General features: G+C 59.0%; 121 protein-coding genes and 1 other RNA gene (1 of these 122 running past the window's edge). 46 read left to right on the forward strand and 76 right to left on the reverse strand.

Annotated features, from left to right (window positions below):
• The 7 genes from RCI20_RS10020 to queC form a co-directional block, all read right to left on the reverse strand.
• Positions 1-1,127: HAMP domain-containing protein (locus RCI20_RS10020; protein ID WP_306605036.1), on the reverse strand; the 1,127-nt coding region annotated here is incomplete at its 3' end.
• A 195-nt stretch (positions 1,128-1,322) separates the two neighbouring features.
• The gene (locus tag RCI20_RS10025) at positions 1,323-3,083 is read right to left on the reverse strand and encodes a cation acetate symporter (protein ID WP_306605038.1); all 1,761 of its coding nucleotides are present in this window, start codon (positions 3,081-3,083) and stop codon (positions 1,323-1,325) included.
• Entirely contained in the window at positions 3,083-3,391 is a 309-nt protein-coding gene (locus RCI20_RS10030; protein ID WP_306605040.1) for a DUF485 domain-containing protein, read from the reverse strand. The genes RCI20_RS10025 and RCI20_RS10030 overlap by 1 nt, the downstream gene beginning before the upstream one ends.
• An 81-nt stretch (positions 3,392-3,472) precedes the next feature.
• Positions 3,473-4,789 (reverse strand): ATP-binding protein, encoded by a 1,317-nt coding sequence (locus tag RCI20_RS10035; RefSeq protein ID WP_306605041.1) that lies wholly within the window; start codon positions 4,787-4,789, stop codon positions 3,473-3,475.
• A complete protein-coding gene (locus tag RCI20_RS10040; RefSeq protein WP_306605044.1) occupies positions 4,786-5,448 on the reverse strand; it encodes a response regulator in 663 nt (220 codons plus the stop codon). Before RCI20_RS10040 ends, RCI20_RS10035 begins: the two co-directional genes overlap by 4 nt.
• A 28-nt stretch (positions 5,449-5,476) precedes the next feature.
• Positions 5,477-6,577 carry a YeeE/YedE family protein gene (locus RCI20_RS10045; RefSeq protein WP_306605046.1) on the reverse strand — a complete coding sequence of 367 codons (1,101 nt, stop codon included), beginning with the start codon at positions 6,575-6,577 and terminating at the stop codon, positions 5,477-5,479.
• A gap of 6 nt (positions 6,578-6,583) precedes the next feature.
• Positions 6,584-7,261: a 7-cyano-7-deazaguanine synthase QueC gene (gene queC, locus RCI20_RS10050; protein WP_306605048.1), complete on the reverse strand. Its 678-nt coding sequence runs from the start codon at positions 7,259-7,261 to the stop codon at positions 6,584-6,586.
• A gap of 99 nt (positions 7,262-7,360) precedes the next feature.
• Here queC and RCI20_RS10055 point away from each other — a divergent pair, with 99 nt between their 5' ends.
• From RCI20_RS10055 to RCI20_RS10075, 5 genes are read left to right on the forward strand one after another with little or no spacing between them, the layout of a single operon-like run.
• Complete coding sequence (locus tag RCI20_RS10055; protein WP_306605049.1) at positions 7,361-8,527, forward strand: ABC transporter substrate-binding protein; 1,167 nt, start codon at positions 7,361-7,363, stop codon at positions 8,525-8,527.
• Complete coding sequence (locus tag RCI20_RS10060) at positions 8,524-9,438, forward strand: branched-chain amino acid ABC transporter permease (RefSeq protein WP_306605051.1); 915 nt, start codon at positions 8,524-8,526, stop codon at positions 9,436-9,438. Before RCI20_RS10055 ends, RCI20_RS10060 begins: the two co-directional genes overlap by 4 nt.
• Positions 9,439-9,452: 14 nt before the next feature.
• The gene (locus RCI20_RS10065; RefSeq protein WP_306605053.1) at positions 9,453-10,406 is read left to right on the forward strand and encodes a branched-chain amino acid ABC transporter permease; all 954 of its coding nucleotides are present in this window, start codon (positions 9,453-9,455) and stop codon (positions 10,404-10,406) included.
• Positions 10,403-11,182 (forward strand): ABC transporter ATP-binding protein, encoded by a 780-nt coding sequence (locus RCI20_RS10070; protein ID WP_306605055.1) that lies wholly within the window; start codon positions 10,403-10,405, stop codon positions 11,180-11,182. The genes RCI20_RS10065 and RCI20_RS10070 overlap by 4 nt, the downstream gene beginning before the upstream one ends.
• A complete protein-coding gene (locus RCI20_RS10075) occupies positions 11,179-11,889 on the forward strand; it encodes an ABC transporter ATP-binding protein (protein WP_306605057.1) in 711 nt (236 codons plus the stop codon). The genes RCI20_RS10070 and RCI20_RS10075 overlap by 4 nt, the downstream gene beginning before the upstream one ends.
• Before the next feature lie 13 nt (positions 11,890-11,902).
• Here RCI20_RS10075 and RCI20_RS10080 read toward each other — a convergent pair whose 3' ends face one another.
• From RCI20_RS10080 to ybgC, 9 genes are read right to left on the reverse strand one after another with little or no spacing between them, the layout of a single operon-like run.
• The gene (locus RCI20_RS10080) at positions 11,903-12,268 is read right to left on the reverse strand and encodes a PilZ domain-containing protein (RefSeq protein ID WP_306605059.1); all 366 of its coding nucleotides are present in this window, start codon (positions 12,266-12,268) and stop codon (positions 11,903-11,905) included.
• 16 nt (positions 12,269-12,284) lie between these two features.
• Entirely contained in the window at positions 12,285-12,923 is a 639-nt protein-coding gene (queE, locus tag RCI20_RS10085; RefSeq protein ID WP_306605061.1) for a 7-carboxy-7-deazaguanine synthase QueE, read from the reverse strand.
• Entirely contained in the window at positions 12,924-13,664 is a 741-nt protein-coding gene (ybgF, locus tag RCI20_RS10090) for a tol-pal system protein YbgF (RefSeq protein ID WP_306605063.1), read from the reverse strand.
• Positions 13,664-14,206, reverse strand: coding sequence for a peptidoglycan-associated lipoprotein Pal (pal, locus tag RCI20_RS10095; protein WP_306605065.1), 543 nt, complete (start codon positions 14,204-14,206; stop codon positions 13,664-13,666). Before pal ends, ybgF begins: the two co-directional genes overlap by 1 nt.
• A 28-nt stretch (positions 14,207-14,234) precedes the next feature.
• Positions 14,235-15,518, reverse strand: a complete 1,284-nt coding sequence (gene tolB / locus RCI20_RS10100) for a Tol-Pal system beta propeller repeat protein TolB (protein WP_306605067.1) — start codon at positions 15,516-15,518, stop codon at positions 14,235-14,237.
• Between the two features lie 31 nt (positions 15,519-15,549).
• Complete coding sequence (gene tolA / locus RCI20_RS10105) at positions 15,550-16,380, reverse strand: cell envelope integrity protein TolA (protein ID WP_306605069.1); 831 nt, start codon at positions 16,378-16,380, stop codon at positions 15,550-15,552.
• 5 nt (positions 16,381-16,385) lie between these two features.
• Positions 16,386-16,787, reverse strand: a complete 402-nt coding sequence (gene tolR, locus RCI20_RS10110; RefSeq protein WP_306605071.1) for a protein TolR — start codon at positions 16,785-16,787, stop codon at positions 16,386-16,388.
• Between the two features lie 3 nt (positions 16,788-16,790).
• The gene (gene tolQ, locus RCI20_RS10115) at positions 16,791-17,450 is read right to left on the reverse strand and encodes a protein TolQ (RefSeq protein ID WP_373691515.1); all 660 of its coding nucleotides are present in this window, start codon (positions 17,448-17,450) and stop codon (positions 16,791-16,793) included.
• Positions 17,451-17,464: 14 nt separating this feature from the next.
• Complete coding sequence (gene ybgC, locus RCI20_RS10120) at positions 17,465-17,887, reverse strand: tol-pal system-associated acyl-CoA thioesterase (protein WP_306605074.1); 423 nt, start codon at positions 17,885-17,887, stop codon at positions 17,465-17,467.
• Positions 17,888-18,014: 127 nt separating this feature from the next.
• On the opposite strand from ybgC, the gene RCI20_RS10125 reads away from it, so the two are divergent.
• Positions 18,015-19,496 (forward strand): sensor domain-containing diguanylate cyclase, encoded by a 1,482-nt coding sequence (locus RCI20_RS10125; protein ID WP_306605076.1) that lies wholly within the window; start codon positions 18,015-18,017, stop codon positions 19,494-19,496.
• A gap of 14 nt (positions 19,497-19,510) precedes the next feature.
• Here the strand turns inward: RCI20_RS10125 and ruvB are convergent, their stop codons facing one another.
• The 6 genes from ruvB to RCI20_RS10155 are packed head-to-tail and all read right to left on the reverse strand — an operon-like array spanning position 19,511 to position 24,435.
• The gene (gene ruvB / locus RCI20_RS10130; RefSeq protein WP_306605078.1) at positions 19,511-20,581 is read right to left on the reverse strand and encodes a Holliday junction branch migration DNA helicase RuvB; all 1,071 of its coding nucleotides are present in this window, start codon (positions 20,579-20,581) and stop codon (positions 19,511-19,513) included.
• Complete coding sequence (locus RCI20_RS10135; protein ID WP_306605080.1) at positions 20,578-21,636, reverse strand: AI-2E family transporter; 1,059 nt, start codon at positions 21,634-21,636, stop codon at positions 20,578-20,580. Before RCI20_RS10135 ends, ruvB begins: the two co-directional genes overlap by 4 nt.
• On the reverse strand, positions 21,636-22,214 hold the full coding sequence (ruvA, locus tag RCI20_RS10140; RefSeq protein ID WP_306605082.1) for a Holliday junction branch migration protein RuvA: 579 nt from the start codon (positions 22,212-22,214) through the stop codon (positions 21,636-21,638). Before ruvA ends, RCI20_RS10135 begins: the two co-directional genes overlap by 1 nt.
• A gap of 34 nt (positions 22,215-22,248) precedes the next feature.
• Positions 22,249-22,797: a crossover junction endodeoxyribonuclease RuvC gene (ruvC, locus tag RCI20_RS10145; RefSeq protein ID WP_373691516.1), complete on the reverse strand. Its 549-nt coding sequence runs from the start codon at positions 22,795-22,797 to the stop codon at positions 22,249-22,251.
• A 5-nt stretch (positions 22,798-22,802) separates the two neighbouring features.
• Positions 22,803-23,657, reverse strand: coding sequence for a DMT family transporter (locus tag RCI20_RS10150; RefSeq protein WP_306605087.1), 855 nt, complete (start codon positions 23,655-23,657; stop codon positions 22,803-22,805).
• A 52-nt stretch (positions 23,658-23,709) separates the two neighbouring features.
• The gene (locus RCI20_RS10155; protein WP_306605088.1) at positions 23,710-24,435 is read right to left on the reverse strand and encodes a YebC/PmpR family DNA-binding transcriptional regulator; all 726 of its coding nucleotides are present in this window, start codon (positions 24,433-24,435) and stop codon (positions 23,710-23,712) included.
• Positions 24,436-24,554: 119 nt separating this feature from the next.
• On the opposite strand from RCI20_RS10155, the gene RCI20_RS10160 reads away from it, so the two are divergent.
• The 5 genes from RCI20_RS10160 (at position 24,555) to RCI20_RS10180 (ending at position 30,243) form a co-directional block, all read left to right on the forward strand.
• Entirely contained in the window at positions 24,555-25,766 is a 1,212-nt protein-coding gene (locus tag RCI20_RS10160; RefSeq protein ID WP_306605090.1) for a FecR domain-containing protein, read from the forward strand.
• Between the two features lie 87 nt (positions 25,767-25,853).
• Positions 25,854-27,443, forward strand: a complete 1,590-nt coding sequence (locus tag RCI20_RS10165) for a helicase HerA-like domain-containing protein (RefSeq protein ID WP_306605092.1) — start codon at positions 25,854-25,856, stop codon at positions 27,441-27,443.
• Between the two features lie 154 nt (positions 27,444-27,597).
• Positions 27,598-28,101, forward strand: coding sequence for a DUF2059 domain-containing protein (locus RCI20_RS10170; protein ID WP_306605094.1), 504 nt, complete (start codon positions 27,598-27,600; stop codon positions 28,099-28,101).
• Positions 28,102-28,108: 7 nt separating this feature from the next.
• Positions 28,109-29,008, forward strand: coding sequence for a LysR substrate-binding domain-containing protein (locus RCI20_RS10175; RefSeq protein ID WP_306605096.1), 900 nt, complete (start codon positions 28,109-28,111; stop codon positions 29,006-29,008).
• A 314-nt stretch (positions 29,009-29,322) separates the two neighbouring features.
• Entirely contained in the window at positions 29,323-30,243 is a 921-nt protein-coding gene (locus RCI20_RS10180) for a branched-chain amino acid transaminase (protein WP_306605098.1), read from the forward strand.
• Positions 30,244-30,392: 149 nt separating this feature from the next.
• Here RCI20_RS10180 and RCI20_RS10185 read toward each other — a convergent pair whose 3' ends face one another.
• The 16 genes from RCI20_RS10185 to RCI20_RS10260 all read right to left on the reverse strand — a co-directional run bounded on the left by RCI20_RS10185 (position 30,393) and on the right by RCI20_RS10260 (position 44,842).
• The gene (locus tag RCI20_RS10185; protein ID WP_306605100.1) at positions 30,393-31,277 is read right to left on the reverse strand and encodes a LysR substrate-binding domain-containing protein; all 885 of its coding nucleotides are present in this window, start codon (positions 31,275-31,277) and stop codon (positions 30,393-30,395) included.
• A 78-nt stretch (positions 31,278-31,355) separates the two neighbouring features.
• Positions 31,356-31,781 carry a F0F1 ATP synthase subunit epsilon gene (locus RCI20_RS10190; RefSeq protein WP_306605102.1) on the reverse strand — a complete coding sequence of 142 codons (426 nt, stop codon included), beginning with the start codon at positions 31,779-31,781 and terminating at the stop codon, positions 31,356-31,358.
• A gap of 25 nt (positions 31,782-31,806) precedes the next feature.
• A complete protein-coding gene (atpD, locus tag RCI20_RS10195) occupies positions 31,807-33,210 on the reverse strand; it encodes a F0F1 ATP synthase subunit beta (RefSeq protein ID WP_306605104.1) in 1,404 nt (467 codons plus the stop codon).
• Positions 33,211-33,247: 37 nt separating this feature from the next.
• Positions 33,248-34,111 carry a F0F1 ATP synthase subunit gamma gene (gene atpG / locus RCI20_RS10200; RefSeq protein ID WP_306605106.1) on the reverse strand — a complete coding sequence of 288 codons (864 nt, stop codon included), beginning with the start codon at positions 34,109-34,111 and terminating at the stop codon, positions 33,248-33,250.
• A 15-nt stretch (positions 34,112-34,126) separates the two neighbouring features.
• The gene (gene atpA / locus RCI20_RS10205; RefSeq protein WP_306605108.1) at positions 34,127-35,665 is read right to left on the reverse strand and encodes a F0F1 ATP synthase subunit alpha; all 1,539 of its coding nucleotides are present in this window, start codon (positions 35,663-35,665) and stop codon (positions 34,127-34,129) included.
• 9 nt (positions 35,666-35,674) lie between these two features.
• Positions 35,675-36,208 carry a F0F1 ATP synthase subunit delta gene (locus RCI20_RS10210; protein WP_306605112.1) on the reverse strand — a complete coding sequence of 178 codons (534 nt, stop codon included), beginning with the start codon at positions 36,206-36,208 and terminating at the stop codon, positions 35,675-35,677.
• Positions 36,209-36,213: 5 nt separating this feature from the next.
• Entirely contained in the window at positions 36,214-36,684 is a 471-nt protein-coding gene (locus tag RCI20_RS10215; protein WP_306605114.1) for a F0F1 ATP synthase subunit B, read from the reverse strand.
• A gap of 42 nt (positions 36,685-36,726) precedes the next feature.
• Complete coding sequence (gene atpE, locus RCI20_RS10220; RefSeq protein WP_076097435.1) at positions 36,727-36,981, reverse strand: F0F1 ATP synthase subunit C; 255 nt, start codon at positions 36,979-36,981, stop codon at positions 36,727-36,729.
• A 62-nt stretch (positions 36,982-37,043) separates the two neighbouring features.
• Entirely contained in the window at positions 37,044-37,871 is an 828-nt protein-coding gene (gene atpB / locus RCI20_RS10225; protein ID WP_306605318.1) for a F0F1 ATP synthase subunit A, read from the reverse strand.
• Positions 37,872-37,873: 2 nt separating this feature from the next.
• On the reverse strand, positions 37,874-38,212 hold the full coding sequence (locus RCI20_RS10230) for an ATP synthase subunit I (RefSeq protein WP_306605118.1): 339 nt from the start codon (positions 38,210-38,212) through the stop codon (positions 37,874-37,876).
• A 116-nt stretch (positions 38,213-38,328) separates the two neighbouring features.
• Entirely contained in the window at positions 38,329-39,180 is an 852-nt protein-coding gene (locus tag RCI20_RS10235; protein WP_306605120.1) for a ParB/RepB/Spo0J family partition protein, read from the reverse strand.
• Positions 39,177-39,938, reverse strand: coding sequence for a ParA family protein (locus RCI20_RS10240; protein ID WP_306605122.1), 762 nt, complete (start codon positions 39,936-39,938; stop codon positions 39,177-39,179). The genes RCI20_RS10235 and RCI20_RS10240 overlap by 4 nt, the downstream gene beginning before the upstream one ends.
• 7 nt (positions 39,939-39,945) lie before the next feature.
• Positions 39,946-40,566, reverse strand: a complete 621-nt coding sequence (rsmG, locus tag RCI20_RS10245) for a 16S rRNA (guanine(527)-N(7))-methyltransferase RsmG (RefSeq protein WP_306605124.1) — start codon at positions 40,564-40,566, stop codon at positions 39,946-39,948.
• A complete protein-coding gene (gene mnmG / locus RCI20_RS10250; RefSeq protein WP_306605126.1) occupies positions 40,563-42,461 on the reverse strand; it encodes a tRNA uridine-5-carboxymethylaminomethyl(34) synthesis enzyme MnmG in 1,899 nt (632 codons plus the stop codon). The genes rsmG and mnmG overlap by 4 nt, the downstream gene beginning before the upstream one ends.
• A 147-nt stretch (positions 42,462-42,608) precedes the next feature.
• The gene (locus RCI20_RS10255) at positions 42,609-43,220 is read right to left on the reverse strand and encodes a sensor histidine kinase KdpD (protein ID WP_306605128.1); all 612 of its coding nucleotides are present in this window, start codon (positions 43,218-43,220) and stop codon (positions 42,609-42,611) included.
• Positions 43,220-44,842: a response regulator gene (locus RCI20_RS10260; protein WP_306605130.1), complete on the reverse strand. Its 1,623-nt coding sequence runs from the start codon at positions 44,840-44,842 to the stop codon at positions 43,220-43,222. Before RCI20_RS10260 ends, RCI20_RS10255 begins: the two co-directional genes overlap by 1 nt.
• Positions 44,843-45,053: 211 nt before the next feature.
• Between RCI20_RS10260 and RCI20_RS10265 the strand changes: the two genes are divergently transcribed.
• Positions 45,054-45,650, forward strand: coding sequence for a riboflavin synthase (locus RCI20_RS10265; RefSeq protein ID WP_306605132.1), 597 nt, complete (start codon positions 45,054-45,056; stop codon positions 45,648-45,650).
• Positions 45,651-45,668: 18 nt separating this feature from the next.
• Here RCI20_RS10265 and RCI20_RS10270 read toward each other — a convergent pair whose 3' ends face one another.
• From RCI20_RS10270 to RCI20_RS10395, 26 genes are all read right to left on the reverse strand, one after another.
• Positions 45,669-46,691 (reverse strand): methyltransferase, encoded by a 1,023-nt coding sequence (locus RCI20_RS10270; RefSeq protein WP_306605134.1) that lies wholly within the window; start codon positions 46,689-46,691, stop codon positions 45,669-45,671.
• Positions 46,692-46,809: 118 nt separating this feature from the next.
• Positions 46,810-47,142: a transfer-messenger RNA gene (gene ssrA, locus RCI20_RS10275) on the reverse strand.
• A gap of 33 nt (positions 47,143-47,175) precedes the next feature.
• A complete protein-coding gene (locus tag RCI20_RS10280; protein ID WP_306605136.1) occupies positions 47,176-47,754 on the reverse strand; it encodes a Crp/Fnr family transcriptional regulator in 579 nt (192 codons plus the stop codon).
• Positions 47,755-47,824: 70 nt separating this feature from the next.
• The gene (locus RCI20_RS10285; protein WP_306605138.1) at positions 47,825-50,122 is read right to left on the reverse strand and encodes a TonB-dependent receptor; all 2,298 of its coding nucleotides are present in this window, start codon (positions 50,120-50,122) and stop codon (positions 47,825-47,827) included.
• 135 nt (positions 50,123-50,257) lie between these two features.
• Positions 50,258-52,000, reverse strand: coding sequence for a phosphoenolpyruvate--protein phosphotransferase (gene ptsP, locus RCI20_RS10290; protein WP_306605140.1), 1,743 nt, complete (start codon positions 51,998-52,000; stop codon positions 50,258-50,260).
• A gap of 5 nt (positions 52,001-52,005) precedes the next feature.
• Complete coding sequence (locus RCI20_RS10295; protein ID WP_306605142.1) at positions 52,006-52,275, reverse strand: HPr family phosphocarrier protein; 270 nt, start codon at positions 52,273-52,275, stop codon at positions 52,006-52,008.
• 3 nt (positions 52,276-52,278) lie between these two features.
• A complete protein-coding gene (locus tag RCI20_RS10300; protein WP_306605321.1) occupies positions 52,279-52,668 on the reverse strand; it encodes a PTS sugar transporter subunit IIA in 390 nt (129 codons plus the stop codon).
• A 139-nt stretch (positions 52,669-52,807) separates the two neighbouring features.
• Positions 52,808-53,149, reverse strand: a complete 342-nt coding sequence (locus RCI20_RS10305; protein ID WP_306605144.1) for a hypothetical protein — start codon at positions 53,147-53,149, stop codon at positions 52,808-52,810.
• Positions 53,150-53,194: 45 nt separating this feature from the next.
• Positions 53,195-53,509 (reverse strand): hypothetical protein, encoded by a 315-nt coding sequence (locus tag RCI20_RS10310; protein ID WP_306605146.1) that lies wholly within the window; start codon positions 53,507-53,509, stop codon positions 53,195-53,197.
• A gap of 40 nt (positions 53,510-53,549) precedes the next feature.
• A complete protein-coding gene (locus RCI20_RS10315) occupies positions 53,550-54,131 on the reverse strand; it encodes an OmpA family protein (protein WP_306605148.1) in 582 nt (193 codons plus the stop codon).
• Between the two features lie 52 nt (positions 54,132-54,183).
• Positions 54,184-54,498 carry a hypothetical protein gene (locus RCI20_RS10320; RefSeq protein WP_306605149.1) on the reverse strand — a complete coding sequence of 105 codons (315 nt, stop codon included), beginning with the start codon at positions 54,496-54,498 and terminating at the stop codon, positions 54,184-54,186.
• Positions 54,482-54,790 (reverse strand): hypothetical protein, encoded by a 309-nt coding sequence (locus RCI20_RS10325; protein WP_306605151.1) that lies wholly within the window; start codon positions 54,788-54,790, stop codon positions 54,482-54,484. Before RCI20_RS10325 ends, RCI20_RS10320 begins: the two co-directional genes overlap by 17 nt.
• A gap of 1 nt (position 54,791) precedes the next feature.
• Positions 54,792-55,694 carry a hypothetical protein gene (locus RCI20_RS10330; protein WP_306605153.1) on the reverse strand — a complete coding sequence of 301 codons (903 nt, stop codon included), beginning with the start codon at positions 55,692-55,694 and terminating at the stop codon, positions 54,792-54,794.
• An 18-nt stretch (positions 55,695-55,712) separates the two neighbouring features.
• Positions 55,713-56,030, reverse strand: coding sequence for a hypothetical protein (locus RCI20_RS10335; RefSeq protein ID WP_306605155.1), 318 nt, complete (start codon positions 56,028-56,030; stop codon positions 55,713-55,715).
• A complete protein-coding gene (locus RCI20_RS10340; protein WP_306605157.1) occupies positions 56,008-56,325 on the reverse strand; it encodes a hypothetical protein in 318 nt (105 codons plus the stop codon). The genes RCI20_RS10335 and RCI20_RS10340 overlap by 23 nt, the downstream gene beginning before the upstream one ends.
• An 88-nt stretch (positions 56,326-56,413) precedes the next feature.
• Entirely contained in the window at positions 56,414-56,845 is a 432-nt protein-coding gene (locus RCI20_RS10345) for a hypothetical protein (protein ID WP_306605159.1), read from the reverse strand.
• Positions 56,846-56,855: 10 nt separating this feature from the next.
• The gene (locus tag RCI20_RS10350) at positions 56,856-58,403 is read right to left on the reverse strand and encodes a DUF4384 domain-containing protein (protein WP_306605161.1); all 1,548 of its coding nucleotides are present in this window, start codon (positions 58,401-58,403) and stop codon (positions 56,856-56,858) included.
• Between the two features lie 185 nt (positions 58,404-58,588).
• A complete protein-coding gene (locus tag RCI20_RS10355) occupies positions 58,589-59,170 on the reverse strand; it encodes an SCP2 domain-containing protein (protein ID WP_306605163.1) in 582 nt (193 codons plus the stop codon).
• Positions 59,171-59,187: 17 nt separating this feature from the next.
• Entirely contained in the window at positions 59,188-59,925 is a 738-nt protein-coding gene (gene ubiE / locus RCI20_RS10360; RefSeq protein ID WP_373691512.1) for a bifunctional demethylmenaquinone methyltransferase/2-methoxy-6-polyprenyl-1,4-benzoquinol methylase UbiE, read from the reverse strand.
• Between the two features lie 5 nt (positions 59,926-59,930).
• Positions 59,931-60,347 carry a DUF971 domain-containing protein gene (locus RCI20_RS10365; protein ID WP_306605165.1) on the reverse strand — a complete coding sequence of 139 codons (417 nt, stop codon included), beginning with the start codon at positions 60,345-60,347 and terminating at the stop codon, positions 59,931-59,933.
• A gap of 55 nt (positions 60,348-60,402) precedes the next feature.
• Positions 60,403-62,013 (reverse strand): hypothetical protein, encoded by a 1,611-nt coding sequence (locus RCI20_RS10370; protein ID WP_306605167.1) that lies wholly within the window; start codon positions 62,011-62,013, stop codon positions 60,403-60,405.
• Positions 62,006-62,434, reverse strand: a complete 429-nt coding sequence (locus tag RCI20_RS10375; RefSeq protein ID WP_306605325.1) for an HIT family protein — start codon at positions 62,432-62,434, stop codon at positions 62,006-62,008. Before RCI20_RS10375 ends, RCI20_RS10370 begins: the two co-directional genes overlap by 8 nt.
• Positions 62,435-62,550: 116 nt before the next feature.
• Positions 62,551-66,426, reverse strand: coding sequence for a DUF3683 domain-containing protein (locus RCI20_RS10380; RefSeq protein ID WP_306605169.1), 3,876 nt, complete (start codon positions 66,424-66,426; stop codon positions 62,551-62,553).
• Positions 66,427-66,631: 205 nt separating this feature from the next.
• Positions 66,632-67,117: a hypothetical protein gene (locus RCI20_RS10385; RefSeq protein ID WP_306605171.1), complete on the reverse strand. Its 486-nt coding sequence runs from the start codon at positions 67,115-67,117 to the stop codon at positions 66,632-66,634.
• Between the two features lie 2 nt (positions 67,118-67,119).
• Positions 67,120-68,160, reverse strand: a complete 1,041-nt coding sequence (locus tag RCI20_RS10390) for an ATP/GTP-binding protein (RefSeq protein ID WP_306605172.1) — start codon at positions 68,158-68,160, stop codon at positions 67,120-67,122.
• A gap of 119 nt (positions 68,161-68,279) precedes the next feature.
• Positions 68,280-68,696 (reverse strand): YqaA family protein, encoded by a 417-nt coding sequence (locus RCI20_RS10395; protein ID WP_306605174.1) that lies wholly within the window; start codon positions 68,694-68,696, stop codon positions 68,280-68,282.
• Positions 68,697-68,735: 39 nt separating this feature from the next.
• Between RCI20_RS10395 and ilvA the strand changes: the two genes are divergently transcribed.
• The 4 genes from ilvA to RCI20_RS10415 all read left to right on the forward strand — a co-directional run bounded on the left by ilvA (position 68,736) and on the right by RCI20_RS10415 (position 72,702).
• Positions 68,736-70,268 carry a threonine ammonia-lyase, biosynthetic gene (gene ilvA / locus RCI20_RS10400; protein ID WP_306605327.1) on the forward strand — a complete coding sequence of 511 codons (1,533 nt, stop codon included), beginning with the start codon at positions 68,736-68,738 and terminating at the stop codon, positions 70,266-70,268.
• A 90-nt stretch (positions 70,269-70,358) separates the two neighbouring features.
• Positions 70,359-71,291, forward strand: coding sequence for a cysteine synthase A (cysK, locus tag RCI20_RS10405; protein WP_306605175.1), 933 nt, complete (start codon positions 70,359-70,361; stop codon positions 71,289-71,291).
• Complete coding sequence (locus RCI20_RS10410) at positions 71,288-72,418, forward strand: MalY/PatB family protein (RefSeq protein ID WP_306605177.1); 1,131 nt, start codon at positions 71,288-71,290, stop codon at positions 72,416-72,418. The genes cysK and RCI20_RS10410 overlap by 4 nt, the downstream gene beginning before the upstream one ends.
• Positions 72,415-72,702, forward strand: a complete 288-nt coding sequence (locus RCI20_RS10415) for a hypothetical protein (RefSeq protein WP_306605179.1) — start codon at positions 72,415-72,417, stop codon at positions 72,700-72,702. Before RCI20_RS10410 ends, RCI20_RS10415 begins: the two co-directional genes overlap by 4 nt.
• On the opposite strand, the gene RCI20_RS10420 is transcribed toward RCI20_RS10415, so the two are convergent.
• A complete protein-coding gene (locus RCI20_RS10420) occupies positions 72,686-73,264 on the reverse strand; it encodes a 5-formyltetrahydrofolate cyclo-ligase (protein ID WP_306605181.1) in 579 nt (192 codons plus the stop codon). The two genes, RCI20_RS10415 and RCI20_RS10420, sit on opposite strands and share 17 nt — an antisense overlap.
• 14 nt (positions 73,265-73,278) lie before the next feature.
• On the opposite strand from RCI20_RS10420, the gene RCI20_RS10425 reads away from it, so the two are divergent.
• The 3 genes from RCI20_RS10425 to RCI20_RS10435 all read left to right on the forward strand — a co-directional run bounded on the left by RCI20_RS10425 (position 73,279) and on the right by RCI20_RS10435 (position 77,588).
• Complete coding sequence (locus RCI20_RS10425) at positions 73,279-75,222, forward strand: lytic transglycosylase domain-containing protein (protein ID WP_306605183.1); 1,944 nt, start codon at positions 73,279-73,281, stop codon at positions 75,220-75,222.
• Between the two features lie 132 nt (positions 75,223-75,354).
• Complete coding sequence (locus tag RCI20_RS10430; protein WP_306605185.1) at positions 75,355-76,317, forward strand: complex I NDUFA9 subunit family protein; 963 nt, start codon at positions 75,355-75,357, stop codon at positions 76,315-76,317.
• Positions 76,318-76,352: 35 nt separating this feature from the next.
• Positions 76,353-77,588: a multifunctional CCA addition/repair protein gene (locus RCI20_RS10435; protein WP_306605187.1), complete on the forward strand. Its 1,236-nt coding sequence runs from the start codon at positions 76,353-76,355 to the stop codon at positions 77,586-77,588.
• Here the strand turns inward: RCI20_RS10435 and RCI20_RS10440 are convergent.
• Positions 77,556-77,753 (reverse strand): DUF2905 domain-containing protein, encoded by a 198-nt coding sequence (locus tag RCI20_RS10440; protein ID WP_306605189.1) that lies wholly within the window; start codon positions 77,751-77,753, stop codon positions 77,556-77,558. The genes RCI20_RS10435 and RCI20_RS10440 overlap by 33 nt on opposite strands.
• 62 nt (positions 77,754-77,815) lie before the next feature.
• Between RCI20_RS10440 and RCI20_RS10445 the strand changes: the two genes are divergently transcribed.
• Positions 77,816-78,622, forward strand: coding sequence for an alpha/beta hydrolase (locus RCI20_RS10445; protein ID WP_306605191.1), 807 nt, complete (start codon positions 77,816-77,818; stop codon positions 78,620-78,622).
• Here RCI20_RS10445 and RCI20_RS10450 read toward each other — a convergent pair.
• Both RCI20_RS10450 and RCI20_RS10455 read right to left on the reverse strand, forming a co-directional pair.
• Positions 78,612-78,800, reverse strand: a complete 189-nt coding sequence (locus RCI20_RS10450) for a YjfB family protein (RefSeq protein ID WP_306605193.1) — start codon at positions 78,798-78,800, stop codon at positions 78,612-78,614. The genes RCI20_RS10445 and RCI20_RS10450 overlap by 11 nt on opposite strands.
• Positions 78,801-78,848: 48 nt before the next feature.
• Positions 78,849-80,006: a class I SAM-dependent methyltransferase gene (locus RCI20_RS10455; protein WP_306605195.1), complete on the reverse strand. Its 1,158-nt coding sequence runs from the start codon at positions 80,004-80,006 to the stop codon at positions 78,849-78,851.
• Positions 80,007-80,093: 87 nt separating this feature from the next.
• On the opposite strand from RCI20_RS10455, the gene RCI20_RS10460 reads away from it, so the two are divergent.
• From RCI20_RS10460 to RCI20_RS10475, 4 genes are all read left to right on the forward strand, one after another.
• On the forward strand, positions 80,094-81,248 hold the full coding sequence (locus tag RCI20_RS10460) for an FIST signal transduction protein (protein ID WP_306605197.1): 1,155 nt from the start codon (positions 80,094-80,096) through the stop codon (positions 81,246-81,248).
• A gap of 12 nt (positions 81,249-81,260) precedes the next feature.
• The gene (locus RCI20_RS10465; protein WP_306605199.1) at positions 81,261-84,359 is read left to right on the forward strand and encodes a response regulator; all 3,099 of its coding nucleotides are present in this window, start codon (positions 81,261-81,263) and stop codon (positions 84,357-84,359) included.
• A 63-nt stretch (positions 84,360-84,422) separates the two neighbouring features.
• Positions 84,423-85,286: a tRNA 2-thiocytidine(32) synthetase TtcA gene (gene ttcA, locus RCI20_RS10470; protein ID WP_306605201.1), complete on the forward strand. Its 864-nt coding sequence runs from the start codon at positions 84,423-84,425 to the stop codon at positions 85,284-85,286.
• A 57-nt stretch (positions 85,287-85,343) separates the two neighbouring features.
• On the forward strand, positions 85,344-86,240 hold the full coding sequence (locus RCI20_RS10475) for an adenylate/guanylate cyclase domain-containing protein (RefSeq protein WP_306605203.1): 897 nt from the start codon (positions 85,344-85,346) through the stop codon (positions 86,238-86,240).
• A 21-nt stretch (positions 86,241-86,261) separates the two neighbouring features.
• Here the strand turns inward: RCI20_RS10475 and hprK are convergent, their stop codons facing one another.
• Genes hprK through recA form a run of 7 tightly spaced genes read right to left on the reverse strand, consistent with a single transcriptional unit; the run spans position 86,262 to position 91,724 of the window.
• A complete protein-coding gene (gene hprK / locus RCI20_RS10480) occupies positions 86,262-87,197 on the reverse strand; it encodes an HPr(Ser) kinase/phosphatase (RefSeq protein WP_306605205.1) in 936 nt (311 codons plus the stop codon).
• Between the two features lie 10 nt (positions 87,198-87,207).
• Positions 87,208-87,657, reverse strand: a complete 450-nt coding sequence (ptsN, locus tag RCI20_RS10485) for a PTS IIA-like nitrogen regulatory protein PtsN (RefSeq protein WP_306605207.1) — start codon at positions 87,655-87,657, stop codon at positions 87,208-87,210.
• 51 nt (positions 87,658-87,708) lie between these two features.
• Positions 87,709-88,032 carry a ribosome hibernation-promoting factor, HPF/YfiA family gene (gene hpf, locus RCI20_RS10490; protein ID WP_306605209.1) on the reverse strand — a complete coding sequence of 108 codons (324 nt, stop codon included), beginning with the start codon at positions 88,030-88,032 and terminating at the stop codon, positions 87,709-87,711.
• A 14-nt stretch (positions 88,033-88,046) separates the two neighbouring features.
• The gene (locus RCI20_RS10495) at positions 88,047-89,498 is read right to left on the reverse strand and encodes an RNA polymerase factor sigma-54 (protein WP_306605211.1); all 1,452 of its coding nucleotides are present in this window, start codon (positions 89,496-89,498) and stop codon (positions 88,047-88,049) included.
• 24 nt (positions 89,499-89,522) lie between these two features.
• Positions 89,523-90,257 (reverse strand): LPS export ABC transporter ATP-binding protein, encoded by a 735-nt coding sequence (lptB, locus tag RCI20_RS10500; RefSeq protein ID WP_306605213.1) that lies wholly within the window; start codon positions 90,255-90,257, stop codon positions 89,523-89,525.
• The gene (gene recX, locus RCI20_RS10505; protein WP_306605215.1) at positions 90,254-90,700 is read right to left on the reverse strand and encodes a recombination regulator RecX; all 447 of its coding nucleotides are present in this window, start codon (positions 90,698-90,700) and stop codon (positions 90,254-90,256) included. The genes lptB and recX overlap by 4 nt, the downstream gene beginning before the upstream one ends.
• Entirely contained in the window at positions 90,693-91,724 is a 1,032-nt protein-coding gene (gene recA, locus RCI20_RS10510; protein ID WP_306605217.1) for a recombinase RecA, read from the reverse strand. Before recA ends, recX begins: the two co-directional genes overlap by 8 nt.
• Before the next feature lie 245 nt (positions 91,725-91,969).
• Between recA and RCI20_RS10515 the strand changes: the two genes are divergently transcribed.
• From RCI20_RS10515 to dsbD, 9 genes are all read left to right on the forward strand, one after another.
• Positions 91,970-92,620 carry a pseudouridine synthase gene (locus tag RCI20_RS10515; protein WP_306605219.1) on the forward strand — a complete coding sequence of 217 codons (651 nt, stop codon included), beginning with the start codon at positions 91,970-91,972 and terminating at the stop codon, positions 92,618-92,620.
• Positions 92,621-92,691: 71 nt separating this feature from the next.
• On the forward strand, positions 92,692-94,188 hold the full coding sequence (locus RCI20_RS10520) for a sodium:solute symporter family protein (RefSeq protein WP_306605221.1): 1,497 nt from the start codon (positions 92,692-92,694) through the stop codon (positions 94,186-94,188).
• Between the two features lie 62 nt (positions 94,189-94,250).
• Positions 94,251-95,324 carry a VanZ family protein gene (locus RCI20_RS10525; RefSeq protein WP_306605222.1) on the forward strand — a complete coding sequence of 358 codons (1,074 nt, stop codon included), beginning with the start codon at positions 94,251-94,253 and terminating at the stop codon, positions 95,322-95,324.
• A 42-nt stretch (positions 95,325-95,366) separates the two neighbouring features.
• Entirely contained in the window at positions 95,367-95,675 is a 309-nt protein-coding gene (locus RCI20_RS10530; protein ID WP_306605223.1) for a ferredoxin, read from the forward strand.
• On the forward strand, positions 95,672-96,310 hold the full coding sequence (locus RCI20_RS10535; protein WP_306605224.1) for an alpha/beta hydrolase: 639 nt from the start codon (positions 95,672-95,674) through the stop codon (positions 96,308-96,310). The genes RCI20_RS10530 and RCI20_RS10535 overlap by 4 nt, the downstream gene beginning before the upstream one ends.
• A complete protein-coding gene (locus RCI20_RS10540) occupies positions 96,310-97,311 on the forward strand; it encodes an ATP-binding cassette domain-containing protein (RefSeq protein WP_306605225.1) in 1,002 nt (333 codons plus the stop codon). The genes RCI20_RS10535 and RCI20_RS10540 overlap by 1 nt, the downstream gene beginning before the upstream one ends.
• 11 nt (positions 97,312-97,322) lie before the next feature.
• Positions 97,323-98,081 (forward strand): ABC transporter permease, encoded by a 759-nt coding sequence (locus tag RCI20_RS10545; RefSeq protein WP_306605226.1) that lies wholly within the window; start codon positions 97,323-97,325, stop codon positions 98,079-98,081.
• A 9-nt stretch (positions 98,082-98,090) separates the two neighbouring features.
• A complete protein-coding gene (gene cutA, locus RCI20_RS10550) occupies positions 98,091-98,408 on the forward strand; it encodes a divalent-cation tolerance protein CutA (protein ID WP_306605227.1) in 318 nt (105 codons plus the stop codon).
• Between the two features lie 2 nt (positions 98,409-98,410).
• Positions 98,411-100,198 carry a protein-disulfide reductase DsbD gene (dsbD, locus tag RCI20_RS10555; RefSeq protein ID WP_373691517.1) on the forward strand — a complete coding sequence of 596 codons (1,788 nt, stop codon included), beginning with the start codon at positions 98,411-98,413 and terminating at the stop codon, positions 100,196-100,198.
• A 48-nt stretch (positions 100,199-100,246) separates the two neighbouring features.
• Here the strand turns inward: dsbD and RCI20_RS10560 are convergent, their stop codons facing one another.
• Positions 100,247-100,933 carry a phosphatase PAP2 family protein gene (locus RCI20_RS10560; protein ID WP_306605230.1) on the reverse strand — a complete coding sequence of 229 codons (687 nt, stop codon included), beginning with the start codon at positions 100,931-100,933 and terminating at the stop codon, positions 100,247-100,249.
• Positions 100,934-101,112: 179 nt separating this feature from the next.
• On the opposite strand from RCI20_RS10560, the gene RCI20_RS10565 reads away from it, so the two are divergent.
• The 13 genes from RCI20_RS10565 to RCI20_RS10625 all read left to right on the forward strand — a co-directional run.
• Positions 101,113-101,352, forward strand: a complete 240-nt coding sequence (locus RCI20_RS10565) for an acyl carrier protein (protein ID WP_306605232.1) — start codon at positions 101,113-101,115, stop codon at positions 101,350-101,352.
• 3 nt (positions 101,353-101,355) lie between these two features.
• Positions 101,356-102,618 (forward strand): beta-ketoacyl synthase, encoded by a 1,263-nt coding sequence (locus RCI20_RS10570; RefSeq protein WP_306605233.1) that lies wholly within the window; start codon positions 101,356-101,358, stop codon positions 102,616-102,618.
• 20 nt (positions 102,619-102,638) lie between these two features.
• On the forward strand, positions 102,639-102,935 hold the full coding sequence (locus tag RCI20_RS10575; RefSeq protein WP_306605235.1) for a phosphopantetheine-binding protein: 297 nt from the start codon (positions 102,639-102,641) through the stop codon (positions 102,933-102,935).
• A complete protein-coding gene (locus RCI20_RS10580) occupies positions 102,932-103,594 on the forward strand; it encodes a hypothetical protein (protein WP_306605237.1) in 663 nt (220 codons plus the stop codon). Before RCI20_RS10575 ends, RCI20_RS10580 begins: the two co-directional genes overlap by 4 nt.
• Positions 103,594-104,931, forward strand: coding sequence for an AMP-binding protein (locus RCI20_RS10585; RefSeq protein WP_306605239.1), 1,338 nt, complete (start codon positions 103,594-103,596; stop codon positions 104,929-104,931). Before RCI20_RS10580 ends, RCI20_RS10585 begins: the two co-directional genes overlap by 1 nt.
• Entirely contained in the window at positions 104,924-105,229 is a 306-nt protein-coding gene (locus tag RCI20_RS10590) for a 3-hydroxyacyl-ACP dehydratase FabZ family protein (protein ID WP_306605241.1), read from the forward strand. Before RCI20_RS10585 ends, RCI20_RS10590 begins: the two co-directional genes overlap by 8 nt.
• A complete protein-coding gene (locus tag RCI20_RS10595) occupies positions 105,226-106,167 on the forward strand; it encodes an acyl-CoA synthetase (RefSeq protein ID WP_306605243.1) in 942 nt (313 codons plus the stop codon). Before RCI20_RS10590 ends, RCI20_RS10595 begins: the two co-directional genes overlap by 4 nt.
• Positions 106,164-106,754 (forward strand): LolA-related protein, encoded by a 591-nt coding sequence (locus RCI20_RS10600; RefSeq protein WP_306605245.1) that lies wholly within the window; start codon positions 106,164-106,166, stop codon positions 106,752-106,754. The genes RCI20_RS10595 and RCI20_RS10600 overlap by 4 nt, the downstream gene beginning before the upstream one ends.
• Positions 106,751-109,087 (forward strand): MMPL family transporter, encoded by a 2,337-nt coding sequence (locus RCI20_RS10605; protein ID WP_306605247.1) that lies wholly within the window; start codon positions 106,751-106,753, stop codon positions 109,085-109,087. Before RCI20_RS10600 ends, RCI20_RS10605 begins: the two co-directional genes overlap by 4 nt.
• A 4-nt stretch (positions 109,088-109,091) precedes the next feature.
• Positions 109,092-109,787 carry a hypothetical protein gene (locus RCI20_RS10610; RefSeq protein ID WP_306605249.1) on the forward strand — a complete coding sequence of 232 codons (696 nt, stop codon included), beginning with the start codon at positions 109,092-109,094 and terminating at the stop codon, positions 109,785-109,787.
• A gap of 14 nt (positions 109,788-109,801) precedes the next feature.
• Entirely contained in the window at positions 109,802-110,602 is an 801-nt protein-coding gene (locus tag RCI20_RS10615) for a polysaccharide deacetylase family protein (RefSeq protein WP_306605251.1), read from the forward strand.
• Positions 110,599-111,324, forward strand: coding sequence for a class I SAM-dependent methyltransferase (locus tag RCI20_RS10620; RefSeq protein ID WP_306605253.1), 726 nt, complete (start codon positions 110,599-110,601; stop codon positions 111,322-111,324). The genes RCI20_RS10615 and RCI20_RS10620 overlap by 4 nt, the downstream gene beginning before the upstream one ends.
• 88 nt (positions 111,325-111,412) lie before the next feature.
• A protein-coding gene (locus RCI20_RS10625) for a DUF898 family protein (RefSeq protein WP_306605255.1) crosses the window boundary here: on the forward strand, positions 111,413-112,517 show its 5' portion. Its footprint extends 212 nt past the window's final position; the window shows 1,105 of its 1,317 coding nt (coding positions 1-1,105); the start codon lies at positions 111,413-111,415; its stop codon lies off the right edge, out of view.

A 112,517-nucleotide genomic window follows, 5' to 3' on the forward strand; every position in this document is an offset into this window, starting at 1 on the left:
CCTTCGACCGCCGCCACCGACAGCATATTGGCATCGGCCACCAGCTTGTTCACCGCGTCGATACAGGTGTTCAGGTTGTTCTTGATCGTGTTGAAGTCACCGTTGTAGGTGTCGGTGATGCGTGCCGGGATGTCGCCCTTGGAAATCCGGTCGACGTAGTTTGCAGCCACATTCAACGGGCCAATCACGGCGTCAAGGGTGTTGTTTACCCCGCTGACAATCTTCTGGAAATCGCCCTTGTGCTTGCTGGCATCGGCACGCGTCGCCAGCTTGCCATCCACCGCCGCCTGCGCCAGCAGGTTGGCATCGGCCGTCATCGCCTGAACGGCGCCTTGGACAGAGGCCACGGCACGAACCACTTCGCCGACTTCGTCCTTGGCGCTGCTTTCCAGCTTGAAGCTGAAATCCCCTTCTGCCATCTTGCGGGCAGCATCTGCCACTTCGCCCACCGGCTTGGTAATGCTGCGAATGATCAGGAAACCTAGCACGATGGCCAGCACAAGCGCCAAGCCACCCAGCGTCAGTGACAAAAAGCGGGCATCAGCAGCGTGTTCTTCAGCAATCTTGTACAAAGCTTCCGAACTGCTGTTGTAGTAATCGCGCAACTTGCCGATGCTTTCCTGGAAAGCTCTGGCCTTCGGATTCATTTGCTGCAGCAGGAGCACATTGGCTTCGCCGTACTCGCCCGTATCCAGCAACTTCAGGGTCGGCTCCAAGCCATCCTTCAGATAGGTGCTGATCGCCTTCTCAAGATCGCTGAGCATGCCTTGTTCTTTGGCAACAATACTTGGCCGGTTGCGGATTTCCGCCATTGCCACCTGCAAGGCAGCAGCGTCCTTGCGTATGTTTTCCGTATGCATATTGACCGGGTGATCATGCAGGCGGGAAAACTCGGATTTTGGATCGTGCTGCAGTGCAAGCAGCGACTGTACCTGCGTGTTCATCAACAAACGCTGAATACGGCCCGACAAACGCACCGGTTTCAACTTGTCGTCATTGGTGATTTGCAGGTCAGTCCGTAACTCACCAAGCCCCTTCAAGGCAGTAAAGGTATTGACCGTCAGCAATGCCAGAATCAACAGCAACAGCGCACCCAATCGGGTACCAATTTTCAGTCCACTCAGCACAATACGACCCCCCGGAAAAAAACAGAAGCAAGGGCGCCATGCACCACAACGTGAACCTGCCTCCCGGAAAGCTCGATGCAATGGCATTTTTTTCAAATCTTATATCGCCACCTGAAAAGTCACCTATAACTTTAGTTAGACCCAAATAAAAAAAGCCAGCCCGAAGGCTGGCTTTCACAGACATGAAGTCTCTTTTTAGTGACCGCTGGCGCCAGAAGCACCGATACCGGTTTCCGAACGAACTTCCTGATCTTCGTAGGCTGCACGCTCTTTCTTGGCCTGGGCGCTGTTGTCGAGAATCGAGAACAGCCAGATACCGACAAAAGCGATGGTCATCGAGAACAGGCAAGGCGAGGTGTATGGGAACAGGGCAGAACCCTTGGCGTTACCCAGCACGGCTTCCCAGATGGACGGGGAAACCACAGTCAGGCCAACCGAGGAGATCAGGCCGAGGAAGCCACCGATAACCGCACCACGCGTCGTGCAATCCTTCCACAACACGGCCATGAAGAGCACCGGGAAGTTAGCAGAAGCGGCGATGGCGAAAGCCAGGGAAACCATGAAGGCGATATTCTGCTTTTCGAAGGCGATACCCAGAACCACAGCCACCACACCCAGACACAGGGTGGTGATACGGGAAACGCGCAGTTCGGCAGCCGAATCAGCGTTGCCCTTCTTGAACACGGTTGCGTACAAGTCATGGGAAACAGCAGAAGCACCGGACAGGGTCAGACCGGCAACCACAGCCAGAATGGTGGCGAAGGCAACCGCGGAGATGAAGCCGAGGAAGACGTTGCCGCCAACTGCATTGGCCAGGTGGATAGCCGCCATGTTGCCGCCGCCGAGCAGGCCGCCCTTGGCGTCCAGGAACTGCGGATTGGTCAGCACGAAGGTGATGGCGCCGAAACCGATGATGAAGGTCAGGATGTAGAAGTAACCGATCCAGGTGGTTGCCCAGAAAACGGACTTGCGGGCTTCCTTGGCATCCGGCACGGTGAAGAAGCGCATCAGGATGTGCGGCAGACCAGCGGTACCGAACATCAGGGCCATACCGAAGGAGATGGCAGAGATCGGATCCTTGACGAAGGAGCCTGGGCCCATGATGGACAGACCCTTGACGGCAGCAGCGGCAGCGACGTCAACCGTTGCCGCATCAGCACCGGCCTTGACAGCTTCAGCGGTCAGTGCGGTAGCAGCCAGGGCCGTCTTGATCTTGACTGCTTCGGCGAACATCGCTTCCGGGCTGAAACCGAAGTGCAGCAGCACCATGAAAGCCATGAAGGAAGCGCCGGCAAGCAACAGGCAGGCCTTGATGATCTGCACCCAGGTCGTTGCGGTCATACCGCCGAACAGCACGTAAATCATCATCAGCGAACCGACGATGACCACAGCCATCCAGTATTCCAGACCGAACAGCAGCTTGATCAGCTGACCGGCACCAACCATCTGGGCGATCAGGTAGAAAGCCACGACGATCAGGGTGGAGGTTGCAGCGAAAGCGCGGATCGGGGTCTGGGCGAAACGGTAACCGGCCACGTCGGCAAAGGTGAATTTGCCCAGGTTGCGCAGACGTTCTGCCATCAGGAAGGTGATGATCGGCCAGCCGACGAGGAAGCCGATCGAGTAGATCAGGCCATCATAGCCATTGGCCATCACCGCGGCGGAAATACCGAGGAAGGAAGCAGCCGACATGTAGTCGCCAGCGATTGCCAGACCGTTCTGGAAGCCGGTGATACCGCCACCGCCCGTATAGAAGTCAGCCGCCGACTTGGTCTTGGCTGCTGCCCACTTGGTGATGTAGAGCGTGCCGGCAACGAATGCGCCGAACATGATGATGGCGGTCCAGTTGGTTGCCTGCTTCTCGGCCTGGCCGAGATCGGCCCCGGCCGCGACGGCAGCGCCCGCCATGGCCAGCAGCGCGAGGGCGCCTGCCAGTTGCTTGATCCATTGCGCCATTATTTGCACTCCTCGATCAGTTGTTGTTTGAGTGCATCGAACTCGGTATTGGCACGACGAACGTAAATACCGGTGATGATGATGGTGAACAGAATGACACCGACACCAATGGGAATACCGACCGTCATGACGCCATTGGGACCGAGCGGTGCTGACAGGAATGCCTTGTTGAAAGCGATCAGCGCGATATAGCCGTAGTAAACGATCAACATCAGCGCGGTCATGACCCAACCGTACGCATTTCGCGTACTGCGCAGCTGGTGATACTTTGGATTTGCCCGTATCTGGGCTGTGACATCCATAGCCATGGAAAACCTCCTCACATTTTTTGTAACTGTTGATTTAGGTGCAACGTGGCGCATCTTGGCCGAGTCGGGCTTACAACAGACTTAAGACGTGTAAGGTGTATCAGTGCGTGGCAAGCGCACATGAACGGTCAATCCGCCCCCTGGGCTGTCGCTCATTTCAAGCGTGCCGGCGTGCTGAAAAACGACTTCCTGCACGATGGCTAACCCCAGTCCGGTCCCTGGCGTTTCCGCGCCAGCCAAGCGGCAGAAGGGGCTCAACACGGTGGCACGGGCTGCCTCGGGAATGCCGGGGCCATCATCAATCACCGTGCAGAACACCTGCCCATTCTCGGCACCGATGCAGACATCGACCCGGTGCCCCGGACCGGCGTAGCGAATGGCGTTGTGCACCAGATTGCCCAGCATGGCGCGCAAAGCGTCAGGATCACCCGGTGTCATGACTTGCATGGAGGGTCCCAGACCGAGATCGACATCGTTTGAATCGGCCAGTACCGAATGTTCGATGACCACACTTTTTGCCAATTCCAGCAGGTCGACCGCAAGATATTGCCGAGTCGCCCCGAACAAGGGATCAAAACGCGCCAGGTTCAACAACTGATCCACCTGACGGGTCGCTCGCTCAACGCCGGTCAACATCTGGCGCAGCGCTTCGTCGCGCACTTGCCGGTCAGTTTCACCCAGTGCGATTTGGGCGTGCAGGCGAACGGCAGTCAACGGTGTGCGCAACTCATGCGCGGCATCGGCGATAAAGCGTTGCTGCGCGGCGAATGCACTGCCCAGGCGGGTGAGCAATTCGTTGAGCGCCCCGACGATAGGCATCAACTCTTCTGGATAGCCCTGTTTGGGCAACTCGCTCAGATTTTCCGAACTGCGCTGGCTGATTTCCCTACGCAACAGCAACAAAGGCTGCAGCGCCCGGTTGATCGCCATGACGATGAGCCCGCCCAGAACAAAGATCATCAACACGAAGGGCAGCATCAGCCACGGGCCCAGACTATTGAACATGCGGGTTCGACTGGCCGTGCTGTTGGCTACCTGAACGATTGCCCCCCGGTCTTCAAGGACCATCACATGCCACTCTTCCCCTTGCCAGAGAAGGGTGGTCAGACCCGGTTTTTGTCGCGGCATCACGGAATCCGGGAATGAGGCGAAAACCAGCTTGCCATCACGATCCCAGACCTGACTGAGAAAGCGGTCGGCTTCAACGGGTTGCGCCAGAACGGCCGGATGATCTCCCTGATGCCGGACGACGGCCCAGGCGATCTGCTCCAGCGAGTAATCACGAATGCGGTTGAAACCGTCCCAAGCCAAGTGGTAGGTCAGCAGGGTGACCAGCAGCGCCGTCAACAGCAAGGCGCTGATCTGCCAGATAGCCAGCCATTTCCGGATGGAGTTCAATCAGGGTCGACGATCTTGAAACCGACACCGCGCACGTTGCGTACCCACTCCTTGCCGAGTTTACGGCGCAAGCGATGCAGTTGTACTTCGATGGTATTACTGGCGATTTCCTCGCCCCAGGCATACAGGCGGTCTTCCAGTTGCTCGATGCTGAGCACGGCACCGGGCTTTTCAACCAGTGCCAGCAACAGGCGAAACTCGCGGTCGGAAAGCGCGACATCCTTGCCGCGCAGCATGACCGTGCGCGTTCGTGGCTGGACCTGCAGGGCGCCAATCCGCAACTCGCTGTTGGCGCGCCCCTGAAACCGGCGGATCAACGCAAACACGCGGGCAATCAGTTCTTCCAGATCGAAGGGTTTGACCAGGTAATCGTCGGCCCCGCTGTTCAGGCCCTGAACCCGATCATCGAGGCCCGCGCGCGCCGTGACGACAAGGATGGGCAGGCGATTGTCGGCATCGCGCAAACGCGTCAGCAGTTCCTGCCCGCTCATTTTTGGCAAGCCGAGGTCTAGAACCAGCAAGCCGTATTCTTCGACCTGCAGGGCGCTCTCAGCCTCCATACCATCCTTCGCCCAATCGACCGCAAAGGCCGCCTTGCGCAGCCCAGCCATGATACCGGCCGCTACCTGTGGATCGTCTTCGGCTAACAGAACTCGCATTGAACAAGCTTTCTTCGGCCGGTTGCGCTTAAGCGCGCATCACCCGCCAGTACTGAACTTTAAGCGCCACCACAGAGCCAGCAATGATGGCGGCGAACGTAACAAAGGAACCCAGCGCCAAGGTCGAAATACCGGTAATACCCTGACCGACAGTACAGCCCATCGCCATCACGCCGCCAAACCCCATCAGTGCTGCGCCGATCAGATGGGAAGCCGTATCTTCGACATTGGCAAAACCTTCCCAGCGAAAACTCCGGGTGAACAACGACCAGACCAGCGAACCGGCAATCACCCCGAACACGGCGGCAATGGCCACCGTGACGACCCGGCTGGTGTCCGACCACAACATGAAGAGTTCCAGTGTATAAGCGACCGGCGCGACGAAAGTCAGCGATTCCATGCGTCCGCTGTTGGTCGCCAGGAAAGCCTCCTCCAGCGTGTCCGGGTGCTCGGCAACGTAACCCAGATGACCGCTGACATACCAGGCCAGCACGACCATCAGACCAGTACCCAGCCCGCCGAGCAGGTTATCGAGGGTCCAGAAATCCTTCCTGGCCAGACAAAATGCGGTCAACCCGCCACCGATGGCTAAAACTGCGACCAACGCGGCAGTTTCAGCGGACATGCCAAAACCGGCCAGCAGGGCCGGAATATCTTGGCCATTTGGCATGTCGACCGCAATTTTATCGACCACATTGACCCGGAAAGCACCGAATACGCCACGCATGGTCATGTAGGCAAACAGCCCGAGCACCAGGAAGACAACCAGCGATTTCAGGTTGCCGCTGCCGATGCGGATCAGCGTCTTCGAGCCGCAGCCGGAAGCGAGCACCATGCCGACACCAAAAGACAAACCGCCAACAATGTAAGACAGCCACGTAAAGTTCGGCGTCCGGTAAATCGACTTGTCGAGATCGATCAGGCCGGCGGCATCGAGCCCGCCGGCACCGAGAATGGCAATCCCCATAGCCAGCAGCCACATCCGCATGCGACTCCAGTCTTCCATGTTGAGGATGTCGGAAACGGCACCCATCGTGCAGAAATGGGTTTTCTGGCCGATCACGCCAAAAACGAAGGCAATGGCGAAAGTCAGCCAGAGAACGGTATTGGGGGAGACGTCGACATCCATGGGCGGTCAGCTACGGTAAGAAGTGGGATCGGGAACGCCGGCAGCGGCAAAGCCTTCAGCACGCAAACGACAGGAATCGCAAACAGCGCAGGCACGACCCAGTTCGTCGGCCTGATAGCAGGAAACGGTCAGCCCGTAATCGACCCCCAGCGCAGTGCCGGTACGGATGATCTCGGCCTTGGAAAGATGGATCAGCGGCGCGTGAATCGACAATTTTTGGCCTTCGACACCGGCCCGCGTTGCCAGATTGGCCATCGCCTCGAACGCAGCGAGATACTCCGGGCGGCAATCCGGATAGCCCGAGTAGTCGACCGCATTGATGCCGACGAAAATATCGCGGCTGCCCAGCACTTCGGCCCAGGCCAGAGCCAGCGACAGCATGATGGTGTTGCGTGCCGGCACGTAAGTCACCGGAATGCCGGCCTGTACGCCGTCGACCGGCACAGCAATGCTGCTATCGGTCAGCGCCGAACCGCCAAACTGGGCCAACCCGAGATTCAGCGTGCGATGCATGACGGCGCCCAGCGCCTTGACGACGCGGTCCGCTGCCTGCAATTCAGCATGGTGGCGCTGTCCATAATCGAAGGACAGGCAGTAGCAGTCGAAATCCTGGCTGCGCGCAATGGCCAGACAGGTGGCGGAGTCCAGACCGCCGGATAGGAGGACTACGGCTTTTTCTTTCATGGGGCGCGAATATACCCGAATTTGCCCGTCGACCGTGACGGTATCTGCTTGTTCCTGCGCTACAATTTGCCGCTTTCGCCCCATGCCACGGAGAACACGATGCCGACTCGCCTGACTGCCCTTGCCGCCGCCCTGATGCTGGCTGGCTCTGTCCACGCCGCCGACCCGATCAAGGTGGGGTTCGTTTCCACGCTGTCCGGCCCCGGCGCCGGCCTTGGTGTCGACATCCGCGACGGTTTCAACTTGGCGATGAAGCAGTTGAACGGCAAGCTCGGTGGCCTCCCGGCTGAAGTGCTGATCGCCGACGACCAGCAAAGCCCGGACATTGCCAAGCAGGCGACCGACAAATTCCTGAAGAAGGACAAGGTCGACTTCATGACCGGCGTGGTTTTCTCCAACATCATGCTAGCCGTCGGCCCGGCCGTTTTCCAGAACCAGACCTTCTACATCTCGGCCAATGCCGGCCCGTCGCAATATGCCGGCGAGCAGTGCAACCCTTTCTTCTTCAACGTCGCCTGGCAGAACGACAACCTGCACGAAGCCGTCGGCAAGTACGTGCAGGACAAGGGCTTCAAGAATGTGGTCATCGTGACGCCGAATTATCCGGGCGGCAAGGATGCCGTATCCGGCTTCAAGCGCTACTATAAGGGCCAGGTTGCAGACGAGATTTACACCAAGCTCGGCCAGCTCGACTACGCCGCCGAACTGGCGCAAATCCGTGCGACCAAGCCGGATGCGCTGTTCTTCTTCCTGCCGGGCGGCATGGGCATCAATTTCGTCAAACAGTTCGTTGCCGCCGGCCTGTCGCGTGACACGCAACTGTTCGCGCCGGGCTTCTCGGCCGACGAGGACGTGATCAAGGCGGTCGGCGCGCCGATGATGGGCATGTTCAATTCGTCACACTGGGCGCAAGACATGGACAACGCCGAGAACAAGCGTTTCGTCGCCGAATTCGAAAAGGAATACAAGCGCCTGCCGTCGCTGTACGCCTCGCAGGGCTATGACGCAGCCCTGATGATGGACGCCGCCGTGCGTGACGTGAAGGGCAAGGTCAGCGACAAGAAGGCACTGCAGAAGGCACTGGAAGCCAAGCGCTTCAAGTCGGTGCGGGGCGACTTCAAGTTCAACCACAACCATTACCCGGTGCAGAACTATTACCTGCGCGTGATCGCCAAGGATGCGCAGGGCCGCGTCACCAACAAGACCATGGGTTCCATCTTCACCAATCATGCTGACGCCTACGCGAGTCAGTGCAAGATGAAGTGACCCAGCTGTTCCTGGAGCAGGCCCTCAACGGCCTGCAGTTCGGCCTGATGCTGTTCCTGCTCGCCGCCGGCTTGACGCTGGTTTTTGGCATCATGGACTGCATCAATCTGGCGCATGGTTCGCTGTACATGGTCGGTGCCTATTTCGTCGCCGCTGCAGCACAGGCGGCCGATTCATTCTGGATCGGCCTCGGTGCCGGGGTTGCTGGCGCCGCCGTGCTCGGGCTGCTGCTCGAACTGACGCTGTTCCGCCAGCTGTACCGACGCGACCATCTGTCGCAGGTGCTGGCAACCTTTGCGCTGATCCTGATCGCCAATGAAACGGTACGCCTGATCTGGGGACCGGCGCCGCTGATGCTGAATCCGCCGGAAGCGCTGTCCGGGCCAGTGGAAATTGCCGGCTTCTTCTACCCGGCCTATCGCTTGGTGATCATTGCCTTCGGTTTGGCGGTGGCCGGGCTGCTCTACCTGCTCGTGGCCAAGAGCCGGGTCGGCATGTGGGTGCGCGCGGGTGCGTCGAATCGTGAAATGACCGAAGCGCTGGGCATCAACGTGCGCGGCTTGTTCACCGCCGTGTTCGTCTTCGGTGCAGCGCTCTGCGCGCTGGCCGGCGGCCTGCTCGGCCCGCTGCTGGCGGTGCAGGTCGGCATGGGCGAAAGTGTGCTGATTCTGGCTTTTGTCGTCATCATCATCGGCGGTATCGGCTCGATTCGCGGCGCGCTGGTCGGCGCGCTGATCGTTGGTACGGTCGACACACTCGGCCGGGCACTTTTGCCGACGTTGCTGCGTGCGCTGCTGCCGGCCGATGCCGCAGCCACCCTCGGGCCGGCGCTGGCCTCCATCCTGATCTACCTGCTGATGGCCGCCATCCTGTTCTTCAAGCCGCAAGGCCTGTTCCCTGCACGCGCCTGAAATGACTGACTGACATGGCCTTCTACCGTCCCGCCCGCTGGCAGAAACCCTTTGCCTTCACCGTGTTGTGTGCGCTGCTGGCGCTGCCCGGTTTGATGGAAATCTTCGACCAGAGCTATTACATCGGCTTCGCCACCCGCGTGCTGATCTTCGCGCTGGCCGCCAGCAGCCTCAATCTGGTGCTCGGTTTCGGCGGCATGGTGTCGCTCGGCCACGCCGCATTCTTCGGCATTGGCGCTTATGTCGCGGCGATCTGCCAGCAGGGCGGCATCGTCGAAGGCTTGCTGGCCTTTCCGCTAGCCATGGGCGTTGCCGGCCTGTTTGCGCTGCTCGTCGGGGCGCTCAGCCTGCGCACGCGCGGCGTGTATTTCATCATGATCACGCTGGCCTTCGCCCAGATGGTCTATTACCTGTTCATCTCGGCCCGCGCCTGGGGCGGTGACGACGGTTTGCCGCTGTCTGAACGGATGCAGTTTGCCGGCCTCAGCCTGACCGACGACAAGGTGCTGTTTTATGTCGCACTTGGCTTGTTGACCGCAATCATGCTGCTGCTCGGGCGGCTGGCCGATGCCCGTTTCGGCCGCACCATACAAGCCATCCGCGAAAACGAAACGCGCATGGAAGCGCTCGGCTATCCGGTATTCCGCTATCGCCTGGTCTGTTTTGCGCTCGGCGGCGCCATTGCCGGACTGGCCGGCGCGCTGCTCGCCAACCTGACCGGGCTGGCCAGCCCGGCGCTGCTGCAATGGACGCAATCCGGCACCCTGCTCGTCATGGTGATCATCGGCGGCGTCGGCTACCTTTACGGCGGCGTCGTTGGCGCGCTGGTCCTGCTGCTACTCGAGGAATTCCTGCTTGGCTTCTTCGCGCACTGGCATATCGTGCTCGGCCTGCTGCTGATCGGCATCGTGCTGTTCGCCCCGAAGGGCGTGGCGGCGCTGTTCGACAAGCATCGGAGTCAGCCATGACAGCAGCCACGAATTCAGCCAAAAATGCGCCGTTGCTCGATGTGCGCGGCCTGTCCAGGCGCTTTGCTGCGGTCGACGCGCTCAGGGACGTCAATTTCAGCGTCGAGGCCGGCGAGGTGCACGCCCTGATTGGCCCGAACGGCGCTGGCAAGACCACCTTCATTCATCACGTGTCGGGTGCCCTGCAAGCCGACAGCGGCAGCATTCACTTTGCCGGGCACGACGTCACCAAGCTGTCGATGCACCGTCGGGTCGGCGCCGGGATGGCGCGCTCCTACCAAATCACCAATGTATTCCTCGGCCTGTCGGCGCTCGACAATGTCGCGCTGGCCGTCCAGGGCCGCCCGGATGCCGGCAGCAGCTTCCGTTTCTGGCGGCCGGTCCGCACGGAACACGCGCTGTTCGATGCCGCCGCCGGCTATCTGGAGCAAGTCGGGCTGCGCGACAAGCAGCAGAGCATCGCCGGCAATCTGTCGCACGGCGAACAGCGGGCGCTTGAACTGGCGATGGCGCTGGCCACTCAGCCGAAAATGCTGCTGCTCGACGAACCGATGGCCGGTACCGGCCCGGAAGAGTCGGCCCGCATGGTCGAGCTGATCGAACACCTGGCCCGCCACGTCACCATTTTGCTGGTCGAGCACGACATGGACGCGGTGTTCCGGCTGGCCGACCGGATCTCGGTGCTGGTCAACGGCCAGTTGATCTGCACCGGCACGCCGGACGCGGTGAAGAACGACGCGGGCGTACGCCGTGCCTATCTGGGGGATCACCTGTGAGCCAGTTGCTCGAAATCAGCGGCCTCGAAGTGGCCTACGGTCCGAGCCAGGTATTGTTCGGTATCGATCTGACGATGGCTGAAGGCGAGGCCGCCACGCTGCTCGGGCGCAACGGCATGGGCAAAACGACGACGCTGCGCGCACTGTGCGGGCTCGAACCGCTCAAGGGCGGCAGCATCCGCTTTGCCGGTGAACGCATTGATGGCCTGCGCCCGGACAAGATCGGGCGGGCCGGTATCGCGCTGGTTCCGGAAGGCCGGCAGTGTTTTCCCAATCTGACGGTCGACGAGCATCTGGTGGCATTTTTCGCCAATCGGCGGGGCGTTGCGACACCGTGGACGCCGGCCCGCGTTTATTCGCTGTTCCCGCGCCTCAAGGAACGCTCGGGCAATCTCGGCAACCAGCTATCCGGCGGCGAACAGCAGATGCTGGCCATCGGCCGGGCTTTGGTCACCAATCCCAGGCTGCTGATTCTCGATGAAGCGACCGAAGGTCTGGCACCGCTGATCCGCGACGAAATCTGGGCCTGCCTGGCCCGCCTGCGTGGCGAAGGACAAAGCGTGCTGGTGGTCGACAAATACGTCGAAAAGCTGATCGAACTGGCCGACCGCCACACCATCATCGAGCGCGGGCAGGTGGTCTGGCAGGGCAGTTCAGTTGAGCTGGATGCCGATCATGGCATCTGGCATCGCTATCTGGGCATTTGACACAGCAGCCGAATCAGCCACCGGAAAGCAGTACCAGTTCCCGTTCCAGCAGGGTTTCATCGCCCAGATTGAGTTCGACCAGCCGACGCAAATGGGTCACGCTGTCGATATCGATATTGTGGCAGGCCAGACCATAAGTGCCGCCGCCTTCAAGATGCACGACGGTGACGCCCATGCGGATATCGGTCTCACCGTCATCCAGCCGGACATCCAGCACAGCCTTGCTGCCAATCGGCACCATGACCGACTGACGGGGCTGGACCAGCGCCCCCTTCAGCGAGAGATCGAGTACATCGACCAGATGCTCGCCATCCGTCAAAAGCAGTCGCGCTGGACTTTGGAAGTGGATACGGGAAAACTGCCGGCGATTCTGGGTCATGACCTGCTCCTCGGGCTTATTTGCCCTTCATGTTACCCCAAAGCAGCTTGTGCAACTGTAACTGGAAACGCACCGGCAAACCGTCCTCAAGTATCCAGCCAGCCAGTTCAGCAGGCTCGATACGGCCTTGAGCCGGCGAGAAAAGGACCGGACAGCGCGTATCGAGTTGATGCGCACGCAACACCTCGCGCGCCCATTCGTAATCATCACGCGAAGCAATGACGATCTTGATTTCGTCGCGCGGATTCAGCGCGGCCAGGTTGGCCCACAGGTTTTTCCCGCTTTCACCCGAATCCGGCGCCTTGAGGTCCATGATTCGCGCCACCCGAGGGTCGACCGGCGAAATGTCGAGTGCCCCTGAAGTTTCCAGCGACACGTCGTAGCCGGCGTCACACAAGGCGGTGAGCAGCGGCAGACATTCCTTTTGCGCCAGCGGTTCGCCGCCGGTCACGCAGACCTGGCGCGCCGGGTAGCGGGCGACTTCGGCCAGCACGGCTGCCACGGTCGACGCCTCGCCACCGGTAAAACTGTAAGTCGTATCGCACCAGGTACAGCGCAACGGGCAACCGGTCAGCCGGACGAACACGGTCGGCAAACCGACACGCGATGCCTCGCCTTGCAGCGAGTAAAAAATTTCAGTGATGCGTAGTGCCAATTATTTCTTCTTCAGGCGATCGCGCGCCTTTTCGGCGGCTGGGGCAGCGGGATATTTTTCGATCAGGGTTTGCAGCGTCTTCTTCGCCGCTGCCTGATTACCCAATTCCTGCTGACAGGTCGCAATCGACAGCCAGGCATCAGGCGCCTTGTCGCTCTTCGGATAACGCGCCGTCACCATGGTCTGGGCTTCGATGGCCTTGGTGCAATTGCGCTGGGCAAACCAGGCATTGCCTAACCAGTATTGGGCGTTAGGCGCCAATGTCCCGTTCGGATATTGCTCAACCAGAGCGGCAAAGGCCGCTGCGGATTCTTTGTATTTTTGTGCCTTGAACAAATCGAGGGCCGCGTCGTAAGCCTGGCTTTCCTTGGCCGGATCAGCCGCCGCAGGTTTTGCCTCACTCCCCGGGTCGACCGCAGCATCGCCGTTCAATTGCGGCTCCAGCTTGCGCAGACGACTGTCCAGATCAAGGTAGAAATCCTGCTGGCGCTTTTTTGCCTGTTCAGTTTCATAAGTCAGTGTTTCGAGTTGCCCGCGCAAGCGGGCAATTTCCTCGAGCTGTCGCTGAATCTGACCAGCCAGCTCAAGCTGGGCCCGAGCCTGCTGGTCAAAGCGCGCCTCCGTCTTGATTTGCAGATCGGCAATCTTGCGACGCGCTTCGTCGTCATCAAACACACCCGCGTGGGCAACGCTGCTGCCCAACGCTGCAATCAGGCAAACCAATGGGAGGCGGCGCATCATCAGAACTCGCCGCGGCCGTCAGGAGCGCGATAGAGGATGTCGGCGCGACGATTTTCCGACCATGCTTCTTCACCGCTACCGGCGTTTTTCGGCTTTTCTTCACCCAGGCTGACCGACTCAACTTGAGCTTCCTTGGCACCCAGCAGGGTCAGCGAACGCTTGACTGCATCGGCACGCTTCTGGCCCAGCGACAGATTGTATTCACGGCTGCCGCGCTCGTCGGTATTACCCTGGATCAGCACCTTGAAGCTCGGATTGGCCACCAGGTACTTGGCATGGTTGGCCACAACGCCCTGGTACTCGCTCTTCACATCGTACTTGTCGAGATCGAAATAGATGCTGCGTTGGGACAACGGGCTGTTCTTGTCGGTCAGCTCACGCGGCAGGCCGCTGGCATCAAGACCACCGGCAACGACCGGGGCAACACCTGTACCGCCGGTACGGCTCTCGACCGGTGCACCGGTGCTATCTTCAGGCAATGGGGTGGTGCTGCAACCAACCAGCAACGCAGCCAACAGGGAGGGGATCAACAGTTTTTTCATTATTTGCTCCAACAATATTCAACGAGATTTACTTCAGGAAAGGGCCCCAAGCCGGCTCCCGGACATCTCCGGCGGCAATTGAAAGGCGTTGCTTGATACGTCCATCAATGGAGACAGCCGACAACAGACCGCGCCCACCCACTTCCGTAGCAATCAGGATCATCCGGCTGTTTGGTGCAAAGCTCGGCGATTCATCCTTGTTCGAGTCGGTCAGCACCTGCACCTGGCGGCTGGACAAGTCCATCACGGCCAGTTGGAAACGCCCTTCGCGTCGGCTGATGAAGGCCAGACTCTTGCCATCGGCCGAAGGTCTCGGCGAGACGTTGTAGCTGCCTTCAAAAGTCACGCGCTGAGCGGCACCGCCGCTCGACTCGATACGATAGATCTGCGGACTGCCGCCGCGATCCGATGTGAAGTAAATATGCGCACCATCCGCTGAGTAACGCGGCTCGGTATCGATCCCGGCCGACTGCGCCAGGCGTTGCACGCCACTGCCATCGACATTGACGCTGTACAACTGCGAGTTGCCATCCTTGGACAGCACGACCGCCAGTTTGCGACCATCCGGCGCCCAAGCCGGGGCGGAATTGGAACCCTTGAAATTGGCCACGATATGGCGTTGACCGGAAGAAAGCGAATGGACATAAACCATCGGCTTCTTCTTTTCGAACGACACATAAGCCAGCTTGCTGCCATCGGGTGACCAGACCGGCGAGATGATCGGCTCGGTCGAAGTCAGCGCAGTCGCCGCCCCCTGACCATCCGCATCGGCAATTTGCAGCATGAACTGGCCACGCGACTTGACCACATAAGCGATACGGGTCGAGAAAACGCCACGCTCACCGGTCAGTTTTTCATAAATGAAATCGGCAATACGATGGCCGGCCAGACGCAATTGCGCGGTGTCGGTCACAAAAACCATGCCGCCAAGCGCTACGCCTTTTTGCGTGTCGTACAAGCGAAAACGCGCCTCCAGGCGACCATCTGCACCACGCACCACGCTGCCTGCGGCCAGTGCATCTGCCCCGCGGCCTTTCCAGTCGGCATGGTCAACCGGTGAGTTTTCGTCCATCCCGACGCTGCCCGGATCGATCAGCTTGAACAAACCGCTGCGCTCAAGGTCAGCCCGCACCGTGCCCACAACGATACGCGACAAGGCGGCGTCGCCGGCAAAATTGGCAATGGAGACGGGAATACGGTTGGCGCCAGCACCGGTAATTTCAATGGACAACTGAGCCTGAGCCATTCCTGCGGTCAACAGGCCAAAACACAGGAAAACGCGGCGGGAAATACGCGAAATATTGCGGGACATTGTGTTCATTTTCAAATAATTGGGTGAGATTCTACTCTTCAATCGGCTTGTATCTGATTTCCAGCACCCGCTCGAACAGGGACGGATCATCCGGCTTCGGCAAAGGAGAGGATTTGCGGATAGCGCGCTCGATTGCTTCATCAAGCGCCTGGTTGCCGCTGGAACGTTTCAGCTTGACGGAAAGGACTTCGCCATTGGGCAGTTGGTTGATCTCGAAAATCGCTTCCGGATTGCCCTGGATAGCAGGCGGCAAAACGATATTGCCACGTATCTTGCCGCGTATTTTGGATGCGTAACTTTCCAAGCCACGGCGCGCAGCCGATGCCTTCTGCTCCTTGTCGGCCAAAGCCGCCAAGCGATTCTGTTCGGCGCTGGACTGACGCTGACGGGTTTCCCGTTCCAGCATTTCCTTGAATGGATCAACAGCAGGCTGCGGTTTGGCGACCGGTTTCGCTGGCTCCGGCTTTACTGGCTCGACTTTTTTCGGTTCGGGTTTCTTCGGTTCCGGCTTGGGTTCGGGTTTTGGCTCAGGCTTGGGCGGCTCAGGTTTCTTCTTTTTCTCTTCCTTGACCGCAATGTCCGGCTTTTTGGCTGGCGGTTCGGCTTTCGGCTCCGGCGGCTTGGGTAAGGGTTTCGGCTCCGGTTTTGGCTCAATCCGGGGTTCGGGCGGTGGCGGTGGCGGCGGTGGCAGGCGAGTTGCCTGGACCGGCACGGCCGACCACAATTCAACCTCCATCACCTCGGGCTGACTGCGCTTCCATTGCACGCCAAAAAACAGGGCCGCGATCAGCGCGAGATGCACGGCCAGCGTAAAGGCAATCGCCTTGTTCTTGCCGGGCTCGGAGGGACGCTCTTCAATCATGAAAACTATTTGCTGCTCGTTTCAAGCGCCACTTTTTGAAATCCCAGCTTCTTCACCTCGTCAAGAATCTCGATGACGTTTTTGTACTGGGTTTCCTTGTCGCCAGCGATCAACACCGGCATCTGCGGGTCGTGCGCATGCAAGTCACCCAGTTCGGTGCGTAATTCCTTGATGCCACCGACCTTCGTTGACTTGCCTTCAGTGTCATAAATCGACATTTTGCCGTCGCTGGTGATTTCCACCTTCAAGTATTTGTCCGGCTTTTGCGGTGCGGTGCCGGACGACGGCAACTCGACCGAGCCGGTCGTCATCATCGGCGTGGCCACCATGAAGATAACCAGCAAGACCAGCATGACGTCGATGTAGGGAACGACGTTGATTTCGTTTTTCAGTCGGCGCTGGCGCATGGCTTACCGCATCTGCCGCTGGAGAATATTGGAGAACTCTTCCATGAACGACTCGTAACGTACGGCAATGCGGTCGATATCATGGGCAAAGCGGTTGTACGCCAAGACGGCCGGAATGGCGGCAAACAAACCGATGGCCGTGGCAACCAGCGCTTCGGCAATCCCCGGCGCCACCGAGGCCAGCGTTGCCGAACCGACATTGGACAGCGCCCGGAAGGCGTGCATGATGCCCCAGACGGTACCGAACAGACCGATGTACGGCGACACCGAACCGACCGAGGCGAGGAAAGCGAGGTGCGACTCCAGCGCATCCATTTCGCGCTGGTAGGTAGCGCGCATGGCGCGACGCGAACCATCGACCACATCTTTGGAGTCCAGGTTTTTCTGGCCGCGCAACTTGGTGAATTCGCGAAAACCCGCTTCAAAGATACGTTCCATCGAACCGGCATGGTGGCGATCATTGACCGCACTGTTGTACAGACTGTTCAGGTCGCCACCCGACCAGAATTCGCGCTCGAAACCTTCGGTCTTGGTCCGCGCCTGTTTCACGGCAAACCACTTCATTGCAATGTAGTACCAGGACATCAGCGAAACCCCGGCGAGCAGCGCCATGACAACCTGCACGACAGCACTGGCCTGGAGAATCAGGTGGAGGATGGACATATCCTGAGTAACGTTCATTTCAGTGCTTCCAGCTTGGCGTGCAGAAAATCGGGGATAGGGGAGGGCTTCATGGTACTCATGTTGACGCAGGCAATTTCAACAGTACCGGTGACCAGTTCGTCGTTGCCGCGCCGCACGTGCTGACGGAAGACGACGCGCACCCGCGTCAGTTTTTCAACTTCAAGGCCGACGGTCAGTTCGTCGTCCAGGCGTGCCGGCTTCAAGTATTCGCAACTCGCCTTGCGGGCAACGAACCCAATGCCTGCCTCGGCGGCCAGCGCCGACTGGTCATGACCGGCAAAACGCATCCATTCCGTGCGGCAACGCTCAAAGAATTTGAGGTAATTGGCGTAGTAAACCACGCCACCTGCATCGGTATCTTCGTAATAAACGCGGACCGGAATGGAAAAGGCGTTGGGATTGGGTACATATTTCATCCCAAGATTCTACCTTGCGCTGCAACATTATTCTGTAACAGCTTGTTTCAAAGCGAATTAATACCCCATAAAAACTGTTATCCGGACAAAGTGGCATTCACGGTCGGGCTCACGCATAATCAGCGTCGTGTCCCGACCTTTTCAGATTGCCAATCGCCGCAGCATGATCCTCCTGCTGAGCCTGTTGCTCAGCGGCGGTTTTTTCGCGACTACGCTGTTCGGTTACTTCGTTTCCAAGGAAGCCATCCGTAGCGCGATCATCGGCCAGGATCTGCCCTTGACGTCGAGCAACATCTATTCGGAAATCCAGCGCGATCTGGTTCGCCCGGTATTGATCTCCTCGACGATGGCCCACGACACCTTCCTGCGTGACTGGGTACTCAAGGGTGAAAATGAGGTCACGGAAATGGCCCGCTACCTGGCCGAGGTCAAAATCCGCAACAAGGCATTCAGCAGCTTTTTCGTTTCCGAAAAATCCGGCAATTACTACACCGGCGAAGGTGTGCTCAAGCAGGTGAAGGAAGGCGAAGCAAGGGACGACTGGTATTTCCGGGTACGTGACATGCAGGAAGATTACGAAATCAATGTCGACCCCGACCTGGCCAACCGTGACGCACTGACCATTTTCATCAACTATCGCGTCTTCGATTTCGACGGACAGTACATCGGCGCGACCGGCATCGGGCTGACGGTCGATTCGGTTCGTCACCTGATTCGCGAGTACCAGACACGCTTCAAGCGCACCATTTACTTTACCGATGCAAATGGCAAGGTCGTCGTTTTTGGTAGTCAAGCTGAAACTCAGCCGGATCTACGTACCCGCCCCGGCCTGGCGGCACAACTGGATCAAATCCTGAAAGAGCGGAGCGGCCTTTACCAATTCGAGGACAAGGGCGACAACCACATCCTCAACGTCAAATACCTGCCCGAACTGAAATGGCACCTGTTTGTCGAACAGAACGAGGATGTCGCACTGGCCGGCATTCGCCAGACGCTTTACGTCAACCTGGCGATCAGCCTGCTGGTCACGCTGATCGTGACTTTCCTCAGTTACCTGACGCTAGGCCACTATCAATCGCGGATTGAGAAAATGGCCTCCACGGACAAATTGACCGGCCTGCTCAATCGTCACGCATTCGCCATCCTGATCGACAAACTGCTGGCCAATTACCGCCGCAAGCCGCAGCCCATCACCTTCCTGCTGTCCGATATCGATCATTTCAAACGTATCAACGACCAGTACGGTCACCGTACCGGCGATCTGGTGCTGGCCAATCTTGCCGAATTATTGCGGTCAACCCTGCGCGCCGCCGATTTTGCCATTCGCTGGGGCGGCGAGGAGTTTTTGCTGGTGTTGCCCGGCTGCACCGGGGAAGAAGGCTTGGCGATCGCCGAGAAATTACGCCAGGAAATTGAGGCTGCCACACCGAGTGCCGAGCATCCTGAAATCCGTACAAGCATGAGCTTCGGGGTCAGCCAGTTCAATGGCAGCGAATCACCGGAACAGGCCATCAGCCGGGCCGACAAGGCACTATACGCAGTCAAGGAAAATGGCCGCAACGGCGTCCGTCTGGCGGCTGACGAAACGCCGGCACGCAATCCGGCCTGAGCCGGCAACCCGCTTCAGCGATCCGCCAGCAAGTCCCGCACTACGGCACTGGCCGGTTCGGCCAGGCCAAGATGGCGGTAGATGGCGGGCGTCGCAATGCGCCCGCGCAAGGTGCGCTGCAGATAGCCCTGCTGGATCAAATAGGGTTCGAGCACATCCTCGATGGTGTCGCGTGCCTCGCCAATCGCCGCCGCCAGGTTATCGACACCGACCGGACCGCCGCCGAATTTGTCGATCACGGCGGACAACAGCTTGCGGTCCATCAGGTCGAGGCCAGCGCCGTCGACATCGAGCATATGCAAGGCCGCATCGGCCACCGGGCGGGTAATGTTGCCGTCGGCCTTGACCTCGGCGTAATCGCGCACCCGGCGCAGCAACCGATTGGCGATACGCGGCGTGCCGCGTGAACGCTTGGCGATCTCGAAGGCCCCGGCCGGATCGATCGGCGCATTGAGCAGCGCCGCCGAACGGCTGACGATGCTTTGCAACTCTTCGGCGTTGTAAAACTCCAGTCGGGCGACGATGCCGAAGCGGTCGCGCAGTGGATTGGTCAGCATGCCGGCCCGCGTCGTCGCGCCGACCAGCGTAAAAGGCGGCAGGTCGAGCTTGACCGAACGCGCCGCCGGACCTTCACCGATCATGATGTCGATCTGGAAATCCTCCAGCGCCGGGTAAAGGATTTCCTCGACCACCGGACTCAGGCGGTGGATTTCGTCGATGAACAGCACGTCGTGCGGTTCGAGATTGGTCAAGATGGCCGCCAGATCGCCGGCCCGCTCCAGCACCGGGCCGGAGGTCGAGCGCAGATTGACGCCCATTTCGGCTGCAACAATATGCGCCAGCGTAGTTTTGCCCAGACCTGGCGGGCCGAACAACAGCACGTGATCGAGCGATTCACTACGATTTTTCGCCGCCTGGATGAAGATTTCCAACTGTTCGCGGATCTTCACCTGACCGGTGTAATCGGCCAGGCGTTTGGGACGCAGCGCGCGTTCGAGCGCCTCCTCCTGCGCCGACTTGGTTTGTGGCGCAATGATGCGGTCGACCGCAATTTGGGGAGCAATCAGCTTGTCGGTTTCGATCATGTGGGTGTTTCCTCGCGCAGCCAGCGCGTCAGCAGCATATGGCCCAAGGCCAGCAATACCGGCCCGAGAAAAATGCCGATGAAGCCAAAGACCAGTACGCCACCCAGCACACCCAGCGCGATGAACAGCACGGACAGTCCCGCACCGCGTGCCATCAGGATGGGTTTAAGAAAGTTATCGATGCTGCTGATCACCAGCAAGCCATAAAGCGCCATGAAAATCGCCCAGCCAAGCTGGCCATCACTATAGAGCCAAAGCGCCGCGCCACCCCAAACCAGCGGCGGGCCGATCGGGATCATCGACAGGAAAAAGGTGGCAAAACCGAGCAGGGCGGGCGCTGGCGCACCGGCAATCAAGAACCCAAGCAGAGCCACCGACCCCTGCGCCGCTGCCGTCCCGACGATACCGAGCATGACGCCGAGCACGGTGCCACGAGCTTTTTCCAGCATACCTTCACCCAACTCGCCACCCAGCTTGCGCGCGCCAACCTGCAGCGCATTGGCCACGGTTGCGCCATCGCGGTACAGGAAAAACACCACGAACAGCACCAGCGCCAATTGCAGCAAGCCATTCGCCGCAACGCCCCCGGCCGCCAGCAGGAATTGCCGGGCTGGCGCCAGCATCTGGGCGAGCAGGGTGTTGAAGGCTTGCCGGCTGTGCGCCAGCTCGTGCCAAAAATCCACAATCGGGGTGCCAACGAGCGGCAACTGCGCCACCCAGACCGGTGCTTCGTTGGCCAGACCACCTTCGACATAAGGCTTGATCCATTCAATCAATTGATCGCCACCGCTGACCAGCGCGCCGGCCAGGAAAACCGTCGGCACCAGCAGGATCAGCACCAATAGCAAGACCATCAGCGCCGCCCCCAAGGTATCGCGCCCACCAATGCGCGGCAGCAAAGTGTCGCGATAGCGTTCCCAAGAGCAGATCCAGATCACAAAAGCGAACAGTACCGCACCGATAAAGGGCAGCAAGACGGCGACGCAGCCGACAATCAGCAGCACCACCAGCGCAATCTGAGCCAGACGCTTGGGTTCTTCTTCGGCTAACAGCATCAGGCTTTGGACAACAATTTGAGCGCCTGCCGGATGCCGTCCGACGTGCCGACATCAGCCGGCAACTGCTTCATCGCCGCTGCCGCTTCCTTCTCGTTGTAACCGAGCGCCAGCAGCGCGTTGGAAATATCGCCCCGAGCATCGTCGACCGCAAGATTCAGTGAAACACCGGTCGTTTCGGCCAGTTTGCCCTTCAATTCGAGCAACAGGCGTTCGGCGGTCTTCTTGCCGATGCCGGGAATCTTGATCAGGCGGCCCAGTTCCTGCTGCGCCACGGCGGCCGACAGATCGGCGACCGACAGCCCGGACAACACCGACAGCGCCGTCCGCGCGCCGATCCCGGAGACTTTGAGCAACTGGCGAAAGGCAAAACGTTCGCCTTCGCTGAGAAAGCCGTACAGGTAATGCCCATCCTCGCGCACGGCAAAGTGGCAGAGCAGGGTGGTTTTTTCGCCGCTGGCCGGCAGGTTGTAGAAGGTGCTCATCGGCACATCCAGCTCATAACCGACGCCGTTTACATCAAGCACGATCTGCGGCGGGTTCTTTTCGGCGAGCAGGCCGCTGAGTCTTCCAATCATGGGTTTTCCCGATACTGTATGTTCAAACAGGTTCTCATCCTATCAGCCGGCCGCCGCGAACGCGATACCCCGCCGTCGCCAATGCGCCCAAGCCCTGCCCACCGTGCGCGTGACAAATCGCGCAGGCCAGCGCATCGGCCGCATCGGCAGTCGGCGAACCCGGCAGTTTGAGCAGGCGAACCACCATGTCCTGCACCTGCTCCTTGGCCGCCTTGCCGTGCCCGACCACCGCCTGCTTGACCTGCAACGCAGTGTACTCCGCCACCGGCAAGCCACCGTGCACCAGCGCACTGAGCGCCGCCCCGCGTGCCTGGCCGAGCAGCAAGGTCGATTGCGGATTGACGTTCACAAAAACCTTTTCCACCGCCGCCTGATTCGGCCGGTAAGTCGCCAGCACCTCGCTGATCCCGGCAAACAGCGTACCGATGCGCTCGGGCAGGGATTCCTTGTCGTTCGACTTGATACAGCCGCTGGCGACATAAATCAGCTGATTGCCGTGCTTTTCGATGACGCCAAAGCCGGTCACCCGCAAACCGGGGTCGATGCCCAGGATACGTACCGCGCCCGGCATGTCGTTCGGCATGTCGCTCATCTTGCCGGCCTGGCCACCAGATAGACGCCACTGACCGCGACCAACATGCCAAATCCTGCGGTCAACGTCAGTTGTTCGCCAAAAACCACCCAGGCAATCAAGGCCGTCGTCGGCGGCGTCAAATAGAACAGGCTGGCCACGTTGACCGCGCTACCGCTGCGGATCAGCAGGTTGAGCAGCGCGATGGCGCCAATCGACAAGACCAGAACCAGCCAGCCGAGTGCAAACAGGAAATCGCCGGTCCATTCGATGCGGTAGTCCTCGAACAAGGCGACGGCAATCGCCGTGACGATGGCCGTCGGCACAAACTGGATCAGCGAGCCGGTGCGCAGGTCGAATCTGGCGCAAAACCGTTTCTGGTACAGCGTGCCGCTAGTAATCGCCAATAGCGCAACGATGGCTGGCCACAGCATCGGCCCCAGCGCAGCATCGCCAAATTTGCCGGAAACCACCAGCCCGACGCCGACAAAACCCAGCGCCAAGCCGGCCCACTGGCGTTTGCTGACGTTTTCGCCGAGCAACCAGCCGGCGCCGAATGCCGTCAGCAAGGGTTGCATGCCAACCACCAGCGCGGTGATGCCAGCCGGCAGGCCATGCTTGATCGCAATGAACACGCCACCCAGATAAACCGCATGAACCAGCACGCCGGAAACCCCGATATGCAGCCACTGCACCGGCTCCTTCGGCCACGGTGCGCGGGTAGCCAGCACGACCAGCAACATCAGCCCGATGACCAGCCCGTACCGCGTCAGCAGAAAAGACAGCGGTTCGGCGTACGGCAGGCCGTACTTGGCACCGACGAAGCCGGTGCTCCACAAAAAGACGAAAAGCAGCGGATAGGCGCGCTGCATCAAATAAAAGGGCGGCCCCGCGTGCCGCCCTGTCGCCTTTGCCCGTACCGGATCATTCGTCCATCACTGCCGTGGTGTAGATTTCCTGGACATCGTCCAGACCTTCCAGCGCGTCGAGCAGTTTCTGCATTTTCACCGCATCGTCGCCGGTAAAGACGTTTTCGCCTTCCGGCTTCATCGTCACCTCGCCGAATTCCGGCTTGAAACCGGCGGCCTCCAGCGCGTCCTTGACCGCCATGTAGTCGTTCGGCGGCGTCAGGACTTCGATCGAGCCATCGTCGTTGGTCGTCACGTCGTCAGCACCGGCTTCGATGGCGGCATCCATCAGCGCCGCTTCATCGGTGCCCGGGGCAAAAATCATCTGGCCGACATGCTTGAACTGGAAAGCCACACAGCCATCGGAACCCATGTTGCCGCCGAACTTCGAGAAGGCATGACGAACTTCGGCCACCGTGCGCACCTTGTTGTCGGTCAGGCAATCAACCATGATCGCCGCGCCGCCGATGCCGTAGCCTTCGTAGCGAATCTCGATGTACTCAACGCCCTCGAGTTCACCGGTACCCTTCTTGATCGCGGTATCGATCTTGTCCTTGGGCATATTGACGCCCTTGGCCTTGTCGACCGCAACACGCAGGCGCGGATTGAAAGCGGCGTCGCCGCCACCCATCTTGGCCGCCACGGTGATTTCCTTGGCAATCTTCGAGAAGGCGGCACCGCGCTTCTCATCCTGACGGCCCTTGCGATGCTGGATATTGGCCCATTTCGAGTGCCCCGCCATGACAAAACCCCTTGCTGTGTAGTGAATTGGAAGTGAATTGCTTGAGACCGCGCATTTTATCGGAGTGCGGGAATTTTCGTATAAACTCAAACAAAAACCTTTCAATGACAGGGAAATCCATGAGCCGGAAATCAGTGCGTTTGTTTCTCGGAGCCTGCCTTGCCGCAGTCACCGTATTACTGAGCCCGCTGGCCACTGCACAACAAGTCGACAAAGCCGTTATCGGCACAGTCTGGCGCCTGCAGGGGAACATTGAAGCGCAACCCCAAGTTCGAGGTCCGGCCAGAAAACTGGCCGTCAATTCGCCCATCTATGCCGGTGAAACCATCCGTGCCTCGGCCAATGGGGAAGCCCTGCTCAAGATGCAGGATGCCGGCTTGATCGCCGTTCGACCGAATGCTGAATTTGTCGTGGAACGTTTCGCGGCCAAGGGAGAGAAACAGGATCATCAAATCGTCAAGCTGCTGACGGGTTCCCTGCGCATCGTGACTGGCTGGATAGGCAAGCTGAACCGGGCCGAAAACAAGGTAGTCACGCCACAGGCCACCATCGGCATACGCGGCACCGATCACGAACCCTACGTGCTCACGCCGGAACACGCGGCGGGTTCGAAGAACCTGCCCGGTACCTATAACAAGGTCAATTTTGGCGGAACCACGCTGACGGTGGACGACAACAGCCTGGACATCGATCCGGGAAAAGTGGGCTTTGCCCGCGAAACGGCCAGTCCAAACCAGAAAGGCGACCGACGTACCCGCGCCTTGCTGACCCTGCTACTCCCTGTTCTGCTGGACAAAATTCCCGATTTTTATGTGCCGGGCAATTTCGAAAACGAGATTGACCAATACGCTGCACAGGTAGAACAGATCAGCAGCAAGGCGCTTGAGGATTTGCAGAATCCTGCCTCGAACAGCACATCCGAGGCATGCGAACCGCAGGCAATCGCCCAGATCTGGCTTGATCAATTCGATCGGGCACTGAGCGAGCGCAATGGCGACTCCCTGATCGCCATGCTGGCCCCCGATGTATCGGCCAGAGCAACCATCCGTACCCGGGATGACAAGATGCGCAGCATCGAATTCACGCGGGACGAAGTGGTCAGCAGTACCTTGCAGGCGATCAAATCGCTGGAAGACTACAGCCATCGCCGACTTTCACTGACCGCCCGATTGAGTGCGCCCGCATGCACCAAGCTGCGCCTGCGCTCGCTGGTCATTGAACAAGGCAAGCTTTCCGGCAAGCCCTATCGCTTCGAGTCAGTCGAGGAATTCGAACTGGAACGGATCGATGGCCGATGGCTGGCCGTGCGCATGGAAACCACGCAGCGCTGACCAAGTCTTTGTTGACACTCCCGGCAGTCAAACGGATCGCAATCCGGACTGCCGCAATTTTCGACCCATTCTTCGACCCATACTGCCATGTCCGAACCCCTTTACCTTGCCAAGTCCGATAACGACACCTATCCCGCGCTGCTGGCGCAGATGACCAATCGCCATGGCCTGATCACCGGCGCCACCGGCACCGGCAAAACGGTAACGCTGCAGACGCTGGCTGAACGCTTGTCCTACATCGGCGTGCCGGTGTTCATGGCCGATGTGAAGGGCGACCTGTCGGGCATGGGTGCCGCCGGTACGCTATCGCCAAAACTGCAGAAACGCATCGACGAACTCGGTATCGAAGGCTATGCCAATTACGCCAATACCGTCGCTTTCTGGGATGTCTTTGGCGAAAAAGGCATCCCCGTGCGCGCCACCATTTCCGACATGGGACCGCTGTTGCTCGCTCGCCTGCTCAACCTGAACGACACCCAGACCGGCGTACTGCAACTGGTCTTCAAGATTGCCGACGATCAGGGCCTGCTGCTGCTTGATCTGAAGGATCTGCGGGCGATGGTCCAGCATGTCGGCGACAACGCTGCGCAGTTCAAAACCGAGTACGGCAACGTGTCGACCGCATCAATCGGTGCCATTCAGCGCGGTCTGCTGACGCTGGAAGAGCAGGGCGGCGATCTCTTCTTCGGCGAGCCAATGCTCGACATCAATGACCTGATGCAGGTCGACAGCAACGGCCGCGGCGTCATCAATGTGCTCGCCGCCGAAAAACTGATCCACGCCCCGGCGCTGTACTCGACTTTTCTGCTCTGGCTGCTGGCCGAACTGTTCGAACAACTGCCGGAGGCCGGCGATCTCGACAAGCCGAAGCTCGTTTTCTTTTTCGACGAAGCCCACCTCCTTTTTGACGGCGCCCCCGCTGCACTGACCGACAAGGTCGAGCAAGTCGTCCGCCTGATTCGCTCCAAGGGCGTTGGCGTCTTTTTCGTCACGCAGAATCCACTCGACGTCCCGGAAAAAATCCTTGGCCAGCTCGGCAACCGCGTTCAGCATGCGCTGCGCGCCTTTACGCCACGCGACCAGAAGGCGGTCCAATCGGCGGCCGAAACCATGCGTGCCAATCCGAAATTCAACGCTGCCGAAGTCATTACAGAACTTGGCGTCGGTGAAGCGCTGGTCTCCTTCCTCGATGAAAAAGGCCGCCCCAACATCGTCGACCGCGCCTTTATCTTTCCACCGGCTTCACGGCTTGGGCCACTGACAGATGAAGAACGCAAGGCCTGCATGGACGCCTCGCCGCTACTCGCCACTTACGGCACCACCGTTGATCGCGAATCCGCTTATGAAATCCTGCGCGGCAAACCAACCGGCGCGAAGAAAGGCGGTCCTGGCGCCATTCCGGCACCCGGTGCACCAGCTCGACCCAATGCGCCAGCGCGCCCGCAACCGGCGCCGGAACCCTTGCCGGAACCGGTCGAAGCGTCCTCTGGTGGCTTGTTTGGTGGTCTTGGCGACATGCTTACCGGCACCACCGGTCCGCGCGGCGGACGCCGCGAAGGCGTTCTGGAAGCCGCCGCCAAAAGTGCGGCGCGTAGCGTCGCCGGAACGGTCGGGCGGGAAATCGGCAAACAAATTTTGCGTGGGGTACTTGGTTCAATTCTTGGCGGTCGACGCTGAAACGACCGCCAATAAAGGTCGCCCGCCGTCTTGGCGGTGGGCGCTGATCGCTCATTGGCCTTGAGTGCCCAAACGCCGGTTTTCCTCGCTTTTCCGGCGTTGACCGCAATACAATGACGGAACACGCCTTCGTCATAATCCAAGAGAGCCGCTCATGACCCGATTCCGCCTGCTGTTTGCTGCCCTGTCGTTCATCGCCACCACCGCTGCTGCCGAACCAGCCAGCGAAGCGTCGATTCGCGAACTGCTCTCCGTCACGCACGCACGCGAACTGGTCGATAGCACGAACGCGCAACTTGACAAGCAGATGAACGTCGGCATCCGCATCGCGCTCGGCGAGCGCAAGCCCACCGGGAAACAGCAGCAGGCAATCGACAATATGAAAAGCAAGATGCTGGTGGTAATGCGCGACGAGCTCGCCTGGGAACGGATGGAACCGCTGTACATTCGCATCTACCGGGAATCGCTGAGCGAGGATGAAGTCGCCGGCATGCTCAACTTCTACCGGACACCGGCCGGCCAGGCGCTAATCCGCAAGATGCCGCTGATGATGCAGAAGATCATGCCCGAGATCCAGGGCATGATGGGCTCGGCGACACCGAAGTTGCGGCAGGTCCAGCGCGAGTTCATGACTGAGATGAAGGCCGCCAGCGAATAGTCTGGCGATGCACGACCTGCCGCCCCTACACGCACTCCCCGCTTTCGAGGCGGCGGCACGCCTGGGCAGTTTCCTTGCTGCGGCACAGGCGCTGCATCTGACGCCGTCGGCGATCAGCCACCGTATCCGGCTGCTTGAGGCACACCTCGGTCAGCCGCTGTTCGAACGCCGGCATCGGGCAGTTGTGCTGACGCCGGCTGGGCGCCGCTACCTTGCCGTCGTCCGCGACGCGCTATTGCGCCTTGACGAGGCCAGCGCCCAGTTGCGGGCGCCACAGGTCGAGCGCTTGCACATTTCGGCGGCGCCGGCGCTCGGCAGCCGCTGGCTGGTCGGCCGAGTCGCCGCCTATCAGCAAAGCCATCCCGACCTCGAATTCATGTTATCGACGGCCACCAGCCTCGGCCCGTTACTCGCCGGCGAAGCCGATCTCGGACTGCGCTACGGCGAGGAGGAATGGCCCGGCCTGCTCGCTTGGAAACTGTTCGAGGAACGTATCTTCCCAGTCTGCAACCCGCAACTGGCGGCTGGACTAGCGGTGCCGGCTGATCTCGACCACTGCCGCCTGCTGCGCCACCCGCTGCTTTCATGGCAGCGCTGGTTCGCCGCCGCCGGGCTGACGCGGGGCGAGCCAGCCAGCGGGCCGCGTTACGAGGATGCGCTGCTGATGCTCGAAGGCGCCGCTGCCGGCCACGGCGTCGCGCTGATGGCCGGCAGCTTGGCACTCCCCTACCTGGCCGACGGGCGCCTGTGCCGCCCGTTCTCCACCGATTGCTCGGACCGCAGCTTCTATGTCGTCGCGCCACCGGCGATCCAGGAAAGGCCGGCGGCGATGGCCTTCATCCGCTGGCTAGTGCGCGATGCGCACGCCGATCAGATCGCGACCATACCAATCACCGCTAGACCGTAATCACCTCTGGCCCGACGGGATGGGGCCATGCGACCGCCATCTCGCCGCGTTCCCAGATCAGCAGCAGCGGCTGGATGAACAAACGCACCACAGCAGCGACGGACCATGGATACACACCGGTGAATTAAATTCATTCGATAAACAAATAATTCGTTTGAATTCATCTGTTGGCAACCGCATCCTGAGTACACCGCTCCTCTCCGCCGCGCCCCGCCCACCCGGCAACGGCCGCCTCCGGAACCTGCCGCGCCCACCCCCGCGCCCTGCGAACGACCAATTTTGCGGTCGACCCCAATATTTCGAGGAAAACCATCATGCAAGACAAGGACGGATTCATCTGGCTCGACGGCCAGTGGTTGCCCTGGCGTGACGCGAAAGTGCACGTGCTGACCCATACCCTGCATTACGGCTACGGCTGCTTCGAAGGCCTGCGCGCCTACGCGACGCCGGCCGGCCCGGCGATCTTTCGCCTCGACGAACACCTGAAACGGCTTGAGGATTCGGCGCACATCCTGGCGATCGAGATGCCGTTTGACCGCGCCGCGCTGACCGAAGCCTGCCGCCAGGCTGTTGCCCGCAATGGCCTGGCCAGCGGCTACATCCGGCCCCTGGTCTTTCTCGGTGCCGAGAAGCTCGGCGTCGATCCGGCCGGCGCGGCAACGCACGTCATGGTCGCCGCCTGGGACTGGGGCGCCTATCTCGGGCAGTCAGCGCTGGACAACGGCATCCGCGTGCGCGTTTCGTCGTACGCGCGGCATCATCCGAACGTGCAGATGTGCCGGGCCAAGGCGATCTCGATGTACGCCAACTCCATCCTTGCCGTGCGCGAGGCGCGGCGCGACGGCTACGACGAGGCGCTGCTGCTCGATACCGAAGGCTACGTCGCCGAAGGGTCGAGCGAAAACCTGTTCCTGGTCCGCGACGGCGAACTGCTGCAGCCGGAAACGACGTCGGCGCTCGACGGCATCACCCGCCGCACGGTGTGCACGCTGGCCGGCGAACTCGGCCTGGCGGTGCGCAGCAAGCGCATCACCCGCGACGCGCTGTACTGCGCCGACGAGGTCTTCCTGACCGGCACCGCCGCCGAAATCACGCCGGTGATCGAGGTCGACCGTAGAAGAATCGGCAACGGCCGCCCCGGCCCGCTGACCCGCCAGCTGCAACAGGCCTTCTTCGCCTGCGTACGCGGCGAGGATGCGCGCCACACCGACTGGCTGACGCCGATCCCGGGCTGATGAACAGCTGATTCGTCCATCATCGCGAGGAGCAAAGCGACGTGGCGATATAGAAATAACGGCCTGATCAATGCAGTGGATTGCTCCGCTGCTCCCGCCATGACGGCGCTATCGAGTTGATCAGCATCACCTTGATGCCGTCCTGAGTTTCAGGCGAGGCCCATCGTTGCCAGGTGTTCGAACAGCGCGCGCGCCGCCGGGCCAAGGGCGGCGCGTTCGCGGACGCACAGGTGGAGGTCGCGCGGCGCCCAGGCGTCGGCGATTTCCACCGTTTTCAGGCGGTCGACCGCAGAAACCGACGAGCGCGGCACCATGCCGATGCCGACGCCGGCTGCGACCATTCGGCAGACGGCGGCGAAGCTGCGCACCTGGATGCGCACATCGAGCCGGCCGCCAAGGCGCGCCGCGTGGTTCATCATGAAAGTGTGGATGGCGCTGCCGGCGTGCAGGCAGACGAAGGCTTCGGTCAGCACGTCGGCGAAGGCGATCTCGGGTTTTTGCGCCAGGGGGTGGTCGACCGCAACAATCAGCACCAGCCGGTCGCGCCGGTAGGGCGTCACTTCCAGCCCGCCGAAATCGCCCTCGGCTGCAACAACACCGATGTCTACCTGTCCGCTGGCAACAGCGCGGAGGATGGCCGGACTTGGCTGCTCTTCCAGGCTAACGCGGATTTTTGGATGCTCGCGCAGAAAATCGCCGAGATCCTCCGGCAGGAAGCAGTTGATCGCGTTGGTATTGCCGAAGACGGTGACCTGGGCATTCAGGCCGCTAGCGTAAGGCGCGAGATCGGCGTGCATCTGTTCAAGCTGAGCGAATACCTGCCGAGCATGGCGCAACAGCGATTCACCTGCCGAGGTCGTGGTCAGACCACGCGCATGACGCTGAAACAGCGCTACACCAAGTGTGGCTTCCAGTTGCGTCAGACGGTGGCTCGCTGATGATGGCGCCAGATGCACGCGCTCAGCGGCGCGGGTCAGGCTGCCTGTGTCAGCAATGGCAGCGACTAGCCGTAAGTCCGGTAGGTCGTAGTGCATGGCTTATCCGCCCGATGCAGAAAAATTCACGACAATAAAAAAGGCAGCCTAAGCTGCCTTTTTCCTGAACACTGATACTCAGTGAGTGTGCTTGCGCAGACGCTGAATTGCCTGAAGCTGAGCGATTGCTTGTGCCAGTTCCGACTCGGCTGCCGCGTAATCGATCTCTGCACGCCGATTGGCCAAGGCCTCCTCAGCACGCTTTTTCGCTTCAAGCGCTTTGGCTTCGTCAAGGTCATGGGCACGAATAGCGGTGTCCGCCAACACGGTAACCATGTTGGGTTGCACTTCCAGCATGCCGCCGGAGACATACACCAGTTCAAACTCGCTTTGATCCGGCACCTTGAGACGAATGGTGCCGGGCTTGATGCGGGTTAGCAGTGGGGTATGTTGCGGCAGGATGCCAAGTTCCCCGGACTCGCCGGGAAACACTGCGATTTCCACCAGACCGGAGAAAATGGATTCTTCGGCACTGACGATATCACAATGAACGGTCATAACCATTGCTGGCTCCTATGCTGAGGCCGCATTACTGCAGCGTCTTCGCCTTTTCGATAACTTCTTCGATACCACCGACCATGTAGAACGCCTGCTCCGGAATATGATCATATTCACCGGCGCAAATGCCCTTGAAGCCCTTGATGGTTTCCTTGAGCGGAACAAACTTGCCCGGGGAACCGGTGAAGACTTCAGCCACGTGGAACGGCTGCGACAGGAAGCGCTGAATCTTACGCGCACGGCTAACAGCCAGCTTGTCTTCCGGCGACAGTTCGTCCATACCCAGAATCGCGATGATGTCACGCAGTTCCTTATAGCGCTGCAGATTCATCTGCACGGCACGGGCAACGGCGTAATGCTCTTCACCAACGACCTGCGGGTCGAGCTGGCGGGAGGTGGAGTCGAGCGGATCGACAGCCGGGTAGATACCCAGCGAGGCGATGTCACGCGACAGCACGACCGTGGAGTCCAAGTGCAGGAAGGTGGTAGCAGGCGACGGGTCGGTCAAGTCATCGGCAGGCACGTAAACGGCCTGGATGGAAGTGATCGAGCCAACCTTGGTCGAGGTAATACGCTCTTGCAAACGGCCCATTTCTTCAGCCAGCGTCGGCTGATAGCCCACGGCGGAAGGCATACGGCCAAGCAGTGCGGACACTTCGGTACCGGCCAGCGTGTAGCGGTAGATGTTGTCGACGAAGAACAGAATGTCACGACCATCATCACGGAAACGTTCGGCCATGGTCAGACCGGTCAGCGCAACGCGCAGACGGTTGCCCGGCGGCTCGTTCATCTGACCGAACACCATCGCGACCTTGTCGAGAACGTTGGAGTCCTTCATTTCGTGATAGAAGTCATTACCTTCACGGGTACGCTCACCAACACCGGCAAACACGGACAGACCCGCGTGTTGCTTGGCGATGTTGTTGATCAACTCCATCATGTTGACGGTCTTGCCGACGCCGGCGCCACCGAACAGACCAACCTTGCCGCCCTTGGCGAACGGGCAGATCAGATCGATAACCTTGATGCCGGTTTCGAGCAGATCAACGGAGGACGACAGTTCGTCGAACTTCGGTGCGGCAGCGTGGATTTCACGCAGCTCGTCGCACTCGATCGGACCAGCTTCGTCGATTGGACGGCCGAGGACGTCCATGATGCGACCAAGCGTGCCCATACCGACCGGCACGGAGATGCCGGCACCGGTGTTGTTAACCTTCATGCCGCGGCGCAGGCCGTCGGATGAACCCATGGCGATGGTACGGACGACGCCGTCACCCAACTGTTGCTGCACTTCAAAGGTCAGACCTTCTTCGGCCATCCCATTGACTTCTGCAGCATCCAGCTTGAGTGCGTCGTAGACCTTCGGCATCGCGTCGCGCGGGAAGTGGATGTCCACAACTGCGCCGATACACTGAACGATGGAACCTTGACTCATATTCAAATCCCCAATAATTAAAAGCTTCGCGCTTCAATCAGACGGCGGCTGCGCCGCTCACGATTTCCGACAGTTCCTTGGTAATCGCTGCCTGACGGGCCTTGTTATAGACCAGCTTCAATTCACCGATAACGTTCTTCGCGTTATCCGACGCAGACTTCATGGCAACCATCCGGGCGGACTGCTCGGAGGCCATGTTTTCGGCTACGGCTTGGTAAATCAGCGCTTCGACATAGCGGAGCAAGAGATCGTCGATCACTGGCTGGGCTTCCGGCTCATAGACATAGTCCCAGCCCGGCTGGTGTTCAGCCTTGACGACGTCGTCGGAAAGCGGCAGCAGTTTTTCGAAAACCGGTTCCTGTTTCATCGTGTTGATGAAGCGGGTGTAGCCGATATACAGCGCGTCAATCTCGCCCTTCATGTAAGCGTCGAGTTGAAGCTTGAGTGGTCCGATCAACTTTTCCAGATGCGGGGTATCACCCAGCCCGATGACGTGCGAAACAACGTTCGCACCAGCGCGCTGCATGAAACCAAGTCCCTTGTTACCGATACAGGTTGCCTGGAACTTGATCTGCTGGCTATCGAGTTCCTTCATCTTGACCAAAATCATGCGCAAGACGTTGGAATTCAAGCCACCGCACAGGCCTTTGTCAGAAGTGACAATGACCATGCCGATCGATTTCTGCTCACGCGTTTCGAGGAACGGATGCTTGTACTCGGTCAGAGCGTGCGACAAATTGCCTGCAACGCGCCGGATCTTCTCGCCGTAGGGGCGGGCAGCCCGCATCCGGTCCTGCGCTTTGCGCATTTTGGATGCGGCCACCATCTCCATGGCCTTGGTGATCTTGCGCGTGTTTTCGACGCTCTTGATCTTGTTGCGAATTTCCTTGCCGCTAGGCATGGCGTTCTCCTAAGATCAGGCCCAGGTGCTCTTGAAAGCCTGGATGCCGGCAGCCAGTGCCTTTTCGGTGTCAGCGCTCAGGTCAGCAGTCGATTCCATGGTGTTCATGACTTCGCCGTGATTGGCCTTGAGGAAGCTGATCATTGCCTTTTCGCATTCCAGCGCGCGCTTGACTTCGACATCATCAAAGTAGCCCTTGTCAGCTGCGTACAGCGTAACGGCCATTTCGGAGATGCTCATCGGCGAGTACTGGGCTTGCTTCATCAGCTCGGTCACCAGACGACCACGCTCCAACTGCTTGCGGGTGGCTTCGTCGAGGTCGGAAGCAAACTGGGCAAATGCAGCGAGTTCGCGGTACTGAGCCAGAGCCAGACGAACACCGCCGCCGAGCTTCTTGATCAGTTTGGTCTGGGCAGCACCACCGACGCGGGAAACGGAAATACCGGCGTTGATCGCGGGACGGATACCGGCATTGAACAGGTCGGTTTCCAGGAAGATCTGACCGTCGGTAATGGAAATCACGTTGGTCGGCACGAAGGCGGAAACGTCACCGGCTTGGGTTTCGATCACTGGCAGTGCGGTCAGCGAACCGGTCTTGCCCTTGATTTCACCCTTGGTGAACTTCTCGACCCATTCTTCGGAAACGCGAGCAGCGCGCTCCAGCAGGCGTGAGTGGAGATAGAACACGTCGCCGGGATAAGCTTCACGGCCAGGCGGACGACGCAGCAGCAGGGAAACCTGACGGTAGCCCCAAGCCTGCTTGGTCAAATCGTCATAAACGATCAGTGCGTCCTGACCGCGGTCGCGGAAGTACTCACCCATCGTGCAGCCGGCGTACGGTGCCAGATACTGCAGTGCTGCGGACTCGGAAGCGGAAGCGGCAACCACGATGGTGTTGGCCATCGCGCCATGCTGTTCGAGCTTGCGCACGACGTTGGCAATGGTGGAAGCCTTTTGACCAATAGCGACATAGACGCAGAAAACGCCGGTGCCCTTCTGATTGATGATGGCATCGACCGCAACAGCCGTCTTGCCGGTCTGACGGTCGCCAATGATCAGTTCGCGCTGACCACGGCCAACCGGCACCATGGAGTCAACGCACTTCAGACCGGTTTGTACCGGCTGGGAAACGGACTTACGCCAAATAACGCCTGGTGCAACCTTTTCCAGCTTGTCGGTTTCCTTGGCGTTGATCGGACCCTTGCCGTCGATCGGCTGGCCCAGCGTGTTGACCACGCGGCCGAGGAGTTCCGGACCAACCGGCACTTCCAGAATGCGACCGGTCGTCTTGACGATGTCGCCTTCGGAGATGTGCTCGTATTCGCCGAGGATAACGGCACCAACGGAGTCACGTTCGAGGTTCAGTGCCATGCCGATGGTGTTGCCGGGGAATTCCAGCATTTCACCTTGCATGACGTCCTGCAAGCCATGCACGCGACAGATACCGTCAGTGACGGAAACCACGGTGCCCTGCGTGCGCACTTCCGATGCGCCCTGCAGGTTCTGGATCTTGCTCTTGATCAGTTCAGAAATTTCGGAAGGATTCAACTGCATGAAAATCTCCTAGTTGTTCAGTGCCACGGCCATCGCGTCGAGTTTGCCGCGGACTGAAGCATCCAGCATCTGGTCACCGACGGTGACCCGCACACCACCAATCAGACTCGTATCGATTTCGACACGGGCGGTCAGGCGGGTTCCGAAGCGGGGTTCCAGCTGTTGCAGCAGGGCAGCCACTTGGGTTTCGTCAATGGGGAATGCGGAATACACCACCGCCTCCTGGACCCCTTCTTCCTGGCTACGGGCCAGTTCGAAAAGCCGGGAAATATCCGGCAGGAGTGCGAGACGCCGGTTTTCGGCGAGGGTACGAACAAAATTGGCAAGAATTGGGTCCTTGTCGTCAGACAAAGAAATAAACAATTCAGCAATCTGTTCAACGGAGAGCCGGGGATTGCTCATGACTTGAGCCATGTCCCCGTCCTGGGCGATCAGCGCGAGCCGTTGCAGGCGTGCGGACCAGATGCCCTGTGCCCCGGTTTCCTTGGCCAGCTTGAAAGCGGCGTCGGCGTAGGGGCGAGCGATGGTGACGGATTCAGCCATAAGCGTTACAGATCCTGTTTGATCGTGGCCAGAATGTCGGAATGAGCCTGGGCATTGATCTCGCGACGCAGAATTTGCTCGGCGCCTTTGACGACCAGAGCCGAGACCTGTTCACGCAACTGCTCTTTGGCGCGGACAGCTTCCTGGTCGATTTCGGCCTTCGCACCGGCAACGATGCGATCAGCTTCCGTTTTGGCGGACAGCTTGGCTTCTTCAATCAGTTGAGCCCCACGCTTTTCAGCATTGGCGATCAGTTCTGCGGCCTTTTCCTTGCCTTCACGGAGAGCATCCGTAGAGCGCTTGGTGGCCAGTTCGAGATCCTGCTTGCCGCGTTCAGCAGCAGCCAGACCATCCGCGATCTTCTTCGCACGCTCATCGAGCGCCTTCACAATGGGCGGCCACACGAATTGCATCGTGAACCACGCCAGAATGAAGAACACAACGAGCTGTGCAAACAACGTTGCGTTCAGATTCACGGTGTTAGTCCTCTTCTAAAGGGTTGATCGGAAGAGGAGGGATTAACCTGCAACCAGTTGGAACGGGTTGGCGAAAGCGAACATCATGGCGATACCAACGCCAATCAGGAAGGCGGCGTCGATCAGACCGGCCAGCAGGAACATCTTGGTCTGCAGGGCGTTCATCAGCTCAGGCTGGCGAGCAGACGCTTCAATGTACTTGCCGCCCATCAGGCCAATACCGATACAGGCACCGATAGCGCCCAGACCAATGATCAGGCCGGCAGCCAGAGCAACAAAACCGAGAACGTGTTCCATGACAACTCCTTGCTAAGTTTAAGTAATGAAAAGGTAAAGCGAAAACAGGGACTACAGATAAATCAGTGACCTTCGTGCGCCTGACCGACATACACCAGCGTCAGCATCATGAAGATGAAGGCTTGCAACGTGATGATCAGGATGTGGAAGATGGCCCAGATCGAACCGGCGATGATGTGACCGACAAAACCGAAAACGGTCGCGGTCCCCCCCAGCAGCGCGATCAGCATGAACACCAGCTCGCCGGCGTACATGTTGCCGAACAGTCGCATGCCGTGCGAAACGGTCTTGGCGACGAATTCGATCATCTGCATGATGAAATTGATCGGGTAGAGCAGCGGGTGGCTGCCGAACGGGGCGGTGAAGAGCTCATGAATCCAGCCACCGAGGCCCTTGATCTTGATGTTGTAGTAGATGCAGACAAGCAGCACGCCAACCGACATGCCCAGTGCTGCATTCAGGTCGGCGGTACCGACGACGCGCTGGTAGTGGATGCCGAACATTTCGCCGATTTTCGGCAGCAGATCGACCGGCAGCAAGTCCATTGCATTCATGAAGAAAATCCAGACAAAGACGGTCAGCGCCAGGGGCGAGACGAACTTGCGGGATTCTGCGCTGTGGATGATGCCCTTGGCCTGCTCGGAAACCATATCAACGAGGATTTCAACGGCTGCCTGAAAACGCCCCGGCACACCGGAGGTAGCCTTGCGGGCTGCCAGCCAGAGGACAAAGACCGTGGCCAAGCCGAGCACGATGGAATAGAACATCGTGTCGATATTGATGACGGTCCAGTCAATCACGGACTTTTGTGCGTGACCGGTGGAATTCAGATGGGTCAAGTGGTGGACGATGTACTCGCCAGATGTCGGTGCTGCGCTACCTGCGGCCATGTTCATTTCTTCCAAAAGGCTAAAAAACCAGCATGCAAGACAATCGCCAGGCCAATCAGCAAGCTAGGCCAGTGCATCGCGGGGTATCCCTTGATGGCGATTGCCAGAATTCCGATGGTGGCGGCAATTTTGAGGAACTCGCCGATGAAGAAATTCGCCACATACGATGCCTCGGGGCGATTTTTCAACATACTCAGGCGAACCACGAAGAAAAGGTTGGGAAGAATGGCAGCCAATGCCGCAAAACCCACCGAGACAACCCCCCGCGTCCCTACCATTGCACCGGCCAAGATGGCTGTAATCACTGCTGCACCAAATTGCAGATATATCGCTTTTTTCATGGTGCCCTGCAATCGTTGACCGGCTGTGCCACACAGACCTAAATGATACAAGACTTCAAAAATCAACGTCAATGAAAATTAAGGGTTTTCCGCATTGCAGCATGCGGCAAAAACCCCTAGCGAAGCCGTCCGAGAATGCCTTCCAACTGATCGAGGTCGCCGAATTCAATGGTGATTTTTCCGGCGCCCTTCTTGTTGCTGCGGATTGCTACAGCGGCACCGACGCTGTCGGACAACTCCTCCTGCAGACGTAGCAGGTCGCGGTCTACCGGTTGCGCCCCAGCCTGCTTCGGCGGATTGATGATCTGCTGGACGAGCCGTTCGGCCTCGCGTACCGACAGGCCTTTCTGCACGATGCGCTGGGCAACGGCCACCTGCTGCGCGCCAGATAGCGGCAACAGCGCACGAGCGTGGCCCATGTCGAGCTTGCCGGTAATGAGCAATTCCTGGACGCTTGCGGTCAACTGCAGCAAGCGCAGCAAATTCGATGCGGCCGGTCGCGAACGACCGACCGCATCGGCTGCCTGTTGATGGGTCAAGCCGAATTCGTCGATCAGGCGCTGCAACCCTTGGGCCTCTTCCAACGGGTTGAGATTCTCGCGCTGAATGTTTTCGATCAGCGCCATGGCCAGCGCCTGCTCATCGGGAATGCTGCGCACCAGAACAGGCACTTCATCGAGTCCGGCAATTTGTGCAGCGCGCCAACGACGTTCGCCGGCCACAATTTCGTAACGCTCGGCGCCTGGGGTGCTTTCAACGGCACGCACCAGAATCGGCTGCATGATCCCTTGTGCCTTGATCGAACCAGCGAGTTCGGCCAGTGAATCCTGATCCATATGGGTCCGCGGCTGGTATTTGCCGGGTTTCATCCGGTCGACCGGCAGATTGCGCTGCTCGTCACCCTGCGGCTTGTCGCTACCGGAAAGCAATGCATCGAGGCCGCGGCCGAGTCCCTTCATCTTGATCATTTGGCGACCTTTTCGAGTATTTCCTGGGCGAGCGCGCTGTAGGCCAGCGCGCCCTTCGAGTTTTTGTCAAAAGCGATGACCGGCTTGCCGAAAGATGGCGCTTCGGCCAGCCGGACATTGCGCGGCACGATGGTCTTGTAGACCTTGTCGCCGAAGTGGCTTTCGAGTTCGTTCGACACTTGCTGGGTCAACGTGCTCTGGCCGTTGTACATGGTCCGTAGCAGGCCTTCGACTTCGAGCCTGGCATTCAGGTGGTGGCGTACCTTGCGCAGGGTTTCGACGAGATCGGACAAGCCTTCCAGCGCGTAGTATTCGCACTGCATCGGAATCAGCACAGAATCCGCCGCCACCAGGCCGTTGACCGTCAGCATGTTGAGCGCCGGCGGGCAGTCGATCAGAATGAAGTCGTAGGTGGCATGCCCCGCCTGCAGCGCACTTTTCAAGCGATATTCACGCTGTTCCAGATCGATCAATTCGACTTCTGCACCGGCCAGCTCACGGTTCGCCGGCAACACATCGAAACCGAACTCGGTCTGGATGCAGACTTCGGCCAGTGTCGCGGCACCGATCAGCAACTGATAAACCGTCGGCAGGGCTTCTTTCTTGGTGATGCCGGCCCCGGTAGTCGCGTTGCCCTGCGGGTCCATGTCGATCAGCAGCACACGCTGGCCTTCGACAGCGAGCGAGGCGGCCAGATTGACCGCAGTCGTCGTCTTGCCGACGCCGCCTTTCTGGTTGGTGATGGCGAGTACTTTCATGGGTTTTTCAATCCGTGCCGGCTTTCAAAATGATCAGATGTCGTTCGGCATCAAGCCCCGGCACCGTCAGCGGAATAATGGCTTCCACCAGAATATCCGCCGGCAAAGCCTTGATTTCCTCATCTGGACGGATACCTTTCATGGCCAGCCAGCGCCCGCCCGGCGCGAGCAGGTGGCGGGTCAACTGGATGAACAAAGGAATTTCGGCAAAGGCGCGTGAGCTGATCTGGGCGTACTGGCCGGGCATTTCTTCGACCCGGGCGTGGTGGACCGTAACATTCTTCAGTTGTAACTCGATGACAGCCTGCTGCAGGAAGGTGGTTTTCTTCTGCACGGTATCGACCATGCTCACCGCCAGTTCCAGCTTGGCAATGGCCAGCGGAATGCCGGGCAAGCCGCCGCCGGAGCCGACATCGAGCAGCGAACCGTCGCCGACATGCGGCAGGATGGCGAGCGAATCAAGCAGGTGGTGCGAAATGGCCTGCGCCGGATCGCGCAGCGCGGTCAGGTTGTAGGTCTTGTTCCACTTGAGCAGCAGGTCGCGGAAGGCGAGCAACTGCTGCTGTGCATCGGTAGGCAGGTCGAGGCCGAGTTGGTTCAGACCGGAGGCAAGTGTGATCGTGCTCATGCGGCTTGCGACAGCTTGAAGCGCTTCAGGTGGATCAGCAGCAGCGAGATTGCCGCCGGCGTCAGGCCCTGGATGCGCGAGGCCTGGCCGATGGTCTGCGGCTTGTGCTGCTGCAGCTTCTGGCGAACCTCGTTGGACAGGCCGGCGACCGTCGCGTAGTCGAGATCGACCGGCAGCAAGGTGTTCTCGTAGCCGGCCGCCTTGGCGACTTCGTCGGCCTGGCGGTCGATGTAGCCCTGATATTTGGCCGAGATTTCCAGTTGTTCGATGACCGCTTCGTCAATTTCCGGCAATTCTTGCGGTCGACCGTCGATTTCCAGCGAAATCAGGCTGCGATAGCTAACTTCCGGCCGGCGCAGCAGTTCGAATAGGTTGTATTCGTGGTCGATCGCCTTGCCGAGCACGCGGATGCTGTCCTCGGCTGGCGTGATCTTCGGATTGACCCAAGTCGACTTCAGTCGTTCCTGTTCGCCGGCGATGGCGTCACGTTTGCGGCAGAAAGCATCCCAGCGCACGTCGTCGACCAGACCGAGCGCCCGGCCCTGTTCGGTCAGACGCAGGTCGGCATTGTCTTCGCGCAGGCTCAGGCGATACTCGGCGCGGCTGGTGAACATCCGGTACGGGTCGCTGACGCCGCGCGTGATCAGGTCGTCGACCAGCACGCCGAGGTAGGCCTCGTTGCGCTTCGGGCACCAGCCCGGCTCGCCCTTGACATAGCGCACGGCGTTGATGCCGGCGAGCAGGCCCTGCGCCGCCGCTTCCTCGTAGCCGGTGGTGCCGTTGATCTGGCCGGCGAAGAACAGGCCGCTGATGGCCTTCGATTCCAGCGTGTCCTTCAGGCCGCGCGGGTCGTAGAAATCGTATTCGATGGCGTAGCCGGGGCGCAGGATGTGCACGTTTTCCATGCCGCGGATCGAGCGGACCAGCGCCAGCTGGATGTCGAATGGCAGGCTGGTCGACACACCGTTCGGGTAAATTTCGTGCGTCGTCAGGCCTTCCGGTTCGAGGAAGACGTTGTGCCGGTTCTTGTCGGCGAAGCGGTGGATCTTGTCTTCAATCGACGGGCAGTAGCGCGGCCCGACGCCTTCGATGACGCCGGTGTACATCGGCGAACGGTCGAGGCCGCTGCGGATGATGTCGTGCGTACGCTCGTTGGTTTCGGTGATCCAGCATGGCAACTGTTTCGGGTGCTGCGCGGCATTGCCGAGGAAGGAAAAGACCGGCATCGGCTGATCCGAATGCTGTTCTTCCATCACCGAGAAATCGATGGTCTTGCCATCCAGGCGCGGCGGCGTGCCGGTCTTCAGCCGGCCTTGCGGCAGCTTCAACTCTTTCAGGCGGGCCGCCAGCGAATTCGATGGCGGATCGCCCATGCGCCCGCCGGTGTAGTTTTCCAGACCGACGTGAATCTTGCCGTTGAGGAAGGTTCCTGCGGTCAACACCACCGAACCGGCCAAAAAGCGGATGCCCAGTTGCGTCACCGCGCCGCACACCTTGTCGCCCTCGACGATCAGGTCGTCGCAGGCTTCGGCGAAAATGGTCAGGTTGGGCTGGTTTTCCAGGCGCGAGCGGATCGCCTGCTTGTACAGCACGCGGTCGGCCTGCGCCCGGGTTGCCCGCACAGCCGGGCCTTTCGAGGCGTTCAGGATGCGGAACTGGATGCCGGACTCGTCGGTCGCCGCGGCCATCGCGCCACCCAGCGCATCGACTTCGCGCACCAGGTGGCCCTTGCCGATACCGCCGATCGAAGGATTGCAGCTCATCGCCCCGAGCGTATCGAGGTTGTGCGTCAGCAATAGCGTGTTCGCACCGGCCCGTGCTGCGGCAAGCGCGGCTTCGGTGCCGGCGTGACCGCCGCCGACGACGATGACATCGAAACGGGTGGGATAGAGCATGGGTTGGCGATGTTGCAGTGCGGAACAGGACCGCGGATTTTACGGGCGAATGCCTGGTTTAGACAAGGATTACCGCGGCCGCATGGAAAAAATAATTCGCCAAATCAATTGCTTGCACTTGCGCGATGGGCTACGGAATGGCCGTGTTCATTGCGGCAAAAGTAGGCAGAAGGCCGCCCCGTCGGCATTCTTCAATTCAATCCGTCCAGTCTGGCCTTGATTGTGGTGAAAGGCAGCCACCTGGCTCGCCAGGTGCAAGCCCAGACCCGTTCCCTCGCGGCTCAAGGCAGACATGCGGGCCGGCTGGTCGATCATGTCCGGCGGAAAGCCCGGCCCGTCATCGCGAATTTCAAAAAGCAGGTTGGTGCCATGCTGCGCGGCAAACAGCGTAATCGTCGTCCGGGCATGGCGTAACGCGTTGTAAATCGCGTTGAGCAACACCATCCGGATCAACGCCTCGTCGTAAAACCACAATGTTGGGGCGTGGTCGGTGTCAATTTTTACGGTCAACGACGTTTGTCGGGCAATTTCTGCGGCCAGTTCTGCGAATAACTCGGCCGGCACGTGGGCATCGATATCCACGCCCAAAGCGCCCTTTTGGGCCTTGTAGAAAACCAGCAGACGCGTCAGCGTGGCAGCGGCTTCGAGCGCGCCATGCAAGGTTTCTGCATCGCCTTTGGCTTCCGCCCGGCCAGCCAGGATGGCCAAGCGGTTTTTGACATCGTGGATGGTCAGCGCGGCAAGTTCGGTGAATTCCATTATTTTTTGCCAGCCGAATATTTCTGCCGGATGCGATTCATCAGTTCGGCAATTTCCGCCAGCTTGGGATGAGTTGGTGCCTGGACCTGCACCGCCTGCTGGAAACTCTGCGCCTGGCGCAGCTTGTCTGCGTCAACGCCGTTATTGAAAACATCGAACAACAGCGCGGCGGCGGCATTCGACACCACCTGCATGTTGCCGGGTAGTCGATTCGCCGCATCGGTCAGCATTTCTGCCGCAATCGACAACTCACCAGCCTTGGCCCGCAGCACAGCAGCGTTGTTGAGTTGAATGATCTCGCCGATGCTTTCCTTGATCAGGTTTTCGGACAGTGCGCCAGCACCGTTATCGCGCAGCACGCTCGAAATCTCTTCGTGCAGCCCGGTGGACTCGGGATTGTTCTGCACCAGATTTTTCAGGATGCTCTGAGCCTCGGTTTGCTTGCCCGTATTCAAGCAGGCCTTGGCGATGGTCATCGCAATATCGGCCGGCAACTTGCTGACGTCGCCTTGCATCGAACGGGCCAGCGCAGCCTCGGCTTTTTCGGGATTACCGGCCTGATGCTGCGCAATAGCCTCCACGGCTGCGAGGAGCGGGTCGTTGGCATCGCTCTTGAAATTGGTTCGGGCCTCTTCAAGCAGCGTAACCGCTTTGGCTGACTCGCCAATTTCGGTCAGCGCCTTGCCCAGCTGGGCGATATCCCGGGTTTCGCGCAGCGGCGAATTGCGGGTTTTTTTCACCACCTGATCCAGTGCCTGCTCAACGCGTGCGTAATCGCCCTTTTTTTCGGCAACCGTCGCAATGGCACGATGTCTGGCCAGCGAATTCGGGGAAATGGTCTGCGCGTTTTCCAGGATCGATAAAGCTGTTTCGGTGTGCCCTGACGCCAGGTGTAACTTGCCCAGAAGATCGTAAGCGGCCATCAGGCGCGGTTCGTCCCCGATCAACGCCTCCAGCGTCTCGATGCTGCCCTTGATGTCGCCTTGTTGCTGTTGGGCGCGGGCCAAGCCCAGCCGGGCCCAGGGCATGGGACGCAGGGTCAGGGCCTGGCGATAGAACTCGACGGCTTCGGCGCCTTGTCCGGCAAACAACAGCGCATTGCCCTTGATCCGCATGACGTCGACCATGTAGCGATCCTTGGCCGCCAGAATGTCGTTACAGGAAGCAATGACACCGTTCCAGTCGCCTTTGTCCTGCAACTGGTCGACCCGTGCCAGACGATCTTTTTTCTCCAGCAGGCGCTCCATGCGCATTTTCAGCACTTCAGCCGTAAATGGCTTGAGCAAATAATCGTCCGGCAGGCACTCGGCGGCCGTCACGACACTTTCGTAATTTTTTTCTGCCGTGATCATGATGAATACCACACCCCGGCCGATGATATTCCGGGTCCGCAGGTACTCGAGGAATTGCTGGCCATCGGTGCCACCGGCCAGGTAGTAGTCACAAAGGATGACGTCAAACCGGGTGGTCGTGAAATGCTGCAGCGCGTCTTTTACATTGCCGCTGACCGTGACTTTTTCACAACCCAGACTGCTCAGTTGGGCGCGCAGCGAACTGCGCATTTCTGGCATGTCATCCAGGATAAGGACACTTTTATTGCTGTAATTTGTCAGAATTGCCATAAAGAAACGCTGGCCCCAAGTGTCACAGATCGATGTTTGGCGGAAGATGCTGGCGCGAGTTTAGCCGGGCTGGCGCCAGATAGCGACAGCTCCTTAAGGGGTAGGCCGACGACATGCAAAGCGGAAAACAGCCTGACAAACCCCTACCAATGCTGAGGGAATGCTGCGGTCAACGTGATAAAGTTGCCATTTTTCGCAAACGGATTCAGCCATGTTCTCTGGAATCGTCGCGGCGGTTGGCCGCATTACCCAACTTACCCCTCGTGAGGTCGGTTTCCGCCTGCATGTCGATGCCGGCAAGCTGGATCTCGGCAATGTCGTGCTCGGCGATTCAATTGCCCACAACGGCGTCTGCCTGACGGTCGTCGCCGTCGAGGGTGGTCAATTCATGGTCGACGTGTCGCCGGAAACCTTGTCCTGCACGGTTGGTCTGGATGCCCCCGGCCCGGTCAATCTGGAAAAGGCGCTGCGTCTGGCCGACGTGATCGGCGGCCACCTGGTCTCCGGCCATGTCGACGGTGTCGGCGAGGTCTTGCGCTTCGACCCGGTAGGCGACAATCGCCTGCTCGAAATCCGGGCGCCGAAGGAGATTGCCAAGTTCATCGCGCGCAAAGGCTCGATCACGGTCAATGGCACCAGCCTGACGACCAACGAAGTCAATGGCACCGATTTCACCATCAACCTGATCCCGCATACGCTGGAAAACACCACGCTGCATCTGCTGGCACCGGGCAGCAAGGTCAACCTGGAAGTGGACCTCATCGCCCGTTATTGCGAACGTCTGCTCGGCGCAGCCAACGAGGCCTGACGCTTCGTTGGCCTTGCTTCAGCACGTAGCCAGGATCAGCGATCCCTTTTCCCGGGGATCGAGGTCTACACGTGAAATCGACGAAAAACCGGCGGCAGTCAGCCAGTCCAGATAATCCGCGTGGCGGTGGGTCTGCGTGCCGGTTTCGTACAGCAAGGTCAGCCGGAAGGCCGCATTGAAGGCATCGAGCGGTTGTTCCGCGATGTATTCGTGAATGACCAGCAGCCCGCCGGGATTCAGGGATTCGGCAATGCGCCGGAAAACCTGGCGATTGTCTTCTGCCGTGTGGTTGTGGGCGACCGACAGGTAAAACACCACATCAAAATTCCCGCCCCAGTCGTGTTCGAGCAAATCCCCTGGGCTCAGACTGATGCGCTCGCTCAGTTGTGCCGCTTCGATGGCGGGCCCGGTTGCCGTCAGTGCGCTGGGCAGATCGACGATGGTCGCACTGAGTTGCGGGTAGTGCTGGCAAAAGCGGATCGAATGCAGGCCGTGCGAGCCGCCGAGGTCGAGCAGGCGGCGATGCGTTGGCGTGAGCGGTACGTATTTGAGCAAATCCGGCCCCAGATCCGCAGCAAAGGCCGCCATGTAGGCAGAAAACAGCTGTCCGAGCCGGGGTTTTTCCAGCATGGCATCCCACAAAGTGCTGGTTGGGTTGCCGCTGCGCACCGCTTCCGCCAGTTCGCCCATCATCGGCCAGGCTTCGTGGGTCCATAACAGGCCCGACGTGTAATCGACCTGGCCGCGATGGGTGAACCAGCGTTGCGTGCTGGCCGCGTTGGCGAATTTTTCTCCCTGTTTTTCCAGGTAGGCCAGCGTGACCAGAAAGTCGGCCAGTTTTGTCGTTCCTTGCTGGCTGGAGGCAATCCGGCCGGCCAGTTCATCGGCCGTCAGCGGTCCGTCGGCCAGGGCCTCGAACAGTCCCAGGCGCCCGGCCGAAATGATAGCTGCCGATTTCATCATCGGCATGTAAACGTCGAGCATGGCCAGTTCGGCAGAGCCGGTGGGCTGGCAGACATCAGGCTTGCACGTGGGACACATCGGGGACTCCTGACAGGGTATCGGTTGGCAAATATAGAGGGCCACGTAGCGAGTGTGCGGCATCACAAATCAGCGATCCCCCGCAAGCCCTCTGCGATGGGGAATTCGATGCCGGAATTGACGACGGGGACCGAAGTCCCCGCCGGCTATCTTTGGTAACAAGGCTCTAGCAGCCCCGGCTAGCCGTTTTTAGGCGGCAATAGCGAATTGCTCATCATTGGCAATTATGGATTTGCTTCATTAACGTCGATCGCCTGACGAGTTGCCTGCGCACCTTTGCCCGCCCTGTCGAAACCAGTACACCCCCAACCAAACACACTGTCAGCCAATGCCCTTGGGTGGAGGTGAGGGGAATCGAACCCCTGTCCAGAACGCCTCCAGATTGCCGGAATTACAACCATGCTAGGGATTATGGGGGCCACCCCCCATTTTTTCAAGACATGCTTCTGCTACAGACAAGCTGCCAATACCTTGGCATGGCGTCTTAACCGACGTAACGGAAGCTGCGTGTCGCATGCACACCGGCAACGCGTGCCGGGTTCAGGATACCGCTGCGCTCCAGTTGCTTGATGATGCGCGAGATGGTTTCGAAACGCAGGTCGGTGATCTCGGCGATGTCCTGGCGCATCGGCAGGATGACTTGGCCATCGCTGTCAACCAGCAACCGGATCAGGCCGAGCACCCGCTCGACCGCCTGGCCGCCGCGCAGCGCGACGATTTCGGCGGCCCGTTGCTGGGCGTGTGCCAGCGAGGCCAGCAGGCTTTCGCCGGCGATTGCCGGTTCGCCTTCCGGCCAGGGAAGCAGTTCGCAGTGCGTCAGCGCGCTGGCAGAAAAGGTGTAGGCACCGAACAGCAGGGTTTCGCAACCGACGATGTCGCCGGCGATAGCCAGGCTGGCGAAACGCTCTCCATCGACGTGCGGGCTGTCGAGGCGGATCACCCCATGTTGCAGACGCCAAGCCAAGCCTTCGCTGCCGGCATGATAGAGGCGCTCGCCACAGTCGAGTCGCCGAGGTTTTCGGGATTTTTCCACTTTTTTGCGGTCGACCGTGAAAAAGGCCATTTTTTTCTCCTCGACAAACGAAAAAAGCCCCGATTACGACGAACCGGGGCGTTTTTTTCAGCTGAATGACTCAGAACTTGACATTGATGCCGGCGTACAGAGAACGTCCCATGCCGGGTACCGGCGCCCCCCACAGCGGGACGACACCCATTGGCATGTTGTTGGCAGTCGCCATCATTGTCGTGCCTTGGCCAAGGTAGGCGCCGCCGAGCGGCATTTCATAGTAGCGGTCGAACAGGTTCTCGATGCCGAAATCGAGGCGGACCTGTTTCCAGCTATGGCTGGCCCGCAGGTTGACCAAACTGTAACCGGAAGTTTTCATCTCGTTACGGGCTTCTGAGACTTTCCGTTTTGGCGCAACGCCGACGATTTCCAATGCATTGTCCCAGGCGCCGGTTTGCTGCGTCAGCGTCAGCTTGGCATTGAGCGGCATGATGTTGTACAGGTCGTCACCGGTCTCACGATTCTTGCCGCGAGTGTAGTTGAGCAGACCTTTCAAGCCGAGTTCGCCAGCTGCAGTGCGGGCCAGCGGCATCTGTCCGGAGACGTCGATGCCGTAGAGACGGGCGGAATGATTGGCGTAGCGCAGCACGGTGAATTGATCGCGGAGCAGGACGCTGCGGGCACTGTTCGTCGTGCCGTCCCATTGCATGGCATCGATGTAGTCGGTGACGTGCGTATAGAACGGAGTCAGCTTGAATTGGTGCGTGCGCTCGGCGTCGTGCCAGTCGAACGTCGCCGACAGTTTGTGTGCCTTTTCCGGCTTCAGGTCGGGGTTGCCGACATAGCCGTTGCCGTCGCCGACGAAGTTGTTCATCAGCGCGGCCATCTGCCAGGTGGACCACGGGAAGGCTTCGTACAGGCTGGGTGAGCGGGTCTTGCGGGCGAAGCCGAACTCGATGTCGAGGCCGGCGCTGGCGGTGTAGCGGGCGAGCGCGCTGAGGTCCCAGTTGTTGTCGCTGCGGGAGCGGTTGGTGGCGTTGAAGGCATTGGCATCACGCGCCTGGTTGCCGCCGCCGGCCGGGTTGTAGCCGGCCACATTGCCGGCGTCCATGGTCACGCGCTCGTAGCGCAGGCCGAGCAGCGTGGTCCACTGGCTGCCGCGGTGGGCTTCCCATTCGGCAAACAATGCCTTGCGGTCACGTTCACCATCGTTGATGTTGACGAAGGTGCCTGGCCACATGCCGCTGCCGGAGGCAGGCCACCAGTCGTTGAGGTGATAGCGCTGCAGTTCGCTGCCGATACGCAGCAGGTCGTTGTTGCCGAGCTTGATATCAGCCTTCAGGCTGGCGCCGGTGGTCCTGCTTTCGGTGATCATCGGCATGCCCTGGGCGCAGGTTGCGCTCATGGCGCCGCAAGTCGTCGGGTCGATCGCTGCGCCACCGCCGGAAGCGGCGCCATACCAGTAACGTTTGTCCCGACCGAAATCCATGAAGTGATCGACGGTCTCGTGGTAGGCCCGTGCTTCCAGCTTGCCCCAGTCGTACTCTCCCAGCCAGCGCAGGTTGATGCGCTTTTGCTCGTTGTCGAGCAGGTCCATGCGCTGGTTCGGATAAAGCTGTTCCGGCATGTCCTGATAGCCGAGCTTGACCTCGAACAGGTGGTTGGCGTTCTTCACTGCCAGACCGAGCGTGTGGTTGGCGGTCTGGTAGGCGGTCGAGCCGACCTCGTCGCGCCCGAGTGAGTGACCCGCCCGGCCGGTGGCCGTGTAGTTCTTGAAGTTTTTGCCAGCGGTGTAATTGTCGGCTTCGCTGTAGGCACCGGTGTAGGTCAGGCTGATGTTCTCGGTGGCCATGGTGGCGCTGGCGTTAGCGCCGCGCGCGTCGTTGTTGCTGCGGTAGAAGGCACCGATTTCGCCTTTGACCAGACGGCCCTGACCGGGCGCAGCGAATTCCGGCGCACGGGTTTCGGCGACGATGCTGCCGCCAATGCTGTCGCCCCCGACGCTGACCGGGCTGATACCGGCATAGACGGTGAGGCTGCCGACCTGGCTCGGATCGAGGTAGGAGAGCGCCGGGTTCATGTGGTTGGGGCAACTGGCAATCAGGTCCATGCCGTCGACCTTGATCCGCAGCCGGTCGTCTGCCAGGCCGTGAATGACCGGCAGGCTGGAGACAGCGCCGGCACCATAGAAGCTGACGCCGGGGACATCCTGGAGGAGGCTGGCAGCGTCGCTGGTGCCGGCACGGCGCGACTGGATGGCGGCGGATTCGATCTGGGTCGTGCTGCCGGCGCTTTTGTCGCGGTTTGCACTGACGACGATTTCACCGAGAGACTGGCTACCCTGTGCGATGGCACCGGAAACGAAAGCCGTCGATGAGAAAGCGATGCCGATGGCGACCGTTAACGGCCGGATGCGATACCCCATGGAAACCTCTCCTTTGTCATTGTTGAATGCAAAGGGCGGATTGTCCGGTCAGCTAAGGCTTTCGGGAATGTGACAAATCGTCGCACCCCTGCGGTCAACCGCGTTTTTTCCTATTTTCCGGGTAGACCGCAGGATTCAGGTATTGAGCTTTTCCAGAGCATCACGCAGTTTTGCGGGTTCGTCCAGACGGAGTATTTTGCGCACGCTGGGGGCGATCTCGCTGACATCGGCCTTCAGTATCCGGCTCTTGACCTTGAGAACTTGCGACGGGTGCATGGAAAAAGTGCGCAGTCCCATGCCCAGCAGCAAACGGGTCAGCTTGGGGTCGCCCGCCATTTCCCCGCAAACCGAAACCGGCACGCCGGCCTTTTCAGCGCTGGATATGGTGTGGGCCAGCAACATCAGTACGGCAGGGTGCAGCGGATCGTAAAGACTGGCTACCTGCTCGTCGGATCGGTCAATAGCCAGTGTGTACTGGATCAGGTCGTTGGTGCCGATGGACAGGAAGTCCAGGCGGCGCAAAAACAGCCCGACAGCCAGTGCGGCAGCCGGGATTTCGATCATGCCGCCGACCTGGATATGTTCGTCGAAGCTCACTTTTTCACCGCGCAGGCCGGACTTGGCCTGTTCGAGCGCCGCTAGCGTCTGATCGATTTCATGCGCATGGGCGAGCATCGGAATGAGCAGCTTGATTGGCCCGTATTTCGAAGCGCGCAAGATGGCCCGCAACTGGGTCTGGAACATCTTGGGTTCGGCCAAAGACAAGCGGATCGCTCGCCGGCCAAGTGCCGGATTGGTCTTGACGCGGTCACCGGCACTGTTGTTTGGCCGCAGGTCCTTGTCGTTGCCCAGATCGAAGGTACGGATGGTAACCGGGCGGCCGGCCATGCCCTTGACCACTTTTTTGTAGGCTTCGTATTGCTCCCGCTCATCTGGCATGTCGCCGCGATCCAGAAACAGGAATTCAGTACGGAACAAACCGATACCGTCGGCCCCGCCTTCCAGCGCATCACGGACGTCGCCGGGCAACTCGATGTTGGCGTGCAGTGCCACGTCGATCCCGTCCAGCGTGACCGATGGGGAGGTTTTCAGGCGCTTGAGCTGGGACTTTTCCAGCTCAACCTGTTCCTTGCGCAACCGATATTCCTCAAGCACGCGCTGGTCGGGATTGACGATGACCACGCCACGCATGCCGTCGACGATCAACTGCTCACCATCGCGAATCAGGTTGCGCCCGTTTTCCAGACCGAGCACCGCCGGAATCGCCATGCTGCGGGCCAGGATCGCGGTGTGCGAAGTGGCGCCGCCGACATCGGTGATGAAGGAAGCGAAACGGTGATCCTTGAAGGCGATGGTGTCAGCCGGCGACAGGTCGTGGGCAACGACGATCAGCGACTCTTCCTTGGTGTGCTTGCCGCTTTTCAGCGAAGCCCGTCCCGGGTGGCCGAGCAATTCCTTGATTACCCGCTCGACGACCTGAACAACGTCAAACTTTCGTTCGCGCAGATAAGGATCGTCGAACTGCTCGAACTGGTGCACGATGTGTTCCATTTGCTGAACCAGTGCCCATTCGGCGTTGCAACGCCGTTCGCGAATGATATCGCGGGGTTTTTCTGCCAGTTCGGCGTCTTCCAGGAACATGGTGTGAATGTCGATGAAGGCGGCGAGCTCGGCCGGTGCGTGCTCGGTGTTTTCCTTCATGGTCAGCAGTTCGTTTTTGACGGCCAGTATGGCTGCATCGAAACGGGCGATTTCCTTGTCGACCAAGCGCGGTGCCAGCGTCAGGTGCGACACCTCCAGCGTCGCGTGCGACATCAGCATTGCCCGCCCGATGGCGATGCCGGCAGAAACACCCAGACCGTGCAGGGTAAAACTCATGGGATTTATTCTCCCTCGCCAAAGTAGTCAGCGATCAAGGCCAGCAGAGCCTCCATAGCCTCCGCCTCGTCGCTGCCATTGGTTTCAATGCCAACCGTCGAGCCCTTTCCGGCAGCCAGCATCATGACCCCCATGATGCTTTTGGCGTTGATGCGGCGACTACCTTTACTCATCCACACCTCGCACTGAAATTTCCCGGCAAGTTGAGTAAGTTTGGCGGAAGCCCGGGCATGCAAGCCCAGCTTGTTGATGATGGTGGTTTCCCTGGTCAGCATGAGTCAATGGTCCGGCAAATTGAGAATGCCGCCCCGGCCACCGTCTCGGGCATGGGACAGCAGGGTTTTCAGGTCTTTGTCGCGGTGCGTGAGGGCAGACAGCAACATGGGCAGATTTACGCCGGACAAACCGACAACTTGGTCTGCAGCCAGCAATTTCATGGAAAGATTGGCGGGCGATGCGCCAAACAGATCGGTCAGCACCAGTACACCATGCCCACTGTCTACCGTAGACAGCATCTGGCGGGCAAGCGGCAACAAATCGAGCGGGTCATCCTGTGCTGCAACGCCAAGTTGGGTGAGCTGGATTGGTCGTTTGTTCAGCACGTGACACGCATTCTGCACGAGCGCTTCGCCGTAACTACCATGCGTGATGAGAAAAATGCCAATCATGTCAGGCATTCTAACCTGCACGGATTGAAATTAGCCTACCGGCCTAGGTACAGATGTCGCAACAGGATTGGAAACAGAAAAACAAAGGGCTGACGGAATGCCCGTCAGCCCACGAACTGTACTCGGATTTTGTTCTGAATTACTTGCCGCCAATGACGCCGGCTTCGTTCGCTGCAGTATTGCCTTTACCAACAGCCACAGCCGTTGCATTGGTCTGCTTGGCCTTGATGGTGGTATTGCCCTGAATCTGGGTACCACCCTTGATTGCGCCGGTGGTGTTCTTGGCGGTGTTGTTTTCACCAACTGCAATTGCAGCAACATTCTTGTTTTCCGCCTGAATGTTGGTGTTGCCCTGAATCTGGACACCCTGAGCATTCGGGGAGCCCATCGAACCACGCGGGTTAGCCTGGGAAGCCTGACCGAAAGCGGCCGTAGAAACGATGGCAGAAGCCAGTGCAACAATCGCAAATTTCTTATTCATTTAAAACCCCCTTGATAATTGAATGGATTGCTAAGCAGAAACTGCTTACTTGCCACCAATGACGCCGGCTTCGTTCGCTGCTGTATTGCCTTTACCAACAGCCACGGCCGTTGCATTGGTCTGCTTGGCCTTGATGGTGGTATTGCCCTGAATCTGGGTACCACCCTTGATTGCGCCGGTGGTGTTCTTGGCGGTGTTATTTTCACCAACTGCAATTGCAGCAACATTCTTGTTTTCTGCTTGAATGTTGGTATTGCCCTGAATTTGAACGCCTTGCGGGTTGCTCGAGCGCTGGGCTTGCTGAGCGATAACCGGGGTAGCGATAACAGCGGAAGCGATGAGGATGGACAAAAGACGCATGATATTCTCCTAATTGAAAGTGGACGACAGAGATGCTTGATTAACTGCCAACTACCTTGAAAACCACGCGACGATTTTTTGGGTCTCGCGCATCAAGATTTCTTAGCGGGTCATTCGACCCCTTGCCGATTGGTACCAAACGCTTGCGTTCGATATTGCTGCGGGTAGATACATAATTGACCACGGATGCCGCACGGTCACGAGACAGGGACATATTCCGTTCGGCATTGCCGGTCGAGTCCGTGTGACCTTCAACGATGATACAAGTACTGGGATTAAGAGCCAAAACCTTGGCGATCTGATCCAGTGTATTTTCTGATGTCTGCGAAATCGTTGCGCTACCGATATTGAAATTTATCGTGAAATCAACACTGATCCCATTGGTACCAGGCGGAAGTGATTGACAATCAGCAGCACCTCCAGCACTGACAGGGGCACTATTTTGCGTAGCGGTCTGTGGTTCAGCATCAAAAACGATAGCTCGGGTACGCTTTTTGGTCGGGCTACCTCCATCCATACCAGCAGGGGCCGTTGCATTCATGGCACGTTCAAGCTCACGCAACTTTTCTGCATCATTGTCGGAAGCAGTAGCTGCTGAAACGCCAGCGAGCAATGTCGTCATCAGCAGTCCGACTCGAAACAGATTACCTGCACCCGTGTGTTTCATTTTTGCCTCACTTGCAAACGTTAATGACTTCTTTTGTTGTGACTACAATATCTTTGGGTTGCCGCCCCTTGGCGGTTTTCGGATCAACGGTACCAATATTCAGATTGCAGCCGCCGGTGCGTTTATCGCCAATATTGACGACCTTGTTCTGTTGTGCGGGATTGGCAGCCTTCCCATCCGAAGTGGCCCATTTTTTGGCCATTGCATTATTAACCTTGGTCTGCGACCTTGCATCGAGATTTTGGTCAGCGCCCACTATCGCTGGAAATAAACCAACAATAATCATTGAGGTCAGCCATTTGATCTTATTTGCACTCTTCATTTGTCACTCCTCCAATGGTGGTGCAAGCTTTTTTGTTTCTTCCTGAAGCCACGGTGGTGATATTTGACGTCGAGACATTGATCCGCATATCGCCACGCTTGTCACCTTGAATCACACCAACACGGTTCTTGGCAACGTTATTTTCACCCGTCGCTACCGCTGTCATGTTTTTGGTTGTCACATTGATCTCTGTATTCCCCTGCACCCGAGTTTTCGGTGTAACTTGCGCTATTGCTGCAGAGCACAATGAAATACCCAAGAGAAACAGCCCTGCACTTTTAAGCTTAAGCATCTTACAGCCCCTCCATCAAGGTCAGCGGAAGCCGTATCGGCGGGCTACTTCTGCGGAAGGCTGAGCGCATTGCCTCAAGCTCTTCCTCCGAGACACCCAATCGCCGGTGATTAAAAGATTTTGGATCTGGTGTAAACATAAGATACGCCTGCATCTCGTTCACCACCAGCGTTTGATCTTCTATGAAGTAATTATAGGCATGCAAAAACTTCCGGAAAAGCTCGCGTTGCTGCTCCGTCAACTTTTCATTCCAGAATCGCTCACAGAATTTGGCATAGTGTGGGTTGGAGTAGAACTCGGCATGGGACATTTCATGCAGCAGAATGGCATAACGGGCACCGGAAGAAATCATCGGCTCATCCGTTTTTCTCTCCTGCGTTTGTGGTACTGAAATAATCACCACGTCAGGACGTATGGCTTGGTAAAACCCTCTGAATTCACGTACCAACATCTGTTTGATCAGAAAGTCCCGGACAGCGATTTCATGACTGTTCAACTCAATTTTGTCGCGCAGTGCAAAATTGAAAAACTGGACCAGTTCTGAAACCAGAAAATCATGTCCAAATGCAAAGTTCGCCTTATTGCGCCTGGCTGCAGCAATATGGGCGGCCAACTCGTCATCATTCAGGACTTTCGGATAAGGCGCGCCCGCAAAGCGCTGTTCAGTGAACTGCGTCGCACGGTTGAACGAGCCTCCCTGAAAATTTAGTCCAGGGAAGTCGAAGACGTAAATATTCTGATTGTCGGCGTATTGCCAAATAACCAGTTCATCTGATTTCGCTTGGAAAATTTGCTGGAAGTTTCCGGCGAATAACTCGGCGGCAAACGAGCTAACACTCGCCAAAACCAGTAATCCGGCAACCAGAAATCTCTGCAACTTTAAGGTCAATGTGTTGAGCGCCATCTGAATCCAGTCCTTCTATCAATGGTTTAACCGATATGCGCGTGCACGAAGCACGTGATTTTGTCTTCCCCTGAGACTTGGTGAGGGCATTTGTAGGTAACGTTGCTGAGGCTGGGCAGCGGGAACAAGAATGATGGGAGTACGAACTCCTGCGATAACCTCCCATTTCAGGTCGTGCTGTGTTGCAGGATAAACGATAGTACGTGTGACCACGCTCGGCTTGCCGTCACCAACAGGCTCGGTATCTTCATCCAGTACGATTCCGGCGTGAACTGTCGGCAAAACTGTGCCGAGCAGAAAAAAAGCCAGAACGTTATTTTTCGCGGACAGCCACATTTCCGTTCTTGTCTCTGATGATCTCGTAAGTTTTCCCGGACTTGCGCGACTTGTAGTCACGTTGCCCTTTCGGCACCTTCTCCCCATCGATGTACACATCGTCGTTGATCACGGCAATCCCTTCCATTTCAACCGATGAATCTATAGTGCCGGCCGAATTTTCAGCAACATTAGATCCAGACGAGCCTTTGGTTTGCACTTTGACTCCATAGGCAGACAGGTCAACCGCCACTTGTGCCGCTACAGGCAAAGTGCTGGCAGAAAACAAAGCAATAATGAATAGTGTACGTTTCAACTTGATTCTAGCTCCTGAAGCCGGTGCTCGGTAGCGGATGAGGCAAGATGAGTTCGCCGGGAAAAAGAGAACCTCAATTGCCGATCGATCAGCGCGGCCCTCTTGGGGGCATCACGACATCAGGGTTTACGGCAGGACGGTCAGCATAGACACGGGCTTTTTCAATTAAAGCACCGGATTGCTCCTGATTGCCCCCCGACTTACGCCCCGGGCGAACCGTGACAGGGCCATTCGGCGTTTGCATAATGACGACCGCCGCACCAATTTCCTGTCGTGAGTCTTCCGGAACAACAGGCTTGCTCCGCTCCCGAACCTTGGCATCATATTGCCGTTCATCTGCCGGTGCCCCACCGCGAGGAGACAATACTCCCTCATCTTCCTGGAGATTGATGTCTTGCGTATCCGCTGTTTTTACCCGGCCCTTGTTTTCACCAGTTAAGACAATTTCTCCAGCATGAATTTGTGACGTAGTCAGAATCAGCAACAATGATTGCAGGAGTCTTTTTACTTTGATCTTCATGATTCACTCCTTAACGAGTGACGGTGATATCCAGATTGGTCGTTACGGCAGCCGGGTTAGCCAGACGATAGAGACTTATCACCTCATCCAGAGAGCGAACCGGCAGTGGAGCCAAGGTTGGCGTGCCTTTAAGACTTGGTGGCATGACTATTTCCCGGTCAGCGGCAACACAGGCCACCCGTTCTTTTCCTGGCTTGTCGAAGCGAATTTTGAAGCCACCGCTGGGTAGGCGTACCGGCGTTCTAGGACGTAAATTGGAATTCGGGAAAAACTGATTCGGGAAAATCTGCGCTACCGCTTTACCTGCATCTTCGTAGTAACAGAACACCGTGCCATTACCAGAAGTCGAAAGCGTCATATTGAGAAAGTCACCAACCTTGTAGGTCGGCTGGTTTCCTCGATCACTTTGCATGTTGACGCTGAACGCTTCGTTGCCATACTGCGTCGATGGCGCAGGGGCAGGACGAGCCACTTGCGCTTTCGCGGGGGCTGAAAGAGGCAAATTCATCGTGTCGTCGAGCAGGGATGCATAGGTATCGAAGTTAACTTGCCCATTAGCCAGAAGCTGAGCTTTCGCTTGATACTCCATGATCGCCTCCCTGAGTGCTGCGTTCATCGCACCATCAATCGGCCCCTTGTACATGCCTAGTGTGCCGGCCAATTTACGCTGGACGAACTCGATACGCTCTTTTTCCTTCAGCATGTCAAAGTTCTCCAGTGCCTGCTCACGAATGACCGGATTGGTGATGTCGGCATCCAGGCAACGCCAATAAGGCACCTGAGTGAATTTGCCCAGCGTTTCGATCACACCCAGTTCAAGCAAGGTACGCGTAGTGGCACCAAGGCCTTCGGATTTACTCAAGTCCATGTTGAAGGAGAGGCCTACCTTGCCTAGTTTGCCGCCGCCCTCTCCGGATTTTCCACCCTTGGTGATAACCATCGTATTGGATGTGCTGGTATTTGCCAGGATCTTCCGGGTGGATGCTTCACCAATGCTCATGTCCATGCTGACCACGTCGTAGGCAGAATCCTTTGATGCGCCCAAGTCAAGGAAAGGCAAGGAAATGCCAAAGCCAGCATTTTTACGCACCGCATTGTCATCCATCTGGGTGATCGAACCGCGCAGATAGAAGTCAGGCATCTTGCGGCCACCGTCGCCAGTGGCCTCGAACAAACGTGCCAAATCGTCGTTCACCATGCCACCGCCCATCCCGCCATGGAAGTCGATGAACTCAAAAGCATTACTCTTGACCGTCATTTTGGCGAGCGCAGAGATCAACATCTCTTTGGTCCCGGTCCTGACCTTCCCGGTTTCATCCGGAATACCTGCAGAGGTAATAACAATGCCTGACTTGCCATAAGCCAGGAACAACTCGTCCATGCAGCGCAAAGCTTGGGAAAAATTGGTGACGGTCTTTACTGCTGGGGTTTTGGGGGCAGCTGCTGTCGTCGCCATACCGCCAATATCCTGCGACGCGCCGAAAATATCCTGTGCCATTACAACAGAACTCATCAGTAGCGCAGGAACCACGCTCAAACGACGTGCGAAGACACTCATGTCACCCTTTCACCCCAGCTAGGGAATTAGATATTTACTTACTAGGTTATATGCCTATTCTTGAAAATTCTAGGACTAAATTATGAACAGCGAACAGGAGTTTATGTCGCAGGAAGAGATTACTTCACGGCAACTCTGACAATTGTGTTCACAAATTCAGGTGACGGATAATCGTCAACGAACTTTCACGCAATGCCTGTCAATCTGGCCAGTCTTTTTTCCAGTCTGGCCACATCGTCACGCAACACATCAACCTCGCCGTTAAAAGTCTTGATCAAGGTCGGACTCGCCAGCATGCCGGCGTCGGCCGTTGCATATTCAGTCAGATTATCCCCGAGACGACGGCCGGTCTCCTGGAGTGTAGCGACTAACGCGCCACCGCTCATTGCAAGACGACGGGCAGGGATGTCCCCCAGGAAACGCGCCAGATCACCTTCAATATCCCAACGCAAATTTCGAAATACAAAAGCAAGTGTCTCGGCGAAATCGGCCATACCACTCAAGCGTGCCGCCGACATCAAATTATTGCGGTCGACTGCCGCGCGAAGCAAGAAATCAGGCGGCAGGTCGATGCATACATCCGGGGTCAGCGAAGCATCGCAGGCACGCAGGAAGCCAGTACCATCGATCTGCAGCAGCAGGGAAAATACGCCCCCCTTGATGCGAAGCACACCACCGGCGTGCTGGCGCAGTCGCTCTCCCGCCCACGGTGCATCGGCCACGAGATGATTGATCGGCAAAACGATCAGGCGCTCAAGAATACTCATCCCGATACTGGCTTTCCCTAGAATTTGAAGCCGCGGTGCAGAGCAACAACACCTAACGCCATATTGAAGTATTCCACCCGTTCCAATCCTGCCTGTTCCATCATGGATTTGAGCGTTTCCTGATCGGGGTGAACGCGGATCGATTCAGACAAATAGCGATAACTGTCCGCATCCTTGGTAATCAGTTGACCGATCCTTGGAATGATCTGGAATGAGTAAAAGTCGTACACCGGCGCAAGCGGTTTCCATACCTGGGAAAACTCAAGGACCAGCAAACGCCCGCCTGGCCGCAATACCCGACGCATTTCGGCCAGGGCGCGATCCTTGTGGGTCATGTTACGCAAACCGAATGCAACAGTGACACAATCGAACCAATCATCAGGAAAGGGCAGTTTTTCCGCATCGCATTGTGCCACCGGCAGCATGTAACCCTTATCCACCAAGCGATCCCGGCCACGTGCCAGCATTGCGTTATTGATGTCGGTGAGCCAGACCTGACCGCTTTTGCCAACCTTCTTGGCAAAAGCCAGCGAAAGATCGCCTGTGCCACCGGCCACGTCCAGAACACGGGAACCTTCACGGACACCGCTGCGCTGGATCGTGAAAGCTTTCCACAGTCGATGCATGCCGCCGGACATCACATCGTTCATCAGATCATATCGACTGGCGACCGAATCGAAAACGTCGGCAACGCGACGGGCTTTTTCCTGCTCGGCAACAGTTTCGTAGCCAAAATGTGTCTTATCGTTGTTCATGGTAATCAGTGATGGTGACCACAAGAAGACGCGACTGCCCTGGGTGTGCTGTCGATGTCTCGCGAAGCGCCCTGCAATTCAAGCAGACGCAAATATTCCTGCCAGAGTTCATCATGGTGAACCGCCAGATTGTGCAGCATGTCCCAAGTGTACAAGCCGCTGTCATGGCCGTCGGAAAACACCAGTTTCAACGCGTAAGTACCCACTGGCTCGATTGCCAGCAGATCAACATTGCGTTTGCCAACCTGCAATACCTCCTGACCGGGGCCATGGCCCCGGGCTTCCGCCGATGGGGTAAATACTCTGAGGTATTCAAAATCAAGGCGAAAGCTCGAATCGCCATAGCCAAGCTCCAGCACTCTCGATTTCTGGTGCAAGCGAATCACATCCGGAATCGGAGTATCTTTTTCCATGCCAGCCATTATTTTCTCCACGCCGAATTGGTGAGTTTACCTTGAAGGAAAGCTCGTCATATGTTCAAAGTTCAATGATGCTGATCCGGTCGAAAGCAATTTGCCGTTGCAAGACGCGGTTCATCCTCACCTGGCGAATGGTTTTTCCATCAACCAGTTCCAGATCGCGTCCCGCCTGATAAGCCCCAGGGGGCAAAACCAGCGAGCAGTCTTCCTTCATTGCAGGCAAGGCCGGCAAAAGAAACGCTGCGGCATAACGCACATCCACCCGCACCCCACCTGTCGGATCCAACTGCCTGAACGCAATACCGCGTGGCAAGCCGGGCAGCGTTGCCACGCCAACAATCAAGCCGCCCGATCTCTCTTGCATCAACCAGGTCGCATAGGCAAGCAAAAATGACTCACCGTCGTGCGGGCAGATAGCCATCAATTCGCCATGGGTTATGCGCTGACCGGCCCCACTTCTACCCAACCGGAAACCGGTCGCCGAATGATTGATGACTGACCAATCTTCCGTTGGAAAATTGACATCGGCGCGTATTTTCAGCCCCTGTCCCGGATCGACCCGATCACCGAAGGTGAACAACTGCTCGTATTGGGCACGCGAGTATGCAGCAGCCGAATCCGGCTGTTCAAAGGCCTCACCCGCAATATGGAAATACATGGCCTCAAACCCGGTGACGAGATGAGCTCGACCCTCAGTCGAAAACCGCCGGAAACGGCGGGGTGCCGCAGACTGCTTCCAAGGCTTCGCTACCTGCTCGAGCAAGCTGATGACATGGCTGGAATTTTCCTCACCCAGACCAAGCTGGGATGGCGACATGCGCTGATGCAATTGACTGATTGAATGCTCGATCTGCAACCCGAGACGCGTCGTGTCCAGACAACGTGCATCCTTGGCCGTACCTTCGAGCGCAGCACTTGGATGCAATGGAGAATCCTTCATCAACTCCAGAACATAGGGGGGCAACTCCAGATCATCATCAAGCCGGTGAATGCCAACCAATGGCGCCCACATCGATGCCCAGCGCCTGATCAAATTCAGCGTCCGGACACTGTTGCTGTACGGACTCGCCACTTCGATCAAGAGCAAATTGATGTAGGCCGCTGCGCAATGCGTGGCCTGAACCGAGTTCTCCAACGGATCGCTGACCAAGGTGAACTCAAGCCCCCACTGTTCTGCCGTCTCGTAGAAACCGTGCAACTCAAGCCAGATTCCGGCGGGCAGTTCGCGCCGTGCGCGGTAATGGTCGAGAATCACCATCCCGACGTAATAAATACAGCGATGTAAAATCGTCGCCATCAATCCCTTATAGTCGGGATTGTCGGTATCCGGCTCTTCCAGGCTGGCACACAAAGCGTACGCTTTGCCAATTTTTCGCCAGGCTTGCAAAACCATCTGAAATGCCAACTCTTGGTGATCACCCAAAGGAATTGGCTTGTTTTGATAAGAAAGCGCCAACTCTTCTTCGACAAAACAGAGGGGCACCCGAATCTGTTCCAGCAACGGAAAAAGAACGCCGGGGTCCGGGGGGACTGCAAGCAAGGCATCAATCAGCCGGATCAACTGACGTTCGGCAATGGCCGGATTGGCCAGCATCAGGCCTTCCAGATAGGCTGCACCGTCGGATAAATCGGTGATCTGCAGCGCTGTCGACTCATTACTATCATTCATGATCAGTCTCCCCTTGCTTGATCAACTCGGCAATTATCGCGGCAAGCCGGGCATCAGCAACTTGTATTCGCTCAGGTGAATTCTCGCGCTGGACCTTACCCCAAATCGGTTCAGGAAAATGTCGGTCGTCCTGCCAGCGCGGAATGACATGCCAGTGCAGGTGAGGAACCACGTTACCGAAACTGGCCAAATTGACTTTATCCGGAACAAAACATTGCCGCACAGCAGCTTCGACAGCAAAAACAACGCGCATCAATTCGCCACGCAGCGCGGCATCGAGATCCGTCATTTCCTTGACATGTGCACGCCAGATGACACGGCAAAACCCAGGTTGAAATGGATCATTGACCCGGACAACGCGACACATCTCCGATTGCCAAAGAATATTTTCCGTCAGCCCGGCGCAAAGTTCGCAAGTCATTCCCGTCACGATCAGATTCCCAAGTTATTTGTAGGATTGCACCGCCCCTCCCATCCTGCAAGGGGACAATGCAAAGAATCACGATTCTGCGGTCAACCTGCCCGGAAGCCCTTGATTCAGAGCAACACGCGTTCGATTCCACCGGTATTTGCCTTACCGACGTAATCTGCCATCCAGTTTTCACCGAGCAGATGCTTCGCCATTTCGACCACGATGTAGTCGGCTTGCGTACCGGCATCGTCGTCATAACGGGAAAGCCCCTGCAAACACGCCGGACAGGAGGTCAGGATCTTGACGTCCCCCTTGAACCCATCGGCCCGCAGTTTTTCCGCCCCCTTTTCGATCTCCTGCTGCTTGCGGAATTTCACCTGTGTCGCGATATCCGGCCGCGAATAAGCGAACGACCCGGAATCGCCACAACAGCGGTCGGTCAGCGGCACTTCCTGGCCCATCAATGCCTTGGTCACCGCCAACGGGGCATAGGATTTCATCGGCGAATGACAGGGATCGTGATACATGTAGCGCGTACCACTGACACCTTCAAGCTTCAGCCCCTTTTCCATCAGATACTCATGGATGTCGAGCAGCCGGCAGCCGGGGAAGATTTTCTCGAACTGGTATTTCTGCAGCTGATCCATGCAGGTTCCACATGAAACAATCACCGTCTTGATATCCAGATAGTTCAAGGTCGTGGCAACACGGTGGAAGAGCACGCGGTTGTCGGTCGTGATCTTCTGCCCTTTGTCCTCGTCGCCGGACGCATTCTGCGGGTAGCCGCAGCACAGGTAGCCCGGCGGCAAAACCGTGGTCGCGCCGACTTCATAAAGCATCGCCTGCGTCGCCAACCCGACCTGCGAGAACAGCCGTTCGGAACCGCAGCCGGGGAAGTAGAAGACGGCATCCGACTCCTCGGTCGTCTTGCGCGGATTACGGATGACCGGGATGACCTTGTCGTCCTCGATATCGAGCAGCGCGCGCGAGGTGCGCTTGGGCAGGTTGCCCGGCATCGGCCGGTTGAGGAAGTGGATGACCTGCGTCTTCACCGTCGGCGCACCGATCGTCGCCGGCGGATGCTTGCGACTCTCCTGCGTCAGTCCGAGCGCCTTGGCGGCTTTGTAGGCCAAACGCTGGGCCTTGAAACCAAAGTTCATCATGACGCCGCGCATCAGCTTGATCGTCGCCGGATCCTTCAGGTTCAGATAAGTCATCGCCGCCGCGGTGCCCGGACTGAAACGCTTCTTTTCCTGCTTGCGCAGGAAATTGCGCATGGCAACCGAAACATCGCCGAAATCGATGTCGACCGGACAAGGCTTCAGGCAGCGGTGGCAAACCGTGCAATGGTCGGCCACATCGTTGAATTCATCGAAATGCTGCAGCGAAATGCCGCGCCGGGTCTGTTCCTCGTACAGGAAAGCCTCGACCAGCAGCGAAGTGGCGAGAATCTTGTTGCGTGGGCTGTAGAGCAGATTGGCGCGCGGCACATGGGTCGAGCAGACCGGCTTGCACTTGCCGCAGCGCAGGCAGTTCTTGATCATGTCCGAAATCTTGCCGATCTCGGACTGTTCCATGATCAGCGATTCGGTGCCGAGCAGGCTGAACGACGGCGTATAGGCATTGCCCATGTCGCCGCCGGGCATCAGCTTGCCCTTGTTGAAATGACCGTCCGGGTCAACCTTCTGCTTGTAGGCGCGGAAAGGGCCGATCTCTTCTTCGGTCAGGAACTCCAGCTTGGTGATGCCGATGCCGTGTTCGCCGGAAATCACGCCATCCAGCCCGCGTGCCAGATGCATGATGCGTTCGACCGCCTTGTGCGCCGTCTGCAGCATCTCGTAATTGTCGGAATTGACCGGGATGTTGGTATGTACGTTGCCGTCGCCAGCGTGCATGTGCAGCGCGACAAAAACCCGGCCACGCAACACTTCCTTGTGGATCGCCTCGATCCGCTCGAGGATAGGCCGGTACATCGTGCCGTCGAAAATCTTCGCCAGGCGTGCCTTCAGCTCCTGCTTCCACGAGGTGCGCACGGAATAATCCTGCAGGCGATGGAACAGGCTCGGACTGGCCGCCTTGTTGGTCAGCTCACCCGCCACCACGCCGTACGACGCAAAACGCGACTCGGCTTCGGCCAGCGGCAGGTCGAGGTTGTCCAGCAACCATTCCCAGCGCAGGCGCACCGCCTCGACATAATCCAGCGCCGCCTGCCGGCGGTCGCCAATCAGCACCTCATTGTCGAGGTTGGCATCGCCAGCATGCAGCGGCAGTTCGCCCTTGAGGAATTCGGCCAGTGCGTCGCACAGCGCCAGCTTGTTCTGCGTCGACAACTCGATGTTGATGCGTTCAATACCGTCGCAGTATTCGCCCATGCGCGGCAAGGGGATGACGACATCCTCGTTGACCTTGAAGGCGTTGGTATGACGCGAGATCGCCGCAGTACGCGAACGGTCGAGCCAGAATTTCTTGCGCGTTTCACCGTCGACCGCAATAAAGCCTTCGGCAGCACGCAAATTGCACATGCGCACGACTTCTGAAGCCGCGGCCATCACGGCCTTTTCGTCGTAACCGACGATATCGCCGATCAACACCATCTTCGGCCGGCCGTGGCGCTTGGCCTTGGTCGCGTAGCCAACCGCCTTGACGTAGCGTTCGTCGAGGTGCTCCAGCCCGGCGAGCAGAACGCCCGCCGTATGACCCGCGCCACCCGGCTTGAAGTAATCGGTAATTTCGACGATGGCCGGCACCGCTTCGCGCACCTGGCCGAAAAACTCGAGACAGACGGTACGTGCCACCGGCGGCATCTTGTGCAGCACCCAGCGCGCGGCGACGATGATGCCGTCGGTACCTTCCTTCTGTACGCCAGGAATGCCGCCCAGGAACTTGTCGGTGACATCCTTGCCCAGCCCGACCTTGCGGCAGGCAGCGCCCGGCATGGTCAGGACTTCCTCGCCAAGCAGCTTCTTGCCGCTCGGGTCGAAGCGCTTGACGCGGAATTCGACGTTTTCCTGCTCGTGGATCTTGCCGTAGTTGTGATTGACCCGTTCGACTTCCAGCCAGTTGCCGTCCGGATCGACCATCTTCCACCAGGCCAGGTTGTCGAGCGCGGTGCCCCACAAAACGGCCTTCTTGCCGCCAGCGTTCATCGCGATGTTGCCGCCGATGCACGATGCCGAAGCCGAGGTCGGGTCGACCGCAAAAACGCGGCCAGCCAGCGAAGCGGCTTCCGAGACACGGTCGGTGACCACACCGGCACCGGTGCGAATGGTCGCGTACGGCGTTTCGTGGCCAGCCAGCACCAGTTCCTCGACCGGACCGATGTCGATCAGCTTCTCGGTGTTGATGACCACCGAATACGGCGTCAGCGGCACGGCGCCGCCGGTATAACCAGTACCGCCGCCGCGCGGAATGATGGTCAGGCCGGCCTCGATACAGCCACGCACCAGATGGCCGATTTCCTCTTCGGTATCCGGATAGAGGACGACGAAGGGGTATTCGACGCGCCAGTCGGTCGCATCGGTGACGTGCGAAACACGGGCCAGGCCGTCGAAAGCGATGTTGTCCTTGCGCGTGTGCTTGCCCAGATATTTGAGGACTTTGCGCCGCAGGTCGATGGTCTTGCCAAAATGCGCCTCGAAACGATTGACCGCTTCCTGCGCGGCGACGACCAGACGACGCACCTTCTCGGAGCGCTCCTTGTCCTCGGACTCGCTTTCGGCGCGCCGCTTCTCGACCTCGGTCAAACGATGGCGCAGCGCGTTGACCAGCGCATCGCGCCGTTCGCGATTGTCGAGCAAATCGTCTTCCAGATACGGATTGCGCTGGACCACCCAGATATCGCCCAGCACCTCGTAAAGCATGCGGGCCGAACGACCGGTAACGCGCTCACCGCGCAATTCATCAAGAATCGCCCAGTTATCGGCACCCAGCAGGCGGATGACGATTTCTCGGTCGGAAAACGAGGTGTAGTTATAGGGGATTTCGCGCAGGCGGGCGGTCATGAGGGCAACCAGAGTCTGTCAAAGCGTGGATTTTAGCGTATTGCGGCGCAACACGCGGGGCCAGTGGACCACGGGAACGGTCTGGGGTTCAAACTTCGGACTTCTGCGGTCAACCATGAAAAAACGGCAAATTCCCGAGCTCGGCGAGTGAACTGGCGGGCGGGGAGGGGCTTGGCCTCTTTAGTTTTTATTCAAAACAGACTGATCAAACTACGGACCATGGCAATCTGCCGAGTTTGTCCTTGCTAACTATTTTGACGTGTGGGTCAATCGCACGAAGGCTTTTCTGGAGCTTTTGTTTGAGATCGGCAAGGTCGACAATCCGGCCCTTGCCACCAGGCTGTTCAATATGGGCAACCACCTGAAGCTTTCGAGCACCAAGCAAGGAGGTAGCGAGGGCTTTTTCATGAGAGTCGTTGGCCAGCAATTTGGCGGGTAAAAGTGCCGCCAAAGTATGGATAACCTTATTGGTAATCGCATCGTGCAGTACAGACGGCTTTTCCGCATCCGGACGGCGGTAGTCCTTGACTTCGATCAGGTACGCCGTTTGCTCTGGGGAAAACACGACAAGATCGACCGCTTTCAGACCGTTTTGCTGCTTGGTAAACTGGTTACGATAAAAAGACCACTCGTCATATTTGTCGGCAAGCCAATCTGCCGGAAATGAGAAATCCAGACCGTCGACATTCATGACTATTCGTCCATCTCCAGATAGCGGTCGGACTGCGCCAAGCTTTCATCAAGGGCGACGATGTCGCCAACCTCGTGAATGCTGTCTGCCTGAGTTAACTCGATTCCTTCTTCGTTTCGGTTCAACGCGAAATATCTAACTGGGCGCTTAGTCTTTCCCGAACTGGCTTGAAGAATCTCAATTTCGCGTAACAGAAATAAGCTGTGCGTGGCAATGAACACCTGAATACCCGCTTTAGCCAGCTCAAAAATGCACTCGGCGATAGTTTTGATCAGTTTCGGATTCAGGTTCGTTTCCGGCTCATCCCAGAAGAGATAGCCTTGTTCGAGCAGGACGCCGGTACTGATGAGCCGTGCGAGCATGGCGAGCTTGCGCAGACCCTCGGCAACCAGCGGCATTTCCATGCGCCCCTCACCAGGGATTTTTAGGTAGAAACGTCCAGAATGGGCGTCAACTTCGATTTTTCCACCCATCGCTTTTTCAAGCGGGGCCAACAGTTGCCCTACTGTATTTTCCCGTGGCCCTTTAAGTGAAGGGGCTCCAAGCAGCGAAACCGTGTCGCGCCAGGTTTCCTCGAACTCAATGTGGTAATTGTCATAAAGCGAGACAAACCACGGAGAAAGCGTCACCAGTTCCCGAGTCGGGAAAAAAACCGGCGGTAGCGCCAAGCTATCGGTGGGTACTTCGATTACTTCAACCTGCGACTTGCTCGCTGTGGCAAAACCGATGGCACAGTTTTGTGCTTTGTTCTTCAGCGTAAGGCGAATTTCACAACGATCACGCCCTTGCCGACGCTTGACCAAGCGCCCTAAGTATTCGGGACGCATTACAGCTATCAGCTTGTTAGCATAAGCTTTTTCCAAGGAAATTTTCGAGAGTTCGCTGTCTTTTCCCGATTGAACTTTCAAAAGTGCGTATATCGTTTTAAGAATATGGCTCTTGCCCAACCCGTTTTCGCCGATGATCAGATTGATTCCTGGAGAAAAAATCAATTTTTCGTTGGGAACTGTGCTCAGATTGTGGAATTCCGCGCTGATCAGCATGGGTTGCATCCCTTGTCATAAGGTTGGGGCAGGTAAGTAGGGAAGAATAATTCAGCTTGCTGGCGAATGACCAGTTTTGCCCGCAAGAGCCGCCCGATACCCCACCCGCCGCTGACCATTCAAACCGCCTGAGCCACCACCCAGTAACGGGCAAATTTGCCCGCCGCCATGAACAGGCAACAGGCCAGCCAGTTCAACCGCAACCAGCCTGCCGCCACGCACAGCGCATCACCGAGCAAGGGTAGCCAGGAGAGGAGCAGGGCGGGGCTGCCCCAGCGTTGCAGGTGGTGCATGTGTGGCAGTTGATCCAGTCGCTGCCAGCGCGGCAGGTAGCGGCCGCAGGCCCAGGACGTCATGCCGCCGGCCGTATTGCCAAGCGTGGCGAGGAATATTGCGGTCGACGCCTGTTCCGGATGCATTTTCAGAAAGCCCCAGAGCACGGCCTCGGAACCGCCGGGTAAAACGGTTGCCGCGAGAAAACTGGCGAGAAACAAGCCACCCAGCCCCTGTTCCGCCGTGACGTTGAGCCACTCCACCTTTAGAATCCCCCTTTTGCCTTCATGAAGCCCCGCATCATGCACCCGGATTATCTCGAAAAAGTTCTCAATGCCCAGGTTTACGACGTTGTCGATGAAACACCGCTCGACCTGGCCGGCAATCTTTCCGCCCGGGTGCATAACAAGATCTGGCTGAAGCGCGAGGACATGCAGCCGGTGTTCTCGTTCAAGATTCGCGGCGCTTATAACAAGATCGCCAGCCTGTCGGCGGAAAAACTGAAGCGCGGCGTCATCTGCGCCTCGGCCGGCAATCACGCGCAGGGCGTGGCGCTGTCGGCGGCCAAGCTCGGCTGCCGGGCGGTCATCGTCATGCCGACTTCAACGCCCGCCATCAAGGTCGAAGCCGTTCAGCGGCGCGGCGGGGAGGTCGTGTTGCACGGCGACTCCTACGACGATTCCTATGCCCACGCGCTGGAACTGGAGAAATCCGAGAAGCTGACTTTCGTCCATCCTTTCGACGATCCGGAAGTGATCGCCGGGCAGGGCACCGTGGCGATGGAAATCCTGCGCCAGCACTCACGCCACAACGGGCCGATCCATGCCGTGTTCTGCGCCATCGGCGGTGGCGGGCTGGCGGCCGGTGTGGCGGCTTATATCAAGCGCCTGCGCCCGGAGATCAAGGTGATCGGGGTGGAAACCTTCGACGCCGATGCGATGAAACAATCACTGGCGGCTGGCAAACGCGTCCGCCTCAATCAGGTCGGCCTGTTCGCCGACGGCACTGCCGTCAAATTCGTCGGCGAGGAAACCTTCCGGCTGTGCAAGGAATATCTCGACGAAGTCATACTGGTCGACACCGATGCCATCTGCGCGGCAATCAAGGACGTTTTCGAGGACACCCGCTCGATTCTCGAACCGTCGGGTGCGCTGGCCATCGCCGGCGCCAAGGAATATGCCCGGCAGCACAAGCTGAAGGATAAGAACCTGATCGCCGTGACCTCCGGCGCCAACATGAATTTCGACCGCCTGCGCTTCGTTTCCGAACGCGCCGAATTCGGCGAACAGCGCGAAGCGGTATTCGCCGTGACGCTGCCGGAGAAGCCGGGTGCCTACAAGAAATTCCTGTCACTGATCGGCAAGCGCAGCGTCACCGAATTCAACTACCGCTATCACGGCGCACACGAAGCCCATGTCTATGTCGGCATTCAGGTGGCCGACCGCAAGGAGTCGCTGAAACTGGTGGAAAGCCTGCAGAAGCACGGTTACCCGACGCTTGACCTGACCGACGATGAAATGGCCAAGAACCACGTCCGCCACATGGTCGGCGGCCATGCGCCGCAGGTCTGCGAAAAAGGCATGCGCGAACTGGTTTACCGCTTCGAATTCCCGGAAAAACCGGGCGCCTTGATGAATTTCCTGACCCAGATGAGCGCTGGCTGGAACATCAGCCTGTTCCATTACCGCAACCACGGCGCCGATTACGGCCGCGTGCTGGTCGGCATGCAGGTGCCGCCGGAAGAAATGGGGCAATTCCGCGGTTTCCTCAACGATCTCGGCTACGCCCACTGGGATGAGAGCGACAACCCGGTGTACAAGCTCTTTCTCGGCTAATGACAAAAACACATAAGAATTTGCCATTTGATTCTTTGCCGTAATCTGCCCCGGCCCTAGACTGCACGCATCGGACCCAGGAGAAAGCTCATGAATATTGCCAACGACATCAGCGCACTGATCGGCAACACACCGCTAGTCAAGCTCAACCGACTCAATGCCGGCAACGGTGCAACGGTCGCCGCCAAGCTGGAGTTTTTCAACCCCGGCCACAGCGTCAAGGACCGTATCGCCGTCGCCATGCTCGACGCCGCAGTCGCCGCCGGCAAGATTGGCCCCGATACCGTCGTGCTGGAACCGACCTCGGGCAATACCGGCATCGGTCTGGCCATGGTCTGCGCCGCACGCGGCATCAAATGCGCCTTCGTGATGCCGGAAACCATGAGCCGCGAACGCAAGTTGCTGCTCAAGGCCTACGGCGCCGAGCTGATCCTGACACCGGGTGCCGAGGGCATGGGTGGGGCGATTGCCAAGGCCAAGGCACTAGCCGAGTCCGACGCGAAATATTTCATTCCGCAGCAATTTGAAAATCCGGCCAATCCGGCGGTGCACCGCAGCACGACGGCAGAGGAAATCTGGCGCGACACCGACGGCCAGATCGACATCTTCGTGGCCGGCGTCGGCACCGGCGGCACCGTCACCGGCGTCGGCGAAGCCCTGAAGGCGAAGAAACCCGGCGTGCAGGTCGTCGCCGTCGAACCGGATGCGTCGCCGGTGCTTTCCGGCGGCAGCAAAGGGCCGCACCCGATCCAGGGCATCGGCGCCGGTTTCGTACCGGGCGTGCTCAATACGGCGATTTACGACGAAGTGATCCGCGTCAAAAACGATGTCACCTTCGACACCGCGCGGCGCATGGCCACGGAAGAGGGCTTGCTGGTCGGCATTTCCTCGGGCGCTGCCACCTGGGCCGCACTGGAACTGGCCAAGCGACCGGAAAATGCCGGCAAGCTGATCGTCGTCCTCATTCCGTCCTGCGGCGAACGCTACCTGTCCACCGCGCTTTACGAACATCTCGCCGTTTGAGCATTTTCGATCAACCGGTCGACCGGCGCGGCTCCGACGCCATCAAGTGGGGGAAATACGCCGGTCGCGACATCCTGCCGCTATGGGTGGCCGACATGGATTTTGCGGCGCCGCCAGCGGTCATCGCCGCCGTGCAGCAACGCATCGCGCACGGCGTGTTCGGTTATGGCGCTCCACCGGCCAGCCTGACCGAAGCGCTACAGGCCCACCTGCAAGCTGAATATTCCTGGCCAATCGAAGCCGACTGGATCGTCTGGCTGCCCGGTCTGGTCAGCGGCCTGAACATTGCCTGCCGGACGGTGGATGGCGATGTGCTGACCGCCACGCCGATCTACCCGCCCTTCCTGTCCGCCCCCCGGCTGTCCGGCCGCACACTGCACAGCGTCGATCTGGCCTGCCCGGCAGGGCACTGGCAGTGGGACAAAAATGCCCTGCAGGCGGCGTCGACCGTGGAAACCCGGCTGTTCCTTCTGTGCCATCCGCACAACCCGGTCGGCCGCTGCTGGAATCGTCAGGAATTGCTCGATCTGGCCGATTTCGCCGAACGCAACGACCTCGTCGTCTGTTCCGACGAAATCCACTGCGGCCTGATCCTCGACGCCGACAAGCATCACATTCCCTTCGCCAGCCTGTCACCGGAAGCCGCCAAACGCAGCATCACGCTGATGGCGCCATCGAAAACCTTCAACATCCCCGGACTGGGCTGCGCCTTTGCCGTCATCCCCGACGCCGGCCTGCGCCGCCGCTTCCTGCGGGCAATGGACGGTATCGTGCCGCACGTCAATGTGCTCGGTCTGGCGGCCTGTGAAGCGGCGTATCGCGACTGCACGGACTGGCAGCGCGAACTGATCGCCTACCTCGCCAGCAACCGCGACGCCATCGAAACTGCGGTCAACCGGCTTTCCGGGGTAAAAATGAGCCACATCGAAGCCACCTACCTGGCCTGGCTGGATGTGCGGGAACTGAATCTGGCGCAGCCGCACCAGCATTTCGAGACGCATGGCCTAGGTTTGTCCGACGGCGCGGATTTTGGCGCCAAGGGTTGGCTGCGCCTGAATTTCGGCTGCCCGCGCAGCACGCTGGATGAAGCCTTGCGCCGCCTGCAACAAGCCGTGGTGGTGGCATGAACGCCTACACGATCAGCCTGTTTGCCCTGGTCCTTGGTCTGCTTGGCCAATCCGTCGCCAGCGGCATGGCCTTCGAACGCTTTTTTCACCGCTCACCGGCAACGGGCAGCCGACCGCTCTGGCTGGCGATCGCCATCGGCTCATTGCTGCTCGGCCTGCATCATGGTCATTCGATTGAACTGGCCTTGAAGACCGGGCTTTACGATTTACGTCAGTCCAGCCTCGCTGGCGGTGCCGGCCTGCTCTACGCCTACGCCATGCTGGCGTTCAGTCGACGGGCCTGAAAGCCCCGGCTTCGCTGACGATCCAGTCCAGACGCTGATCGTGCGCTTCCGGGCGAATGCTGGGACAGCGATTGATCTCAAAGCCAACACCGACTGCCAGCGGCCGTGGCCGACACGCAGCCAACGTCCGGTCAAAATAGCCACCGCCATAACCCAGACGGAAACCTGCTGCATCGAAACCATTGAGCGGTAACAAAATCAGATCGGGATGCAGCCATTCGCCATCGACCGGCGTGGGAATGCCGTAGCGATCCGGCTGCAGTTGCGACTGCGGCGTCCATGCCCGGAAACGCAGCGGCGCATCTGCCGCCACAACCACCGGCAAGGCGGCCCGGGCACCCTGCCCGACCCAATACTCGACGATTGCCCGGACATCCGGCTCATGCTTGATCGGCCAGCAGAAGGCGCAAACTTGCGGAATTTCCACGGTCGACCGCAATATTTTGACAATTTCGGCTGACCAGCGCGCATGCTGTGCAGCGTCAAGTGCCACACGCCTTGCCACCATCTCGCGCCGGGTGGCCTGCCGCCACGCCGTGTTATCCTCAGTCAGACTTTTCATCCGGCCAATCTAGCATGAAGTTTTGCGTTTTTTTTGCTGCACTGACGTTCTCGCTCACGTCCTCTTTTTCCACCTTCGCTCAAAGCAGTAACGACACCGTTTTTCTCGCCGCGCGCGATGCCTTGCGCAATGGCGACCTGAATCGCCTCGAAGCTGCCAGCGCCAATATCGGCAATCACCCCCTGGCACCGCTGGTCGAAAGTTACCGCCTGCGCAGCCTGCTCGCCCGCAACGACACTGCCGGCATCCCGCAATTTTTGCAGCGCTACGATGGCAGCTATGTCGCCGAAAAAATGCGCGCCGACTGGATACGCTGGCTGGCCAAGCGTTCCACGTGGAACCTGATTGAAACCGAATACGCCAAGCTGCGTGCGCCGGAACCTGAAATCACCTGCTATCAACAACAAGCCCGCTGGGCGCGGGGCGAACGCAACGTGCTGGATGAAGCCGACGGACTCTGGCTCAGCATGCTGGAACCCGCAGAAGGCTGCCGGCCACTTTTCGACACGCTGGTCGTCACGCAGCGAGTCGATAGCGAGGCGGTCTACGCCCGCGCCCGCCTGCAACTTGAACTCAATCGCCCGATTCGTGCCCGACAAACCCTGGATTACCTGCCCGAAGGCAAGGCCATCGACGCCAAAAGCTTCGACAATGCCGTAAAAAACGGCATGGCTTACCTGGCTCGCCAACCGGCTAACTGGTACGCCACACGCAGCGGTCGTGAATTGACTGCCATCGCCCTGCGCTATGTTGCCGCCAACGACCCGGCCATCGCGGCACGCGAACTGGAAAACCGTCAGCCGCAAATGCAGGCATCGGAAGCGCAATGGGCCTGGAGCCAGATCGCACTGCAGGCGGCGCGCAAGCATATGCCCGAAACGATGCGCTGGTACGCAAAAGCAGGGGATACACCGCTCAGCGAGGAAAACCACCAGTGGAAAGTCCGCAGCGCCCTGCGTGCATTGGCCTGGGGTGAGGTAAAGAACGGCATCGAAGCGATGCCGACCGAACTCGCCGCCCGCCCGGAATGGGTGTATTGGCTGGGCCGCGCCTACAAGGCCGGTGGCCGGAGCAGCGATGCCGACGCATTGTTTGCCCGGATCGCCGGTCAGGCGCATTTTTACGGCAACCTGGCCGACGAGGAACTCGGCCGCCCCATTCACGCCCCGGCCAAAGCCGCCGCACCGACACCGGAAGAAAACCGTGCCGCCCAGGAAAATCCCGGCATGCAACGCGCACTCGCCTTGTTCCGGCTCGACATGCGTACCGAGGCGGTCCGGGAATGGAACTGGACGCTGCGCGGCATGAGCGACCGGGAACTGCTGGCTGCCGCCCATCTGGCACGGCAGAACCAGATCTGGGATCGGGCCATCAATACCGCAGATCGCACGCGCAATGAGCACGACTATTCGCTGCGCTTCCTCGCCCCCTTCGACGAGAAAATCCGCCCCGTGGCGCGCGAGCAATCACTTGATGATGCCTGGGTGTACGGCTTGATGCGCCAGGAAAGCCGCTTCATCACCAGTGCAAAATCCACCGTCGGCGCCTCTGGCTTGATGCAATTGATGCCGGCAACCGCCAAATGGGTGGCCAAGAAAATCGGCCTGAATGACTTCCATCACGGGAAAGTTAACGACACAGAAGTGAATGTGCTGCTCGGCACCTCGTACATGCGCATCGTCATGGAAAACCTCGACAATCATCCGGTACTCGCCTCGGCTGCCTACAACGCCGGTCCCGGCCGCGCCAAGCGCTGGCGGGCCGAGCAGGCACTGGAAGGGGCGATCTACGCCGAAAGCATCCCGTTCAGCGAAACCCGCGATTACGTGAAAAAGGTCATGAGCAACGCGGTGTATTACTCGGTACTGTTCAACGGCAAGCCGGATTCGCTGAAAGCTCGCCTCGGCACAGTCCTGCCAGGAAGCAGCAAAGCCATGAAAGACCGCGATCTGCCGTAAACAAGCCGTCGGTACGGTGGGCACCAACACCGTACCGACACGAATATCCCGGATTTGCGCAACAAGCGAGTGCCGACAGAGCACCAATTACCGTAAAATCATGCCTTCATGAAATGATTTCCGGGGTTCCAGATGAGTATCAAGAAGGTCTTGCTGCTGGGGGGTAGCGGTTTTGTCGGTACCTATATCGTCAATCGTCTGGCCCAGCGAGGCATCGAAGTCACCGTGCCGACCCGGCGCCGCGAGCGGACCAAGGCGCTGATCATGCAGCCCGGCGTCGAAATGCCGGAAGTCAACATTCATTGCCAGGAAACCTTGAACAAGCTGGTTCAGGGACACGATGCCGTGATCAATCTGGTCGGCATCCTGCACAGCCGCGACGTCAAGTTCCCGTACAGCCGGGACTTTGCCGAAGCGCATGTCGAATTGCCAAAGAAGATCGTTGCCGCCTGCAAGGCCGCCGGTGTGCGCCGCCTGGTGCACATGAGCGCGCTCAAGGCCGACCCCAAGGCGCCATCCGAATACCTCGCCTCGAAGGGCGACGGCGAAGCCATCGTACTGGCTGCGCAAGGCGAGCTCGACGCTACGGTTTTCCGTCCGTCGGTCATTTTTGGCCTGGGCGACTCTTTCCTGACGATGTTCGCCAAAGTCTTGAAGATGGCCCCGGTTTTCCCGCTCGGTTTCGGCCATGCCCGCTTCCAGCCGGTATGGGCTGCCGATGTGGCTGATGCCTTTGTCGATAGCCTGAACGATGTTTCCAGCTTTGGCAAAGCTTACGATCTGGTCGGCCCGACGGTCTATACCCTGCGCGAACTGGTGGATTACACCGCGCAACTGACCCGCAGCAACTGCCGCATCATCGCGCTTTCCGAAGGCTGGGCTTACCTGCAAGCCGGCCTGATGTGGCTGGCCCCCAACCCGATGATGTCGCCGGACAACCTGCGTTCGATGCAGGTCGATAGCGTCGGCGAAGGTCAAGCCAATTTGCCGGCTGGCTGGAAGCCGAAGGCGCTGGAAGCCATCGCGCCGACCTACATCGCCGGCAAGACGCCGAAGGGCAAGCTCGACAGCTTCCGTTTCCGCGCCGGTCGCTAAGACTGGCAAGCCCGCTGAAACCACTGCTACCGGCTGTGCAAATATTCACCGTTGGCGGCGCCGTCCGCGACGAATTGCTCGGCCGCCCCTGCGACGATCACGATTACGTGGTCGTCGGGGCGACGCCGGAAGCCCTGCTGGCTCAGGGTTTTCGTCCGGTTGGCAAGGATTTCCCGGTATTCCTGCACCCGGAAACCCACGCAGAATATGCGCTGGCCCGCACCGAACGCAAAACCGGGCGGGGCTATCACGGCTTCACTTTCCATGCCGCACCTGATGTCACGCTGGCCGAAGACCTGGCGCGGCGCGATCTGACGATCAATGCAATGGCCCGGGATGAAAACGGCCAGATCATCGATCCTTTTTGCGGTCAACAAGATTTAGCAAGCAAAATCCTCCGCCACGTCGGTCCGGCCTTTGCCGAAGATCCCGTGCGCATCCTGCGTATTGCCCGCTTTGCCGCACGTTTTACCGAATTCTCCATTGCCCCGGAAACCCTGGCCCTGATGCGCCAGATGGTAACGGCCGGGGAAGTCGATCATCTGGTCGCCGAACGCGTCTGGCAGGAACTGGCCAAAGGCTTGATGGAAGTGCGTCCGTCGCGCATGTTCGAGGTACTGCGCGAATGCGGTGCGCTGGTGCGCCTGCTGCCCGAAGTCGATGCGCTGTTCGGTGTGCCACAACGGGCCGACTACCACCCGGAAATCGATACCGGCATCCATGCGCTACTGGTCATCGACCAGTCGGCACGACGCGGCTTTCCGCTGACCGTGCGCTACGCCGCGCTGTGCCACGACCTGGGCAAGGCACAGACACCGGCCGATATCCTGCCGCGCCACATCGGGCACGAAGCACGTAGCGAGCGTCTGTGTGCAACGCTGAGCGAACGTCTGCGCGTACCTAATGATTGTCGCGAACTGGCGCTGCTGGTAGCGCGTCACCACGGCACCATCCACCGCGCTGGCGAACTGCGCGTTTCGACCATCGTCGAGTTGCTGGAAAAGTGTGATGCCCTGCGCCGGCCCGGCCGCTTCACCGAACTGCTCGATGCCTGCCTGTGCGACTATACCGGTCGAACCGGCTGGGAAAACCGTAACTACGATAGTCCGCAACGACTGCTTGCGGCCCTTGCTGCGGTCAACGGCGTAGATGCGGGGAAAATCGCGGCGGACTGCGTCGACCGCGGCAAGATCCCTGAGCGTATCCGCCGGGCACGTATCGCTGCCGTACGTGAAGCACTAAATGAGCCGGCCGATCAGCCAGAGCAATAACGAAAAGACGATGATGCTGACAAAGGGGAAGTAGTAAGTTCGACCCCGCAAGCGAAATGCCAGATCGCCCGGCAACTGGCCAAAGCGAATGAAACGGGCAATATGGGGCGAAACCAGCCCGAGCAGGAAAATCGCCAGCACCAGCGTCAATATCCACTTCAGCATTCAACCAACAATCCAGCAGGCGAAAGCGTGCATTTAACCACGGCAAAGGCCGCTCCCACCTCATGATCAATAAACAAGACATCAACGGCCTGGAAGTTTTTTCCTGTCTGCCCGAAGGAAAAACCACGCACCCGCCGCTACTGTTCATTCACGGCGCTTTCGCCGGCGCCTGGATGTGGACCGAAACCTTCATGCCTTATTTCGCGGCGGCCGGCTATCCCTGTTACGCCTTGTCCTTGCGCGGCCACGGCGGCAGTACCGGGCAGGACAGGATCGACTGGCTGTCAGTCACCGATTACGTCGATGATGTGCGACAGGTGATCGACGCGCTGGCTATCGATCCGGTGTTGCTCGGTCACTCGATGGGTGGGTTTATCGTGCAGAAGTATCTGGAACGCTACCCCGCCCGTGCCGTCGCATTGCTTTGCTCGGTGCCACCGCAAGGCTTGATTGCCTCGCAGTTTCATCTGCTGATGCAAAAGCCGCAGATTTATCTCGATATCAACCAGATCATGGCGGGCGACCACGGTGACAGCCAGATTTTGCGCGAAGCGCTGTTTGCCGGCGAAGCCGATCCAGCCATGCTGGAAATCTGGCTGAGCCAGATGCAGACTGAATCGCAACGTGCCATCTGGGACATGTCGATGTTCAACCTGCCGAACCTCTACTGCATGCACCGCCCCCCGATGCTGATCATCGGAGCAGAGAAAGACATGCTCTCGCCGGCCTTTCTTGTCCAGACAACCGCCCACACCTACGGGGAACCATGCCACATCCTGCGCGACATGGGGCATGCGATTACCCATGAAAAAGAATGGCCGCACGCGGCGGCCATGATTCAGGCGTGGCTGGACCAGCTTACGCCTTGACGTCCACCGCGTTGCCCAAGTTGGGTGGATTGCTCGGCTGGGGCAGCGCCTGCAGCAGTTGCATGGCGTTCTGCTCCTCGATTTCGATGGCTTTTTTCAAGACTTTCGTTGCGACGGTTACGCCTGTTTGCTCCGCGGTCAATGCGGAAGTCACCCCGCCAACATCAGAAACACTCATGATTCAACCTCGGATTGATTAATAACAGTCTCAGTGTAGTCTGCTTTTTTACAAACGACGACTTTGATCGCCCTGGGCAAACCCGAGCAAGGGCAGGTCGATGCCACGTCCGATGGCAATCACCTTGAACAATTCGCCCATTTCGTGCGGCATCAGCAACTTGCCCGTCGCCGCCGAAGCGCGAAAATAGTCCGGCGTACCTTGTGGCAACTCGGCCAAGCGGTCGAGCAGGCCGCAATTCATCAGAAACTGGCCCTGGCTGGCATAACCCAGCAGATCCAGCCCCGCACCATGCGCCGCAGCAATAATTGCCGTGAAATCGACGTGGACCGTAACATCCTGCAAACCCGGCAAATAGAACGGATCGGGATGGGAATGATGGCGGTAGTGGCACATCAAGGTGCCTTGATCGCGCTGCGGATGGTAGAACTCATGCCGCGGAAAGCCATAATCGATCAGCAACAGGGCACCGCACTGCAGTCGATGCGCCCATTCAGCCGACCAGGCACGGGCGGCCAGACTGATTTCACTGATGTAGTTGCCGGACAATTCGCACTGCCCGGCAATTTCCTCTGCAGCCAGTCGTAGCGCGCCAGTTGCCGGCCGCTCGCTCCACACGAACCCCGCGGCCGCGTCGAAGCCAACTCCGCGCTCGAAAATACCTGTCTCCCGCCAAGCCACGATGTGCGCGGGCAGGGCATCGAGCAACTCATTAGCCAGAACCACACCGTTGAATTTTTCCGGCAGACAATCCAGCCACTCGACCCGCGACAGCAAATGCGGTGCGGCCGCAGCGATGGTTTCCCGTTGGCGAGCCCGCAAATCGGCCGACAGATCGAGAATGGCATAGCGCTCCGGCAGTTGTTGGCGACGCTCCAGATCAAGCAGCAAATCGGCCGCCAAACGCCCGGAACCCGCGCCAACTTCGATAATCGACGGGGCAGAAAGCTGCATGATTTGGCCAAGCTGATTGGCCAGCGCCTGACCGAACAAGGCGGTCATTTCCGGGGCGGTGACGAAATCGCCGGCCGAACCGAATTTGCGCGCGCCGGCGGCGTAATAGCCAAGACCCGGGGTATACAGCACTTGCTCCATGAAGTCGGCAAAGGAAACCCAGCCATCGTGCAGCAGAATTTTCTGCCGGATGGCATCGCTCAGGTTTTGGCTATGGGCCAGCGCATCGGCATCGGGAAGAGGTAATTGCATGGTTAGCCCGGAAAATCCCGAATTTTAGCGCGTCGACCGCCACGACGCGGGACGGTATGCTATTTTTACCAGATTAGGGGAGCATCCATGAAAATCAGACAATCGATCGTTCGCAATCTGGCCGGCCTTGAGGAAATCCAAGACTGCTTTGGTGATATCAAGCCAAACCTGATTCTGCTATTTGGTGCAATCGACCATTTCCAGCCGGATGGCGTGGTTAGCCGTCTGCCAAGCTTGTTCCCCGACGCCAATATCGTTGGCTGTTCGACGGCGGGCGAAATTACGGCCGAAGGTGTTGATGACGGTACTTGCGTTATTTCTGCCATCGAATTTGCCAACACCGTGTTCACTTGCGCCAGCACGCCCCTGAACAGCATGGATGATTCCTTTGCCGCTGGCGTTCGCCTCGGCCAGGCCATTGCTGCACTTGATCTCAAGGCAGTCTTGCTCTTCGGTCCGGGGGTCCAGATCAATGGGAGCGCGCTGGTTGATGGCATGACCAGCATCATTGGCAGCGCGGTAACCATCACCGGCGGACTGGCCGGCGACGGCGGGGCATTCCAGCAGACATTCACCGTCGGTACCGACGGTATCAGTGACCATCACATCGTCGCGATCGGATTGAGCGGCGATCATCTCCGACTCGGCCACGGCTCCTTTGGCGGCTGGGAAGCGTTTGGACCGGCACGCAAGGTCACGCGCTGTGCCGGGAACATCCTTTACGAACTTGATGGCGAACCCGCGCTAGGTGTCTACAAGCGCTACCTCGGCGATCACGCCAGCGGACTTCCGGCCTCCGGTCTGCTTTTCCCCTTTGCCATGCTGGGCGAAGACCACAATGCCATCGGCCTGATCCGTACCATTCTTGCGGTGGATGAATCGCAAGGCAGCCTGACGCTGGCGGGCGAAATCAACGCCAACGGTTATCTCAAACTGATGCACGCCAGCACAGACAAGTTGGTCAACGGTGCCGAATCGGCGGCCGAGTTGGCCAGCAAATCGGTGGCCGGTATGTCTGGCAGCCGGGGGGAGCAACTGGCCATCCTGGTCAGTTGTGTTGGCCGCAAACTGGTTATGGGAAACCGGGTCGATGAGGAAGTCGAAGCGGTTGGCGAGGTGCTTGGTCAGGATGCCATACTGACTGGCTTCTATTCCTATGGCGAAATCAGCCCCTTTACGCCAGGCGCTGCCTGTAAATTGCACAATCAGACAATGACCATCACCTGCCTGAGTGAGGACTGAGGCAACAAGCGCATGCAAAAGGGCCTTCTTCGGCAGTTGAAACGCACAGTTGGCATCGCCGACGAGGCGCAACTCAACGCATTGCTCAGTCAGCTCCCTGAATTGGCCGCCGTTTCCAGCCCGGAAGTGCGTAGCCTGCTTGAAGGATTTGCCGCGTTGCTGGAACGTGTGGATGGCAGCTACGCTCAATACGAGCGGGATCTCGAACTGCGCACACGCAGTCTGGAACTCTCTTCAGCCGAACTTTCGGGGGCCAATGACCAGTTGCGCCACGAATTGGCATCGCGCGAGGAAGCCTTGCGGGCGCTACGCGAGACGCTGGCAGACCTCCATACCGACAGTGGGAAATCCCAATATATCGAGGAAGACATCAGCGCACTTTCGCGGCGCATCGGCGAGCTCGTTGCTGAAAGCCGAAAAGGGCGCAGGGAACTGGCCAATCAGAAATTCGCGCTGGATCAGCACGCCATCGTCAGCATCACCGACTGCTCAGGCAAGATCGTTTATGCCAATGATCGCTTCTGCGCGATCAGTGGCTATACGCAGGAAGAGTTGCTCGGCGGGACGCATCGAATTGTTAACTCCGGCGTTCATCCGACAAGTTTCTTTACCGACATGTGGCAGACCATCTGCAGCGGCGAGGTCTGGCAAGGCGAAATTTGCAATCGCGCCAAAAATGGCAGGGCATATTGGGTCAATGCCAGCATTGTTCCCTTGCTCGATGCCGATGGATTACCGACGCAGTACATCGGAATTCGTACTGACATCACCGACCGCAAGCAGATGGAAGCCCAGATTTCCGAACAACTGCAACTGGTCGAAGCGCTGATTGAAACCATACCGCTGCCTTTGTACCTGAAGGATACGACAGGGCATTACCTGCGCATCAACCGGGCTTTCGAGATTTTCTTCGGGGTCGACCGCACGAAATTGATCGGACATACCATCAGAGAATTGATGTCTGCCGAAGATGCCGCCTTGCACATCGAAAGAGATCATGAACTTCTGGCGCGGGGAGGGACGCAAACCTACGAGGTGACGCTGAACCTGAACGATGGCACCCAGCACGATGCGATTTACCGCAAGGCCTTGTTACGCCGTGCCGATGGCAGCGTAATCGGTTTGCTCGGAACGGTCATCGACATCACCGAACGCAAACGGGCCGAAGCCGAGCTTCTGTTGGCCAAAGATGCCGCCGAGTCTGCCAGCCGGGCGAAGAGTGAGTTCCTGGCCAACATGAGCCACGAAATTCGTACGCCAATGAACGGCGTCATCGGCATGACGGAATTGGCACTCGATACAGCGTTGACCGAAGAGCAGCGCGACTATCTCAATATCATCAAGTCATCCGGCGAGTCACTGCTTACCATCATCAACGACATCCTCGATTTTTCCAAAATCGAAGCCGGCAAACTGCTGGTTGAAAGTATTTCCTTCGATCTGCATCGCGTCATTGCCGAAACCCTGAAGAACCTGGCCCTGCGAGCACACGAGAAGAACCTGGAGTTGGTCAGCGAAATCCTGCCCGATGTTCCGGTCAACGTGCTGGGCGACCCCAATCGCATCCGTCAGGTCTTGATCAATCTGGTGGGCAATGCGATCAAGTTTACCGAGACCGGGGAAATCTCCCTGCGCACCCAGGTCAGTTATCGCGCCGACACGCAGATTTGTCTGCATATCGCTGTGAGCGATACGGGAATTGGTATCTCGCAGGATAAACAGCAGCAGATTTTTGATGCTTTTTCGCAGGAAGATACGTCGACCACCCGAAAATACGGTGGCACAGGGCTTGGCCTCTCCATTTCACGCCGCCTCGTTGAACTGATGGGTGGCAACATGTGGCTGGAAAGTGTGCCGGGAAATGGCAGCACCTTTCATTTCACCGTCGAACTGGCACAGGATTTCAATCCGCCCCGCCAATTCACCCAGCCGGTTGGCCTGCAAGGGCGCAACATCCTCATCGTCGACGACAATGCCACCAATCGCCGGGTACTGGCCGGACTATTGGCCGGTTGGGATATGCATACAGTCAGCGCCGCCTCCGGACAGGAAGCGATTTGCTGTGTCGAAACGTGTACCCAGCCCTTCGATTGCATCATTCTTGATGCCCATATGCCGGAAATGGATGGCTACATGCTGGCCGCCAACCTGAAGGCCCGTTGGCCGAATCTCCCGCCGATGCTGATGCTGTCTTCCGGCGCCATGCGCGGCGATGCCTTGCGCTGCCAGGAAGTCGGCATTGCCGGTTTTTTCAGCAAGCCAATCTCCTCGCAGGAGTTGCTGACTGCGCTCTGCCGGGTGTTCGATCTTTGCCGCGATGCTGACTCGATCCCACCCAAACATCTGGTCACCCGACATGCCCTGCGTGAGCTTCAGCGCAGTCTCGACATCCTTTTGGTCGAAGATCATGTCACCAACCAGAAACTTGCACTCAGTCTGCTCGCGAAGTGGGGGCACCGGACCACACTTGCGGTCAACGGGCTGGAAGCCGTGAATATGGCAGCCGAGCATCGCTATGACCTGATCCTGATGGATATGCAAATGCCGATCATGGGTGGTATCGAAGCCACCCGGATGATCCGGACCCAGGAATCGGCCGCGGGCAATGGCCACGTCCCGATTATCGCCATGACGGCTGCCGCCACCAGTGACGATCAAGCTGCCTGCCTTGAGGCGGGGATGGACGACTATCTTGCCAAGCCGATCAAGACCAAGCTGCTACTCGAGAAATTGCTCAATTTAGGGGGGCACGATGCGCTACCCGAGACATCAACAAGTTTCGATTATGCGCAGGCACTGCGCAGCGCAGACCGCGAAACCGTCGAAATCATTGCCGGCGTTTTTCTCGCAACCTGGGAGCGCGACTTGATCCGCATGCGCGAAGGTCTGGCACAAGGCGATCTGGCACTGGTCGAGCGAACCGCACACAGTTTCCGCGGATCGCTAGCCGCCTTCGCCGCCGAACCGGCAAGCCAACTTTCCGGGGACATCGAGACATCTTCCCGCCAGGGTAACGTGGAGGGTCTCGGGGGTTTAATCAACTTGCTGGCAGAAGAAATTCACTTACTTGCGCCACATCTTCAAGCCGTCAATGATCGCCTCTCAGGGTAAACTGGCGCGCTTTTACCGGATAATCCCTTTTGTGCCGTCTTTCGGCACGAATTCCTTGCGCTCATGACTACCTCGAATACCCTGCAAAAGCTCCGCAAATACCTGGAAGGCCGTACCGGCAAGGCCATCATGGACTACAACATGATCGAGGATGGAGACACCATTCTCGTCTGCTGTTCCGGCGGCAAGGACTCCTACACGCTGCTGGCCATGTTGATGGCACTGCAGCAGCGGGCACCGGTGAAATTTCGCCTGATCGCGATGAATCTCGACCAGAAACAGCCCGGTTTCCCGGCCGATGTGCTGCCCAACTATTTCGCCTCGATCGGTATCGAACACCACATCGTCGAGGCCGACACCTACTCGGTGGTCAAGGACAAGATACCGGAAGGCAAGACCACCTGCTCACTGTGCTCCCGACTGCGTCGGGGCATCATTTACCGTACAGCCAAGGAACTGGGCGCGAACAAGATTGCCCTCGGCCATCACCGGGACGACATGGTGCACACGCTATTTCTGAACATGCTGTTCGGCGGAAAGCTGAAGGCCATGCCGCCAAAACTGGTCACCGATGACAAAGCCCATATCGTCATTCGGCCACTGGCTTATTGTGCAGAAGCCGATATTGCCAAATTTGCCCGCGGCATGGAATTCCCGATCATTCCCTGCAATTTGTGTGGCTCGCAAGAAAATCTTCAGCGCCAGAAGATCAAGGAAATGATGCATGACTGGGACAAGCGCTATCCCGGCCGGACCGAGGCAGTGTTCACCGCGCTGCAAAACGTTGTACCTTCTCACCTCGGCGATAATGGGCTGTTCGATTTCCGGAACCTGACACTGGATACACCGGTAGAGGAGGGTGATATCGCTTTCGACAGTCCGGAAATGCCAATCAGCGGCACAATCCCGATCAGTACGTTGGGATAGCAAAAATGCCGGCGCTTCATCTTATAATCAGCCATCTAACGAACTGATCCAACTTCCATGAACGCGCCACACCCGTTTCCCGTGATGATGGTTGCCGACGTGACCGGCAGCGCGTCACTCCATCAACGTCTTGATGAACAAGAGGCCGAGCGGGCCATTGAGCGCTGCATCAAGCGCATGACACGCTCCATCGAAGCCGGCGGTGGTCATCTACTGCAAGTCGCCGGCGATGAATTGCTGGCGAGTTTTGCTTCTGCCGAGGAGGCCTGCCACGCAGCCATCGACATGCAACAACGCATCGCTGACTTGCCTCCGGTCTCCGGCCATACACTGTGTATTCGCGTAGCCTTGCACGAGAACGACAGCAGGGTAGTGGACCAGATGGCTAGCCCACTCAAACTGGCCACGCTGATGCGCATTGCCAGCCTGGCCGAAGGTACGCAGATTCTCTGCAGTACACAGGTGGCCGACACCCTGGCCCATAGCCTTGCGATACGTACGGCGCCTAAACAGGAACTCGGCAAGCTTCAGGAAGATGACAATACGATCGAATTGATCCAGGTATTGTGGTCTGCAAATGCAAGCAATAGCCAATCCCGGCAATCCGGCGAATCCGAGCGCAGAAAAAATTCATTACGCTTGCTTTATCGCGGCAAGACCTTCCGGATCGACGAAAAAAGCCCGGTACTTACCTTGGGACGTGACACGACATGTAGTCTGATGATTGATGATCGCAAGGTATCGCGCACCCATGCCCGCATCGAACAGCGCGCTGACGGATTCTATCTGGTCGATACCAGTACCAATGGCAGCTTTCTCAGCATGCTCGACGGACAGGAAATACTGGTCAGACGTTACGAAGTATTGTTGGCGGGTAGCGGACTGATTTGCTTTGGCAGTTCAGCCAACGATCCGGCCGCAGCGCGTCTGGAATTTGAACATTACCTGAAATGATATTTGCCTGAACATTGGATATCAGGCGTCTTCCTCGTTCATCATCCGGCTTTGCCGTTCAACAAAATCCTGCATGCTGTCGATCCCGCGGAACTGCAGGATGGTGTTACGCACGGCGGCTTCCAGCAAGACCGCCAGATTGCGCCCGGCCGCAACCGGGATAACCACTTTGCGTATCGGAACGCCGAGGACTTCCTGAGTCTGTGCATCAAGTGGCAAACGAGGCGCATCCGCTGAAGATAGGGTTTTCTGCAGATGGACGATGAGCTTCAGTTTCATTTTCCGGCGCGATGCTGTCTCACCGAAGATCGTCCGGATATTGAGCAAGCCCAAACCCCGCACTTCAAGGAAATCACGCAACATGCCGGGGCAGCGCCCTTCGATGGTCGTCGGCGCAATCCGCGCCATCTCGACCACATCGTCGGCCACCAGGCCGTGCCCTCGGGAAATCAACTCCAGCGCCAGTTCGGATTTACCGACACCGGAATCACCGGTAATCAGCACCCCCATGCCCAGTACATCCATGAATACGCCATGCAAACTGATCGTATCCGCCAAGCGCGAAGACAAATAAATACGCAGATGATCAATAACTGCCGAACAGTGTTTCGGCGAAAGGATCAGCGGAACATCGGCCGACATGCATGATGCAACCACAAAATCGGGCGGCTTTAACCCATCGGCAACAATCATCGCCGGGGTTTTTGCCGAAAGCAGATCGCTGAACATCTGGCTGAAACGTCGTTCGCCGATGCGCATCGCCCAGTCATACTCCGCCTGCCCCATGACCTGGAGGCGCTCGGGATGAACGATATTGATGTGACCGACTACATCGGCCCCGTAATTACTCGCGGCCTTTAGTTCTATGCGCCGATCGGTACGCTGTCCGACCGTCCAGTTGAACAACAGCTTTTCGCGATTGTCCTGATATAACTGCTCCAGACTGATGTGACGCACGAAAGGACAGTCAGGCGTTCTGGAACATGGCCAGAACCGCGGCTGCATCCGGCGCCGCCTGCAAAGCTTCGCGGAAAGCGCGGTCAGAAAAGCGCTGGGCCAACTCTGAAAGGATCTGCAAGTGCTCTTCGGTCGCCTGTTCCGGGACCAGCAAGACAAATAAAAGCACCACAGGACGCCCATCCGGCGAATCGAACGGAATCGGCGTCGCCAAACGAATCACCGCACCTGCGGCGTGCTTCAGCCCTTTGATACGGCCGTGCGGAATCGCAACACCCTGACCAAGCCCGGTCGAGCCGAGTTTTTCACGGGCGAAAAGACTGTCGAATATCAGCGAACGAGACATGCCGAGACGCCCTTCAAACAGCATACCGGCCTGTTCAAAAACGCGCTTTTTGCTGCTTGCATCCAGATCGAGCAGCACTTGGTCGACAGTCAGAATATTATCTAGAGGGTTCATGGGAAATGTGAAACGAAAAAACCGCACCCACAGGGTGCGGTTGATCAGGGCTTATTCGTCGATATGCATCGACGCCTTTTCGCCACGATGGTGGTCCTGCACCTTCTGCTTGTACTTCTGAACCTGACGGTCCAGCTTGTCGAACATGGCATCGATGGCAGCGTAAAGATCATCGCCAGACTCTTCTACGTGCATGTCCTTGCCTGGCACATGAACGGTCACTTCAGCTTTTTGCTTAAGTTTTTCAACAGAAAGCACAACGCTGACGCCCGTTACCTTGTCGAAGTGACGAATAACCGGGTCGAGCTTGTTGTCGACGTACTCACGGAGAGCCGGGGTGACTTCGATGTGATGACCACTGATCTGCAGATTCATTTTTTCTCCTCTCTCTACAGGGTCTTGCGTAAATTGACCGGCGGGATGTTGAGCGATTCACGGTATTTGGCGACCGTGCGTCGGGCAACGACGATTCCCTGCTGGCCTAGTATTTCGGATAATTGACTATCCGACAAGGGCTTCTTGCCATCTTCGGCCGAAATCAACTGCTTGATCAGGGCACGAATGGCCGTGGCAGAACACGCACCACCAGTATCGGTGGAAACATGACTGCCAAAGAAATATTTCAATTCGAAGATACCACGCGGCGTTGCCATGTACTTCTGGCTGGTTACCCGGGAGATGGTGGATTCGTGCAAGCCCAGCAGGTCGGCAATCTCGCGCAGAACCAGCGGCCGCATGGCCACTTCGCCGTGCTCGAAAAACTGACGCTGTCGATCGACAATGGCCTGTGTCACGCGATGAATGGTGTCAAAACGTTGCTGCACGTTCTTGATCAGCCAGCGCGCCTCCTGCAACTGGCCGGTCATATTCCCATTACCACGACGTTGCCGGGACAGTATCTCGGCGTACAGGCGGTTGATACGCAGACGCGGATAGGCATCCGGATTGATATACGCGGTCCATTTACCCTTGAGCTTTTTGACGATCACATCGGGCGTAATGTAGCGCGCTTCGATCTGCGAATATGCCGCCGCAGGGCGGGGGTCCAGGCTGGTGATCAGCTCGTGGGCCCCTCTGAGTATTTCATCATCGCATCCGGTCAACCGGCGGATCTTGACAAAATCGCGCGCGGCAAGCAATTCAAGATGCTTGTCGACAATCGCAAAAGCCAGCGTGCGCTCGGCACAGTCTTCGGCGACTTTCAGTTGCAACATCAGGCACTCGCGCAGATCGCGCGCACCGATGCCTATCGGATCAAAGTTCTGGATATGGCGTAGCGCGATTTCCAGCTCTTCAATCTCGATTTCGTATTCCGCCGGCAAGGTTTCCCAGAGTTCAAGCAGGGGTGCCGACAAATATCCGTCGTCGTTGAGCGCCTCGATCAGGAAACGAACCAAGCTGCGGTCGCGCTCCGACATCTGGGTCATCCCGAGTTGCCAGGTCAGATGCTCACGTAAACTGATCGTTGCGGCATGACTGTCCTGTGCCTCGTTATCGTCTTCGTCATCACGCCCGGCACCGGTGAAGGTACCGGCATCGCTGGCCCAACGATCATCGTCAACATCGGATGGTGTCATCGGCGGTTCGCTCGCCGGCTCTTCGTGACTGGTGGAAACTTCTGCTTCGCTGCTCGGCTTGTCCGGAGAGTCGAACTGCTGTGCTGCCGCATAAGACTCGGCAGGCTGGTCGTCGTCGCGCTCGAGCATTGGATTTTCCAGCAGGTAACGCTCGATCTCCTGCTGCATTTCCACGGTCGACAATTGCAGAAGCTTGATCGACTGCTGCAATTGCGGCGTCAATGCCAAGTGCTGCGACAGCTTTAACTGGAGTGCGGGTTTCATCGAATAAATCTTGTCATCGTTTGGCTAGAGCCTGAAGTGCTCGCCAAGATAAACCTTGCGGACGCTTTCATTCTCGACGATTTCGTCGGGACGCCCTGAGGCCAGAACATGCCCGGCGTTGATAATCACTGCATGATCGCAGATACCGAGGGTTTCACGCACATTGTGATCGGTAATCAGCACCCCGATACCGCGCTCCTTGAGAAAGCGGATGATTTTCTGGATTTCCAGCACGGCAATCGGGTCGACCCCGGCAAATGGCTCGTCCAGCAGGATAAACCGGGGATTGGTTGCCAAGGCACGGGCAATCTCGACCCGCCGCCGTTCACCGCCTGACAGGGCCGCCGCATTGACATGACGGACATGGCTGACATGCAGTTCAGCCAACAGGTTTTCCAGTCGATCCGACTGCTCGGCAGCAGGCAGCTTCTGCAATTCGAGGACAGCCAGTATGTTTTCCTCGACATTGAGCTTGCGAAAGATCGAGGCTTCCTGCGGCAGGTAAGAGACACCCAAGCGGGCACGCCGATGCATTGCCTGATGCGTCAGACGCTCGTCATCGATATAGACCTCACCACCATCCGCAGCGACCAAGCCGACAATCATGTAAAAACAGGTGGTCTTGCCGGCACCGTTCGGACCAAGCAAACCGACCACTTCACCCGCCTTGACCTCGAACGAAACATCTTCGACAACGGTCCGCGCCTTGTAGCGTTTTTTCAGATTGTGAGCGGAAAGGGTCGCAGTCGTCAGGCTCATTCTTCATCAACTCCGCGCAGTGTCTGCCGGATGGCGTCGGTGGAAAAACCGCGATATTGCAGGAAACGCATTTGTTTTGCCCGCTCTTCGCGCGATTGTGGTGCCTGACCGAACTTTCTCGACCACACTGCACGACAGCGCTCGGCCTCGTCACCGGCCTCCGGCAGGGCCGCCACAATATCATCATCGCCGACACCACGCTGGCGCAATTCCTGTTTCAAACGCGCATTGCCATAGCGCCGCGCTCGCGCCACTACGCGTTGGGTGGCGAAACGCTGATCCGACAACAAGCATTCGCCTTGCAAGCGGTCGAGCACCGCTGCAAGTTGTTCGGCAGATTCCGCCTGCGCCGCGAGCTTGGCCTGCAACTCTGCCCGGCTGTGATCTCGCCGGGTTAAAAGTCGCAGCGCTGCTACCCGCAACGCAACGCAACGGTCAGGCATCAGCCGCCTTGGCTGCCTTGACCGGCTTGATTACGTTAGTGCTGGCCGCTTCGCGAATGGCAGCCTCGATTTCCTGGGAAATTTCCGGATTCGCCTTGAGGAATTCTCGGGCGTTGTCCTTGCCCTGACCGATCTTTTCGCCCTTGTAGGCATACCAGGCACCAGATTTGTCGACCAGCTTGTGGGCCACGCCCATTTCGACGATTTCGCCTTGGCGGGAAATACCTTCGCCGTACAGGATGTCGAAAATCGCCTCGCGGAACGGTGGGGATACCTTGTTCTTGACGACCTTGACCTTGGTTTCGCTACCGATCACCTCGTCGCCCTTCTTGATCGAGCCGATACGACGGATGTCGAGGCGGACGGACGCGTAGAACTTCAACGCGTTGCCGCCGGTCGTGGTTTCCGGCGAGCCGAACATGACACCGATCTTCATCCGGATCTGGTTGATGAAGATGACCAGCGTGTTGGTCTTCTTGATATTGGCGGTCAACTTGCGCAGCGCCTGCGACATCAGACGGGCGTGCAGGCCGACCATCTGGTCACCCATCTCGCCTTCGATTTCGGCCCGCGGCGTCAGCGCAGCGACCGAGTCGATGACAATGATGTCGACGCCGCCGGAACGCACCAGCATGTCGGAAATTTCGAGTGCCTGTTCGCCGGTATCCGGCTGGGAAATCAGCAAATCGCCGACGTTGACCCCAAGTTTCTGGGCATATTGCGGATCGAGCGCGTGTTCAGCATCGATAAAGGCCGCCACACCGCCCAGTTTCTGCATTTCGGCAATCACCTGCAGACACAGCGTCGTCTTGCCGGATGATTCCGGGCCATAGATTTCGACGACCCGGCCACGCGGCAAGCCGCCAACGCCAAGCGCAATATCCAGACCGAGCGAGCCGGTCGATACAACCTGGATACCTTCGTCGATTTCAGCATCGCCCATCTTCATGATGGAACCCTTGCCAAACTGCTTTTCGATCTGTTGCAGCGCTGCGGAAAGCGCTTTTGCCTTGTTGTCGTCCATGTTCTTACCTCGAAACGTTGAGCGGATTATGGCACAGGGGCCATGGATGGAATAGAAATTGCTGGTGCGACAGCAATCCTCGTTGCAACACAAATATGCCAATGGCAACCGTGAATTCTACGAAAGATGTTGAGACGCAAGGTATATTCTTTCGCCCGCATCACACCGATGCAAAATTGTACTGTACAACTATACAGTATTTTCAATTAAGCAAGCCGCTGCCGTTTTTTCCTGTCCGTGATTGAATGATTGCCTACCTTCCCCCCCAGGACCCGTTGCAGCTCATCCATGTCGATGCCGACCTGCTGGTGGTCGACAAGCCATCCGGCCTGCTTTCCGTGCCAGGCCGCGGCGAGGACAAACAGGATTGCCTGATTTCACGGATCCAGCAGCAATTTCCCGAAGCGCTGACCGCCCATCGCCTGGATATGTCCACTTCCGGGCTGTTGCTTGTCGCGCGCGGCGAGGCGATGCAGCGCGAACTGTTCCGGCTGTTTCGCGAACGGGCAGTCAGCAAGCGTTACCTTGCAACGGTCGACGGGCTGATGGCGCAAGATGCCGGGGAGATCGACCTGCCGATGATCTGTGACTGGCCAAATCGGCCACGCCAGATCGTTGACCATCAAATCGGCAAACCCTCATTGACCCGCTATCGCGTCATTGAGCGCCAATCGGCAACGAATACCACACGGGTTGAACTGGAGCCGATCACCGGCCGTTCGCACCAGTTACGCGTGCATCTGGCCAGTCTCGGCCATCCGATTCTCGGCGATGAACTTTACGCCGGTGCTGCGGCCGACCGCGCGCCTCGCCTGCTGCTGCACGCAGCGGAAATCGGCTTTATCCATCCGTTCAACGGAGCAGCCATGCTTTTTCGCAGCAAAGCCCCTTTTTAAGCGTTGAAAAACCTGCAATAACCTTATAATCCGCAACGTTTTCAACCCCTTGCCGCAGTTGACCCTACACCATGCTGATCTGGTTCGTCGTCATCTATCTCGTCATTTCGATCGGCATCGGTCTGCTTGCCGCAACCCGTGTTCACACCACAAAAGACTTCGCGGTAGCCGGACGCCACCTGCCATTGCCAGTCGTCACCGCAACGGTTTTTGCGACCTGGTTCGGGGCCGAAGCCATCTTTGGCGTCTCCTCGACCTTCGTCAATGAAGGGCTGCACGGCGTTGTCGCCGATCCGTTCGGGGCCTCGCTGTGCCTGATCATCGGCGGCATTTTCTTTTCCCGAAAACTGTACAAGCTCAACGTACTGACGCTGGGCGATTACTTCCGCCTGCGCTATAACCGCACCGTTGAAGTCCTGGCAACGATCTGCATCGTGCTCGCCTATCTTGGCTGGGTCGCCGCCCAGATCAAGGCACTGGGGCTGATCTTCAATGTCGTCACCGACGGGGCGATCAGCCAGGAAGCCGGCATGATCCTCGGCGCGCTGATCGTGCTGACCTACACCACACTGGGCGGCATGCTCTCGGTTGCCATCCTCGATTTCGTCCAGATGGGCGTCATCATCGGCGGCATGCTGTTCATTGCCTGGCTGATCTCCGACCAGACCGGCGGCGTCGCGCCGGTCATTGCCCACGCAGCGGCTGCCGGCAAGCTCAACTTTTTCCCCGAACCCGATCTCTGGCAGTGGGTCGCCTTCCTCGGCGCCGGCATGACCATGATGCTTGGCTCGATCCCGCAGCAGGACGTTTTCCAGCGCATCACATCGGCCAAAACAGCAAACATCGCACTATGGGGTTCGCTCATCGGGGCCAGCATTTATTTCTGCTTTACCTTTGTCCCGATGTTCATCGCCTATTCAGCGACCATCATCGATCCGGAAAAATACAACGCGCTGATGGCGCTCGACTCCCAGCTCGTATTGCCCACCCTCGTCCTGCAACAAACACCGGTGTTCGCCCAAGCCATCTTTTTCGGCTCGGTACTTGCAGCCATCATGAGTTGTTCGGCGGCGACACTGCTTGCACCTTCGGTTGCCTTTGCCGAAAACATCGTGCGTGGCTTCATGCCGCACATGGGCGACCGCGAATTCCTGCGCGTCATGCGCATCACCATCGTCTGCTTCACTGCCGGCGTGCTGGCCTTCGCGCTGAATTCGGATTCAAGCATCTTTCATATGGTCGAGAACGCCTACAAAGTGACTTTGGCCGGCGCTTTCGTGCCGCTGTTCTTCGGTGCCTTCTGGGCGCGCGCCACAACGCAAGGCGCACTGGCGGCAAACATCGGCGGCGTTACCGCCTGGCTGATGGTTGAAATCCTGGTCGGTGACGCAAGCCTGGTACCGCCGCAACTCATCGGACTGGGCGTCAGCATCCTCGGCATGATTGTGGGTTCCTTGCTGCCGCAGTGGATTGGCCGGCCCACACCACGCGAAACCATCCACGATGCGCTGCACCACCGGGCTGCCGCAGAAACCCACCACACCAGTCCCCACACGCCGCGGCACTAGCCAGATCGGCGCCGCATCCCAGCATGGATGACCCGGCGGCACTTTCCCCATAGAATTCGGCGATGTCCGAACATGGCAATCGCCCCGTGATCCTGGCCCGCTACCTGGCACTCGCCTGGTGCGGCTTGATCGCCTATGCCAGCCTGCATCCTTTCAGCGGCTGGCGCGACAACGGCGTATCGCCCTGGGCGTTTCTCGAAGCGGATTGGCCGCGCTACTGGACGGTGTTCGATCTGTTGAGCAATGTTGCGGTCTACCTGCCGCTCGGCTTCTTTTTGACCCTGGCACTATGCCGTCTTCCGTGGCGCTTTACCGCCCCGGTGCTAGCCGTTGTGTTGACAGCCGGCGTAAGCTTAAGTCTCGAAGTCCTGCAAAACTGGCTCCCCAGCCGCATCTCGTCCAATCTCGATGTTGGCTGCAATACCTTAGGTGGCCTGGCCGGCGCCGTCTGGGCCCATATTGTCGGCCCGCGGGTATTCGGCCGCCTGGAAGCATTGGCGCAACGGCTACTCGCACCAGTCCCCCATGCCGAACTCGGCCTGACCTTGCTGGGTCTGTGGATGATCGTTCCGCTCTCGCCGGAAACCCTGCTGTTCGGTGCCGGCGATTTGCGCCAGCTATTCACTCTCACGCCGGCCATTCCGTTCTCGGTCGATCGCTTTGCGTTGATTGAAGCGGGCATCGCGGCGTGCAATGCCGTCGCCGTCGGACTGATTCTCGGGCAGCTATTGGCCCGAACCTGGATCGCCTATTTCATTGTGCCCTTGTTTTTGCTCGGCGGTCTGGCCATCCGGACACTCGGCGCCGCCGTGCTGATCGGACCCGAGGAAGCCATGGCCTGGCTGACGCCGGGTGCCCAGCAAGGCCTGTTGATTGCATTGAGCGTCCTGGCCCTGACGCTCTGGCTACCGACACGCGCCGGCATGCTGCTTGCGGCACTGGCACTGATTGGCGGTACCGTGCTGGTCAATCTGGCGCCGGCCAATCCCTATTCAGCCGTCGCCCTGGCCACTTGGCGCCAGGGGCACTTCCTCAACTTCAACGGTCTGACCCGCGTGGTCGCCAGCCTGTGGCCTTTCATCGCCCTGCCGTTTTTGCTGTTGACCCTGCGTGGACCGCAAGTGCGTTCCACGTGAAACCCGGCCGCCTATAATGGCCGCCTTCAACGGAGATCACCCATGAGCTATTTCCAGCAACACGTCTTCATCTGCACCAACCAGCGCGAGGCCGGTGAGCAATGCTGCAACAACGTCGGCGGCTCGGCCGCGTTTGCCTACGCCAAGGACAGGATCGGCGCACTGAAGAAGAACGGACCGGGCGCCATTCGCATCAACAAGGCCGGTTGCCTGGGTCGCTGCGATCAAGGGCCGGTCATGGTCATTTATCCGAACGAAACCTGGTACAACTTTGTCGACAACGAAGATGTCGAGGAAATCATCCAGGAACACCTGATCAACGGACGCGTCGTCGAACGCCTTAAAGTATGAAAGTCAGCGAAGAAAAAATCACCGTCGCCGGCCCGGTCGGCCAGATCGACGTCATCATGGAGCGCCCGGACGCGCCGCGCGGCATTGCGCTGATCGCCCATCCACACCCGATTGGCGGTGGCGCCAACACCAACAAGGTCGCCTATACACTAGCCCGGACCTTCGTCAGCCTCGGCTACGCAGCGTTTCGGCCGAATTTCCGCGGCGTCGGTGGCACCGAGGGCAGCCACGACGACGGCATCGGCGAAACCGACGATCTGCTGGCCGTGCTGCACGATGCGAAGCTGCGTTGCGGCGATATTCCGGTTGCCCTGGCCGGCTTTTCCTTTGGCGCCTACTGCCAGACACGCGTTGCCAAGCAACTGGAGGAGGGCGGGCATCCGGCGCAACGCCTCGTACTGGTTGGTACTGCAGCCGGCTTCGTCGAAGGCACACGCCAGTACGACACCGAGCAAGTGCCGCATGACACGATCGTCATCCACGGCTCGGCCGACGAGACGGTGCCGCTGGACAACGTCCTGGCCTGGGCGCAGCCGAACGACCTGCCAGTCGTCGTCGTGCCCGGCGCCGATCACTTTTTCCACCGTCGCCTGCACCTGATCCGCGACATCGTGACCCGCGCATGGCGACACTAGTGCCAGCCTCTGATTCTGTGGCATTGATGCCCGCTGATGCCACAGGCGAGGCGACGGCACCGGCACTGGAAGTCTCCGAGCTGCGCAAAACCTATGGCCAGACCGAAGTCGTTGCCGGCTTGTCTTTTTCAGCCGCACCGGGCACCTGTTTCGGCCTGCTCGGGCCGAACGGTGCCGGCAAGACGACAACGCTGCGCCTGTGTCTCGGCCTGACCGGGCCGGATAGCGGCAGCATCATGCTCGGCGGCCACGCCATTCCGGTCGATGCGCAAAAAGCCCGCGCCCACGTCGGCGTTGTGCCGCAGTTCGACAATCTCGACCCGGACTTCACCTGTGCTGAAAACCTGCTGGTCTTCGGTCGCTATTTCGGCCTGAAAGACGCCGAAATCCGCGCGCGGATTCCCCAATTGCTTGAATTTTCCAGCCTGACCGGCAAAGGCGAGGCCAGGATTTCGGCCCTCTCCGGTGGCATGAAACGACGCCTGACGCTGGCCCGTGCCCTGATAGCCAACCCAGATATCATCTTTCTCGATGAACCGACGACCGGTCTCGATCCGCAGGCCCGTCACCTGATCTGGGAGCGCCTGAAAAAACTCAAATCGGCTGGCAAGACGCTGATTCTGACCACCCACTTCATGGATGAAGCCGAACGCCTGTGCGACCGGCTGATCGTCATCGACCACGGGCGCAAGATCGCCGAAGGCAGCCCGCGTCAATTGATCGCCGAACATATCGAACCGCAGGTCGTCGAAGTCTTTGATGAATCCAGCGACCATGACGACAACGGCTGGCCCCAGGGTCAACTGGCTGAATTCACCGAAAACCATCGCCATCTCGCCGAACGTGTCGAGCAAAGTGGCGAAACCGCTTTTTTCTACTGCCGCGAACCGCAGGCATTGCTGGCCAGCCTGGCCAGCGCCGACGGGTTGCGCTACGTACACCGTGCCTCCAATCTGGAAGACGTGTTCATCAAACTGACCGGCCGGGAACTCAGGGATTGAAAGCGCAACGAATGAAAACACCTGGCTTCTTCCCTGTCTGGCAACGTAACTTCCTCGTCTGGCGCAAGCTGGCGCTACCGTCCATCCTGTGCAACCTGGCCGACCCGGTGGTCTACATGTTCGGTCTGGGCTACGGCCTGGGCACCATGCTGCCCAGCATCGACGGCCAGCCTTACATCGCCTTTCTCGCCGCTGGCACCATCTGCGCTTCGACCATGAACGCAGCCACTTTTGAGGCACTTTATTCAGCTTTTTCGCGCATGCATGTGCAGAAAACCTGGGATGCCATCCTCAATACGCCACTCGGTCTCAATGAAGTGCTGGCCGGCGAACTGTTCTGGGCCGCCAGCAAATCGCTGTTTTCGGGCAGCGCCATTCTGGTCGTCATCAGTCTCATGGGATTGGCCAACGGCCCGCTGGCGCTGTGGATCCTGCCGGCTATCGCGTTGACCGGTCTGACCTTCGCGGCGCTTGGCCTGATCTGGAATGCCCTGGCCCCATCCTTCGATTTTTTCATGTACTACTTCACTTTGTTCATCACGCCGATGACGCTGATTTCCGGGGTCTTTTTCCCGACCGACAATCTACCCGGCTGGCTTGCCGCGATCGGTAGCTGGCTGCCACTGGCCCAAGGCGTTGCTCTCGTCCGGCCGCTGCTCGCCGGCCAGTTGCCAGCGGATGCCCTGATCCACATCATGGCGCTGCTGGCGACCACCGCCGTAGCCTACGCCATCGCCCTGCACCTGACCCGGCGCCGGCTACTCAAATAAGGCTCAACGATGGATGCCCTGATCGTTCTCACCAATTGCCCCGATGAAGCCACGGCCAATGCCATCGCGCTCGCTGTCGTCGAAACAAGACTCGCCGCCTGCGTCAACGTGTTACCGCGCATGCAATCGATCTACCGTTGGCAAGGCAACGTCGAATCGGCATCGGAAATTACCTTGTTGATCAAGTCGACCGCAAAAAACTACCCGGCGCTGGAAAAATGCATCGCCGAACTGCATCCCTACGATGTACCGGAAATCATCGCCCTGCCGATCACCCACGGCCTGCCGGCATATTTGAACTGGCTGGCGACGGAAACACTCCAATGATCATGCGCACACTTTTCCTCCTCTTCGCCTTTTTCGCCTCGCTCGCCCACGCCCAGGAATTTCTCGATCCGGCCGTTGCCTTCAAGCCATCGGCGCGGGCACTCGATGGCCAGACCATAGAAATCCGTTATGAAATCGCCAAGGGCTACTACCTGTATGGCGACAAGTTCCGCTTCCATCCCGTGGACGAGTCGATCCAGTTCGGCCCCCCGCAAATTCCCAAGGGCAAGGAAAAGGACGACGAGAATTTTGGCCGGGTCGAAGTCTTCTACAAGGAAGTCAAAATCCGCATTCCCGTCACCCGCAGCAGTTCCGGCCCACTTGTGCTGCAACTTGACGCCATCTCGCAAGGCTGCGCCGATGCCGGAGTCTGCTACCCGCCCCAAACCCAGACACTGACCGTCAACTTGCCCGATCCGGCAAGCACACCCAACGCCGCCCCGATAAGTGCCAATCCTGCCGTCCAAGGGGACTTTCTGTCTGGCGCGGTCGACGGCGATGAAAGCGGGATTATTGCCGAAACGCTGAAAAATGCCGGATTCTGGGCCATCCTGGCCTTTTTTTTCGTTGCTGGTCTGGGCCTTTCGCTAACCCCTTGCGTCTTCCCGATGATCCCCATCCTGTCGGGCATCATCGCCGGTCAGGGGCATAAAGCGACCAAGGGCAGGGCGCTCGCGCTATCGCTTGCCTACGTGCTCGGCATGGCCGTCACCTACGCGGTCATCGGCATCGCCGCCGGGCTGACCGGTACGCTGCTCTCGGCCGCGCTGCAGAATGCCTGGGTGCTCGGTGCCTTCGCTGCTGTATTCGTCGTGCTGTCGTTTTCGATGTTTGGCTTCTACGAACTGCAATTGCCGACTGCGCTGCAAAGCAAACTCTCCGAGGAATCCGGCCACCTGCAGGGCGGACGCGGCATCGGCGTGTTCCTGATGGGTGCGCTGTCGGCCCTGATCGTCGGCCCCTGCGTCGCTGCTCCGCTAGCCGGCGCGCTGCTCTATATCGGCCAGACCGGCGATGCGGTACTCGGCGGTACGGCACTGTTCGTCATGGCGCTCGGCATGGGCGCGCCGCTGATTGCCGTCGGTGTGGCCGGCGGTTCGCTGCTGCCGCGCACCGGCCCATGGATGGAAGGGGTCAAGAAAACCTTTGGCGTGCTGCTGCTGGCCACCGCGTTGTGGCTGGTCTCGCCGGTCATTCCGGGCGTGCTCGAAATGCTCGGCTGGGCTGCCTTGCTGATCATTCCGGCCATCTACCTGCATGCGCTGGATCCGTTGCCGGTGCATGCCAAAGGCTGGCCCCGTTTCTGGAAGGGCATCGGCATCGTCATGCTATTGACCGGCGCCGCGCTGCTGATCGGCGCACTGGCTGGCAATCGCGACCCCTTGCAGCCGCTGGCCGGTCTGCGCAGCGGCGCAATTGCCAGCGAAACATCCAAACTCGCCTTCGAACCGGTGCGCTCGGTGGCCGAACTCGATGCCCGGATTGCTGCGGTCGACCGCCCGGTCATGCTCGATTTCTACGCCGACTGGTGTGTCTCGTGCAAGGAAATGGAACGTTTCACCTTCTCCGACCCGGGCGTACAAGCCAAACTGGCCGGCTTCACGCTGCTCAAGGCAGATGTGACAGCCAATTCGGCCGACGACAAGGCCTTGCTGGCGCGTTTCGGGCTATTCGGGCCGCCGGGAATCATTTTCTTTGATGCCAAAGGCCAGGAAATCAAGAAGGTAAAAGTCGTCGGCTTTCAGGATGCGGGGAAATTCATGGCCTCGCTGAATCGCATCGCCGGGTAGGTGCCGAGCCGTTACTACGCCACCCGGCAAACCTGATTCCTGTTGGCCTTACAGCGTGCGAACACCCAATTTTCTACCCATATGCCTGAGTGAAAGCCAGGCAAAAGCCAAACCGACCAAGCCGCCGGCCACGACATCCAGTACGACGTGCTGGCGGGTCGCCACCGTAGACCACATGATGACCAGACAATGGCCCCAACTGACCAGACATAGCAAACGTGGCGCCCCGACATTGCACAATACTCGCTGCAACCAGCAAGCTGAAAACACCGCTGATGCCACATGCAAGGATGGACAGGCATTACCTGAGGCATCCAGTCCCTTGATCACGGCCATGTCGGGATAGCGCAGCCAGTCAATATCGGTTGGCGGCACCACGGTTGGGAACAGCCAGAAAATACCGAGACAAAAAAGGCACAAGGAAGCCACCCACAGGCCAAAAAACATCAGAGAACGAAAATCGGCCATCAAGGCGGGCGGCAGCGAAACATACACCCACAGCGATACATAAATGGGGAAAGCCTGCGCCGAGAAAGGAATCCAGTCATCGAGCAGGGTCAAGGGCATGATCACTTCCGGGAACAGAGCACCACCGCCCATCACTGAAAAATAGCCCCAGAAAAATAACCCCATGAAGGCCGACGTGCCGATGGCCTTGAACAGCGGCAGCGTAGCAATACGGCGACCGAGCTGAACGTACCAAGGTAACGGCGAGAGTGAAGGCGTAGTATCCATAGGGGTCGGGCTATCGAGGATTGGAAAAGCACCGGAAAGGCTGTGCACTATGCATCGGAATAAATTAAATGCGAAACAAGTTTTCTGTTGTACCAAGGTCAGATGACGCACAGCCCATTGCCGACAGCAAGCCGGCGAGTATTTTTGAAACACTGCTTTTCGGCTAGAATCCGCAGCCTATGGATTCCATTGGACTTATTCGCGAATTTCTCGAGGAACGCCTCGGCGTCACGCCGGAAGGTGTCGTTCCCGCAGCCTCCCTCGCCGAGCTAGGGGTCGACTCGCTGATGATGCTCGAACTGATTTTCGAATTTGAGGACCGTTTCGGTGCCAAGCTTTCCAGCGGACTGGCAACCCCCAAAACGGTAGGTGAAATGGTTACCTTGATGGACAGCCTGATCGCCGAGCAAAAGAGCTGAATCATGGGCCAACGGCGGGTGGCAATCACGGGCCTGGGCCTGGTCAGTCCTTACGGCGGTGATCTTGAAGACTTTTTTTCCCGACTCATTGCGGGCGAATCGGCGATCCATCACCTTTTGACCGACGACGTCCCGCGTCCATTGTCCATGCCGTTCGTCAGTTGCCCGGCTTTCGACCCTGACACAGCACTCGGCAAACCCCTCGCCAGCATGATGGACCGCTTTGCCCAACTGGGCATGGCTGCGGCTTTTGCCGCCTGGGACAATGCCGGCTTGTCGCGCGGCAATGAAAGTGGAACCGATTCGCGGGAGCGCTGGGGATGTGCCTGGGGCACCGCACTGGGCGGTACGCTGGCCTATGAAAAAGGCTACCGCGAACTATGGCAGCAGGGTCGGGAGCGCCTGTCGCCGCTGACCGTCGTCCTTGGCATGAACAACGCCGCCAACGCCCACATTTCCATCCAGCTTGGTCTGGGTGGCGTCAGCATGAGCCACACCGTGGCCTGTGCCTCATCCGCCGTAGCGATTGGCGAAGCCTTCCGCCGGGTCCGCTCGGGCGAGGCAAGCATCATGCTGACCGGCGGCTCGGATGTTCCGCAGGCTTACGGCGTGGCGCGCGCCTGGGAGGCACTGCGCGTCATGGCCCCGGGCAATGCGGAAAACGCGGCATTTGCCTGCCGTCCGTTTGCCGCAGACCGGCGCGGCCTGGTGCTGGGCGAAGGCGGTGCCGCACTGGTGCTCGAAGATTGGGCGCATGCGCAAGCGCGCGGCGCCCGTATCCATGGCGAAATCATCGGCTACGGCACCAGTTGCGATCACAGCCACCTGGTCAAACCGGAAGTCGCCGGGCAGATCAGGGCGCTCAAAGACACGCTGACCGACGCCGGCCTGACAGCGGATGAGATTGACTACGTCAACGCCCATGGCACGGCAACCAGCGAGGGCGACCCGATCGAAATCGCCGCCCTGAGATGTATTTTCGGCGACCGTGCCAGCCGTCTGGCAGTCAGTGCGACCAAGTCCATGCATGGTCATCTACTGGGTGCGGCAGCGGCCATCGAAGCGATCATCACGGTGCTGGCGCTACGTGAGCAAACCGTGCCGCCCACTGCCCACCTCCAGGAGATTGATCCGGCTTGCGCCGGCGTTGATCATGTGACAAGCGCCCGTCGTCAGCCCCTGCGGGCCGCACTTTCCAATTCTTTTGCCTTCGGCGGCAGCAACGCGGTACTCGCGTTCCGCGCCGCCATGCCTGAAACTCGCTGAAAGTTCAAAAGCAACGCCCTATGCCCGCCGCCATCACTCCTGAAGTCATCGACCAACTCCTGCCCGAAATTGCTGAACTGATCATCAGTGCACTCAATCTCGAAATGTCGCCCGCCGAGATCGCCGCCGACGCGCCGCTCTTCGGCGATGGAGAGGGTGACGGGCTTGGCCTCGATTCGATCGATGTGCTGGAAATCGCCCTGGTCGTTTCCAAGCGTTACGGCTTCCAGCTACGTTCGGACAATGAAGACAACGTCCGCATTTTTACCTCGCTGCGCAGCCTGACCGAACACATCGCCAGCCAGCGAACCCAATGAGCTTGCCCTTGGCCCAACTGCTGCGCGGCCTGGCCGTTGCCCTGCTGTTCGGTGCCTGGGCCGTCGCCGCGCACTACGCCAGTTCCGGAAATGGCAGTGCAGATGTCAACGCCGCGCTTGGCGTACTCCCCATCGCTGCCGCCCTGACCATGCTGCTGTGGCGGATACGCAATCCCTTCGCCAGCGCGGCCGGCGGACTCTGCGCCTTGCTCTTGCTGGCCTGGCTATGGCCGCAGCTACGCAGCAACGTACCCTTGCTGTACTACCTGCAACACCTCGGGACGCATCTGGCGCTCGGGACGCTGTTCGGGCGCAGCTTGCTCGGCCCCGGAGAAGCCTTGATCACGCGCATCGCCCGCACCGTTTTCGGCGACATTTCCGTACGCAAACAACGCTATACGCGGCAAGTTACCGTGGCATGGACGATCTTCTTTTTTGCCAATGCGCTGCTGTCGACCGCATTATTTCTGTTCGCCCCGCCGGCCATCTGGTCCGTCCATGCCAACCTGCTGACTGCGCCGCTGATCGGCCTGATGTTTCTCGGCGAACACCTGGTCCGTCTGCGCAAGTTGCCGCCTGAGGAACGGCCGAGTTTCATCACGGCAATCCGTGCCTACCGGGCCAGCACGCAGCAAGGCACAACGACCGTGGAGCATTGATGCAGCGGCATGCGCTATTCACCGGACGCCAGCTCGATGACGTGCTGGCCTGGCAAGCCGGCGGTGCCATCAGCATCCGGCAGTTTCTGGCCGAAGCGCAGGCGCTGGCCGAACAATTGCCGCCGGGCGACTGGCTGCTCAACGTCTGCCAGGACCGCTACCGCTTCGCCGTCGGGTTCGTCGCCGGCTTGCTCTGTGGCAAGACCAGCCTGCAGCCTGCCTCGCAGTCCGCGGAAACACTGGCCCAAATCGCCATCGACTATCCCGGCACCACTGGCTTGTGCGACGGGGAATTTGCGGCTGGCGCCTTGCCCTGTCTGCATTTTCCCGACCTTTCTGCGGTCGACCGCAGAAAAGTCACGAAAATGCCCGATTTTCCCAGCGACACGCTGGCCGCCATCCTGTTCACTTCCGGTTCGACCGGCCTGCCGCAAGCCCAGCGAAAAACCTGGGGCAAGCTGGTGCGCAACGGCCAGGCCGGCGCCCAAGCGCTGGGTTTGCTTGAGCGCCCGCATGCCATCGTCGGCACCGTACCGGTCCAGCACAGTTATGGGTTTGAATCGACCTTCCTGCTGGCCCTGCATGGCGGATGCACCTTCTGGGCCGGCAAGCCCTTTTACCCGCAGGATATCGCGGCAGCACTGGCCGCCGTGCCGCAGCCGCGCCTGCTGGTCAGTACCCCGTTTCACCTGTCGGCGCTGCTCGCTGCCCAGATCGAATTGCCGCCACTCGATCTGCTGCTCTCGGCCACCGCCCCCTTGTCCGGCGAACTGGCCGCCCAGGCGGAACAGCGTTGTGCTGCCCCGTTGTACGAAATCTACGGTTCGACCGAAAGCGGCCAGCTGGCCAGCCGGCGTACCGTGACGGGAGAGCACTGGCAACCGCTGGCCGGCGTGCAGTTGGATCAGGAAGATGACAGCACCTGGGCCAGCGGCGGTCATGTCGAGGGGCGGGTGCCGCTCGGTGACTTGATCGCACTGCGCGACAACGGGCAATTCAGCCTGCTCGGGCGCCATGCCGACTTGATCAACATCGCCGGCAAGCGGACTTCGCTGGCCTGGCTGAACCACCAGATCAGCGCGATTCCCGGCGTGCTCGACGCGACATTTTTCCTGCCCGACGAAGCACCGGGTGCGAGCATTACCCGCCTGGCGGCCTTTGTCGTCGCCCCCACGCTGGAATCCCGCCAACTGCTCGCTGCATTGCGCCAGCGCATCGATCCGGTCTTCCTGCCGCGCCCCTTGCGCTTCGTCGATGCCCTGCCGCGCAACCCCACCGGCAAACTGCCGCGCCAGTCGCTACAAGCCTTGCTGCATCGAACCACCGACCATGATTGAACAGTGCTTTGTCTGGGCGGTGCCCACCGACCATCCGGCATTTGCCGGCCACTTTCCCGGTCGCCCTATCGTGCCCGGCGTCGTTCTCCTTGATCAGGCGATGCTTTTTGCCGAACAACTGAGCGGACAGGCAGATTGTCATTGGCAAATCAGCAATGCCAAGTTTCTCAGCCCGGTGGGCCCCGGCGAAACACTAAACTTCACACTGCAACGCAAATCGAGCGGCAGCATCGCCTTCAGTGTGCACGCCGCCGAGCGCCCGGTCGCCAGCGGCAGCCTGATGCCGCCTGCCGCATGAAACCGGAAACGACGCCAAGCGGCGACTGGCGCCGTCAGCAAGAACGCAGCAACCTGGCCATCCTGAAGCTGATGGTATGGATTTCGTTGACCTTCGGCCGGACCGTCGGCCGCCTGGTCCTGCACGGCATCGCCGCCTACTACGTGCTGTTTGCCCCACGGGCCCGTCGCGCCAGCCGCGACTACCTGCACCGCGCGCTCGGTCGCTGGGCCGAATGGACCGATGGCTATCGCCATGTCTTCAGTTTCGCCAGCACCATCCACGACCGTATATATCTGCTCAATGACCGTTTCGACCTGTTCGACATCGAAGTCATTGGCGCCGAAGCCCTGCAGGCGGCGCTGGCCAGGCAACCCGGCGCCCTGCTGATCGGCGCCCATCTCGGCAGTTTTGAAGCCTTGCGCGCCGTCGGCAGAGGTCAGGCCGGGCTCAAGGTCGCCATGCTGATGTATGAAGAAAATGCCCGCAAGATCAACGCCACCTTGCAGGCGATCAACCCCAAGGCCGGCGAAGACATCCTGCCGCTGGGCCGCATCGATTCGATGCTGCTGGCTCGCGACAAGCTGGAGCAGGGCTACCTGGTCGGCATGCTGGCCGACCGCCAGTTGGGCGAGCAAGGGCAGGGCGGCAAGGGCTTGGCTGAAAATTCTGCGGTCGACTGCGATTTTCTCGGCGAAAAGGCCGCATTCCCGCTCGGCCCTTGGCGCATGGCGGCGATGTTGCGCCGGCCGGTGTTTTTCATGACCGGCTTATATCTCGGCGGCAATCGTTATCAAATACACTTCGAGCCTCTGGCCGACTTTTCGACGGTGACGCGCCCCGAGCGCGATACGGCAATCCGCTGCGCCATGCAGCATTACGCCGACCGGCTGAGTCACCATTGCCGGGCCGCGCCCTACAACTGGTTCAACTTCTTCGATTTCTGGATAAAAAAATGATCAAACGCCTGCGCATTGGGCTACTTCACGGGCTGTTCACCCTGCTCATCATGCTGCTCGCTGCGCCGGCTTTCGCCGCCATCGATCTCGGACAGCTGATGGACAGTCTGGCCCGACATCCGGGAGGCACCGCCAGGTTCGTCGAGAAAAAATTCCTCGCGGTACTCGACAAGCCACTCGTCGCCACCGGAGAAATGACCTACACCGCGCCGGACCGCCTGGAAAAACGCACACTGACGCCGAAGCTGGAAACCCTGATCCTGAACAAGGATTTGCTGACGCTGGAACGCGAGAAGCAGAAATTCTCGATCAACCTGGCCAGCCAGCCGGAAGCCCTGGCTTTCGTAGACAGCATCCGCGGCACGCTGGCCGGCAACCGTGCCGCGCTGGAAAAAAACTATGCGTTGCACCTGGCGGGAACGGAAGACAAGTGGGTGCTGACCATGTTGCCGCGTGAGCAGAAAATTGCCGCCATCGTGCTGCGTATCGTCGTCAGCGGCAGTCGCGGCCAAGTGCGCAGCATCGAATACCTGCAGGCCGATGGCGACCGCTCGCTACTCAGCATCGAACCCATCGTCACACCATGAAGCGAACCACCCTGCGCGCCTTGCTGATCTGGCTGCTGGCCATGCTGGCCGGCAGCGTCATTGCCTGGAACAGTCGCTTCTCGGCCGACATGAGTTTTTTCCTGCCAGCCAAGCCCAGCGCAGAACAGGAAGTCTTGATTGAACAAATCAAGGAGGGCGCCGTATCGCGCTTGCTGATGCTCGGCATCGCGGGCGGCGATGCCGTTCAGCGGGCGACGGTATCGCGCGAATTGCGCGGTCGACTGGCCAAAATGCCGGAATTCGTCTCGGTCCAGAATGGTGAAGCCGGCAGTCTCGATAACGACCGCGATTTGTTGCTGGCCCATCGCTACCAGCTCAGCCCGAGCATCAGCGCCGAACGGTTTACGGAAGACGGCCTGCGCGGCGCAATTTCCGACAGCATCGACCTGCTGACTTCGCCGGCCGGCATGTTGCTCAAACCCTTCCTGACCCGCGATCCGACCGGCGAAATGGCTGCGCTGCTCGGCGCCTTCAATCCCGCCAGCCAACCGGCCAGCCAGGAAGGCGTCTGGGCCTCACGCGATGGTGAGCGCGCCATGCTGCTGGTGCAAACACGCGCGCACGGTTCCGACACCGACGGCCAGGCAGCAGCGATTCAGGCCATCCGCAGCCATTTTGCTGAAATATCGCGGTCGACCGGCGCCAGCGAGGTAAATCTTTTGCTCTCCGGGCCGGGGCATTTCGCCGTGGAATCCCGCGAACTGATCAAGGAAGAAATTTTCCGCCTGAGCCTGATCAGCAGTCTGGCGATCATCGCCGTCCTGCTCTTCATTTATCGCTCGCCGCGCCTGATGCTGCTCGGCATGTTGCCGGTGGTCAGCGGCACACTGGCCGGCGTGGTCGCCGTCGGTCTGGTGCACGACACGGTATTCGGCATCACCATCGGCTTCGGGGCGGCGCTGATCGGCGAATCGGTCGATTATTCGACCTATTACTTCATGCAATCCGGACGCCTCGGTGCGCAAGCCTGGCGCGAGCGTTTCTGGCCAACCATCCGGCTCGGCGTTGCCACCTCGGTTTGCGGTTTCGGCGCGCTGCTGTTTTCCGGCTTCCCCGGACTCGCCCAACTCGGCCTCTATGCACTGGCTGGCATCCTCACTGCCGCACTCGCCACGCGTTACATCCTGCCGGATCTGGCCGGGCCGCTAGCTGACCGCACGCCAAGCCTGAGCCAGACGATGATAGACCGGGCCATCACGCTGTTGCAAAAACTGCGCTGGCCGACCCTGATCCTGGCTTTGATCGCCAGCCTCTGGCTGCTCAACCAGCGCGACAATCTGTGGCATCCCAACCTGTCGGCGCTCAGCACGGTCAGCGCAGCCGACTCGATCATCGACGGCCAACTGCGGGCTGATCTCAGCGCTCCCGATTCACGCTATCTGGTCGTCGTCACCGGCCGCGACCGCGAAGCGGCCTTGCAGGCCGCCGAACGTACCGGCCGCCAACTCGACCGACTGGTCGAAGCCGGCATCATCGGCAGCTACGACAACCCGGCCCGTTTCCTGCCCAGTCAGGCCACCCAGGCGGCCCGACGCGCCGCCTTGCCCGCGGCCGAGATATTACGCGAGCGACTGGGCCAGGCCGTCCAGGATCTGCCGCTATCGGCCGACAAGTTGGCCCCCTTTCTGCAAGACGTTGCCGCCGCCCGCCAGGCGCCCGATTTGCAGCGTGACGACCTGAACGGCAGCAATCTGGCGCTGGCCGTGGACTCACTGATGCTGCAACGCCCGGATAGCTGGAGTGTGCTGCTGCCACTCCATCCAGCCGCCAGCGCCGACGAATTGCAGATACCAGCCGAACAAATTCGTGCGGCGCTGGTCGGCAGCGATGCCCTGTTCATCGACATGAAAGGCGAGTTCGACACGCTGTACAGCGATTATCTGGATGAAGCGATCAAGCTGTCGCTGGCCGGCGTGGTCGGCATCATCGTTCTGCTGGCCTTCAATCTGCGCTCGCCACGCCGGCTGGCCAGCGTCCTGCTACCGCTGGCAATCGCCACGCTCTTCGTGGTGGCCAGCCTGCACCTGAGCGGCCAGCGCCTGCACCTGCTGCACTTGATCGGCCTCTTGCTGATCATCGCCGTCGGCTCGAACTACACGCTGTTCTTCAATCGCGCCGATGGGCAAAGCGCCCTCAACCCCGAAACGCTGGCCTCGATGGGCGTCGCCAACCTGACCACCGCCATCGGCTTCGGTACCCTCGGCCTCTCTTCCGTGCCGGTACTCAACGCCATCGGCCTGACCGTCGGGCCAGGCGCCGTCCTGACCCTGCTGCTCGCCGCCATGTTCGTTCCACGTGAAACGGCAGGCTGACGCCATGACAGCCCCAGCACTGCGCAGCCTGCGCCTTGAACAAGGGGGCCGCGACCTGCTGGTCCTGCTACCCGGCGCCTACATGCGGCCGGAAGATTTCGTTGCAGCAGGTTTTTTCGAAATGGTCGAAACCCATCTGCCGACGCTCGATCTTTGTGCGGTCGACCTCGATCTGGCGATCATTTCCAGCGGCCAGGCCTTGTCTGCCGTTCGCCACGACATTCTCGAACCGGCGCGCCCACACTATCGCCAGCTCTGGCTGGGCGGTATTTCCCTCGGCGGTTTGCTGGCGCTCGCCCAAGCGGCCGACCAGCCACAAAGCATCGCCGGCCTGTGCCTGCTCGCCCCGTATCCGGGGAGCCGGCTAACCAGCGGCGCGATCAAGGCGGCCGGTGGACTGGCGAACTGGCAAGCCACGGCGGAACAACTCACTGATCCGGAATTCCGCGTCTGGCACTGGCTGAAGTCTCAGCAAACGCCGCCGCACCCAACGCCCACTGCCGCGCTACCCGCAACATGCCCCGTCTTTATCGGCTATGGCACGGAAGATCGCTTTGCCGATGGGATGCGGCAACTGGCCGACTGCTTCCCGCCGAGCGCCAGACACACGGTGCCCGGCGGGCACGATTGGCCGGCCTGGCAGCAACTGTGGGCGGCTTTCGTCCGCTCGGCCCATTTTGCACCGCATTTTTTTGCCTGATTTTTAACCCAAGCATGCCGCGTCATTGGACCCCATCGCCGACCCTGAAAGCCAGTTTTGCCCTGCACGGCGCCGCCGGACTGGCGCTGCTGGCCGCCCCCGCGCTCTGGCCCTGGGCGTTGGGCGCCCTGGCGGCCAACCATGCCCTGCTGACAACCGCCGGCCTGCTGCCGCGCTCGACATTGCTCGGGCCGAATCTGACCCGGCTACCGGAAAGCGCTGTCGGGCGCCGGGAAATTGCCCTGACCATCGACGATGGCCCCGACCCGGAAGTCACGCCTGCAGTCCTCGACCTGCTCGATGCTGCCGGCGCCAAAGCGACGTTTTTCTGCATCGGCTGGCGCGCCCGTGAAAACCCGGCGCTGTGCCGGGAAATCGTTGCCCGCGGCCATTGCGTGGAAAATCACGGCGACTCGCACTCAAAAGTTTTTTCCACCTTCGGTCCCCGCCGTATGCAGGCCGATATTGCCGCCGCGCAGGCGACGCTGGCCGACATCACCGGACGAGCACCGCATTTTTTCCGCGCCACAGCCGGTTTGCGCAATCCCTTTCTCGATCCGGTGCTGCATCGCCTCGACCTGAAACTGGCCGCCTGGACCCGTCGACCGTACGACACACGCTGCGGCGATCCGGCAACGGTCTTGCAGCGTCTGACCAGAAACCTCGGCCCCGGCGACATCCTGTTGCTGCACGACGGCCATGCGGCGCGCAGCACCGACGGCCAAGCCGTCATCCTGACCGTACTGCCCCGCCTGCTGGCTACCCTGACCGAACACCAACTCACGCCCGTCACGCTTGCCGACGCCTGCTCATGAACCATTCAAGCTTCCTGAAAACCCTGCTCGACGATGCCACTTCGCCATTTCACGGCGGTGGCAAATTTGCCTACCACTACGCCCGCGGCAAGCTGTCATCCGACTGCATCTTTCGCGAATTGCTGCGCCAGGGAATTTTCCCGACCGAAGGGCATTACCTCGACCTCGGCTGCGGCCAGGGCAGTCTGTTTGGCTGGCTGCTGGCGGCACGCAAACTTTACGAACAAGGGAACTGGCCAGCCGACTGGGCCGCCGCGCCGAAACCGCTGAGTCTGCGCGGCTACGAATTGATGCAAAAAGACGTGGACCGGGCCAAACAAGCCTTCGGCGCGAATCACCCGCTGGTCGACATCCGCCAGGGGGACATGTGCCGGGTCGACTTTGGCCGCGCCGACGTCATCACCATTCTCGATGCCTTGCATTATTTCGATCACGCCGGCCAGCAAGATGTACTGACCCGCATCCGCGCCGCATTGCCCCCCGGCGGACTGTTCCTGACCCGCGTCGGCAATGCCTCGGCCGGTTTGCCGTATCACCTGTGCAACTGGGTCGATCATGCCGTCACCTTTGTCCGCGGCCACCGTCTGCCGCGCCTGTACGGCCGGCCGGTCGACGAGTGGGTAAGACTGCTGCAGGGACTGGGCTTCAACGTCACCACCATGGACATGAATGAAGGCAAACCCTTCGCCAACGTGATGCTGGTCTGCCGGGTCCCGGCTTGACCAGACCCCGCCCGGGAAAGCACTCAACCGCCCGGCAGCGCTTGAAATCCGACGAACGGCATTGCGTCTGTCATAGCAGGAATTTACAGTGCTACCTTTCCTTGCTGGCGGAGTTGCCGACGTGATCAATCACTATCTGACGCTGGGCCTGCCCGAAGGGGCGCCAATGGAATCGGTGCATCGGGCGTACCAGAAGGCGCTGCACCGCTTCCACCAGCATCAGCAAGCAGCACAGCCGCTGCCTGAAGCAGACTTCGACGCCCTGCAAAACGCTTATACCGAGTTGCGCGACCCCGAGCGCAAGGCAGCCTATGACCGGGATTTGCAGGAAGAACGGGTAGAAGCACCAAGCCTGCCCACGGAATTCAGTGGGCCGGTACAGCGTAATTTCGCATTCACCGGTACCGGTGGCGAATATTTCCGGATCTGGATCGTCAATCTGCTGCTTTCCATCCTCACCCTGGGCATTTATTCAGCTTGGGCAAAGGTTCGTCGCGAACAGTATTTCCACCGCAACACGCTGCTTGACGGCAGTGGCTTCGATTACCACGGCGACCCGAAAGCGATCCTGAAAGGCCGAGGCATCGCCTGGAGCATGCTATTAATCCTGGGCGTTCTGGATAAGCTGGGCCCGATGTTTTACTGGGTGGCGGTACTCGTGCTGCTCCCCGTGCTTCCCTGGTTGATGCTGCGTTCCTTCGTTTTCCGCGCACGCAATACTTCGTATCGCGGCCTGCGTTTCGATTTCCACGGCAGCTACAAAGCGGCCTGCAAGGTCTTCCTCGGTTACGGATTGCTTACCCTGATTACCCTTGGCCTGGCCCTGCCGGCCTTTATCCGCCAAATCAAACTGTTCCAACTCAACAATCTTTCATTCGGCGGCGAACGCTGCGCCAGCAATCCATCTCTCGGCGCCTTTTATGGAATTTTCCTGCGCGCCGTGCTGATGGCTGGCGCACTGATCCTGGGTCTTGGCATTGTCTTTGTCCTGATGGGTGTCGGAGGCGGCGGCCTGCTGGCACTGTTCTTGGATGGCAAGATCATCCAGATCATCATTCTCGTGATCGTGGTGTATTTGTTCTTCCAGGTCGCCATCCCGTCCTACATCCAGGTCCGCATGGTCAATCTAGTCTGGCGCCACAGCCGGATCGGCGAACACCGTTTTGCCAGCGACCAGGCATTCGCTGGCTTGC

The organism is Azonexus sp. (assembly GCF_030824335.1).
GTDB lineage: Bacteria > Pseudomonadota > Gammaproteobacteria > Burkholderiales > Rhodocyclaceae > Azonexus.

Coding starts and splice junctions, on each gene's coding strand:
- RCI20_RS10025 (WP_306605038.1), bottom strand. CDS start 3,083: ATGGCGCAATGGATCAAGCAACTGGCAGGCGCCCTCGCGCTGCTGGCC.
- RCI20_RS10030 (WP_306605040.1), bottom strand. CDS start 3,391: ATGGCTATGGATGTCACAGCCCAGATACGGGCAAATCCAAAGTATCAC.
- RCI20_RS10040 (WP_306605044.1), bottom strand. CDS start 5,448: ATGCGAGTTCTGTTAGCCGAAGACGATCCACAGGTAGCGGCCGGTATC.
- RCI20_RS10045 (WP_306605046.1), bottom strand. CDS start 6,577: ATGGATGTCGACGTCTCCCCCAATACCGTTCTCTGGCTGACTTTCGCC.
- queC (WP_306605048.1), bottom strand. CDS start 7,261: ATGAAAGAAAAAGCCGTAGTCCTCCTATCCGGCGGTCTGGACTCCGCC.
- RCI20_RS10055 (WP_306605049.1), top strand. CDS start 7,361: ATGCCGACTCGCCTGACTGCCCTTGCCGCCGCCCTGATGCTGGCTGGC.
- RCI20_RS10065 (WP_306605053.1), top strand. CDS start 9,453: ATGGCCTTCTACCGTCCCGCCCGCTGGCAGAAACCCTTTGCCTTCACC.
- RCI20_RS10070 (WP_306605055.1), top strand. CDS start 10,403: ATGACAGCAGCCACGAATTCAGCCAAAAATGCGCCGTTGCTCGATGTG.
- RCI20_RS10080 (WP_306605059.1), bottom strand. CDS start 12,268: ATGACCCAGAATCGCCGGCAGTTTTCCCGTATCCACTTCCAAAGTCCA.
- ybgF (WP_306605063.1), bottom strand. CDS start 13,664: ATGATGCGCCGCCTCCCATTGGTTTGCCTGATTGCAGCGTTGGGCAGC.
- pal (WP_306605065.1), bottom strand. CDS start 14,206: ATGAAAAAACTGTTGATCCCCTCCCTGTTGGCTGCGTTGCTGGTTGGT.
- tolB (WP_306605067.1), bottom strand. CDS start 15,518: ATGTCCCGCAATATTTCGCGTATTTCCCGCCGCGTTTTCCTGTGTTTT.
- tolA (WP_306605069.1), bottom strand. CDS start 16,380: ATGATTGAAGAGCGTCCCTCCGAGCCCGGCAAGAACAAGGCGATTGCC.
- tolR (WP_306605071.1), bottom strand. CDS start 16,787: ATGCGCCAGCGCCGACTGAAAAACGAAATCAACGTCGTTCCCTACATC.
- tolQ (WP_373691515.1), bottom strand. CDS start 17,450: ATGTCCATCCTCCACCTGATTCTCCAGGCCAGTGCTGTCGTGCAGGTT.
- ybgC (WP_306605074.1), bottom strand. CDS start 17,887: ATGAAATATGTACCCAATCCCAACGCCTTTTCCATTCCGGTCCGCGTT.
- ruvB (WP_306605078.1), bottom strand. CDS start 20,581: ATGATCGAAACCGACAAGCTGATTGCTCCCCAAATTGCGGTCGACCGC.
- RCI20_RS10135 (WP_306605080.1), bottom strand. CDS start 21,636: ATGCTGTTAGCCGAAGAAGAACCCAAGCGTCTGGCTCAGATTGCGCTG.
- ruvA (WP_306605082.1), bottom strand. CDS start 22,214: ATGATTGGAAGACTCAGCGGCCTGCTCGCCGAAAAGAACCCGCCGCAG.
- ruvC (WP_373691516.1), bottom strand. CDS start 22,797: ATGCCGAACGACATGCCGGGCGCGGTACGTATCCTGGGCATCGACCCC.
- RCI20_RS10150 (WP_306605087.1), bottom strand. CDS start 23,657: ATGCAGCGCGCCTATCCGCTGCTTTTCGTCTTTTTGTGGAGCACCGGC.
- RCI20_RS10155 (WP_306605088.1), bottom strand. CDS start 24,435: ATGGCGGGGCACTCGAAATGGGCCAATATCCAGCATCGCAAGGGCCGT.
- RCI20_RS10160 (WP_306605090.1), top strand. CDS start 24,555: ATGAGCCGGAAATCAGTGCGTTTGTTTCTCGGAGCCTGCCTTGCCGCA.
- RCI20_RS10165 (WP_306605092.1), top strand. CDS start 25,854: ATGTCCGAACCCCTTTACCTTGCCAAGTCCGATAACGACACCTATCCC.
- RCI20_RS10170 (WP_306605094.1), top strand. CDS start 27,598: ATGACCCGATTCCGCCTGCTGTTTGCTGCCCTGTCGTTCATCGCCACC.
- RCI20_RS10175 (WP_306605096.1), top strand. CDS start 28,109: ATGCACGACCTGCCGCCCCTACACGCACTCCCCGCTTTCGAGGCGGCG.
- RCI20_RS10180 (WP_306605098.1), top strand. CDS start 29,323: ATGCAAGACAAGGACGGATTCATCTGGCTCGACGGCCAGTGGTTGCCC.
- RCI20_RS10185 (WP_306605100.1), bottom strand. CDS start 31,277: ATGCACTACGACCTACCGGACTTACGGCTAGTCGCTGCCATTGCTGAC.
- RCI20_RS10190 (WP_306605102.1), bottom strand. CDS start 31,781: ATGGTTATGACCGTTCATTGTGATATCGTCAGTGCCGAAGAATCCATT.
- atpD (WP_306605104.1), bottom strand. CDS start 33,210: ATGAGTCAAGGTTCCATCGTTCAGTGTATCGGCGCAGTTGTGGACATC.
- atpG (WP_306605106.1), bottom strand. CDS start 34,111: ATGCCTAGCGGCAAGGAAATTCGCAACAAGATCAAGAGCGTCGAAAAC.
- atpA (WP_306605108.1), bottom strand. CDS start 35,665: ATGCAGTTGAATCCTTCCGAAATTTCTGAACTGATCAAGAGCAAGATC.
- RCI20_RS10210 (WP_306605112.1), bottom strand. CDS start 36,208: ATGGCTGAATCCGTCACCATCGCTCGCCCCTACGCCGACGCCGCTTTC.
- atpE (WP_076097435.1), bottom strand. CDS start 36,981: ATGGAACACGTTCTCGGTTTTGTTGCTCTGGCTGCCGGCCTGATCATT.
- atpB (WP_306605318.1), bottom strand. CDS start 37,871: ATGGCCGCAGGTAGCGCAGCACCGACATCTGGCGAGTACATCGTCCAC.
- RCI20_RS10230 (WP_306605118.1), bottom strand. CDS start 38,212: ATGAAAAAAGCGATATATCTGCAATTTGGTGCAGCAGTGATTACAGCC.
- RCI20_RS10235 (WP_306605120.1), bottom strand. CDS start 39,180: ATGATCAAGATGAAGGGACTCGGCCGCGGCCTCGATGCATTGCTTTCC.
- RCI20_RS10240 (WP_306605122.1), bottom strand. CDS start 39,938: ATGAAAGTACTCGCCATCACCAACCAGAAAGGCGGCGTCGGCAAGACG.
- rsmG (WP_306605124.1), bottom strand. CDS start 40,566: ATGAGCACGATCACACTTGCCTCCGGTCTGAACCAACTCGGCCTCGAC.
- mnmG (WP_306605126.1), bottom strand. CDS start 42,461: ATGCTCTATCCCACCCGTTTCGATGTCATCGTCGTCGGCGGCGGTCAC.
- RCI20_RS10255 (WP_306605128.1), bottom strand. CDS start 43,220: ATGGAATTCACCGAACTTGCCGCGCTGACCATCCACGATGTCAAAAAC.
- RCI20_RS10260 (WP_306605130.1), bottom strand. CDS start 44,842: ATGGCAATTCTGACAAATTACAGCAATAAAAGTGTCCTTATCCTGGAT.
- RCI20_RS10265 (WP_306605132.1), top strand. CDS start 45,054: ATGTTCTCTGGAATCGTCGCGGCGGTTGGCCGCATTACCCAACTTACC.
- RCI20_RS10270 (WP_306605134.1), bottom strand. CDS start 46,691: ATGTGTCCCACGTGCAAGCCTGATGTCTGCCAGCCCACCGGCTCTGCC.
- RCI20_RS10280 (WP_306605136.1), bottom strand. CDS start 47,754: ATGGCCTTTTTCACGGTCGACCGCAAAAAAGTGGAAAAATCCCGAAAA.
- RCI20_RS10285 (WP_306605138.1), bottom strand. CDS start 50,122: ATGGGGTATCGCATCCGGCCGTTAACGGTCGCCATCGGCATCGCTTTC.
- ptsP (WP_306605140.1), bottom strand. CDS start 52,000: ATGAGTTTTACCCTGCACGGTCTGGGTGTTTCTGCCGGCATCGCCATC.
- RCI20_RS10295 (WP_306605142.1), bottom strand. CDS start 52,275: ATGCTGACCAGGGAAACCACCATCATCAACAAGCTGGGCTTGCATGCC.
- RCI20_RS10300 (WP_306605321.1), bottom strand. CDS start 52,668: ATGATTGGCATTTTTCTCATCACGCATGGTAGTTACGGCGAAGCGCTC.
- RCI20_RS10305 (WP_306605144.1), bottom strand. CDS start 53,149: ATGAATAAGAAATTTGCGATTGTTGCACTGGCTTCTGCCATCGTTTCT.
- RCI20_RS10310 (WP_306605146.1), bottom strand. CDS start 53,509: ATGCGTCTTTTGTCCATCCTCATCGCTTCCGCTGTTATCGCTACCCCG.
- RCI20_RS10315 (WP_306605148.1), bottom strand. CDS start 54,131: ATGACGACATTGCTCGCTGGCGTTTCAGCAGCTACTGCTTCCGACAAT.
- RCI20_RS10320 (WP_306605149.1), bottom strand. CDS start 54,498: ATGAAGAGTGCAAATAAGATCAAATGGCTGACCTCAATGATTATTGTT.
- RCI20_RS10325 (WP_306605151.1), bottom strand. CDS start 54,790: ATGCTTAAGCTTAAAAGTGCAGGGCTGTTTCTCTTGGGTATTTCATTG.
- RCI20_RS10330 (WP_306605153.1), bottom strand. CDS start 55,694: ATGGCGCTCAACACATTGACCTTAAAGTTGCAGAGATTTCTGGTTGCC.
- RCI20_RS10335 (WP_306605155.1), bottom strand. CDS start 56,030: ATGTGGCTGTCCGCGAAAAATAACGTTCTGGCTTTTTTTCTGCTCGGC.
- RCI20_RS10345 (WP_306605159.1), bottom strand. CDS start 56,845: ATGAAGATCAAAGTAAAAAGACTCCTGCAATCATTGTTGCTGATTCTG.
- RCI20_RS10350 (WP_306605161.1), bottom strand. CDS start 58,403: ATGAGTGTCTTCGCACGTCGTTTGAGCGTGGTTCCTGCGCTACTGATG.
- RCI20_RS10355 (WP_306605163.1), bottom strand. CDS start 59,170: ATGAGTATTCTTGAGCGCCTGATCGTTTTGCCGATCAATCATCTCGTG.
- ubiE (WP_373691512.1), bottom strand. CDS start 59,925: ATGAACAACGATAAGACACATTTTGGCTACGAAACTGTTGCCGAGCAG.
- RCI20_RS10365 (WP_306605165.1), bottom strand. CDS start 60,347: ATGGCTGGCATGGAAAAAGATACTCCGATTCCGGATGTGATTCGCTTG.
- RCI20_RS10370 (WP_306605167.1), bottom strand. CDS start 62,013: ATGAATGATAGTAATGAGTCGACAGCGCTGCAGATCACCGATTTATCC.
- RCI20_RS10375 (WP_306605325.1), bottom strand. CDS start 62,434: ATGACTTGCGAACTTTGCGCCGGGCTGACGGAAAATATTCTTTGGCAA.
- RCI20_RS10380 (WP_306605169.1), bottom strand. CDS start 66,426: ATGACCGCCCGCCTGCGCGAAATCCCCTATAACTACACCTCGTTTTCC.
- RCI20_RS10385 (WP_306605171.1), bottom strand. CDS start 67,117: ATGAATGTCGACGGTCTGGATTTCTCATTTCCGGCAGATTGGCTTGCC.
- RCI20_RS10390 (WP_306605172.1), bottom strand. CDS start 68,160: ATGCTGATCAGCGCGGAATTCCACAATCTGAGCACAGTTCCCAACGAA.
- ilvA (WP_306605327.1), top strand. CDS start 68,736: ATGCACCCGGATTATCTCGAAAAAGTTCTCAATGCCCAGGTTTACGAC.
- cysK (WP_306605175.1), top strand. CDS start 70,359: ATGAATATTGCCAACGACATCAGCGCACTGATCGGCAACACACCGCTA.
- RCI20_RS10415 (WP_306605179.1), top strand. CDS start 72,415: ATGAACGCCTACACGATCAGCCTGTTTGCCCTGGTCCTTGGTCTGCTT.
- RCI20_RS10420 (WP_306605181.1), bottom strand. CDS start 73,264: ATGAAAAGTCTGACTGAGGATAACACGGCGTGGCGGCAGGCCACCCGG.
- RCI20_RS10425 (WP_306605183.1), top strand. CDS start 73,279: ATGAAGTTTTGCGTTTTTTTTGCTGCACTGACGTTCTCGCTCACGTCC.
- RCI20_RS10430 (WP_306605185.1), top strand. CDS start 75,355: ATGAGTATCAAGAAGGTCTTGCTGCTGGGGGGTAGCGGTTTTGTCGGT.
- RCI20_RS10440 (WP_306605189.1), bottom strand. CDS start 77,753: ATGCTGAAGTGGATATTGACGCTGGTGCTGGCGATTTTCCTGCTCGGG.
- RCI20_RS10445 (WP_306605191.1), top strand. CDS start 77,816: ATGATCAATAAACAAGACATCAACGGCCTGGAAGTTTTTTCCTGTCTG.
- RCI20_RS10450 (WP_306605193.1), bottom strand. CDS start 78,800: ATGAGTGTTTCTGATGTTGGCGGGGTGACTTCCGCATTGACCGCGGAG.
- RCI20_RS10455 (WP_306605195.1), bottom strand. CDS start 80,006: ATGCAATTACCTCTTCCCGATGCCGATGCGCTGGCCCATAGCCAAAAC.
- RCI20_RS10460 (WP_306605197.1), top strand. CDS start 80,094: ATGAAAATCAGACAATCGATCGTTCGCAATCTGGCCGGCCTTGAGGAA.
- RCI20_RS10465 (WP_306605199.1), top strand. CDS start 81,261: ATGCAAAAGGGCCTTCTTCGGCAGTTGAAACGCACAGTTGGCATCGCC.
- ttcA (WP_306605201.1), top strand. CDS start 84,423: ATGACTACCTCGAATACCCTGCAAAAGCTCCGCAAATACCTGGAAGGC.
- RCI20_RS10475 (WP_306605203.1), top strand. CDS start 85,344: ATGAACGCGCCACACCCGTTTCCCGTGATGATGGTTGCCGACGTGACC.
- ptsN (WP_306605207.1), bottom strand. CDS start 87,657: ATGAACCCTCTAGATAATATTCTGACTGTCGACCAAGTGCTGCTCGAT.
- hpf (WP_306605209.1), bottom strand. CDS start 88,032: ATGAATCTGCAGATCAGTGGTCATCACATCGAAGTCACCCCGGCTCTC.
- RCI20_RS10495 (WP_306605211.1), bottom strand. CDS start 89,498: ATGAAACCCGCACTCCAGTTAAAGCTGTCGCAGCACTTGGCATTGACG.
- lptB (WP_306605213.1), bottom strand. CDS start 90,257: ATGAGCCTGACGACTGCGACCCTTTCCGCTCACAATCTGAAAAAACGC.
- recX (WP_306605215.1), bottom strand. CDS start 90,700: ATGCCTGACCGTTGCGTTGCGTTGCGGGTAGCAGCGCTGCGACTTTTA.
- recA (WP_306605217.1), bottom strand. CDS start 91,724: ATGGACGACAACAAGGCAAAAGCGCTTTCCGCAGCGCTGCAACAGATC.
- RCI20_RS10515 (WP_306605219.1), top strand. CDS start 91,970: ATGATTGCCTACCTTCCCCCCCAGGACCCGTTGCAGCTCATCCATGTC.
- RCI20_RS10520 (WP_306605221.1), top strand. CDS start 92,692: ATGCTGATCTGGTTCGTCGTCATCTATCTCGTCATTTCGATCGGCATC.
- RCI20_RS10525 (WP_306605222.1), top strand. CDS start 94,251: ATGTCCGAACATGGCAATCGCCCCGTGATCCTGGCCCGCTACCTGGCA.
- RCI20_RS10530 (WP_306605223.1), top strand. CDS start 95,367: ATGAGCTATTTCCAGCAACACGTCTTCATCTGCACCAACCAGCGCGAG.
- RCI20_RS10535 (WP_306605224.1), top strand. CDS start 95,672: ATGAAAGTCAGCGAAGAAAAAATCACCGTCGCCGGCCCGGTCGGCCAG.
- RCI20_RS10545 (WP_306605226.1), top strand. CDS start 97,323: ATGAAAACACCTGGCTTCTTCCCTGTCTGGCAACGTAACTTCCTCGTC.
- cutA (WP_306605227.1), top strand. CDS start 98,091: ATGGATGCCCTGATCGTTCTCACCAATTGCCCCGATGAAGCCACGGCC.
- dsbD (WP_373691517.1), top strand. CDS start 98,411: ATGCGCACACTTTTCCTCCTCTTCGCCTTTTTCGCCTCGCTCGCCCAC.
- RCI20_RS10560 (WP_306605230.1), bottom strand. CDS start 100,933: ATGGATACTACGCCTTCACTCTCGCCGTTACCTTGGTACGTTCAGCTC.
- RCI20_RS10565 (WP_306605232.1), top strand. CDS start 101,113: ATGGATTCCATTGGACTTATTCGCGAATTTCTCGAGGAACGCCTCGGC.
- RCI20_RS10570 (WP_306605233.1), top strand. CDS start 101,356: ATGGGCCAACGGCGGGTGGCAATCACGGGCCTGGGCCTGGTCAGTCCT.
- RCI20_RS10575 (WP_306605235.1), top strand. CDS start 102,639: ATGCCCGCCGCCATCACTCCTGAAGTCATCGACCAACTCCTGCCCGAA.
- RCI20_RS10580 (WP_306605237.1), top strand. CDS start 102,932: ATGAGCTTGCCCTTGGCCCAACTGCTGCGCGGCCTGGCCGTTGCCCTG.
- RCI20_RS10585 (WP_306605239.1), top strand. CDS start 103,594: ATGCAGCGGCATGCGCTATTCACCGGACGCCAGCTCGATGACGTGCTG.
- RCI20_RS10590 (WP_306605241.1), top strand. CDS start 104,924: ATGATTGAACAGTGCTTTGTCTGGGCGGTGCCCACCGACCATCCGGCA.
- RCI20_RS10595 (WP_306605243.1), top strand. CDS start 105,226: ATGAAACCGGAAACGACGCCAAGCGGCGACTGGCGCCGTCAGCAAGAA.
- RCI20_RS10600 (WP_306605245.1), top strand. CDS start 106,164: ATGATCAAACGCCTGCGCATTGGGCTACTTCACGGGCTGTTCACCCTG.
- RCI20_RS10605 (WP_306605247.1), top strand. CDS start 106,751: ATGAAGCGAACCACCCTGCGCGCCTTGCTGATCTGGCTGCTGGCCATG.
- RCI20_RS10610 (WP_306605249.1), top strand. CDS start 109,092: ATGACAGCCCCAGCACTGCGCAGCCTGCGCCTTGAACAAGGGGGCCGC.
- RCI20_RS10615 (WP_306605251.1), top strand. CDS start 109,802: ATGCCGCGTCATTGGACCCCATCGCCGACCCTGAAAGCCAGTTTTGCC.
- RCI20_RS10620 (WP_306605253.1), top strand. CDS start 110,599: ATGAACCATTCAAGCTTCCTGAAAACCCTGCTCGACGATGCCACTTCG.